Origin of the sequence: Citrobacter sp. Cpo103 (assembly GCF_030332605.1) — a bacterium.
In the GTDB taxonomy this organism is placed as follows: domain Bacteria; phylum Pseudomonadota; class Gammaproteobacteria; order Enterobacterales; family Enterobacteriaceae; genus Citrobacter; species Citrobacter portucalensis.
Genome location: NZ_JAOWHO010000032.1, coordinates 115,344 through 230,686 on the forward strand (window position 1 = coordinate 115,344; position 115,343 = coordinate 230,686).

The following is a 115,343-nucleotide window of genomic DNA, read 5'->3' on the forward strand; positions in this document are numbered from 1 at the left end:
CGCACCGTTGGCACCAATCAGAGTAACGATTTCACCCTGGTTGATATACAAGCTGACGTCGTGCAGCGCCTGTATCTTGCCGTAGTGGGCGTTGACTTTGTCGAACGATAACATCGCTTTATCCATATTAAGCCTCGCCCCCATTATGCTTCACCTAAATAGGCGCGGATAACATCCGGATTATTACGAATCTGTTCCGGCGTCCCATTCGCCAGCGGCGTGCCCTGGTTCACCACGTAAATACGGTCAGAAATCCCCATCACCAGCTTCATGTCGTGCTCAATCAACAAAATGGTGGTGTTGTGATGGTTACGCAGTTCAGCAATCAGCTCGTCCAGCTCTTTGGTCTCTTTCGGGTTGAGTCCAGCAGCGGGTTCGTCGAGCATCAGGATTTCCGGCTGGGTCACCATGCAGCGCGCAATTTCCAGACGGCGCTGATCGCCATAGGCCAGGTTACTGGCCTGACGGTTGGCATGCTCCAGCAAGCCAATACGCGCAAGCCAGGTGGCGGCGCGATCCAACGCTTCACTCTGCGCGCGACGGAACGACGGGGTTTTCAACAGGCCGGAGAAGACGCCGGTTTTCAGTTGCTGATGTTGCGCCACCAGCAGGTTTTCAATCACCGTCATTTCGCGAAACAGACGCACGTGCTGGAAAGTACGTACCACGCCCATACGCGCGATTTGCTGACCCGGCAGCCCTTCCAGGTGCTGGTCGCGCAGCTTAATCGTCCCGCCGGTCGGCTTATAAAAACCGGTCAGACAGTTAAAGACCGTGGTTTTCCCCGCACCGTTCGGGCCGATTAACGAAACGATCTCCTGCGGTCGCAGTTCCAGTTCAACGTTGTTTACCGCCAGCAGACCGCCGAAGCGCATCATCAGGCCGTTAACGGATAATAATGGCTGACTCATGCCTGCTCTCCTTTTGCTTCCCCGTTTTTCAGCTTCAACTGTGGACGGGTCATCGGCAACAAGCCCTGCGGACGCCAGATCATCATCAGTACCATTAAACCACCCAGCATTAACATGCTGTATTCGTTGAAATCACGCATCAGCTCGCGTGACACCACCAGCAGGATGGCCGCGAGGATCACCGCAAACTGTGAGCCCATTCCGCCCAGTACAACAATCGCCAGCACAAAGGCCGACTCGGCAAAGGTGAAGGACTCCGGGCTGACGAAGCCCTGGCGCGCGGCAAACAGCGTACCGGCAAAACCGGCAAACGCGGCGCTGATGGTAAAGGCTGTCAGCTTGATACGCGTAGGGTTTAAGCCCAGAGAACGACAGGCAATTTCATCTTCACGCAGCGCTTCCCACGCGCGACCCAGCGGCATACGCAGCAAACGGTTGATAACAAACAGCGAGAAGACCACCAGCAGCAGCGCCACCAGATAGAGGAAAATGACGCGGTCAGACGGATCGTACTTGACGTTAAAGAAGTTGCTGAAGGTATCCCAGCCGCCTTCACGGGCGGTACGGCTGAACTCCAGACCGAAAAAGGTCGGTTTCGGGATCTGGCTAATACCGTTTGGACCGCCGGTTACTTCGGTGTTGTTGAGCAGCAGAATACGGACGATTTCGCCGAAGCCTAAGGTCACAATCGCCAGATAATCACCACGCAGGCGCAATACCGGGAAGCCGAGCAGGAAGCCTGCTGCAGCGGAAACCAGCCCCGCCAGCGGCAGACAGGTCCAGAAGCCCAGACCGTAATAGTGGTTCAGCAGCGCGAAGGTGTAAGCGCCGATGGCATAGAAGCCGCCGTAGCCCAGCACCAGCAGGCCGGAAAGCCCCACCACCACGTTTAAGCCGAGGCCGAGGATGATATAAATCATCGTCAGCGTGGCGATATCCACCGTACCGCGTGACACCATAAACGGCCACGCCACGGCAATCACCAGCAGCGCCACCAGGAACAGCTTCTGTTTAACGGTGGAGCCGTCAATCGCCGGCAGAATAAATTTCGGTCCGGAGACGCTCTTCAGGCCTTTCTGGAAGGCTGGACGTAGCAGTTGGAAAAGAAAGACCACGCCAGTGCCGATAAACACCCACTGCCAGCGGATATCCGCGGCGGTATCGACTACCAGCCTGGTACCGTCCAGCTCTAACTGAACACCCATAAAGACGCCCGCCAGGACGAAGAACATAGCGGCAGAGAGCAGCGCCATTGCAAAATGCATCGGTTTCATACTTTCTCTACCTCCGGGCGACCCAGAATACCGGTCGGCATCACCAGCAGCACCAGAATCAGCAGCGCGAATGAAACGACGTCTTTGTATTCAGTACTCAGATAAGCAGAGGAGAGCGCTTCCGCAACGCCCAGAATCAGGCCGCCGATCATCGCCCCTGGAATGCTGCCGATGCCGCCCAGTACCGCCGCGGTAAAGGCCTTCATCCCGGCCATAAAGCCGATGTATGGGTTAATTACACCGTAGAACTGACCGAGCAGCACGCCCGCTACCGCCGCCATTGCCGCGCCAATCACAAAGGTCAGCGCAATCACGCGATCGGTATTGATGCCGAGCAGGCTGGCCATCTTCAGGTCTTCTGCACAGGCGCGGCAGGCGCGGCCCATACGGGAGTAACGGATAAACAGCGTCAGCGCCAGCATCGCCAGGAAGGTTACGATCCAGATAACCAACTGCATGGTGGTGATGGAAGCAGAGAAGTTATCGCTACTGCCGACAGTCCACTGGCCATTAAACAGGCTGGGTAGCGCCACGTCGCGCGAACCTTCTGTCAGGCTGACGTAGTTTTGCAGGAAGATGGACATCCCGATAGCGGAAATCAGCGCGATCAGGCGCTTGGAGCTGCGCACGGGCCGATACGCCACGCGTTCAATGCTCCAGCCGTAGGCGCTGGCAATCACAATTGCGCCGACGAAGCCCGCCGCGACCAGTAGCCAGCTGGAATCGATGCCCATCATCATTAGCGCTGCGATGATCATAAAGGAGACATAGCTGCCGATCATATACACCTCGCCGTGGGCGAAGTTGATCATGCCGATAATGCCGTACACCATCGTGTAACCGATGGCGATCAGCGCGTAGGTGCTTCCCAGCGTGACGCCGTTAAACATCTGCTGCAAGAAATAGAGGAACTGCTCGGACATAAGGTAACCTTTTTAAACCCGCCCGTTTTGCACGGGCGGTGGGATAACTCGTCTTCAGGTATTACTTCGCGACGGTCGAAGAACCGTCTGCATGCCACTGGAAGACACCAAACTCAAATCCCTTCAAATCGCCTTTTTCGTCCCATTTCAGCGGCCCAATCACGGTATCAGCCCCGTGTGCTTTCAGATCTTTCACCAGGTCCAACGGCTCTTTGCTACCGCTGCGATCCATTGCTGTCGCCAATGACTGGACGGCTGCATAAGTGATCCACACGTATGGTCCGGTTGGATCTTTCTTGTCAGCTTTGAGCGCATCGACGATAGCCTTATTCGCCGGATCCTGGTCATAGCGTTTTGGCATGGTTACCAGCATGCCTTCAGCAGCATCACCGGCGATGTTAGACAGCGACGCATTGCCGACGCCCTCAGGTCCCATAAACTGGGTTTTCAGCCCGACGGAACGCGCCTGGCGCAGCATTTGCCCCATTTCCGGGTAGTAGCCGCCGTAATAAACAAAGTCGATATTTTCTTTTTTCAGGCGAGCGATCAGCGCAGAAAAATCTTTTTCCCCGGCGGTGATACCGTCAAAGAAAACGATGTTGGCTTTGCCCGCTTTCAGGCTGTCCTGCACCGAACGCGCCAGGCCTTCACCGTATTGCTGTTTATCGTGAATGATGGCGATACGCTGTGGCTTCACCTTCTCCAGAATGTATTTCGCGGCGGTCGGCCCCTGAGAGGAGTCCAGGCCCGCTGTACGCATAATGTGAGCGTAACCGCGCTGGGTCAGTTCCGGGTTTGTGGCACCCGGAGAAATCATCAGAATGCCTTCATCTTCATAGATATCTGATGCGGGCTGCGTGGAAGATGAGCACAGATGACCAATAACGTACTGAATGCCGTCATTGACGATTTTGTTCGCTACCGCAACGGCCTGTTTCGGATCGCAGGCATCGTCATATTCCACAGCGACCAGTTTGTCGCCTTTGACCCCGCCTTTGGCATTGATATCTTTAATGGCCTGACGTGCGCCATTAAATTCCATATCGCCCCACTGCGCGACCGGACCTGACATCGCGCCGACAACAGCGACCTTGATATCTTCCGCCATGACCGCGTGTGACATTGCCAGTGCTATCACCCCTGCGATGATTGTTTTCGCATTCCGTTTCATTACCTGAATCCCCATTCGTGACGTAATTAATATTTTGTATTTATGTGGTTAAAAAGCAGTCTGTGCTTTTTTTGAACTGCACTATTTTTACCAGTCTCATTAATGGTTTAGCGCAGTTTTTTAAGCAAATCAGGCTAAAATCTCTATTTTTCAGTCGATTAAGAAAAGATAATATTCTGCTTTTCACTATAGATAAACAAAAAAAAGCACGTTTGTCAGCATAAAATAACGGTACAAAGAGCCGAATAAAATGCTGCATCCCAGGGTATTATTCTGCCTATTTTTCAATCTCTACGGTTTCAAACTGTCATTACCGTTGTTACAAAATTATTAATCTGGTTATTCACATAAAAAAGAGAAAGCATCCGGGCGAATTATTTCGGTACACTCATTCCATCTTTTGTGATTTGGACATGCTGTTAATGAAGCTGACCATCGTTCGTTTAGATAACTTTAGCGACCAGGACCAGATTGATCTGGGCAAAATCTGGCCGGAATATTCCGCCTCATCGTTAAGCGTAGATGAAACGCACCGGATCTACGCCGCACGCTTTAACGAGCGTCTGTTAGGCGCAGTTCGCGTAACCCTGAGCGGCACGCAAGGTGCATTAGATTCATTGCGCGTACGCGATATCACCCGCCGTCGCGGCGTCGGGCAGTATTTGATCGAAGAAGTCATCCGGGAAAACCCTGATGTGAGTTCATGGTGGATGGCCGACGTCGGCGTTGAAGACCGCAGCGTGATGGCCGCGTTTATGCAAGCGTTAGGGTTTACAGCCCAGGAGAATGGCTGGGAAAAAAGATAAAAAAGCCGGATGGCGCTGACGCTTATCCGGCCTACATGCTGGGAGAAAAAATAAAAAACCACCTCGCAATTTTCCAAGAATTTCACGTTGCAGGAAGGCGGCAAGTTATGAAGTCCCCGGGAGCTTACATAAGTAAGTGACCGGGGTTGAATAACGTAGCCAACGCATCTGCAGCGCGAAAGGCGCCAGGAAAATTATTTGGCGTCGGTCGCCGTCCCGTTTGCATGCCAGTCAAACACGCCGAATTCGAAGCCTTTCAGATCGCCTTTCGCATCCCATGACAGCGGCCCCATGACGGTTTCCACTGAGTTTGCTTTCAGGTATTTGGCAATTTCAGCCGGGTCGTCAGACTGGTTCAGACCGGCCTGCAAGGATTGCAGCGCGGCGTAGGTGGTCCATACGAATGCACCGCTCGGATCTTGTTTCTTGGCTTTGATCGCGTCCACAATCGGTTTGTTCGCCGGAACCTGATCGTAGTTCTTCGGTTTCGTTACCAGTAAGCCTTCTGCAGACTCACCCGCGATGTTAGACAGCGACACGTTCGCTACCCCTTCTGGTCCCATAAACTGGGTTTTCAGACCCGCAGCGCGTGCCTGGCGCAGAATCTGCCCCATTTCCGGGTGGTAACCACCGTAGTAAACGAAATCGATATTCTCTTTCTTCAGACGCGCCACCAGCGTAGAGAAATCTTTCTCGCCAGCGGTGATCCCGTCGAAGAACACCACGTCAGCGTTGGCTTTCTTGAGGTTGTCCTGCACGGAACGCGCCAGGCCTTCACCGTACTGTTGTTTGTCGTGAACGATCGCAATGCGCTTCGGCTTCACTTTTTCAACGATATATTTGGCAGCGGTTGGGCCCTGATCGGAATCCAGACCGGTGGTACGCATCACCAGGTTATAACCGCGCGCGGTCAGCTCCGGCGCCGTTGCCGCTGGGGTGATCATCAGAATGCCTTCGTCTTCATAGATATCTGACGCAGGCTGAGTGGAAGACGAGCATAGGTGGCCGATAACATATTTAATCCCGTCGTTGACCACTTTGTTAGCTACCGCTACCGCTTGTTTCGGGTCACAGGCATCGTCATATTTCACCATGACCAGTTTGTCGCCTTTCACCCCGCCTTTGGCGTTGATATCTGCAATCGCCTGCTCTGCGCCAGTAAATTCCTGATCGCCATACTGCGCTACCGGACCGGACATCGCGCCGACGACGGCAACTTTAATATCCTTAGCAAACGCCATATTGCTCAAAGACAGGGCGATACATCCTGCCAATAACGCTTTACCCTTCATATTCATCCTGACAATCCCCATTATTGTGGTTATTACGTGTGTTGTGATGTTGTTGTTCAGCACTTTATTTCGATTATTGGATAGCCACCCGTGCTTTAGCAGCATACTCTGCTAAAACATACCCGATTTTTATTATTTTGGAATAGCTAAATTTGACATGCAGATAACAACTTGATGACAAAAAGCATAAACGTCAGGAGAGAGGGGGAGAGATAAAAACAAAAAACCCCGGATTTTCATCCAGGGTTTATCAGCATTTCCAGGGCGGCTGGAAGATTACGCTTCGATCGCCGCGCGCAGTTTTTTCATGGCGTTCTTTTCAAGCTGACGAACACGTTCAGCGGAAACGCCGTAGCGATCGGCCAGTTCCTGCAACGTCGACTTGTTGTCTTCGTCCAGCCAACGGGCACGAATGATGTCCTGGCTACGCTCGTCCAGACCTTCCATTGCGTGGGTCAGTTTGTTCGCGGCCTGATCTTCCCAGTTATCTTCTTCAATGCCGTCGGCAAAGTTAGAAGATTTATCCTGCAGATACAGCACCGGGGCCATCGGCTGGCTGTCAGACTCATCGTCTGAAGACATGTCAAACGTCATGTCCTGTGCCGCCATACGGGATTCCATTTCGCGCACGTCTTTGCTGGAAACACCCAGCTCGCGAGCAACCATTTCAACTTCGTCCTGGTTAAACCAGCCCAGACGCTGTTTGGTTTTACGCAGGTTAAAGAACAGCTTACGCTGCGCTTTGGTGGTCGCGACTTTAACGATACGCCAGTTACGCAGAACGTATTCGTGGATCTCAGCTTTGATCCAATGCACGGCGAAGGAAACCAGGCGCACACCCACTTCCGGGTTGAAACGGCGCACGGCTTTCATCAGGCCGATATTACCTTCCTGAATCAGATCCGCCTGCGGCAGGCCATAGCCCGCATAATTACGAGCAACATGAACAACAAAGCGCAGGTGAGACAGGATCAGCGTTTTAGCTGCTTCCAGATCGCCCTGGTAATGCAGCTTTTCAGCCAGTGCCCGCTCCTCGTCAGCCGACAACATCGGCCACGCGTTCGCAGCCCGGATATAAGATTCCAGGTTACCAACAGGGGCTAAAGCTAAATTTTGCATTTCTTTGGTCATTCAAATCCTCTCAATCTTTTCATCTGGCGCATTGGCTAAAAACTAATTAACAAAAACCAGTAGCAACAACCATGCCAGAGCTTATGAGCAACGAGAATATCATTCAATCTTTTATCAGACAGTGATTTTATCCACAAGTTCCATGTCGTAATGTGTATAGATTACGCACAAAATGTGACATCACAATGAATACGCCGGGAAGAGATCACAGGGACTCTTTCCCTGCAGAGCGAACTACTCAGTGCAGGGAAAGATTATACCAGAGATTTTTTAATCGGGGGTAAAGTGGCGTAAATGTTGAACCGTGGCAAGCCAGGCTGCCACCCAGCCAATCATTGAACACACCAGCAGCAATAACAGGCACTCATCGAATGATAAGCCATTGATATCAAACTTAGTTCCAAATACCTGTGCCACCTCAGTCACCGCTGACGACAGACGCATCACCAAAATTTCTGACAAAATCAGTGAAAGAAATGCACCGGAAAAACCGAGCAGTGCACCGCCGTAGAGGAACGGACGCAGGATAAATCCATCCGTCGCGCCAATCAGTTTTTGCACGTTAATGGTATCGCGACGCGCAAAAATACTCAGCCGCACGCTGTTACCGATGACGAGGAAGACCGCCGCCACCATCAGCACGCCGATCATCGCGGAAACGCGTCCGACAAGGCCCGTCAGCGCCGCCAGGCGAGCGAACCAGCTGTCATCCATTCGCACTTCATCAATACCGTTGATTTGTGCGATACGGTCACGCAGCGTGTTCAGCGACTCCGTACCCTGAAAGTCCAATTTCGGGATAACAACCGCCACGGCCGGAAGCGGGTTCTCTTCAAGCATATCCAGCGCGCCGCCAAAGCCAGACCAGTTACGGAATTCGCCCAGCGCGTCGTCACGGGAAAGATAATTCACTTTCTCCACGCCCTGTTCTGCCTGCAACTGACCAACCACCCGCGCCGCCGCATCATCATCCAGCGTTTTTTGCAGATAAACGGTGATCTGCGGAGACGGATAATACTGGCTTGCCGCATGGTTTACGTTCTTATAAACCATGTAGCACACGCTAGGCAGCGTCAGGGAGATGGCAATGACCATCACCGTCAGAAACGTCGCCAGCGGCTTGCTTTTCAGGTCCTGTAACGCGCCCTGAAACGCATAACGTACCTGCTCGTTAAAGACATTGGTTTTACGCGAATTCGGCTTTGGCGCGGCTTTCGCACGCTTTGGCGCGTTGCGACCGCCGTCACCCGACGCACCGCCCGATTTACGAAAGCGATCCAGTCGGCCACCGAACTGTTTGATTTGGTTAATAGCGTCACGTCTATTCATGCGCCAGGCCTCCATGCAGATGTCCATCGCTCAGAACCATTTGGCGATAGGAGCGACGGGAGATCAGGCCAATATCGTGCGTGGCCATTAATACCGTGACCCCGACGCGGTTAAACTCTTCGAACAGGCGAAGGATCCCTTCTGACAGCGCGTCATCCAGGTTCCCCGTTGGTTCATCCGCCAGCAGCACCGCAGGTTTGTTCACCACCGCGCGGGCGATGCCGACGCGTTGTTGTTCACCGCCGGAGAGTTGAATCGGGAAGTTTTTCGCTTTGTCCAACAGCCCGACCTTATCCAGCGCCGCTGACACGCGACGACGAATATCATCCCCGCTGGCGCCCGCGATGATCAGCGGGATTGCCACATTGTCAAACACGGTTCTGTCCATTAACAGGTGGTGATCCTGAAAAATCATGCCAATCTGACGACGCAGAAACGGCACTTCACGGTTTTTCAAACGGCTGATGTCATGCCCGCTAAAGTAGATTTTCCCGGCGCTGGGCCGTTCAATTCCACAAATCAGCTTCAGCAGGGTACTTTTCCCCGCGCCGGAGTGGCCGGTCAGAAACGCCATCTCGCCAGGCTGCATATGGAAGGTCACTCCCTGCAGCGCTTGTCTCCCACCGAGATAGGCCTTGCTGACATGTTCAAAGCGAATCATTGTTAATCCTCTCGGGCAAAAAGTGCCTCTATAAAATCGTCCGCTTTAAACGGACGTAAATCCTCGATACGTTCACCCACACCGATATAGCGGATAGGGATGCCAAACTGATCGGCAACCGAGAAGATAACCCCGCCCTTCGCCGTACCGTCCAGCTTGGTCAGGGTGATACCGGTTAAGCCCACCGCTTCATGGAACAGTTTGGCCTGGCTTATCGCATTCTGCCCGGTGCTGGCGTCGATAGTCAGCATAACTTCATGCGGCGCATCTTCGTCCAGCTTCTTCATGACGCGAACGATTTTTTTCAATTCTTCCATCAGGTGCGATTTATTCTGCAAACGCCCTGCGGTATCAGCGATCAGCACGTCTACGTTACGCGCCTTCGCCGCCTGGATGGCATCAAAGATAACGGACGCGGAATCCGCGCCAGTATGCTGAGCAATCACCGGGATGTTGTTACGCTGACCCCAAACCTGCAGCTGTTCTACCGCCGCCGCACGGAAAGTATCACCTGCCGCCAGCATTACCGATTTACCCTGCTGCTCAAACTGACGCGCAAGCTTACCAATAGTGGTGGTTTTGCCCACGCCGTTGACACCAACCATTAAGATAACAAATGGTGTTTTGCCATCAACGTTCAGCGGTTCGTCAACCTTCGCCAGAATCTCGCCCATCTCTTCTTTCAACAGACCGTACAGCGCTTCCGCATCTTTAAGCTGCTTGCGGCTGGCGCCTTCCGTTAGATTCGCAATGATCTTGCGGGTCGTTTCTACACCCACATCAGCGATCAGCAGCTGCTCTTCCAGCTCTTCAAACAGATCATCGTCGATTTTTTTACCACGGAACAGACTGATAAATCCGGAACCGAGGTTTTCTTTTGTTTTCAGCAGGCTGCGTTTCAGACGCGCAAAGAAACCTTCTTTGGTTGGTTTTTCCTGCTCCTGGACCACCTCTTCTTCTACCGGTTCTTCTACAGCAGGTTCTTCTACCGGCACCACCATAACCGCTTCTTCAGCCGCCTCAACGATTTCCACGGTTTCCGCTTCGGCCTGCCACTCTTCGGCAGTAACTTCTTCGGTTTTCACCTCTTCCGGCAGCGGCAATTCTTCGCGTTCGATAACCACCGCAGCTGGCGTTTCCACTACAGTTTCAGCAACGGATTCAGCAACCGACTCAATCTCCGGCTGCGCTTGTTCGGCGACAGGTTCTTCTTCCTGCTGCAGTTTTTCGATTTCCGCAACCTGTTCAGTTACTTCAACGACTTCAGCTGCAAAGGCTTGCGTTTCAGCCTCGCTACGGGTTTCCTCAACGTGCGGCTGTTCGTCAACGACGGTAGTTTCTTCAGCAACCGGTTGTTGTTCTTCATTTTTTACTTCTGTCTCGTTTTCCGGTGCCTGCTCTTTTTGACCAAAGCCCAGCCAGGAAAAAAAGCCACGTTTTTTCTCTTTCGCCATTTGCGACTACACTCCCCCGCTGTTGCTTCATGGCACAGCGTCAACGCTATGTACATAGCAGCTAAAAAAATGATGAAATAGTCTATCACTTAACTTAACTCACATCACCGCCTGGAATGACATGCTATAGGCGGATTGAGCAATAATAGAAATGAAAAAACCGAATCACTCTGGTAGCGGCCAGATCCGCATTATTGGGGGGCAATGGCGTGGCCGTAAACTCCCGGTTCCGGACAGCCCCGGCTTACGTCCGACCACCGACCGTGTGCGCGAAACATTGTTTAACTGGCTGGCCCCGGTAATGGTCGATGCTCACTGTCTGGACTGCTTCGCCGGCAGCGGCGCGCTGGGGCTGGAAGCCCTCTCTCGCTATGCGGCAAATGCGACGCTTCTGGAGATGGATCGCGCGGTATCTCAGCAGCTACAAAAGAATCTCGCCACGCTAAAAGCCTCCCATGCCCGCGTCGTCAATACCAATACGCTGACATTTTTGGCTCAGGCAGGTACGCCGCATAACGTGGTATTTGTTGACCCGCCGTTTCGCAAAGGATTACTGGAAGAAACATTAACTCTTCTGGAAACTCATGGCTGGCTGGCAAATGAAGCGTATATTTACGTTGAAAGCGAAGTAGAAAACGGCTTACCGCCGGTTCCGGTGAACTGGTCGCTATACCGTGAGAAAGTCGCCGGACAGGTCGCCTATCGCCTGTACCAACGTGAAGCACGAGGAGAGCACGATGCTGATTAACCTGGGACGCCTGCTGATGCTGTGCGTCTGGGCATTTTTACTACTGAATATTTTCCAACCCTTTCCACGCCCGCTTAACATCTTCGTTAACGTCGCACTGATATTTATGGTGCTGATGCATGGCATGCAGCTGGCGCTGCTAAAAAGCACCATGCCTAAAGATGGCCCGCAGATGACCAACGGAGAGAAAATCCGTATTTTTCTGTTCGGCGTCTTTGAGCTACTGGTGTGGCAGAAGAAGATTAAAGATCAGTTGAAGAAGTAGCTGTGATCTTTTCGCCCGGCGGCATGTTGCGGGCCGGGGCGAAAAATCTGTAGGCCGGATAAGGCGTAAGCCGCCATCCGGCATCAGTCAGATGACACCTTAGCGTTCAAGCGTAAAATCAACAAATCGCGAACCTTTGTAACTCAGCGTGCCTTTATCCCCGACCGTTAACGCGTGGTACTGCTGCGCATCAAGACGAAACGTCTGCTCCATCCCCCCATTTTGTGGCTTAAAGCTGGCTTCATAGCGCATGCTGGTACCTGCCGGGCTCACTTCCTGCTGGCGGGATCGCCGATCGTTAAGCGGTTTTTCCCGTTTGTTACTTACCACCACCTGCTTTTGCATCAGCGGTGCCGTATCATTATCGGCTTTTTCTCGCCGCTGCTGAACAAAGCGAAACGACGCAGCGATAACGATTAAGACAATGATAACAATGAAAAAAAGTGGTGGCTTGCTCATATTATTAACCCATCAGAAAATGCGGAAATAAGCATACATCGCCTGTTATGGTGTTGTCATCTGGCTGTGTCGACCTCTACACTGGACAGTAGAGCCGTGAGCACCCCGCTTACGAAAAAATAACGAATTCAAGGAACTAAGATGCTTTGGTCGTTTATCGCTGTCTGTCTTTCCGCATGGTTGTTCGTGGATGCTTCCTATCGTGGACCTGCCTGGCAACGCTGGGTCTTTAAGCCCCTGACGTTACTCCTGCTGGCACTGCTGGCCTGGCAGGCGCCAATGTTTAACGCTATCAGCTATCTGGTGCTGGCTGGCCTGCTTGCCTCGCTGCTGGGCGATGCGCTGACGCTGTTACCGCGCCAACGCCTGCTGTACGCCGTGGGAGCATTCTTCCTGTCGCATCTGCTGTATACCATTTACTTCGCCAGCCAAATGACGCTGTCGTTCTTCTGGCCTTTGCCGTTGGTGCTGGTAGTGCTGGGGGCGTTGCTGATCGCCGTGATCTGGACGCGTCTGGAAGAGCTGCGTGTCGCTATCTGCACCTTCATCGGCATCACGCTGATGATGGTCTGGATGGCCGGTGAGCTGTGGTTCTTTCGACCGACCGCCCCGGCGCTGTCGGCATTTATGGGCGCATCCCTCCTGTTCATCGGCAACATTGTCTGGCTGGGTAGCCATTACCGTCGCCGCTTCCGGGCCGATAACGCCATTGCCGCCGCCTGCTACTTCGCCGGGCATTTCCTGATTGTTCGTTCGTTGTATCTTTAAAACGCTTGACTCTGGAGTCGACTCCAGAGTGTATCCTCCGGTTAATACGAAATGATTATCAACCGGAGGATGCCATGTCGACACCCGATACCCGTGGCAAAAAAGTCCCACAATTCTCTTCTTTCAAGCCAGCGCCTGCGCCACAAAAGGTGGATGACTGCTGCTGCGAAGGAAGCTGCTCCACAACACCAACCGTATCCGATACCGTAATAGGTACCCGCTATTCCTGGAAAGTGGCGGGCATGGACTGTGCAGCTTGCGCCCGCAAAGTAGAGAATGCGGTCCGCCAGGTCAGCGGCGTCAACCAGGTCCAGGTTCTGTTCGCCACTGAAAAACTGGTGGTCGATGCCGGTTCCGATATCCGCCAGCAAGTTGAAAACGCGGTGCAAAAAGCAGGCTATACCCTGCGCGATGAGCACGCGACGGAAGCCGCCCCCGAGTCACGTTTTAAAGAAAACCTGCCGCTGATTTCGCTGATTATCATGATGGCGATTAGCTGGGGGCTGGAGCAGTTCAATCACCCCTTCGGTCAGATAGCGTTTATCGCCACCACGCTGGTCGGCCTGTATCCCATTGCCCGTCAGGCCCTGCGTCTGATGAAAACCGGCAGCTACTTTGCCATTGAAACGTTGATGAGCGTCGCCGCCATTGGCGCACTGTTTATCGGCGCGACGGCGGAAGCCGCTATGGTGCTGCTGCTGTTTTTAATTGGCGAGCGTCTGGAAGGTTGGGCCGCCAGCCGCGCCCGTAAAGGTGTCAGCGCACTGATGGCGCTCAAACCGGAAACCGCCACACGCCTGCGTAACGGCGAGCGCGAAGAGGTGGCTATCAATACCCTCCGCCCTGGCGATGTTATTGAAGTTGCCGCGGGTGGGCGTTTACCTGCCGATGGCAAACTGGTCTCCGGCTTTGCCAGCTTTGATGAGAGCGCCCTGACCGGCGAATCGATCCCGGTTGAACGCGCCACCGGCGAGAAAGTCCCGGCGGGTGCCACCAGCGTGGATCGTCTGGTAACGCTGGAAGTGCTCTCAGAACCGGGTGCCAGCGCCATTGACCGTATTCTGAAGCTGATTGAAGAAGCGGAAGAACGCCGCGCTCCCATTGAGCGCTTTATTGACCGTTTCAGCCGGATTTACACTCCAGCCATTATGGCGGTTGCGCTGCTGGTCACCCTCGTACCGCCACTGCTGTTTGCCGCATCCTGGCAGGAGTGGATTTATAAAGGGTTGACGCTGCTGCTGATTGGCTGCCCTTGTGCATTGGTGATTTCAACGCCCGCAGCCATTACCTCTGGTCTGGCCGCCGCGGCGCGTCGTGGGGCGTTAATCAAAGGCGGGGCCGCGCTGGAACAGTTAGGTAGAGTCACGCAGGTGGCGTTTGATAAAACCGGCACCCTGACCATCGGTAAACCACGCGTCACGGCGATTCATCCGGCAAGCGGTATTGGTGAGGCTGAACTGCTGGCACTGGCGGCAGCGGTAGAGCAAGGCGCGACGCACCCGCTGGCACAAGCAATTGTTCGGGAAGCGCAAACGCGCGAACTGACTATTCCTGTCGCAAAAGAGCAACGGGCGCTGGTTGGCTCTGGAATTGAAGCGCTGGTCGACGGCGAGCGCGTGCTAATTTGCGCCGCAGGCAAACAGCCTGCCGACGCCTTTGCCGGACAGATTAGCGAGCTGGAAAGCGCGGGCCAAACGGTGGTGCTGGTGCTACGTAACGATGCCGTTCTCGGCGTGCTGGCCCTACAGGACACGCTGCGCGATGACGCTCGCAGCGCCATCAGCGAGCTTAATCAGATTGGCGTGAAAGGCGTGATCCTGACCGGCGATAACCCGCGTGCGGCGGCCGCCATTGCCGGTGAACTGGGCCTCGAATTCAAAGCGGGACTCTTGCCGGAAGATAAGGTGCAGGCCGTTACCCATCTTAACCAACAGTCGCCGCTGGCGATGGTGGGCGACGGCATCAACGACGCCCCGGCAATGAAAGCGGCTACCATCGGCATTGCGATGGGAAGCGGGACCGACGTCGCGCTGGAAACCGCCGATGCAGCCCTGACCCACAACCGCCTGCGTGGTCTGGTGCAAATGATTCAGCTGGCGCGGGCTACCCATGCCAATATTCGCCAGAACATTGCGATTGCGCTGGGTCTGAAAGGGATTTTCCTCGTCACCACGCTGCTCGGGATAACCGGATTGTGGCTGGCGGTGCTGGCGGATACGGGGGCAACGGTACTGGTGACCGCTAACGCGCTGCGGTTGTTGCGTAAAGGGTAGTGCCTGTTTCTCGCCTGATGGCGCTTCGCTTATCAGGCCTACAGGTTACTCAGTCTTTATAGGCCGGAGAAGCGTTAGCGCCATCCGGCATAACAAGATTACTGCCCTTTGCGCACCAGATAGCGGTACGGCAGCGAGTCGGTCTCTTTGGCCACCAGCTCATGTTCCATAAAGGTACAGAAGCCAGGAATATCGCGGGTTGTTGCCGGATCGTCGGCGACAATCAGCAGCGTTTCACCGGCCTGCATGCCGCGTACGGTTTTACGCACCATCATTACCGGTTCCGGGCAGCGCAGCCCCTGGGCATCAAGAGTATGGTCGGGGGAAGTAAACAGGTCGCTCATCGTCGTCTCATTCATACAAAAACGGCGTTATTTTACGCTCTGTTGTGGCGTAAGCCAATCAGGTTAACGATTGCGTGAAAAACAACCATTGCAATGTGCTCTTAAAGCAGTATCATGCGACGGTTTTTTATTGGGTTCCCTCACCCCATCCAACAAAAAGGTCACAATATGACTCCGTTTACACAAACTCAGCGCGTAAAAGCGTTGTTCTGGCTATCGCTATTTCATCTGCTGGTGATCACCTCCAGCAACTATCTGGTGCAGCTTCCAATCTCCATTTTTGGTTTCCATACCACATGGGGCGCGTTTAGCTTTCCGTTTATTTTCCTCGCGACCGACCTGACCGTGCGTATTTTTGGCGCGCCGCTGGCTCGACGTATCATCTTTGCGGTTATGATCCCCGCGCTGCTGATCTCCTATGTCGTTTCATCACTGTTCTATATGGGATCGTGGCAAGGATTCGGCGCACTGCTGCACTTTAATCTGTTTGTCGCCCGTATCGCCGCTGCCAGCTTTATGGCTTACGCGCTGGGACAAATTCTGGATGTGCATGTCTTTAATCGCCTGCGTCAGAACCGTCGCTGGTGGCTGGCACCGACGGCGTCCACGCTGTTTGGCAATATCAGCGATACGTTGGCCTTCTTCTTTATCGCCTTCTGGCGCAGCCCGGATGCCTTTATGGCCGAGCACTGGATGGAAATCGCACTGGTCGATTACTGCTTCAAAGTGCTGATCAGCATTATTTTCTTCCTGCCAATGTATGGCGTGCTGCTGAATATGTTACTGAAAAGACTGGCAGATAAATCTGAAATCTCTGCATTGCAGACGAGTTAAAGGTTCATTTTCCGAGTTGTGATAAGATGGACGAATGAGCCGTTATGGCCGTTTATCGAAAGGAAGAAGTCAATGCGCAATCTGGTTAAATATGTCGGTATTGGCCTGCTGGTTATGGGGCTTGCGGCCTGTGATAATAGCGAGACAAAAGCGCCAGCCGAGGGTGCTGCCGCAGAAAGTAACGCCACCGGACAACCGGTCAGCCTGCTGGACGGCAAACTCAGTTTTTCCCTGCCAGCTGATATGACCGATCAGAGCGGCAAGCTGGGCACCCAGGCGAACAATATGCACGTATATTCTGACGCAACCGGCCAGAAAGCGGTGATTGTGATTGTTGGCGACAACACCAACGAAGATCTGGCTGTGCTGGCAAAACGTCTGGAAGATCAGCAGCGTAGCCGTGACCCTCAGCTGCAGGTCGTCACCAATAAATCTATTGAGTTGAAAGGCCACACGCTGCAGCAGTTAGACAGCATCATCTCGGCCAAAGGCCAGACCGCATACTCTTCCGTGGTGTTGGGTAAAGTGGACAACCAACTGCTGACGCTGCAAATCACGCTGCCTGCTGACGATCAGCAAAAAGCGCAGACTACCGCAGAAAACATCATTAACACGCTGGTTATCCAGTAACGGTTAAGACGATGACGCGGCCTCCGGTGACACCACCTGAGGCCGTTTTTTTAACCGCCAGGTCAGCAATAATGCCACCGCTACCAGCCCTGCCGCCGCCAGATAGATAACCGGCACACCCGCCCACGTCATGACCAGCCCGGCCAGCGGCCCGGTAACCCCCAGCGATAAATCCATAAACACCGTGTAGGTCGCCAGCGCAGCGCCCTGATTTTGCTGAGGAACGGCTTTTACCGCCACCACGCCCAGCGCCGGGAAAACCAGTGAGAACCCAGCCCCGGCCAGCAGAACGCCGATTTTCGCCATCCACGGCATCGAAGCCATCCCGACCAGTAACAGCCCGACAATCTCGACGCTAAAGCAGATCATCGCCACATTCAGCCCGCCTAAGCGGTTGATACCATTTGGGAACAACAAACGAGTACCGACAAACGTGCAGCTAAAAAGCGTCAGCGCGAATGCGGCGCCATCCCAGCCTTTGGCATCATAGAACAAGGTAATGAAGGTAGCGATTACCCCAAATCCAGCGGAGGCCAGGGCCAGCGCCATGCCGTACAACCAGACGCGCCCAAGCACCGCGCGAAATGGCAACGGTTTGCCTTTGCTGGCCTTCACCGCCGGACGAGGGAGCGCCAGCAGGATTGCCAACAGCGCCACGCCCATCACGGTCAGCGCCAGCCCCTGTAAGCCACCCCAGGCATAAAACAGAACACCCAGCGGCGCGCCTATCGCCATCGCGCCATAGGTCACGATGCCATTCCAGGAAATCACCCGTCCGATGTGCATTGAGCCAACCACCCCCACGCCCCACAGCGTAGAGCCGGTCCCGGCAAAGCTTTGCCCGATCCCGAGAATCACGCGCCCCAGACATAGCAGCAGCAAACTGGCCAACGGCCAGCCGTTCGTTGATCCCGCCAGTAAATAGCCCAGGCCACTTAAAAAGCAGCCGCACAGCCCAAATACCACAATTTTCTTTGGCCCCAGCAGATCGGCATAGCGACCGGCATGCGGACGGCTCAGCAGCGTAGCGAAATATTGCAGGCTGATGACCAGCCCAGCCCAGAAAGCGCTAAATCCCATTACATCATGGACGTAGCCAGGCAACACCGCGAGCGGCAGGCCGATGGTCAGGTAGCTGGCGAAGTTAAACATCACCACAGAAACAATACGCAGGTTCAGGCGTAAACCGCTAAGCGTCGGTTCAGCGACGGGTTCGGGCATGGAGGGTCACCACGTTTTCACAACAGTGTTTCATTTCTACCATGTTGCAGAGCAGAAATCAGTAGCCAGTTTAGGAATATCAGTCGCAAGCCAGCCGCTACACTTAATGCAAAAACGCAAACAGGAAGAAGACATGATAACCACCCAGCCCGATAAAACGGGTTTGCACATTTTGCTCAAACTGGCCGCTCTGGTGGTGATCCTCGCAGGTATCCATGCTGCGGCGGATATCATTGTGCAGCTGCTGCTGGCCCTCTTTTTTGCCATTGTATTGAATCCACTTGTCACCTGGTTTATCCGCCGGGGAGTCGGTCGCCCAATCGCTATTACCTTAGTCGTGGTGGTGATGCTGATCGTTCTTACGGCGTTGGTTGGCGTGCTGGCGTCATCAATCACTGAATTTATGGACCTGCTGCCAAAATACAATAAGGAGCTAACGCGCAAGGTTCTGTATTTGCAAGAGATGGTGCCTTTTCTGAATCTGCATATGTCCCCGGAGCGCATGCTGCAACGCATGGACTCTGACAAGCTGATGACCTTCACAACCACGCTGATGACGAGTCTTTCTGGTGCCATGGCCAGCGTCTTTCTGCTGGTGATGACGGTAGTTTTTATGCTGTTTGAGGTGCGTCATGTCCCCTATAAGATGCGTTTTGCGTTGAATAATCCGCAAATCCACATTGCGGGGCTACATCGGGCGCTGAAGGGCGTGTCACACTATCTGGCGCTGAAAACGCTGCTCAGCTTATGGACCGGTGCCATAATCTGGCTGGGACTGGCACTGATGGGGATTCAGTTTGCTCTGATGTGGGGTGTACTGGCATTCCTGTTGAACTACGTGCCCAACATTGGCTCGGTCATTTCCGCCGTCCCGCCCATGATCCAGGCACTGCTATTTAATGGCATTTACGAATGCGTGCTGGTTGGCGCACTGTTTCTGGTGGTGCATATGGTGATTGGCAACATTCTCGAACCCCGAATGATGGGGCATCGGCTGGGATTATCGACGCTAATCGTCTTCCTCTCTCTGTTGGTATGGGGATGGCTGCTCGGTCCGGTCGGCATGTTGCTCTCCGTGCCGTTAACCAGCGTATGTAAAATCTGGATGGAAACGACCACAGGCGGCAGCAAACTGGCCATTTTGCTGGGGCCAGGCAGGCCCAAAAGTCGGCTTCCCTGAAAAACTACCAACCGAGGTAGTTTTTATATTTTTATATGACCGTTAAAATGACGCCAACGTAGTTATATATAGAAGCTTATCTTAAATAAAGAGTGAAAGGGATTTCATTCTTTATAAAGAAAATACATAAGCCAAGATGATGGTTTCTTTGCCAAAACGCATAAAAAAAATGAATCCCCCCAAAGCATTTAACGTAAACTATCTACTTATCTTTAAAGGTTATTTTATTTGATACATTTTCTCTAAAAATCTATACTTCTCGCCAATGATGATGCTGAAAAATTTCCGTTGAAGAAAGTCCTGGGGTATTACTATCCGGTCATCTCATTACCTTGCTACCAATCATATGAAATAAAATGCTAATTTAGCTTAAATATAATCATAGGCAATACAAGGTGCCCATGATTTCGGAGTTTATTATTTAACACGTATAAACGGTACTTTGATAGGGAGCTTTAATGAAACATTATATTAAGTGGTTTGCGGCCATTGCCGTTGTCGGTGCTCTGGCGGGTTGCGCACGTACTGCGCCGATTGATCAAGTTCATACCAGTGTGAGCGCGGGACATACTCAGGACCAGGTTAAAACCGCGATCCTTAAAGCCGGTATTCAACGCCAATGGGTCATGTCTGAAGCCGGACCAGGTGTTATTAAAGCTCGCCAACAAACCCGCGATCATGTGGCTGAAGTCCGTATCACTTATACCGCCACCAGCTATGACATCAAATACGACAGCAGCCTCAACCTGCAGGCCTCTGGTGGAAAAATTCACAAAAACTATAACCGCTGGGTACGCAATCTGGATAAAGACATCCAGCTTAATCTGTCAGCCGGTGCCAATCTGTAATTATGACTAAAGTCGGGCCGAAAAGGCCCGATACTCTTATTATCTGCCATTTAACAGGTTGTCCCCACATGTACGAACAGGATTCGCTTAGCGCACTGGATGCCATTACTGAAGCACAACGTATCGCCTTTGCCCCTATGCTTTTTCAAACCGCGTTGTGTCTGCGAAATGCGGGAGTACTCACCTGGCTAGACAAGCAAGGTAAACGCGGCGCCACGCTCGACGAAATTACCGAAAACAGCACCATCAACGAATATGCCGCCAGCATCCTGTTGGATATGGGGTTAAGTGGGCGAATCATTACCCACAAAGAAGGATATTATTACCTCGCTAAAGTCGGTCATTTTCTTTTACATGACACGATGACGCGCGTGAATATGGACTTCACTCAGGATGTTTGCTACCAAGGATTGTTCTATCTTGAAAATGCGTTGAAAGATGGAAAACCCGCGGGACTAAAAATTTTTGGCGACTGGCCAACAATCTATCCTGCGCTATCACAATTACCGCTGGCTGCGCGTGAAAGTTGGTTTGCTTTTGATCATTACTATTCAGATGGCGCATTTGATGCCGCATTGCCATATGTATTCGCCAGCGCCCCTGCAACCCTGTACGATGTCGGCGGAAATACCGGAAAATGGGCATTACGTTGTTGTCAGCATGATGACAATATTACAGTCACCCTCTTAGATTTGCCGCAACAAATTGCACTTGCCCGCGAAAATATAGAAAATGCAGGATTATCTCATCGCATAAATTTCCATGCTGTGGATATGCTTAGCGACTCGCCTTTACCTGACGGCGCTGATATCTGGTGGATGAGTCAATTCCTGGACTGTTTTTCCCCGGAACAAATTATCGCTATGCTAAGCAACGTTGCTCGGGTGATGAAGCCAGGCGCGAAGCTGTGCATTATGGAGCTGTTTTGGGATGCCCAAAAATTTGAGGCTGCCTCATTTAGCCTGAATGCGTCTTCGCTTTATTTTACCTGTATGGCGAATGGCAACAGCCGTTTCTACAGCGTAGAGAAGTTTTATCACTATCTGAATCAGGCAGGTTTTCAGGTAGATGAACGCCACGATAACTTAGGTGTTGGGCATACTTTATTGATATGTCAGAAGAAAAAATAAGAAACAATCGGAACAACCGATTTACCGCGGATACGCGTTGATGAAATTTGCTTTCAATATTATCGACTGGCAGGCCAGGGCGCCTGGGTTAAGCGAAACAGAACAGTGGCATGAATGGTCACGGCTTTCGCACGCCATCGATCCCACCGCGCCGTTGGCTAAGCTCAATGAGTTACCGATGATGACAGCTCGCCGCCTCAGTTCCGGCAGCAAACTGGCCGTCGATTGCGGTCTGGCGATGTTACGTCGTCATGATATCAATGCCGTTTTGTATACCAGCCGCCATGGTGAACTGGAGCGTAACTACAGGATCCTGCACGCTCTCGCGACTGAGCAGGCGCTCTCACCGACCGATTTCGCCCTCTCTGTCCATAACTCTGCTGTGGGTAACCTGACCATCGCCGCGAAAAAACCGATTGTCTCCTCCTCGCTTTCTGCTGGCAGGGATACATTCCAGCAGGGGTTATGCGAAGTCATCGGGCTGTTGCAGGCGGGATATCAGCGCGTATTGATGGTCGATTTCGACGGTTTTCTGCCCGAGTTTTATCACCCACAGTTACCACCAGACATGCCAACATGGCCGTTTGCCGTCGCGCTGGTTATTGAATCCGGTGATAGCTGGCAATGTGAAACCCGTCCACACAGCGCACAGAGCGAGACAACATTGCCGCAAAGCCTGTTGTTTTTACAACATTACTTACAAGATGCCAGGGCGTTTACCCTGCCTGGCGAACGCGTACAGTGGCAGTGGAGTCAGGGATGAGCACGATGATCCTGCGGCTTAACCGGGTATGGCGACTGGTGATGACCGGTTTTTGCTTTGCCCTGTTTGGCCTCGGCGGGCTCCTCCTGTCTACGATTTGGTTTAACGTCCTGCTGATCGCGGTATGGGATAAAGCCCGACGTCGGCGTATCGCCAGACGCAGTATCGCTGCCAGTTTTCGTCTCTTCTTAACCGTGGCGAAGCGGCTAGGCGTGCTGGATTACCAAATTGAAGGACGAGACATTTTACGCAACGAACAAGGGTGTCTTGTCGTCGCCAACCACCCGACGCTCATCGACTATGTCCTACTGGCCTCGGTCATGCCAGAAACCGACTGTCTGGTGAAAAGTGCACTACTAAAAAATCCTTTTCTCGGCGGCGTAGTCCGGGCCGCAGATTATCTGATTAACAGCCAGGCTGATGCGCTATTGCCCGCTTGCCAGCAACGTCTTGAGCAAGGCGATACCATTTTAATTTTCCCCGAGGGAACCCGTACACGCCCCGGAGAAGCAATGACGTTACAGCGTGGTGCAGCAAATATCGCCGTGCGCTGCAGCAGTGATTTACGCATAGTGACTATTAACTGCAGCGAACAAATGCTGGATAAAGAAAGCCAATGGTACAACGTCCCATCTGTAAAACCGATGTTTACCATTTCAGTACACGAACGGGTTAAGATCGACCAATTTTACGACGCAAACTCACAAGAACCGGCGCTGGCCGCAAGGCAGTTGAACCGGCATCTTTTGCTTCAATTACAACCAGGTACTTTACCTCTTTCAGGAATTAATGATGCAAGCGCTTTATCTTGAAATCAAAAATCTCATTATAACGACATTGAATCTCGACGAACTGACAGCTGATGATATTGAAACCGAAGCGGCACTCTTTGGCGATGGCTTAGGTCTGGACTCAATCGATGCCCTGGAGCTGGGTCTGGCGGTGAAAAACGAGTATGGCGTGATCCTCTCAGCAGAGAGCGAAGAAATGCGTCAGCACTTCTTCTCCGTCGCCACGCTGGCATCTTTCATTCACGCGCAACGTGCCTGAGGATAGTCCGTTATGACCGAACAAAAAGCCATTTACGCTGAAGTTTCCTCGCTGCTGGTCAAGCTGTTTGAAGTTGATCCGCAAGATATCAAGCCTGAGGCGCGCCTGTACGAAGATTTGGAACTCGATAGCATCGATGCCGTCGACATGATCGTGCATCTGCAAAAGAAAACCGGTAAGAAAATCAAGCCGGAAGAGTTCAAAGCAGTACGCACCGTACAAGATGTCGTCGATGCGGTAGAACGCCTTCTCAAAGAAGCGTAATTCTCCGTGTCGGGCACACGCTCGTTGCCAGTCGTACAACTGCTGACAGGTCTACTGTTGCTGGCCTGGCCGTTTTTGATCTGGTTTGGCCTGGCGCATAACAGTCTGCACTGGTTGCTACCGTTGATGGCGCTACTCCTTTTTTTACGCTTTCGCCAGACCCGGCGACAGGCGGGGCCGCTGCGCGTCGTGACACAGGTAGTGGCGGTCGCGGGTATAACCTTGTGCATTGCCAGTTATCTGCTCAAAACGCACCAGCTGCTGCTGTTTTATCCGGTAGTGGTAAACGCCGTTATGCTGTCGGTTTTTGGTGGATCGTTATGGTCAGCAATGCCCATTGTTGAACGTCTGGCACGACTGCGCGACCCAAATCTGCCCGATGCGGGCGTGCGCTACACGCGCCGTGTGACACAAATCTGGTGCGCCTTTTTCATCATCAATGGCAGCGTTGCGCTCTTTACCGCACTGAATGGCGATATGACCCTGTGGACCACCTGGAACGGCATGGTTTCCTATCTGCTAATGGGAACATTGATGGTAGGCGAGTGGTTAATTCGCCAACTGGTGATAAAACGAGATACCCAATGAAGCAGCCCCTCACACTCGCTCAATGGCTCTGTGCCCCACGTCCGGACGACGTTCCTGTTGCGTGGCAGGAAGAGCATACCTGGACGCTTGGCCATCTGCGCCATGATGTGGCCCATTTGATAGCATATCTGCGACAGCAGGAAGGTGAACGCTGGGCATTGTGCTTCGAGAACAGCTATTTATTCATCGTCGCACTGCTGGCAACACTCCATGCCGGCAAAACACCGGTGATCCCAGGACATTGTCGCGTTTCGTTGTTAAACGAGCAGCACTTGCTGTTTGACGGCGTACTGAGCGATAAAGCGATGGACTGGCAGGGAACGCTGCGGGTGGTCAGCTCCGACATGACATCCGTGGCTCACGACATCACGTTCCCGGCAATACGCAGTGACGCCTTTGTGGAGCTATTCACTTCCGGTTCGACCGGCCAGCCGAAACGCGTGATCAAACCGATCGCTCGTCTGGATAGCGAAGCGGCATTGCTCGCTACACGCTTTGCCGATCGTCTGGCAGGTTGCCGGGTGGTCGCGTCAGTGGTACCGCAACACCTGTATGGCCTGACGTTCCGTATATTTTTGCCGATGGCCTTAGGCCTGCCGCTGCACGCGGCGATGCTTTGGTATGCCGAACAACTGGCGGCACTGAGCGCTGAGCATCGGTATGCGTTTATCAGCAGCCCGGCGTTTCTGAAACGCCTCGACCACAACCTGACACCGCCGCCGGTAGAACTGATTCTGTCTGCGGGCGGTATGCTGCCCTGGCAGGACGTCACGCAGGCTGCTGACTGGCTTAATGTCTGGCCCGATGAGATCTACGGCAGCACTGAAACCGGGATCCTTGCGTGGCGCTATCGCCATCAGGATGATGTGGCATGGCTGCCTTTTCCCGGCGTCAGATTCCAGCCAGAAGACGACGCATTTCGTGTGTTTTCACCGCTAATTAACGCTGATGATGGCCTGTTACTCGATGATGTTCTGCAGTTTATCGAAAACGGACAGTTCCGCCTGATGGGCAGACGCGGGCGGGTGGTCAAAATTGAAGAGAAACGCATTTCACTCAGCGAAGTGGAGCAACGTTTACTGGCACTGGATGGTATCTGTGAAGTCGCGGCATTGCCGGTCTCACGTGGAGGACGTCAGGGCGTTGGCGTCCTGCTGGTACTGAATGACGAAGCCCGGCAACGCTGGCTTGAGTGCGGTGGTAAACCGCAAGAACTGACCTGGCGACGTTCGCTGCTGCCCTGGCTGGAGCCTGTCGCGGTTCCCCGCTACTGGCGGGTGATTGATGAGATTCCGGTCAACAGTATGAACAAGCGTGTCTATGCGCAATTACAGGAGTTATTTCATGAAACCCCATGAAATCGAGCGCCATCAGGCACTGCCTCATCAGGCTGAGATTGTTTTACAACTCGACCCGTCTCTGTTTTGGTTCAGCGGGCATTTTAGCGTGCAGCCACTGCTGCCGGGCGTTGCACAGCTGAACTGGGCGATGGATTACGCCACCACGCTGCTGGTCCCAGGCTGGCGTTTTCACAGTATTCAAAACGTGAAGTTCCAGTCACCGCTATTGCCAGAGGCCACTGTCACCCTGAGTCTGAGCTGGCAGGAAGCGCGTCAGATGCTCTCTTTTAGCTACCAGCGCCACGACGGTGACGTGCGCCATACCGCCAGCAGCGGGAAGATTCGGTTATGCCGCTGACCTTTTCCCCGTGCGTGTTGATCCCCTGCTACAACCACGGCGCGATGATGTCAGACGTGTTGGATCGTCTTCGGCCGTTCAATCTCCCCTGCATTGTGGTGGACGATGGCAGCGACGGGACTACACGAGATGAACTGGCACGCCTGGCGGCAGAATACAGCAATCTGACGTTAATTCGCCTGCCCATTAACGCAGGCAAAGGCGCAGCGGTTATTCGCGGAATGCAGACGGCGGCAGATGCCGGGTTCAGTCATGCCGTGCAGGTCGATGCCGACGGGCAACATGCCATTGAAGATATTCCCAGGCTGCTTGCATTGGCAAAAGAACATCCGACAGCACTGATTTCCGGACAACCGATTTACGATGATTCGGTTCCTCGCTCGCGCCTGTACGGTCGTTGGGTAACCCATATCTGGGTGTGGATAGAAACGCTCTCGTTGCAACTCAAAGACAGTATGTGCGGCTTCCGGGTATATCCGGTGGCCCCTACGCTGCAACTGGCACAGCGCGTAACGCTCGGCAAACGGATGGATTTTGATACTGAAGTGATGGTGCGCCTCTACTGGCAAGGCAACACCAGCTATTTTATCCCCACGCGAGTCACCTATCCGCAGGACGGGCTATCCCATTTCGACGCGCTTAAAGACAATCTGCACATTTCATTGATGCACACTCGCCTGTTCTTTGGCATGTTGCCACGCATCCCCTCCCTGCTTTGTCGTCGTTCATCGACACACTGGGCGCAGCAACAGGAAGTCAAAGGGTTGTGGGGAATGCGCCTGATGCTACTGGTCTGGCGTGTACTGGGTCGCAAAGCCTTCTCCCTGCTGCTGTATCCTGTCGTCGGCGTATACTGGCTCAGCGCTTCAACTGCCCGAAAAGCCTCTCAACGCTGGATTAGCCGCGTAAGGGCGCAACTGATCACACGGAGGATGCCAGTACCGCCAAACCTGACCAGTTATCAGCATTTCCTGCGTTTTGGCGGCGCGATGCTGGATAAGATTGCCAGCTGGCGCGGTGAGCTGCACTTCGGTCGCGATGTGATTTTTGCACCAGGTGCAGAAACGACGCTGAATATCAGCGATCCTCGGGGAAAACTGCTACTGGCTTCACATCTTGGCGATGTCGAGGCCTGTCGGGCACTGGCCCAGCTACAGGGCAGTAAAACAATCAATGCGCTGGTATTTAGCGATAACGCCCAACGCTTTAAACAAATCATGCAAGAGATGGCCCCGCAGGCTGGATTAAATCTGCTCCCGGTGAACAGTATTGGTCCAGATACTGCCATTCTGCTCAAAGAGAAACTGGAGCGCGGTGAATGGGTAGCCATCGTAGGCGATCGCATAGCAGTCAATCCCCAACGCGGCGGCGAGTGGCGCGTGTGCTGGAGCCGCTTTATGGGGCAAAACGCGCCATTCCCTCAGGGCCCGTTTATTCTCGCGTCTATTTTACGCTGCCCTGTAGATCTGATTTTTGCCCTGCGCCAGCAGGAGAAACTCCACATCTACTGCGAACCGTTTGCCGACCCACTGCTCTTACCGCGCGCCACACGACAACAGGCATTACAGAATACTGTCGATCGCTACGCCGAACGCCTTGAGCACTATGCGCTTCAGTCGCCCCTCGACTGGTTTAACTTTTTCGATTTCTGGCAACTGCCGGATACCAATGACAAGGAGTAAAGGGTGCTTAACGATCCCCGCTTTACGGCTGAAGTCGAGCTAACTATTCCGTTTCACGACGTCGATATGATGGGCGTAGCGTGGCATGGTAACTACTTCCGTTACTTCGAGATTGCCCGTGAGGCACTGCTGAACCAATTCGATTATGGCTATCGGCAGATGAAAGAATCTGGCTATCTGTGGCCCGTGGTCGACACTCGGGTGAAGTATCGCAATGCGCTGACTTTCGAGCAGCGTATCCGTGTACGCGCCCAAATTAAAGAGTACGAAAATCGCCTGCGTATCGGCTACGAAATTTTTGATGCCGAAACAGGTAAACGCGCCACAACAGGCTACACCATCCAGGTCGCCGTCGACGAAAAAAGCCGTGAACTGTGCTTTGTCAGCCCGGATATTCTGTTTGAACGGATGGGAGTGACACCATGAAATTATGGCCATTGCTCGTGCTGCTCGTCAGCCCTTTCGTCAGTGCCCTGACGCTCGACTCCCTACAACAGCGTTTTACCGAACAACCGGTGGTTCGCGCCCACTTCGATCAAACCCGGACGATAAAGGATCTGCCGCAGCCGCTGCGATCTCAGGGCAAGATGTTGATCGCCCGCGACCAGGGGTTGCTGTGGGATCAAACCTCCCCGTTCCCGATGCAGCTGCTGCTGGACGACAAACGGATGGTTCAGGCAATTAACGGTCAACCACCGCAGACCATTACCGCTGAGAATAATCCGCAAATGTTCCAGTTTAATCATCTGCTACGGGCGTTATTCCAAGCGGATCGTAAAGTGCTGGAACAAAACTTCCGCGTGGAGTTTACAGACTTAGGAGAAGGTCGCTGGACGCTACGCCTGACGCCAATCACCACACCGCTGGATAAGATTTTTGCGACGATTGATTTAGCCGGAAAGACTTACCTGGAGAGCATTCATCTCAACGATAAGCAGGGGGATCGCACCGATATCGCGCTTTCCCAACACCAACTAACGCCAGCGCAACTGACCGATGACGAACGCCAACGCTTTGCCGCCCAGTAAACGCCCCGCGCTGTTATGGGGAGTCGTCTGCCTGCTTCTGCTGGGCATCTTTCTGACGTTGCTACCTCAGGCCCGCCTTAACAGCAGCGTGCTGGCCATGTTGCCAAAGCAGACGCTGGGCGCTATACCTCCGGATCTGAACGAGGGATTTATGCAGCGCCTTGACCGTCAGGTGGTCTGGCTGGTGAGTCCCGGTAAGCAACCGGACCCAGCGATAGCCCGGGACTGGCTGGCTTTACTGCAAAAATCGCACGCGCTAGCCCAGGTAAAAGGTCCAATGGATGCCGACAGCCAGCAGGCCTGGGGGGCATTCTTCTGGCAACATCGTAACGGACTGATAGATAACGAGACCCGCGCCCGGCTGCAAAACGGCGGCGAAGCACAGGCCCAGTGGATCCTGTCCCAACTTTACTCCACATTCTCCGGCGTCAGTGGCAAAGAGCTACAAAACGATCCCTTCATGCTGATGCGAGGCTCGCAGCTGGCCATGGCCAAAACCGGGCAGCGTCTGCGCCTGATGGACGGCTGGCTTGTCACCCAGGATGAGCAAGGCAACTATTGGTATCTGTTACATGGCGAGTTGACCGGCTCATCGTTTGATATGCAACAGACGCATCAATTGGTCACCACGCTGAATACGCTGGAAAGTGAGCTCAAAGCCCACTATCCACAGGCTCAACTGCTGTCTCGCGGGACGCTGTTCTATAGCGATTACGCCAGCCAGCAGGCGAAACAAGATATCTCTACCCTCGGCATAGCCACTGTGCTCGGGGTGATCCTGCTCATCGTGGCTGTATTTCGTTCGCTGCGTCCGCTGCTGCTGTGCCTGATTTCGATTGGCATTGGTGCGCTGGCGGGGACCGTCGTCACGCTGCTGATTTTTGGCGAGCTCCATCTGATGACGCTGGTGATGAGCATGAGCATCATCGGTATTTCCGCCGACTATACGCTCTACTATTTGACCGAACGGATGGTGCACGGTGCGGAAACATCGCCATGGCAAAGCCTTGCCAAAGTGCGCAATGCCCTGCTCCTGGCTCTACTCACCACCGTAGCGGCTTATCTGATTATGATGCTGGCCCCCTTCCCCGGTATTCGCCAGATGGCGGTATTCGCGGCGGTAGGTCTGAGCGCCTCCTGCCTGACGGTCATTTTCTGGCACCCGTGGTTGTGTCGTCGGTTGCCGGTACGCCCAGTGCCGGCAATGGTACTCATGCTACGCTGGCTTGCTGCATGGCGGCGGAATAAGAAATTATCCGTTGGCCTGCCGGTGGCGCTGGCGTTGTTCTCGTTGGCAGGTATGGCGACGCTACGCGTAGACGATGATATCTCCCAGTTACAGGCGCTGCCGCAGGAAATTCTTGCTCAGGAAAAAGCGATTACCGCCCTGACCGGGCAAAGCGTCGACCAGAAGTGGTTTGTGGTGTACGGCAAATCCGCTCAGCAAACGCTGGAGCGGCTGGAAACCTTTATCCCCGCGCTGGAACAGGCAAAAAAAGACGGGTTACTCAGCGGATATCGCACCATTCCGCTGAATTCACTCGCCCGGCAACAGCAGGATCTGTCTCTGCTAAAAGATGCCGCGCCCGCCATCACGAAAGCCTTAAACAACGCCGGTCTGGCAACGGTGAACCCCGATCTTAGCGCCATGCCCGTAACCGTCGATGCCTGGCTTGCCAGCCCGGCCAGTGAAGGCTGGCGCTTGCTATGGTTGTCTCTGGCTGATGGCGAAAGCAGCGTACTGGTTCCCGTTGAAGGGGTGAAACAAAGTGATGCTTTAAATACGCTCAGCGCGAAATATTCCGGCGTGGCGTGGGTGGATCGTAAGAGCAGCTTTGACAATCTGTTTGCCCTTTATCGCCATATTCTGACCGGTCTGCTGTGCATTGCGCTGGCGGTGATTGCCTGTGGCGCCGTCATTCGGCTTGGCTGGCGTAAGGGCTTAATTAGCCTGGTCCCCTCAGTGCTGTCTTTAGGTTGCGGTCTGGCGGTACTGGCCCTGAGCGGTCATGCGCTCAACCTGTTCTCGCTGCTGGCACTGGTGCTGGTACTGGGAATTGGCATTAACTACACGCTGTTTTTCAGTAATCCACGCGGTACGCCACTGACATCGCTGCTGGCTATCACGCTGGCGATGATGACCACGCTCCTGACGCTCGGCATGCTGGTCTTTAGCGCCACTCAGGCAATCAGCAGTTTTGGCATTGTGCTAGTGAGCGGTATTTTCACCGCCTTCCTGCTGTCACCGCTGGCTATGCCAGGAAAAAAAGAGAAAAAAAGAAGATGATTAAACAGACATTCTGGCGTACCGCTGCGCTCGTCGCCACGTTGCTGCTGGCCGGTTGCAGCCACTCGCAGCCGGAACAGAAAGGCCGCCCGCAAGCCTGGTTAGAGCCGGGGACTCGTGTAACGCTACCTGCCCCGGGGATTTCTCCCGCGGTGAATTCACAACAGCTACTAACCGGAAGTTTCAACGGCAAAACTCAGTCACTGTTGGTCATGCTCAATGCTGATGACAAGAAAATCACACTTGCCGGGCTGTCATCAGTCGGCATTCGCCTGTTCCTCGCGACTTACGATGAAAAAGGACTGCACACCGAGCAATCGATCATCGTTCCACAATTGCCGCCAGCCAGCCAGGTGCTGGCTGACGTGATGCTCAGTCACTGGCCGATTAGCGCCTGGCAACCGCAATTACCCACAGGCTGGACGCTCGTCGATACGGGTGACACGCGTGAGCTGCGCAATGCCCGCGGCAAAGTGGTCACGGAAATCACGTATCTGAATCGAAAAGGAAAACGCGAACCGATCAGCATTGAACAGCACGTTTTTAAATACCACATCACCATTCAATACCTGGGTGACTGAGATGATCTACATTTCTGCCGTTGGCATGATTAATGCGTTGGGCAATAACACTGATGAAATCGCAGCCAACCTCACTCGTGGCGTAGCGCCGGGAATGCGCCCGCGCACGGGCTGGCTGCAAGGACACCCATCCGCAGTGTTAGCAGGCGTTGACGGTGAGCTGCCCGCTATTCCTCAGCACTTTAGCGCTCATCGTTCGCGCAACAATCAGCTATTGCTGGCAGCACTGATGCAAATCCAGCCACAGGTGGACGACGCTATCGCCAGATTTGGTCGCGATCGTATTGCTATTGTTCTCGGCACCAGCACCTCCGGTCTGGATGAGGGTGACGTTCACGTAGATTTGATGCTCAACGGCAAAGAGAGCACTGACTGGCGCTATCCGCAACAGGAACTGGGCGATCCGTCGCGTTTTCTTAGCCACTGGCTGGCGCTGGATGGCCCGGCCTTTACGCTCTCAACCGCCTGCTCGTCCAGTGCAAGGGCTATCATGAGCGGACGTCGTTTGATCGAATCAGGTCTGGTCGATATCGCCATTGTCGGCGGTGCGGATACGCTAAGCCGAATGCCAATCAACGGATTCCACAGTCTGGAATCACTCTCCCCAACGCTGTGTCAGCCGTTTGGCCGCGACCGTTGTGGGATCACCATTGGCGAAGGCGCCGCATTGATGGTATTAGCCCGCGAGCCACAGCCTATCGCGCTCCTTGGCGTCGGCGAATCCAGCGACGCGTACCATATTTCGGCTCCCCATCCACAGGGGGAAGGTGCCATTCGCGCCATCGGCCAGGCGCTTAACGACGCAGGAATGACGCCGGAACACGTGGGCTATATCAATCTGCACGGAACCGCCACACCGTTAAATGATCAGATTGAGTCCAACGTCGTGAGCGCGCTATTTGGCGAAACGGTCCCGTGCAGTTCAACCAAACATCTGACCGGGCACACGCTGGGCGCTGCGGGGATCACCGAAGCAGCGATCAGTATGCTGATTCTGCAACGCGAACTGCCGCTGCCACCGCAGGATTTTAGCCAATCGCCACGCGATGAAACATTGCCAGCCTGCGGCATCATTGAACAGCCGCAGTCGCTGACTCGCCCGGTTATCTTGTCTAATTCGTTTGCCTTCGGTGGCAATAATGCCAGCATCCTGCTCGGGAGAACCTCATGAGCCACTTTTTACCACCGGGTGACTATTTACCGCATGATGCGCCGATGCTGCTTCTTGAAGAGGTCGTCAGTGTGGCGGACGAAACCGCCACCTGCCACGTGACGGTATCAGCAAACAGCGTACTGGCCCCTTTTCTCGACCCTGATGGCAATCTGCCTGGCTGGTTCGCACTAGAACTGATGGCGCAGACCATTGGCGTCTGGTCTGGCTGGCACCGTCAGCAACAAGGTCAGGCGAGTATTACGTTAGGCATGGTACTGGGCGCACGTGAGTTAGTCTGTGCTACAGGTGTTCTGCCTGCCGGGAAGAAGCTGAGCATCCATGTCAAATTGCTGATGCAGGATGCACGATTCGGTAGCTTTGAATGTGCTATCCAGGCAGACAACGAGACGCTGGCAACCGGTCGAGTCAACACCTTCCAGCCGACATCAGAAGAAATTAACACGCTATTTCAACAAGGAGCGTCCACATGAGCCGTTCAGTTTTAGTTACGGGTGCCAGCAAAGGTATCGGTCGCGCCATCGCCAGACAACTGGCCGCGGACGGTTTTGTGGTCGGCGTACACTATCATCGCGATGTGCAAGGAGCACAAGAAACGCTGGATGCTATCCTCGCCGCTGGCGGCGCAGGGCGCCTGTTGACATTTGACGTTGCCAATCGCGAGCAGTGCCGTGAAATACTGTCGCAAGATATTGAGGCAAACGGCGCATGGTACGGCATTGTCAGCAACGCTGGAGTCACTCGGGATGCCGCTTTCCCTGCGCTCAGTGATAACGACTGGGATTCGGTGATCCATACCAACCTCGACAGCTTTTACAACGTCATTCATCCGTGCATTATGCCGATGATCAGCGCACGCCAGGGGGGCCGTATCATCACACTGTCTTCGGTTTCGGGCGTGATGGGCAACCGCGGTCAGGTCAATTACAGTGCGGCAAAAGCCGGAATTATTGGTGCCACCAAAGCGCTGGCTATCGAACTGGCAAAACGCAAAATTACCGTAAACTGCATTGCGCCGGGACTCATTGATACCGGGATGATCGAGATGGAAGAAGCCGCATTGAAAGAGGCGATGTCGATGATTCCCATGAAACGAATAGGTCAGGCTGAAGAAGTCGCCGGGCTTGCCAGTTATTTAATGTCGGATGTGGCGGGCTATGTAACTCGCCAGGTGATTTCCATCAATGGAGGGATGTTATGACACGTCGTGTCGTGATTACAGGCATGGGCGGCGTCACCGCCTTTGGGGAAAACTGGCAGGCTGTCTCCGCCAGGTTATTGGCATATGAAAATGCGGTACGCAAAATGCCGGAGTGGCAGGTTTATGACGGACTGCACACACTGCTGGGAGCGCCGATCGACGACTTCACTCTGCCGGAACACTATACCCGCAAGCGAATTCGCGCCATGGGGCGCGTATCGCTGATGTCCACCCGCGCAACAGAGCTGGCGCTTGAGCAGGCCGGGCTGATTGGCGATCGGGTACTGACTAACGGTGAAACCGGGATCGCTTATGGTTCATCAACCGGTAGTACCGGTCCAGTGAGCGAGTTCGCGACCATGCTGACCGAGAAACACACCAATAACATCACCGGCACGACCTACGTGCAAATGATGCCGCATACCACTGCCGTTAACACCGGATTGTTTTTCGGTCTGCGTGGGCGAGTCATCCCGACATCCAGCGCCTGCACATCCGGTAGCCAGGCAATTGGTTATGCATGGGAAGCCATTCGACACGGTTATCAAACGGTGATGGTCGCCGGCGGTGCAGAAGAGCTGTGTCCTTCCGAAGCCGCCGTGTTTGATACGTTATTCGCAACCAGCCAGCGCAACGACGAGCCGAAAACCACCCCCTCCCCGTTCGATGAAAAACGCGATGGTCTGGTCATCGGAGAAGGTGCAGGTACGCTAGTGCTGGAAGAGCTGGAACACGCTAAAGCGCGCGGAGCAACGATTTATGGTGAAATCGTTGGCTTTGCCACTAACTGCGATGCTGCCCATATCACCCAGCCGCAGCGCGAAACAATGCAGATTTGCATGGAAAAATCACTGAATATGGCAGGTATTAGTGCCCGGGATATCGGCTATATTTCAGCGCACGGAACCGCAACCGATCGTGGTGATGTTGCAGAAAGTCAGGCAACCTCTGCAATTTATGGTGATAATGTTCCGCTATCCTCGCTTAAAAGCTATTTTGGACATACCCTTGGCGCTTGTGGCGCACTAGAGGCCTGGATGAGTCTGCAAATGATGCGTGAAGGCTGGTTTGCGCCTACGCTAAATTTGAGTCAGCCAGATGCCAATTGTGGCGCGCTGGATTACATTATGGGTGAAGCCCGCAAGATTGATTGCGAGTTTTTGCAGAGCAACAACTTTGCGTTTGGCGGCATAAATACTTCTATCATCATTAAACGTTGGCCGTGATATGTACCGGATCGTTCTTGGGAAAGTTTCTGTTTTAAGCGCTGGCGCACTGCCTGCCGCACTAAGTGAGCAAGCGCCGCAAGGTGCTCGCCGTGCGCGCTGGCTGGCAGGTCGCGTGCTGCTTTCCCATGCCCTTTCGCCATTACCGGACATCGTCTATGGCGAGCAAGGAAAACCGGCCTTTTCTGCTGACACGCCGCTGTGGTTCAATCTCAGCCACAGCGGTGATGATATCGCCCTGCTGCTCAGCGACGAAGGGGAAGTCGGCTGCGATATTGAAGTCGTGCGCCCGCGCGATAACTGGCAAACGCTGGCAAATACGGTATTCAGTCTTGGTGAACATGCCGAAGTCGAGGCCGAACGCCCGGAGCAACAGCTGGCGGCGTTCTGGCGCATCTGGACGCGTAAAGAAGCTATCGTGAAACAGCGCGGCGGTAGCGCCTGGCAAATCGTCAGCGTCGACAGTACCGCGCTAACTTCCTCACTCTCCGTCAGCCAGTGCCAGCTCGATACCCTGAGCCTGGCGGTGTGCACCCCCACGCCGTTTACCCTGACCGCAGACGCCGTGCAGCGCCTGGAAGCCTTAGCGTAAATTTTCCGGGAAGTTTTTCGGCAGCTCGCTCGCCGCACAGGCAATAACGTCATCGTTGTTCGCGCCGCAGTCACGTACGAAAGTGATGGTCGCGAACTCATCAATCACCTCGGTGGGATACGCCGGGCCGGCATCGCGGTACGACATCATCAGCGGAATATGGTCATTCTGGAAGCAGACCGTTTTTTCCGGATTATTGATCACCCAGCGAGGGAAAAAGATGGTGCCGTGAAAGAGTTTGTCACCCAGGTTTACGATCAGGCTGACGTCGGTCCCGGTCGGTTCGGTCCACGAAATTTTATAAACGCTCTCCCCGACCCGCACAATATAGGCCCGCTGATCTTTCACCCAACGATTTCCCACAATACCGCTGTGAATGCGGTAATCCAGCGTAGCGTCGTTTTTCACGTAGATCTCGTAATTCCAGCCATTATCGTAGGTATAGACCAGATGTTTGCCGACAAATCCGCTCAAATCATGTTTATCAAACGCGCTCATATTCGTTCTCCTCTTACTTGATGTGAGGATCTTAACGCTTCAAAAATTGGATGAATAACGCTATGTTTGCATCAAATTCATTCAATTATTAGATGAGTTATGCACAAAACAACCCTCGAGCAGTGGGCCCTATTGGAGAAAGTGGTGGAGCTGGGCAGCTTCGCTAAAGCGGCGGAAGAGACCAACCGTAGCCAGTCTTCGGTAAGCTACAATCTGGCACTGTTACAGGAGCGACTTGGCGTAACGCTGCTGACCCCGGAAGGCCGCAGGGCTGTCCTGACCCCGGCCGGAGAGCTATTGCTCAATCAGGTCAAACCGTTACTGAAGGCCTTTTTATGGGTGGAAACCCGGGCCGCAACGTTACAAAACGGTACGCGAACGCGGCTGGATTTGATGGTAGATAGCATCTTCCCACGCAAACGCCTGTTCGCCATTCTCAAACAGTTTCAGCAGGCCTGGCCGCAAACGCAGGTGCGTCTGACCGAAGTCCTGGAGAATGGTGATGCTCGACTGGCAGCACATGCCGATGCGGACGTAATGGTCCTGACCCGGCGTCAGGATGTCACCGGACGCGGCGAATGGCTGATGAATATTGACTTCGTGGCCGTGGCCCACCGCGATCACCCACTCTGCATGCTGGATGCGCCGCTGAATGAAGACGCATTACGTGCCTGGCCGCTGATTCGCATTGCCGATCGCGATAACCCACAACAACCGGCGCGTGATGCCTGGACCTTCTCGACCATTGATGCCGCGATTGATGCGGTGATGTATCAGGTCGGTTACGGCTGGCTGCCCGAAGAACGCATTCAGACGCAGCTTGACCAGGGACTTTTACGCCCACTGCCGTTAAGCCATGGCGCTCGCCGCGCCACGCCTTTGCATCTGATCGTTAAAGATACGCTCGCCCCGCTGGATGAACAGGTCAGTACTCTGCTGCGTTTATTGCGAGAACATTAACCTTTTCCCCGGATGCCGGACGTGTGTTACAAAATACGCTATTCCCCTTACTCCCTGTGCGCCAACGCGCCACATGAAAGGTTAACTGCAGATGCAACGAGTCACCATTACCCTCGATGACGATTTACTGGAAACGCTCGACGGCCTGAGTCAGCGCCGTGGCTACAACAACCGTTCCGAAGCGATCCGCGATATTCTGCGTGGCGCACTGGCGCAGGAAACTACCCTTGAACACGGCACTCAGGGCTTCGCGGTGCTCTCGTATGTTTATGAGCATGAGAAGCGTGATCTGGCCAGCCGTATTGTTTCTACCCAACACCACCATCACGATTTATCGGTCGCCACGCTGCACGTGCACATCAACCATGACGACTGCCTGGAAATCGCCGTGCTAAAAGGCGACATGGGCGATGTGCAGCATTTTGCCGATGACGTGATTTCCCAGCGCGGCGTGCGCCACGGCCATTTACAGTGCCTGCCGAAAGAAGAGTAATTGCCTGTTTCGTTGCGGGATGCCGGATGGCGGCTACGCCTTATCCGGCCTACGTCTGTTACCATCTGTAGGCCAGGCAAGCGAAGCGCCCCCGGCAATAATGATTACGCCATCGTGCCAATCGTCTTTCTGAAACGCAGCAGTGCTATCAGGAAGAACGCGCTACCAATCGCCAGCAGCGTCAGAAACTGCGGCCAGACAATGTCAAACCCTGCGCCGCGGTAAAGTATCGCCTGCGCGAGGCTGACAAAATGGGTCGTTGGCATGGTCAGCATAATGTCCTGCACCGCCTGCGGCATGCTTTCACGCGGTGTGGAGCCACCTGAGAGCATCTGTAACGGCAGCAGCACCAGAATCATCAGCAGTCCCAACTGCGGCATGGAACGCGCCAGCGTGCCCATAAAAATGCCGATCGAGGTGGTGGCGAACAGGCTCAGCGCCACGCCCAGCATAAACAACGGAATTGAACCCTCAATCGGCACCCCGAGCACGCCTTTCACCATCAGCATCAGCGACAGACCGGAAACCACCAGCACCACCAGCCCCATCGACCAGATTTTTGCCATCATAATCTCAAACGGCGTCACCGGCATCACCAGCAGATGCTCAATAGTCCCGTGCTCGCGTTCGCGGATCAACGCCGAACCGGTCAGCACAATCGCCAGCATGGTGATGTTATTGATGATCGCCATCACCGCGCCAAAACGGGCGGGTTCCAGATTAGGGTTAAAGCGCATACGCATTTCCAGTGCCACCGGCGGCTCATTGTTATCGCGGTAACGCGCCACAAAGCTGTTTACCTCGCCGCTGATGATATTCTGGATATAGCTGTTGCCGGTAAACGCCTGGCTCATCCGCGTGGCATCGACGTTAACCTGTATATCCGGTTGTCGTCCGGCCAGCACATCACGCTGAAAGTCAGGCGGAATGTTTACGGCGAAGGTATAGCGCCCGGCGTCCAGCCCGGCATCCATTTCATCGGCAGTGATCATCTCCGGCGGTAAAAACCACGGGCGATAAAAACTATTCACAATCCGATTCGACAACTGCGACTGGTCCATATCGGCAATAGCAATCGGTGCCAGATGCAGCGAACCCGGCAGGACGGTCGCGGAAGAATAAACCGAAACCGTGAAGGCGAAGACGATCAGCGTCAGCATCGCTTTGTCACCCAGCAGGCTGCGCAACTCTTTGATGCCGAGGTTATAAATATTGCGTAATCGGCGCATCACCCCTCCTGTTTTTTCAGCAGTAATACGCTCAGACCAATCACCACCGGAATGGCTACCGCCAGCGGAATAAACAGCGGCCAGAGATCGGTCAGATCCAACGCTTTAGAGAACGTTCCACGCGCGATGGTCAGAAAATGGCTGGTCGGATAAATTTCACCAATCCAGCGACCCGGCCCTTCCAGCGAGGCAACTGGATCGATCATTCCGGAAAACTGCGTCGCCGGGATCAATGTAATAATCGCCGTACCAAAAATGGCCGCGATCTGGCTTTTCATAAACGTGGAGATTAACAGCCCCAGCCCGGTGGCAATGGTGACGTACAGCAGCGCTGCCAGCGTCAGGGTCACAAAGCTCCCCTTATGCGGGACGCCGAACACAAACACCGACAGCGCGCACAACAGCAGGAAGTTCAGCATACCCAGCACGATGTACGGCAACTGTTTGCCGAGTAAAAACTCGCTGCGGGTCGTGGGCGTAACGTACAGGTTGATAATCGACCCCAGCTCTTTCTCACGCACCACGCTGAGGGCACTGAGCATGGAGGGGATCATCATCAACAGCAGTGGAATCACTGCCGGAACAATCGCCGGCAGACTCTTCACATCCGGGTTGTAACGATAGCGAGTTTCAATGGTCATCAGCCCGTTTTGCCCGCTGGCATTGGGCTGACGCGCCATCACATCCTGCAGCCAGGTCTGGTGCATCGCCTGCACGTAACCCCTGACCGTTTCAGCACGGCTTGGCATTGCGCCATCGACCCAGACGCCAATCTTCACCGGCGTTCCACGCGCGATGTCGCGGCCAAAATTTGGCGGAATTTCAATTGCTACCGCAACTTCGCCTGAACGCATCCGTTTGTCCAGCTCGTCATAACTGGTGAGCGGCGGTTGCTCGATAAAATAGCGCGATCCCGCCAGATTCAGCGTCCACGCCTGGCTGCTGACGGTCTGGTCACGATCGAGCACCGAAAAACGCAGGTTTTCTACATCCATGCTGATGCCGTAGCCCATGATAAGCATCAGGATCACTGTGCCCATCAGCGCCAGCGTGGAGCGTACCGGGTCACGTCGTAGCTCCAGCGCCTCGCGGCGGCTGTAGCTGAACAAGCGTCGTAGGCTAAAGCCTTGCCGCGGCGGCTTACTGTTTTCATGCACTGTCGGGACATTGGCTGGCGCTAACTGAGCTTCCGGCGCCGGGCCTGCCGCTTCCTGCAACCAGGAGATAAACGCCTCTTCCAGACTGGCAGCTCCACGCTGTTTCACCAGCTCCTGCGGCGTACCGCTGGCCAGTACTTTTCCGGCGTGCATCAGCGACATGCGGTCGCAGCGCTCCGCTTCGTTCATAAAGTGGGTGGAGATAAAAATGGTCACTTTGTCCTGACGCGACAGATCAACCATCAGTTGCCAGAACATATCCCTCGCCACCGGATCGACCCCGGAGGTCGGTTCATCAAGAATGAGCATCTCCGGGCGATGGATCACCGCCACCGCCAGCGACAGGCGTTGACGGATCCCCAACGGTAGTGCACCGGGCAGCGCATCTTCGACATCGGTCAGCGAAAAGCGCTCACTCATCTCCTGCACCCGACCAGGGATTTCTGATTCGGGGATATGGAACAGCCGCGCATGTAGTTCGAGGTTTTGCCGGACGGTCAGCTCGCTGTAGAGCGAAAATGCCTGCGACATATAGCCTACCCGGCGGCGGGTATCGATATTCTTCGGATCAACCGCTTGTCCAAACAGCCACGCCTCGCCTTCGCTTGCGGGCAGCAGTCCGGTGAGCATTTTCATGGTGGTGGATTTACCGCAGCCGTTGGAGCCGAGAAAACCGAAGATTTCCCCGCGCGGAATGCGGAAGTTAACGTGGTCCACCGCCACAAATTTACCGAAGCGCATGGTCAGGTTTTTCGCCTCGATGGCAATCTCTTCCTGCTCAGCGTGATACGGCGGGATCACTACCGGTTTATGCGCCTGGCGCTGGGCTTCAGGTAACAGCGCGATAAACGCCTGCTCCAGCGTGTTGCTGTTGGTTTGCTCACGTAGCTGCTGCGCGCTCCCGGTGGCTAACACCTCCCCGGCGTTCATCGCCACCAGCCAGTCAAAGCGCTCAGCTTCTTCCATGTAAGCGGTCGCCACCAGCACGCTCATGTTGGTCTGCCGCTGGCGAATGCTGTTAATCAGATCCCAGAACTGGGCGCGGGACAGCGGGTCGACCCCGGTGGTGGGTTCATCGAGAATTAACAGTTCCGGGTCGTGGATTAACGCGCAGCACAACCCCAGCTTTTGCTTCATCCCGCCCGAGAGTTTCCCGGCAGGACGGTCGCGAAACGGTGCCAGTCCGGTGCTATTCAGCAGCTCGGTAATCCGCGCCTCACGCTCCGCTTTGTCATGCCCAAACAGGCGGGCAAAGAAATCGACGTTCTCATATACCGACAGCGTGTGATACAGGTTTTTCCCCAGCCCCTGCGGCATCCAGGCAATGCGCGGGCAGACATCCCGGCGATGTTTTGGGTCGCGCATATCGCCACCCAACACCATCACGTTGCCGTGTTCAATGACCCGCGCGCCGGAGATGAGCGACAGCAGGCTCGATTTTCCGACGCCATCCGGGCCAATCAACCCCACCATACAGCGGGCAGGGATATCCAGCGTGATATTGTTCAGCGCTACCGTTTTCCCGTAATGCTGACTCACGCCGTCAAGGTGCGCCACGGGAGGAACGGGAACCAGCGCCAGATGCGTCATTGCGGCAACCTCACCACCAGGTCGTCAGGCCAGGCGCGACTTTCATCAACACGCACCCACGCCATGCCCGGCAGACCGGTTTTCACGTACTCCAGATGCTGCTGCAACAGCTCTGGCGGGATACGCGCTTTGACGCGAAACATCAGTTTCAGCCGTTCATCGCTGGTTTCGACCGTTTTCGGCGTGAACTGCGCGACGCTAGCCACAAAGCTGATGGTCGCCGGAATACGCAGATCCGGCGCAGCATCCAGCACCAGCCGCGCTTCTCCGCCAATCTTCAGTAAACCAGCCTGTTCGGTTGGCAAGAAGAACGTCATGTAGACATCGCTGAGATCGACCATATTCAGCACGCGACCGCCTGCGGAAAGCACCTCGCCAGGTTCAGCTACGCGGTACTGTACGCGACCATCCCGCGGGGCTTTCAGCTCGCTATCATCAATATCAGCCGCAATACGACGTTCGGTAGCCTGCGCGGCTTCTACGCGGGTTTGCGCCTGAATGATACTGGTACGAGCGGCTTCAATGGCGGCTTTTGCCGCAGAGACCTGCGCCTTTGCGGATTCCAGTGCAGCGCGTGCGCTTTCTGCCGCAGCCCTGTCGTCATCCAGCTGTTGCTCAGACACAGCCCCACGCTGAGATAGCGAACGGGAGCGGACGTGGCGTTTAGAGACCGACTGCAGTTCCGCCTCACGCTGTTTTACCACCGACTGCGCGGCGCGCATTTCACTTTGCCGCTGCTCTAACAGCGCCCGCGCCGCCGCCACCGCACTTTCGGCCTCTTTGATTTGGGCTACCGCTTCCAGCCGCTGCTCCTGCAGCACGCGGGTATCCATTTTCGCCAGCACCTCACCCTGACGGACGAACTGCCCTTCCGACACGAGGATCGTGTCAATTCGCCCGGCAATCTTGGTGGCAATATCCACTTCAGTGGCTTCAATTCTGCCGTTGCTGGCTGCAAACCCCTCCGGTATTCCCGCAGGACGAAGCATCCACCATGCTATCGCGGCCACCACGACCAGGATGCCCGCCACCCACCACATCATATGACGTTTAAACTTATCCATATTCGACCCGCCGTAATCCCTGTTATCAAACGATGCGTGTCACAAAGCCCACTGAACAGCTATTCAGCGGGAGATTCCATCCGGGATAAGAAGGAATGAGAAACAATGGCCAGAGAGCAGACAGGCATGTAAGCAACCTGCGCCGCGAAGGAAGTGAATGATGAAAATGCTGTGAAATCGGGTAGTAATGTTGTCATCATCAGCGTTCCTGGCCGGAAATGAAACACGCATACTCATTACTGCTGTCTATTGAATACTACCACCTGGATTCAATATGTCTATTCGGTTGTAGCAGGGATGTTGCAGGAAAAAAATCGTGCCCGGCAATTCCTTCACCGAGCAAATTTCACAAGTGAGTTTTATTTAAAATGCAGCGGATACACGCTCAACGTATCGTCTTCGCTTATTCAGATTGTGAAATGACAATAAAGTTTGCCCGTAAGCCTACAATTAAACAATAAAGTTTGCCCGTAAGGACAAGTAGTTATGCTATAGAACCTTCTATCACATAGTTGCAACACTTCTGTTAATTGTGATGCACACAAAAGTGCCGCATACTCGTTATATCGGTAACCTACTGAGTATGGTGTACGCTATGACTAAAAAATGTCCAAAAACATCCCATGTTGGGTCAAATTCCAGGTTGCATCATCATGTCCATGGGAAGGAAGGCATCCAGACTGTAGTACAAGTACAGGATGACTCCGTTGAAAAAGAAATAAGGACCAAGGCAACAAACGACCTGAGAATTGAGTATAGTTTTGGCTTACAAAGACTCAATAGCATCGCTGAAGAAAATGGTTTGTTATCAGATGATTACCGAACATTCTGACATATGATCCAATAGTTAGAAAATTTCATTATGATATACTAACCTTAGCTATCCCCAGGCTGTAGCGCCCTTCCGAGAGGTGTTGGCCCCCTTCTTCTGTTTCGCACTTTCTTTCTTGTTTGCGGCTCGCCTAGACTATCCATCGTAGTCGTTCTCAGCCCCGGATTTTGTTGTCCTGAACAAAGGCACGAAGCCTACCCAACGAGACCGTATTTGTTTCTGGGCCGAATCAGAATTGATAATTGTCAACGAATACTTTTTTTATCATAGTGTTGTAGTTATTGTTATTGCGATGGCGGTATGTTGACGTAATTTTTACGGGATAGGACACGCTACAAGGGAGTGCTCACTCGGCGTACATTTACGTAGTTAGGGCTGACGGAACACGAACCAGATGTGTAAATCGCTTTTAGGACATATCGATAACACATTGCCATCATTTTATTAACTGTACGAGTTTGACTTAGTATTGAAGGCATCCAAATTTCTGATAGGAAGCTCTGACCTATAGATTGAATCTCACTAGTGAGTTAGCCGACATTTCAGTCAATTGATTATGGCAAAAAGCTCTTAATTACGGAAAACATATAGGAAATTCAGACATATTATCCGTTACTTACAAGAATAACAGCCTAATTATCTGAACAAATTAGATAGAAATCTAAGGGGAATTCCGTTGGAAGTAGAGATGTGGGATGGTGGCTTGCAAGAGCAAGAAGTGGTAGCAATCGAGAAAATAAAGGCTGCTTTTTCAGATAACGTATCTAAGCCTGACAAACCTGTACGTGGAGGCTCAATTGGCGAGCAGCTACAAAGCTATGGCTATACTGGCAACGGAATGTTTCCCTGGAAAGGTTATGCAGGTTTTCGTTTTGTTGAGGCAAAAAAAGAAGGTGAATTCGATTTAGTCATTGTTACGCATTGTAATGTGATCATTGTTGAATTGAAGGACTGGAATCATCAGCCTGTAACAGCACGCGGAGAGACCTGGTATAAGGGCGGCAAAAACATGGGGCGCTCGCCAGTAAGCGTAACCCGTGGAAAAAAGTTCACGCTGGACAACAAACTCAAGCGTCTGGCAGAGCGTTTTACGAACAAAGGCTATGTTCCAATTGTACATTTCTTTGTTGTGATGACTGGCAATGCGGACTTCAGTGAGTTACCGGAAGAACAACTTCACCATACAATCTCGTTAACAGATTTTCTTAAATTTGCTGATCGCAACACATTCAACAACTACTTCAGACCCCATCCAGGTTCCCAAGTTCTGAACAAAGATTTTCCCCTTTTTGATAACCTTTTCTTAGGACCTCAGACAGCGCCCAAAGCTCTGAGGGTTAATGGCTTCGAAGCTAAAGATATGATTTTCGAGCATCCTAAAAAGGTGTATCGGGAATACCTAGCAAAATCAGAGATATCGGCAAATAGCGAAGCATTACTCAGAGTATGGAATTTCCGGAATATCCCAGGGGCGAAAGCGTACACGCCGGAAGGAAGAACTGAGATCGTTTCACGTGAGCGTGAAGTGTTACAGCACATCAATCACCAGAATCGGGACCTTTATAACCACTGCCTGAGGTCACTAACCAGTTTTCAGAAAGATGAGGTGACAGCTGAGTACAGCGAAGTCTATGAGCTTCCGCCAGGTCATGTTCGGTTTAACGAATTCATCGGGAAGTATGGTAAGTCGTTTTCTGACCAAGACCGTTTAAATGTAGTCAAACTACTCATTGCAAAGTTTAGCGATCTCCATGAGATGAAAATTGCTCACAGAGATATCGCCGATCACAGCCTGTGGATTTCACCTTCAAAAGAAGTCGCCCTGTCAAACTTTATTTCGGCATACCATCGACCAGTTGGAACGGTCGGAGATTATCGTAAGCTTTTATCAGTGGGTGCTGTCGAGGTAAAAGACATGCTTGATGGGGGCGAACTTACGCCTTTTCAGCAGGATGTTCATGCCCTGGGTCTTGTAGCCTGGCACTTATTAAGTGGTATGCGAATGTCGCCAAAGAGTCTGGAGACTGTACAGGAGAGTATGTTAAACAGTCAGCACTGGTATTCAGATGTATTACTGGATGCTGTTGCTGCAAAATTTACTTCCGCGACGGATTTCTTTGATGCCCTTAAACAAGCTGAACCTGCTGGCGAGGCGCTCCCAACATTTGATGATACTGAGCTTGACCCTTACAGGCATCCTATTAACCACTCTCGTCAGTATCGGGAAGATGATGATTTTCTGGTAGAAACATCTGATAAAGAAGTCTATATCTCGGGTGGAAGGCTCGTGAAGGCGTGGCTAAATGTTGGTGGGCAAGGAGACGATTCATCAATAAACTTCCAGGTTTTGAAGTTTTTAAAACAGATCGAACAGCTTTCTTTAGTTAAACCAACGTATCTGCCTGAAATCCGTGAATTTGGTATCGCATCTAAATCATCGAGTCTTTACATGGTCACTGACCAGATACAAGGAGATACCTGGGACAAAATGGTGGTCCCGGATGATGAAAAAATCGATCTCATTGATAAGTTTGTCGCTTCAGTTGAGCATTTACACGGTCTTGGTGTTTCTCACGGAGACATCCACCCAGGCAATGTGATGCTTAGGACGGAGGGGCGCTCGCTTTTCCTCATCGATATCCCCGACTTTTCACCGTCGGGTGACGAACCTAAAAACCACAGCTACAGCCCTGAATATATTGATAATTGCACTTCCTTTGAACGCGATAACTATGCAGTGATGAAGATGTCCTGCGAGTTGTTAGGTTTGTCCTGGGGGGATGAATCAGACCTTTACCCAACGATTGCGAATGCCATCCGGGCTGAACTGGAAGATCCTATTTTTGGGTTTAAAGATTTAGGCCGGTTTAAAAAAGCGGTAGACAGTTATGACCAAGCGTCAACACAAGATCTGATAGAGATTACAGCAGGAAACGCCGATGAAATAATCTCTGTTCTGCCTGATAACGGGCATCTGTATGTCAAAGTTGAGCCAAATCGTAAAGAGCCAGCTGAAGTAAAAGTCACTTTCACCGGAATTGGTGGCAGTTTTTCTGCAATGTTCAGCAAAGAACAGAAGACGCTGCTTTATGGCTTTAATCCAAGGGCTCGTTCATCAATTCGTAAGCAAGATATTGATGAAAGCCAGTTCGAAATTGGTACGGGTATCAGGATTACTCCAGGCAGCCCGCAGGATATGTCGGCGTTGACAGTATTGCTTAATAAAGAAGAATCTTTTGCCCGGGCAATCGAGTTGATTACCGCATCTGAAGACATTCAGTCGCAGGACCCGCTTACTCTTCAGTTAAAAGATGCCTTTGCCAGACTGGATAAGCGGGTGCTTGAGCCTGCTTTAAAAGAAGTGCTGGAAATCCCAACGGTGAAACTGTGGCGTGCAATCCTGGATACTGAAACAGAATCCTATCCGAACATTGAAGTCAGTGGGGAGGTAATACCTGTTGCAGATGCTCACGGGGAGCTACTCATTCCTTACTCTGCAGACGTTGATCCTCTTGGCGCATTTAGAAGTAGTGATGACGTTGAAGCCTTGCAGGTCGATCAGGAAGGGGTTGAGCGATTTATAGGTGAGGTGTCACTTAAGAAGTCAGAGCTCAAGGAGATTCGATTGGTTAGGGTACGTTCAGCAGCCTATAGGTTGAAAGATTCTGATATTGTCTTCTTCCGCACAAAGCAGGATCGGGCGTCTTATCAGAAGCGTAAACGAGCGCTGGAACGCCTCATCGATCGGGAGAGTGTGCTACCTGACTTAATTGACCTGTTCGACCCATCCTGCAAACAGGATGCTCAAAATTATGGTGTCACTGTCAGCGATGCCGATTTTGCCAGATACGACCGTGAAGACCAACACGGAAACAAGATCAGTCTGAATGAACAGCAAAGAAAGGCGTTTAACATATTGGTTAATAATGGACCTCTCTCCCTGTTGCAGGGACCACCAGGGACAGGTAAAACTGAGTTTATCGCGGCCTTTGTCCACTACCTGATTGAGAAACAGAACACCAAACGCATTTTATTAGTTAGTCAGTCACACGAGGCTGTGAATACAGCAGCCGAGCGCATCAGAAAGCACTGTTCTCGACTTGGTACAGAGCTGGATATCGTCAGGTTCAGTAACCGTGAAGGGGCTGTTTCTCCTGGGCTGAAAGATGTCTATTCGAACGCAATCACAACAGAGAAACGCGAACTGTTCAATGCTGAAATTAAGTACCGCGTTGAAGCGCTGAGTGAAGCCATTGGTCTGGAGCCAGGGTTTATTTCGGGTGTCGTGCTTGCGGAGCTCAGGCTGTTCAAGCAAATAGATCATCTTGAGAAATTGCTCTATCAGGTTAACGATTTAACCGATCCAAAAGAGATCAACGAACTGAAAGATATTGCAGTCGAACTCAACTTTTCCATCCGCTCCAGACTGAGTCAGGAGTATGGGATTAACCTGGACAAAGACGCAAAGGTCTCTGCAGCAAAAGACATTCTGATCTCAAGGCTATGTACGGAGTATGGTGTCAGACCTGATGAGGCTCGACGAGTAAAGGCATTAGCTAAAATATCCCGGGATATGCAGGATGCTATGTCGGGAGAGCGAGTGAACCTTGATGAGTTTTATTCACGTTCCAGGCAGCTAGTGGCTGGCACATGCGTCGGTATTGGACAGGGGCATATTGGTATCCAAGAGAATATCTACGATTGGGTGATTATTGATGAAGCTGCGCGCTCGATTGCGAGTGAACTGGCCATTGCGATGCAGTCGGCGAGACGCGTCCTGTTAGTTGGAGACCATCTGCAGCTTCCACCATTGTACTCAGATGCTCACAAGGCGGCATTAGCGAGGAAATTGGGTATCAATAATTCTCGCACTGAAATTGATGAGGTATTACGAAGTGACTTTGCTCGCGCCTTCAACTCTACTTATGGTGCACAAGCTAGTGCAGCTCTGCTGACCCAATATCGTATGGCTCCTCCAATTGGTGAACTTGTATCAAAGACCTTCTACGAAGGGAAGCTTCGAAATGGAGAGCGAGCAATTCCTGATGTCTATCAGCATGCACCAGAAGCTTTACGTAACGTAGTGACTTGGCTGGATACTGCCTCCTTGGGTCATCGGGCCCACCACCTTGGAGACCGTGGAACAAGTATTTACAACCGAAGTGAAGCTGACGAGATTATTTCTGTACTTAAACAGGTGTCAGAGAATGAAGAATTCGTCGCTCAGCTTTCAAAGCTCGTTAATAAAGATGAAGCAGCAATCGGAGTAATTTGTATGTATGCCGAACAAAAGCGGTTGCTACGTCAGAAATTCAATCAGGAAATCTGGAGCGATGGCTTCAAGGATATTGTTAAAATTGATACGGTTGACAGCTATCAGGGCAAGGAAAATCGAATTATCATTTTATCTCTGACGCGTTCGGATAAGCAACATAGCCCAGGTTTCTTACGCGCACCAAACCGTGTCAATGTAGCAATGTCACGAGCAATGGATCGCTTATTGATAGTTGGTAATGCCGATATATGGAAGGGAAATAATAAAGAGCTGCCATTAGGCTCCGTTGTTCGCTATATGACTGAACGAGGTCAGGACGCTGGATATGTGTTCCTCTCCGCTCAACAGGGAGGGAAAAAGAAATGATGTCTGATAACAAAGTAACCTATCACGAAGTTGACTTCTTACTGCCTGCACAGAAATTTAACATTCAGTTCTCATATATTTCCCAGAAAGGACTACCATTTATCCGGGAATTTGTTCTGAGGCTTGTTCATGTAGCCTCAATGAGCAAAGCACAAATATCAACTTATTTCGGCTTGAGCCACTGTGAGACGGAGGAGGCAATCTCAGATCTTGTACAGCGCGGCGAACTTACGCTCTCCGCGGAAGGTAGACTGACCTTAACTGACAAATCAAATGGATATTTTTCTGAGGTTGGAGAGATGCCACACCTTTCAACTGTCCAAGATAGTGGTGGTACATTATCATTTGATTTAGCCACTTTTAGTTGCTTCAGCAACCAAAATATCCAAGACCACTGGAGGGGGGGGATATTATTAAAGGTTGATGACAACAATGTTTCTCAAAGTGAGAAATTGGTTGAGAAACACTTCCAGTATCAGTTTAATCAGATTCTAGATAAAGGCTATCTTTCTCACTTACAAGTTCAGGGCGGAAAAGAACAGCCTTCTATTTATACAGTTAATTCTGTTAATAAACTCCGGCAAATGCCGTTACGTTTAACAACTGAGTTTAAAATGGATAACGATGGTAAAGCTGTCGAGCGTGAAGACTATGAGCACTTAAATAGCTCTGAATGTGTTCATGAGTTAATGGCTATTGAAATATCAAGGTTATTACGACCTAACAATACAATGAGTATTGTTAAATCCATGGTATCACTCAACGATGAAAATACACTTAAGCTATTTGACTCAAAAACTAATCAGCTTAATCCGGCCTTTATTAAGGATATGCAGGCCTTGGAAGAATACTCTGCCTCAGGTAGAACAACTTTCTTAGGCCCAATATACGCTAAAAATAATTGGGAAAGGCTGCTGAGAGCTTTGGCTCCAGTGCTCAGTCAGCGAATCAAAGATAAAGCTGATCATGGCGGTAGTCATTTCATATGGATAGCACCATCAGATCCATACTGGTCAAAGAGCGAACGCTTTATCTCTAGCCTGAGTGATTTTATCCACAAGTCGAGCACGAAAGATAAGCGGTTATATAAACCTGTGCTATATGTACCCGTCTCAGATGATGTTGATTCCAGGGCAGCTAGGCAATGGAAGCATGAACTAGGTCCGTTCCACGAGCACACTAAAGGGCTTGTTGAAGGATTGTTAGATGGTAATGTAGAGATCCTTCATCTCGAGGATGAATTATCTGTTGTTATCTATCATATTTCTCAACCAGAAACTTTGCCAGTGACGATGCCATTGGGATTTATAACAACTAACAAAGAGTCAGTTAAAATTATTGGATCGCTAATTACTGAATATGTGCATAGTAGTTCTGGTTTTGATAAACCGCATGACTGTGGATTGATCTCTTCAATGGTTTAGAAACTGTTATTTGATTGACAATGAAAGGGCTATTTACTGCCCTTTCATTTATTATTGAACACGATTGTGTTCTCCCAACTCCTCTTTCATTTCAGCTAAAAGTATAAAAATTTAGAATAGGCTTGGACAAACCAAATTATTATGGGCTAAATATTATTTAGCATTACTATGCTGACTTTTCATTTAATATATCTCTTTTCACCCTAAATGGTGACCAAACATGGTTGCCGGTTAGTAAAATTATATTATTATCAAAAACATATCGCTTGAATGATGTGGAGTGTTGAAATAGAAAATGAAGATCGACTTTGTCTCTAATATTTTCTGTATCCTCCCCAACGGCAGCACAAGTTCGACATTCCAAGCAAGACGCACAATATCTAAATTTAGGAACCATTATAATTTCAGAAAATTGTTTTCTAGGAGAGATAATTACTTTAACATACTCCACAGCCTGTTGAAGCTCATAATTAAAATCATCACATTTACTCAGCAACACTATGGCATTTTCAACAGCCAGAGTAGCCTTCATAAACCGTAAATTATCTTTTCCCCAGAGAAGCAAATCTTCGCCTAACAGCAACCATGCCTTGATATCGAATAAGCCATCAAAACTTGGTAATTTTCTTATATTATTTAAAATGATAACCCCAATAACCTCACCGACACACTTCATTGCTCTAATTGGAAATATAAACTCAGGTCTTGATATAGAGTGCTCTGCGAATGTAGGATTATTTCTTTGATATGAATCGACGATCTCAACTGCATTCCTAGGAAGTTCTCCATTCATAACCTGCTTAATATTAATAAGAGCATTATTATACGAAGTCAGCTGAAGACGATAAAGTGGTGTATTGTGTTCATGACACCGTCGGGCCTGAATCCAGTCATGCTTAAAATAACCAAACCCAAAATCAATAATTGCTTGCGTAATACATTTTTGACAGAATTTTATTCTTATTTTTTTATCTGATTTATATGTTATAGATCGCTCTCCAGAGAGAAATATGGATGGGAGATTATGACAATAAGCTGATGGTGTATCAAATAGACCATGTCCCATCCTACCTATTTTTTTCCCGATATCTGAGGTTTCAAGTAAAAAAAGATCATCAAATCTATGGAAGACATATGAAACTTCATGATGTGCATAGGGTTTACTAAACCATTGACCATCACCTGATACTACCCCTTTAGGGTCAAAGACATCTGCAAAAACCAACTGTTGTCTAAGAAGGAAGCTTTGCAATGATTCATCTAATGGAATATTCACAGATTTTTTCTCACAGTATTTATACCTAATCTCATTATTATTTTTATGTGTTTATATCAGATATATTCGTTGAATGGGTAGTATTATTTACACATCAAATAAAATCAACGTCTAAAGTTTATGTTTCACTTTCCTATGTTGAACTGGTGATGTTGCTACAGGTAATATATTTTCTATCCAAGTAGGTTTATGTCGGTAAAGCCAAAAAAAGGCAGCGCCACACTCTTTTCTACATTGCTGCCGTATTGCTTGAGGATGCTCACTTAACCATCTAATTATTCTTATTTTATGACGCCGGCATTTTGATTCAATTCTAGCAGCTTTCCGATAATTGACTAGACCAGGAACACTGGAAATAAGAGTTTCTACACTACCAACAGAAACTCCCCAACGTCTAGCTATTTCTTTTCGATGAAATCCTTTTTGTGCCAATAGCAAAATGTTTTCCTTTACCGAAACAGTTATTTTCCTTGGTCGAAGATTCAACGAAATATTTGACCTTATAGCTAATGCCTTTATAAAACATCTACTTTTTCCCGTACGTCGACTGGCCTCAGCCATCGATAATCCTTGAGAAAGCAATTTCTTACATTTATCACTAGAAGCTGATGAATCTGGTTTCTTATATTCTAGTTCTGCTATTTTTCCCTTGCAAAACAAATCAACATGTTCTAGAAAAAAACCAATCAAGAGGTGTTTAAAAGGATGTTGGTCAGACTTCCCCTTCAATAAATTCGAGAAATAACTATAATCATCATCTGATTTAGGTAGAAGCCCATTATTCATCTCTGTTATTTGACTTGCTAATCGATACAGCGCAGTTGCAATTGATTTCCTACGTACACGTCCAGCATCTGTTATATAACCTATATTTTTAAATCCCCTGAAATAATCTGTGAATTCCGCCTCTCCTTTTGTTATCGCTTTAAGCTTTGACACTGAATAATTTGCGAAAGCATATGCTTGAAAGTTACAATGCCTATCATGCGATTCAAGTGATGGTAATAATTCCACTTGAATATGCGGGCGAGGTGGCATTGGAATATGATATAACCATATCTTGTGTAAATAACAGGCTTCGATACCGGGTATCTGGTGACCTAAGTGCCAATATGTTACACCATACATTTCCATATTTTCTCTCGCACACATAGGGCAATATTTTAATGTAATTCTTTCATATTCTCTGAAATTAGTAAGCTGACATGCTCTACTTGCCGAATGTAATGCTAATGCATCACAATAGATTCGCTTACAGTAATGCGGTAAAAAAAAACTGAATAAGGGAAAGAGTGTCTGTTCTCTAAAAAGTATTTGCGCATCTTCACCACTATTTTCAGCCAATATTGAAAGATTCGAAGTCAGCCAAGGATGAATACTTGCCCTATCGTTACCAAACATAGTAGTAAGGAACATACTACGAGGTAAACCAATAAAAGTTAAACTACGAACTAAACGACTATATAAAGTTTCGTCTGGCAATGTAGAAGGAAGCCTCATACCTACCTCCACCATAGTTAGAAATATGCCTTACAAGGTAAGATCACGGATTTTACTTTTAAGATAAAATGAATCGCCACGGATAATCTAGACACTTCCGAGCGTCTCCTCCGGGAACATAATCAGTATATCGGAATATCTCTAAAAGTGAATGGGCCGTTTTGCCGGGATGCTTACAAGCGGGCGTTTCCCAGAAGCTGATGTACGCCACGCTCCGGAAGTTTGGAGCCCGCATCAATGAAGCACTTGCGCTCAAAGAGCTGAAATTTATTCTTCATCCGCCTTACCTGGTTATAGAGCCAGGTACCCAAAGGCAGTGGGCTGGAAAGCGCTAGTTGGTGAGCGCCGTTGTTTTTTTGTGCAACGGCTTGTTAGGCATATCATGTTTTACTTCGGTTTTTTCCCTTGCATCCAATCTCCAAACGTAACCCATGACCCGGCGCCGCTATGTATATAAAAGCTTTCTAGAGTTAGATCTAAATAAGGGTACAGGCCTAGGTATTCTCTCCCATCAAACTCTTCATCATCATTTTCCATAATAGGCGCAACTGATACTCTTCCAGTTCGCGCATCCATATATCCTAACTCCCATGGCATCCAAACCGATTTTTCTGCTGAATTAGAAGTTAAATAGATTAGAGATGAGCAATTATTCATTCTATTACGCAGTACGGTTGCAGTAAATTCGCTTACTTTTCCTCTATCTAAATGCTCATCTTCTATCCAGTCAACATATACGGAATAACCTTTTTCGATTAGCATGCTTCTAATTTGCATAACTATTCGCGCATCAGAATAAGCATGAGAAAGAAAAATATCGTAATGCTCAGAAACGGAGAAAGATTCAAATGCTTTTTGCAGGCTATTTGCTGCCCAGCGCCTTTCACTGGCCTCCTCTAATAATGTTGTCTGTGTGGCATTGTAGCGACGAAGTATCTCAGATTTACGAATTATAGCCATTATTCTTCTCGTCTAAATTTTGCATCCATCTACCTAAAGGGTAACGACATGAAGCTAGTATTTGGTGATTATACCTCTCTATGATTTTGATTTATGGATACGAATTGATTATTCAGGCACATATGGAAAATGCTTTGTAACCCAAGCGTATCCATCGTTATTGGCAGCTCCTTCCGAGGTATATCGCATTAACATCTATATGATGATAAGAAACCAAAATGGCCCTCGCTTGGTTTACAAAAATACAGGATCGTACAAGACAACTATTGATCAACTAAATAACGGCTAAAGAGCGTGGCGAAATCTATATCTTCAAGCTCTCTCCCGCTGAAATAACCATTATCCCGTGCAAGATTAAGCGCCGCACCGCCTGGCGCGGCAACTGGAAGGATGAATGCCCCAGGATGGAACCGCCTAAAAATGTTGTATTCGACCTCAACACCATCCATCCCCCCAATGAAAACTGCACCGATAAGATCTTTTCTGGAGAGCATCTGCTCGCGCATTAGTTGCAAGCTACCTTGAATGTCGCCGGGCACGGGGTCGGTATAAACCACGTTGTCAAATCGTTGATTCTCTTCCGGGTAGCGACCTTCGAAGAAGCGGCTTTGATACAGGATGACAGAGTTAGTGTAATCAACCCCAAGATCTTCACAGATGCTCCAAATCATAGGGGTAATTGCTGGATGACCGCCCCATACGATTTTGTGCCTGCGAACGGTCGCAATAGTCAGTTCACGGACAGCGCACTGGATAAGAAATGGGTCAGCGGTCTCGTAATATTGCCCTCGTCCAATCACGGGGATACTTGCTGAGAGGAAAATCGCCGCCATTTCTATACCCTCCAATCTGCAAATTGCCAACTCGCCTCGCAAGCCTTAACCCATCGCGTGACTTGGATGTATTGACCCAGCCAATCCAAGTGACTAAGCCACTGAGGATGCAGGCCTACATGATCATAGAGTATGGCTACGGATTCATCAGGAGAATTCATTGATGCTTCGTGCATAGTCGTGGAGGTCGGAACGCCCACCGTTGGATAAACCACAACCATGCGGTCATCGGGCAGACGCACTCGAATCCCTCGGCCGGTGCCCATGCCAATCACTTCTCCACCGATAGTCTCAAGGCCTATTCGGAGATTGCTCATTAGGTTAACGGTACGCACCGCATGGCTCTTGCTGCGGACTTCTTCAAGCTGCAGACAGATCCGGTCAATCGCGTGGTCACTAATACGTCCCGATACGACATCTAACTCACTCTCACCAAGCTCAGAAAGGCTTGCAGTCGCTAACCGCGCCGAGCACAGAACTCCCGGCCATCCTACTCGAAGAACACTGATACCCTTAGCCAAGGCCCTTCCGAACTCCGCTGCAGTCCATCGACTGTTAAAGTAGTCGGGAGTGTCGAGCATCAACAACACGTCAGAATCACAAAGCCGATGCCATAACATGGTCTGAAAATCTTCTGCCGGGGCAATACTATGTGTATCCAGGAAAACGTCAAAATGCCTAGCAGAGAGGGCATCGAACATCTGCAGTGCCGCCTGACGAGCCTCGTCTCGCCGATAACTTACAAAAACCCGACGTTGCTTCGGAAGCAGGCCTGCACACTCCAAAAGTGCAGTGGCTACCCTTTTTGCCCCACCATTGGCGTAGGACAAACAATTCAATGGACGCAGGATCTCCGGTACATTGGTCGCCACTTCGCATAAATCAGACACGACGGGAACAACAGGCACACCGCTACGCAGCAAGCTAGGTAAGCTGGGATGATCAGCACCTAATCCGCCGAAAAATACAACAGCAGCAGATCGCTGTTGATTAGGGATAAAAGTATCAGGACTAACTTCCCAGCCGATCTCCTGACCCACCCTCAATCCAAACATGGAAACAGCATCAGTGACAGCGTTTTCAAGCTCAGAGAGTTGAGTAGCGGTCGGTAAGCCCAAAACAGCCAAACTATATATGAATGACATCCATACCTCGCAGAAACCAACTAAATCCTCACAAAACAGAAATACCTAAATCTTAAATCTTGGCTCACTCAGTTGAACTTCACTGAACCCCAGCTTGCTATACAACGTATCCAAGTGCGTCAACCCGCTTATTCGCCCGGCAAAACCAGCCTCGACTGATATTCCTTTATCTAGCCAACCATTAAACTCCTGTAGGCTCATTTCATGTTTCAGCTTCGGCAGGGGATAACTGAAGCCCGGCTCAAGAGCTCTACTTTCGCTCTTCATTTTCTCGAAACTCTCATTACCCTGTTGGAAAATTCTACGTTCCGAACGCTTGACACTTTTAGCAAATGTAAGCTCTGAAAAAATCCATGGAGATGACAGACGCCCCTCTCCAGACATGTAGTCATCGATATTTATTGCGTTTTCAGTGCCCAAAAACATGAACAACTCTGATCGCTTTATCATTTGCTGTAAAGCCGCATTAAGGATCAAATGCACGTTGGTCGTTGTTCTGTTACGTAGATTGTAACTGTAATGGCTCCATCCCTGTGGTATACAGAATTTATCATCGATTTTCCGCAAAAGTTCGTCAGCATACCCCCAAACACATGAGTCAACGAAAGCCGTGAGCCCAATATTCTCCAGGCTGAGGGCTATCCTAATGGCTTCGTCTTCATCAGCATGAGAATGAGAGATAAAAACATCAATATCGTGCTGCGGAAAGATCGATTTCTGTATTTTGTCAGCATCAAGTATATTACGTCCATCAAGAAGGTATTTTTCGAGGCTGATCAACAGTTCCCCTTTTCTGGCCTTGTACGCCACTATTTCGTCAGAACTAAAACGAAATGTTGGGTAGATATTACTAACAGTTAGATCGATAAACATTAATTCCCCCCAGTCAAGACCTACGTGCCAAGCGGATGTCTAAACGGGTAACGCTAGGGCATCCGCGCTTAATTAAAATCGCTCCCACACCTCAACGTGTTGTCCGTCAAAGAATCTGGAGCGCACCTCAGCAAAGTGTTCTTTGCCAGCCTCATTGCCGCGTCGGACCATGTCTTGGATAGCTTCAGCATCATCCATCTTAATTTCATCACTGGTCTGTTGGTTAACACGCATATGACGTGTTGGACCCAAGAAACTTTGAGCGAGTACCAGAGCACCATGCTCTTGGGCTGCAAAAAAGAGATCTACACTGTGAGGTGCCCAGCCTACTTTGCCCTTTCCGAGTTGGTCAGTGAAATCACTTTCGCTACTGAGTGTGCCGATGCTCAGCACATCAATCCTTTCTAGGGGAATCTTCAGGTATCGAACCGCTTCCGCCAACGCCGGGAGGATGGGGTTATTTGCCCAGACGCCACCGTCCAGGAACGTCTCCAACGCAACAGGCCCATCGAAGGTAACTTCATCAAAATAGGTAGGTGCAGCGGAAGAAGCTAGGGCGGCCTCAACGGCTGAAATATCTCTGAATGCAGTCCGGTCGGGGCTATGTGGGGTAACAATCGCTTCAGCTTGACCTTCCTTGGCCCTCACCGTAGGGATCACCAAGCGGCAGCGAGAATCTTCAGCCAGCGTTTTGTTCCCGTACACCTCGGCCAAAAGTCCACGGAGAGTTGCTGAGTCATGCTTGGATTTAAGCCAGTGCCGAAGTTTCCGATCCTTCGGAAAAATCTGGGGACCCTTTTTCTCGTAGAACTCAAGGATTTCACGTGGCTGCAAACCCATCGCCAGTCCAATAGCCAAAATAGCACCTGTGGATGTACCAGCTACCAAATCGAAATGAGAAATTAAATTACTCCCGCCACCGGCCTTCAACATATCGTCCCACTTGGCCAAAACTGCAGCAGTGAAGGTGCCTCTGAGCCCCCCTCCGTCGAGCGCCAAAATACGGAAATTACGGCCACGCGAGAAAGTACGCCGAGTAAGTGGCAGGTTCTTCAACTGATCAGCAATCAGCTTCACAACCAGATCAACCGATGTACTGTTGGCAATAGTCGCATTCGTTTCGTGACATAGTCCGTTTCGCAAACGAGATAGCAATGAAGGATCTTCTTCGAGATATCCTGCGATAGCGCCGCCAAAGCCCGCAACAACGAAGCCTGGCTTTCCAAGATCAAGCATTGCATCTAGCTCATTGGGGACGCCTGCTTTTACTTTATTTATGTCCCACCATGCACCACCGATGCAGATGACTACATCGGAACGATCAGCCATCCAATCACGCATTGGGGTCAAGCCGTCTACAGCCTGGCCATCGCTGTTATCTGCAGGCACAATTTCTACAGAAGCAAATGTTCTCTGCTCTTCAATTTCAGCAGCGTACTCGTCAGTTGAGTAACTCTTCGCCCGCACAAGTGTAAGCGCTTCCCTTCTACCACCGGTTTGGATGAAATCTTCAGCAGCTTTACGGAGTGGCGCAATGAACGAAGGATGGCTTCCATGAACAATTGAGCCTCCTTCACTGAAAACTTTAGCGGCAATTTTCTGCACAAAATCATCTATGTCTGCTCGCAGTTCTTTATTCGACCCGGAAAGATGAACTCTGACTCCGGATAGACGCCTTGTGGTTGCCATGTGTATCACCTCAATTACCTGAAATGTCATTTTCTGCCAGCAAGTACGTCTTGGGGACACGTTTTCAACGACCGGCTAACATAGTTGTGGTTTCAATCAAGCCTGCGATATTTTCTCGGCCATTTTGAACCGCGAATTCGTATCTCTTGCAGTACTTGGATAGCTTAACAATTGTGTTACTAGTATGATCTTCAAAATACAGATCAGAGGCAGGGATGACTAAGGTGTAGCCAAAGTGTTCCACCCTTTTACGATCCTTTCGCCCGCTAAATAAATCTTTCCGTTGATTAGGCAGGCTCACACTTTATCCAGTGGATGTGTAAATTTTATTCGATGCTCTTAGTGTTAATTATTTTGTCTTATAGATCTTCCGTTAGAAGCCTATTATCTTTCAACATGCTGCGAAAAATTTCGTAAAATGCCCATTGCCTAGCAGTGGTGAACTGATGTGCAAGGACATAAGTTACAGAGGTTTTCGTGGCTTATGACTCGTCAATTTTACATCATTAATTCATTTCGAAAAAATGAAATAAAAAATCAATTTGCCTTATGTCGAATGGCGTAATCAATCCAGTTTGAAATATTGCTTGCTATGTCCTGATAAGTATTGATAGAGCTAGGGTCGTAACAAGGAACAACACTTGACAGTGCTCTACCATCAGTGAACTTAATCAGGTCAAAGGGGTTTTTCCCTTTTCTACTAATGCCATTTCTAGGGCATTTTAGGTTATGAATGTGGATGCCTAAAAGAGCTTTTCCGTCATTCCATGCCTTGATAATTTCATGTTCAACCCATGGTCTTGAAGCAGTTTCGCTACCAATCAAAACAATAATACATCGTTTGTATTTCATATTTTGATCTATCCAGTTCTCAACTGCTTTATTACCAGTACGTTTGAGCTTTTCCCATTCATTTGGGGAGGTTGGAGGGTTACCGTCAAGGCTACCGATGTTACGTATTTGTTGAACTCTCATTACATCGTTATCAAAATGAAAGCTGTAAAAAACAGGAACTTTAGCCATTTTAGTTTCCTTTAAATATTTTCCACCCAAGTGCCGGAATTTATTCCAGCGTCATACACCGCATATCCAGACTTACCCGTTTGATTGTTAACTCCTTCATCCATCCTTTTATATAGCTGAAGGTATTCGTTGCCATACCAAACACCTGAGTCATTTTCTGTCGGAATAATCAATATCTTTTCGTAGCCTTTGGCTATGTCTGCAAAACCAATTTCCCAAGGACACCAACGTGATTGAGTTGAATTTTTTGTTGCTAAAAACAAGAACCAATCAGTAGTCTTTATTTTTAACTTAATTATGTTTGCAGTTTCTTTGTTGGGAATACTTGGCATTTCGCTGTCTTCCCAGTCAATGTATAAGTCCCATCCATTCTCCTTCAATAAAACTTGAAGGCCCTTAGCTAATTCATGGTCTTGATGGCTATGGCATAAAAAAGCAGTTTGCTGTTTTTTGGCCACAGCTTCATTAAGCGATTTAGCAACAAAGACTCTTCCGGAACGACTAGCTGCAGATCGTAAATTTTTTAGTTTAATCGCCATTATGATCCTGTAATAGGTAATAATCCGAACCAGTAATAGTTTATACTTTGCAACATTATAAAAAATAGATCAACTGCTCAGGCAAAGTTAGGTTATTAGATGTTCTTATCAAACTTTGGAGCATAAAAGCTTGAGACAAGTCAATGTATCTATGAGTCAGTAAAAAAAATTAGAGAAAGTTATACAGGTTTCTCAGTTTTTCAACAGTACGAACGTGTTTAGAGCTCCAAGGAACAAAGCCCTTTTCGCTAACCTCCCTGACATACGATCTGAACTCGAAATGCTCTATATGAAATCAAGAGAGAAAGGCTCCACACTTATGGGACAGATTACAGCAATAAACATGTTCTATCTAAATGAATTGGCTCCGTTGGTTTTTAAAACTGAAAGAATCCCTAATGCCTCGCCGACGGGTTATTGTGATAGAGGGGGATACCCCTCCACTGAAACTCCTTAAGCGTAATTTGATCTTAGCCAGGAAAGAAAACTAAGACTGGGCAGTAGCATTTTTCTGCCCATGAGATGTTGCATGCGGATTGAATTGTTACTCCTAAAAGAAGCTATACCTAATTGGTCTATCCATATTAATCAAAAAAAAATTCCAACGCTTCATACTTCAGTTTGGTTACAAAAAGGCTGTAAATCAATTTTTTGGCTGCGAAATGGGGAAATTAAGTGGCTTTGAAATACATTAGTTGATCACAAATAATTTTTGTAAATAGGTCATTCTCGCATTGAGTGCAATGCAGAACTAAAATCATCTAGAAAGGTATCTTAATTTTTAGGACAAGAACTCATCATGATTTATTTTTTGACTCTTGGATATCCAACCACCTCGAACTATTAAAATAATTTAAAAACGTATATTAAATATATTAACATCAACACCATTTAATATTTCTAAAAAAATAAGCTATCAAAATTTGTATTCCATGATGTTATCATAGAATCATAAATAAACACCATCCTCAATTCTAACAATAAGGCGAATAACTTCATGGGCCCCAGTTTCAGAAGCTACAATTTCAGCTGGAATATTCCAATTCAGAGCACGATTTGGCTCATGTAGCCATTTTTTTGCAGCCTCCTTGTCACCCTCGAACAATGCGACCGCCCGTTCGATTATCCGTATAACACGCACCAATCGCTCACTCTGATTAGCAGTAAATCGTTTTTTGGTAGAACGTTTAAACGTAGTGATTGGAATACCCGACATTTTTTGTAGTTCCGTCGGCGTGATTTTCGCCCATTCAGAAATACGTTTCACAACACTCCCTTCAAGCCCGTCGTTGATTTTTCTTATCAAAGCAATACCATCCCGGGAACCCAGTCCAAGGACATCCCACCCCCTCTGCTGGAGAGAGCTACTTATAATAGGGGAAAAGACTCTTAAAGCCATACGTCGCTTCCCCAGTTGATAGTTCCGCTACAATGCATGAAGATTCTCCTATAATACACTAAATATCTCTCACCTTATCTATCAGTACGGTTTAACATTGTTTGACCCTGACGGTTAAGAAAAAAATATTTTGGTCACTTACAACTGTTACTTATAAGATATTAATCTACTCAAGACAGTCGGCCCAAAGGATCATCATCAATAATCCCTACCTGTCTAAGCAGATCAACAGGATACTTTTGCTTAGCGGCCCGTTGGAAAATATCTGGATCACCGATCCTTTCCGAAAGGTTAACCGCGCCAACCAGCTCACGTAAACTCAGCTCGAACTCGGGATGCTGAGCCCGAGTAATATCTGCAATAAATTCCCGAGGATTATCGGGTATACACTGTGGTCTACGTATTTTTTGCCCTCGATGCCCTTTTGGTAAAGACATTTTTGATCGTAACTCTTTGATTTCATCGGTACCAGCAGACAAACCACAAGCTCTTACATATGCCTGTTCCAGTACACTAGTATTAATTCTTTCATCATCTGAATCAGCCAAGATAACAAGTCTCTGCGCCTCCCGATAAATACGGTGAGCAATATCCAAATTACCGAGAGATAACTCATACATTTTGTTATTCAACTCATCCGTTAGCTCGTTATATATACAAGTCCATTGCATTTCCCAAAGTTCCTCAATAAATGCTGCCCACTCATCGCTCTCTTTTTTTAAGGATTCCATTCGGAAGTATCCAGAACTTTCAGCACGGCGGGCTGCCTTAAGAGTTTTTGATAGCGTGTCATCGAATGGTGGATTGCCGCAGAAAAAGAGGGGGATTCCTAATTTATTTACTAGGCTGTGAAGGAAGTTAAGAAGGTTATTTTCACCTCCCGTGCGCTTGAACACCAACCTTTGCATTTCATCAATAACTAAGATCCCCAAAAAACTTGATTTAATTCGCTGTTCTATTTGTCTCATCAGACTACCGATTGTATTTGCAGATATTGATTTTTCTCTACCCATAGCTAAATCTAATGCTACCAAGATCTCCTCACAGAGATCACGAACACTGGAATTATTAGGACATTCCACCTTAATCCAGACAACCTGTTCTGTGAACTCCATTCTATGCCCATGATAGAAATCATGTTCTATCACATTTGGTAGATAATTCAGTATCTGCTCGAGCATACTGGTTTTACCTACTCCACTAGCACCTATCAATGTGATGTTTTCTGCTTTAGGCTCAAAATAACCTGTTCTCGGTTCAATCGCAGGTCTGGCATCAACTGGATAGTGAAGATACTGAGCAGTAGTTGGGCTAAAGGGATTTTTTGTCGAATAACCGTCTTTAATTGCAGTTTCTATCGCTCTAAAACATTCATAATAAATAAGAAAAGGCTGACGCAATTGTTTCAGGCGTATTGTGTATTCTTCTCTAACTAAAGGATCGGGGTGCTGTCGGATATGTTCATCCAAAACTGGATAATTTGAAAACTGCTCAAGAAGCTCATTTATACCTAATTTAGGTTTCAGTGCTTCAATCAGAGGGTTTCCTCTGTGCTCTGGTAAAATTGCCTGGTGATATTCTGCTTTTTCTCTTCGCATCAGCTATTTTCCTGGCTTACGATTTCGCCTTGGCAGCATAGCTACCACCTTTGCTTCCAGCTTAATCTCAGCAGTATTGTCTTCACCATGCTCAGGGAAAGAATGTGTTGTTCTCCTGAGCTCCTCAAGGCGATTTTCCCGAATGTTCTTTATTTTTTCCCTGTATGGCACAGAGTGAGTATTTGTCCTCTTTTTAGCCTGCTTTTCAAATTGAACATGCCGTTTCTTCATGTCTATCGATTCTACTGTAACAGGCATTTTCTCTAAATGTGACCCCAGCCAGTCCTGGATAAACTCAGCTTCACTCACGGGTATGTCTTTAAGCATTACATTCCGGGATGATAGATGACATTTCGTAAACGGTTGCTTCTCATCTAATCTCACATAAATATGATTCACCGTATTATCATCAACCCGGGCATCCATCTTCCAGCGCCCATGTACCCTCGCAATAGCAGCAAGGCTTTCATCTTCAATCTGTGCGCAAGAATAAAACATTTCTTTGTATTTGATACCACTTCGGGTCATGCTGACCTGTTCTGGTGGTAACAATCGAGCAATCACTTCATCAGGAGCAACTCGACTAAGTGAATGCCTGTGCTGAGAAATATATATCTTCCACGTATTGAGCGGAGTAGGACTTAAACTTTTTTCAATCAAAAGAGGTCGGGTGAAGGCAAGGGATTTCTGAATGGTTCTGTTATGCTCTAGCGCGGCATCAATCAGCATTGAAGTCACTTCATACAATGTATGTTTTGAGTCCTTACGCGGATCTCTATCCCCGCGTACAACTCTCCCACCTTTCGTCGATCCCTGCAGTTGGTGAATCAAACTATCATTTAAAATTTTGAAACGACGTTCAACGAAACTTTTATAATCAGGTCTATAAGAAGGAGCAAAACTCAGTTCAGTAAAAGGTACAACTTTTTCCTGTGGTTTTAGGCCAATCATTTCACCATTATCACAGATGAAGCGCCTAGGAACATGCGCACAAGGCCACTCAGACTCATCAATAGAAATCCCATACTGAGCACAGTATTCAGATTTAGGTGAGAAACAATTAACCAATGCCTGGCGCGCAGCACGCCAAGAGGCATAATATAAGGAGACATGCAGTCCAACTACCATAAGCGTCGCCCGATCGACAATAGAGTAAATAGTTGGCCGTCCGAGAATATATTGCTCGCCAAAACTGGATACGATATGTACATCAGCTACTGTTGCATCAATTTCAAAACAGCTACCAGGAACTAAATCATCCTGCGCGGCATAACCAAGCACACTACGTTTATTTAGTAAGTAGTCACGCTCAGTTGAACGCTTGCGAATGACTATATCATCTGAAAATAAGCGTTCTTTCCAGTATGAAAACTGACGGAGTGAAGGTACACTAGGTGCTCTATTACTGATACTTGCCATTTTCAATTCATCTTCATGGTATTTACGAAGATACTCCTTATAGGATTCGGCAAGAGATTTACCATTGACCCTTAAATAATTCGCCATCAGTGATTTACGAATATTCTGTTTATCTATCACGGTAAGCATATATTTATCTGCACGTTGAATACTGAGTGTTCTTGATATTTTTGGAGCACCAAGTGTTCCTTTCTTTGCCTTCCGAGTCTTCCCAGCCCCTCCACTATTTGAGTAGGCAGGTAATAATGCATTTTTCGTCTGACCATATTGCCAAAAAGCATTCAGTAGTCGAGATAACTTCTTCCGATCAGTACCTTTCTCTTGAGCATATTGAACTAAACTGGTCATCCTTTTTGAAGTAGCGTAAGTAAACAAAAAATCACGTTCTGAAACCAAATCACTAATCAAACTAAAATTAGCATCTCTCTTTTCTTTAAAAGAAGATGGAAGATTCTCCTCTGCAAGCAAAAGAAAGCTTGGAATTTGAAAATCAATCAGCATAACACTGCCTGAAGCCATGTAATTTTCAAAAGATGATAGTAATATTGCAGTGGGTCTTCGCAAGCGGTGATTGTTCGTTAAGGGGAACAAGATAATACAGTCCAAATGAGGAATAATATCGATGATACGGTAAGGTCCATCTTTCAGACCTTCTACATCATTCAAATCCCATACACTATTTATATCAATAGCCATTAGAAACCAGCCTTTTATCACTGCTAACAGACTGAATTTCAACTCCTCCACAAGCCTCAATCGAATAATCTAAATTAACATTTATAAATTTATCTGCGATAAGATAGCGCAGCAAATTTAGACCATCCTCACGCTCTCTATCACACATGAGGGTAAGATCTTTACATAAATCAGATAATAAATATTTGCCCGGTTCAACCGCTGTTAAAACCCGCTGAACTATAGAAGAATCGTATACAGTCATACCAGATCTGAACGGTGCTGTTGCCCACCTAATATTGTCGCTCTGGATCTTTGTTAGCTCATTTCCCATAAAGCACGAATACTTGACACCCAGCAATTCCCACCATACACGCTCAATATCCAGTTTCTCAGCAGTTCTCTGGTCAATGCCATTCTCTGGTTTTACAGAAACAGCATGATAGAACTTACGGCCGTCTTTCTGGCACGTCAGCAGGAAATCCGTCGTCATAATGTTGAGCTCCCCATTTACAGGGACCTTTGGGTGCTCAACCCCCAAAGTTACCGCTATCTTGTTTGACAGAGTAATAGGGAGCAGTGGAAATTGTTCCCTGATATCGGTTACTGAATCACTAAATTCAGCTAGGTAAAAAAACTGGCTCTCAATCGAAGACAACAGATGATGTACACGATTGGTTTTGCGCCCCCAAATTTGGGAGCGAATGCCCCTAGAGGCCACATCTTGAATACGGAGCCAAGGTTTATACTCAGTACCTACACCTACCCCGTACTTATTTTTTAACGACCGATTAAAGTCATCTAAGGTTTTTAACCTTCTACCGGTAGCCATTGAGACGACCCATATATACCCCGATGTTTAAGTATAGAATGCAGCTCGCTTATGGGCAAAATTCTCTTACGGGCAAACTTTATTGTATTTTTACGCTCTTAAGGGCAATCTTTATTGTCTGCGGGCAAACTTTATTGTTAGTTCACACAGATACCAAATCCTGTGCGCATGCCCAGGCACTCGACCACGCCCACTGGAAGTTATAGCCTCCCAACCAGCCGGTGACGTCCATCACTTCGCCAATAAAGTAGAGCCCTGGCACTTTGCGGGCTTCCATCGTGCGCGATGACAGCTCGTTAGTATCGACACCACCCAACGTGACTTCAGCGGTACGATACCCTTCCGTACCGTTCGGCTGCACCCGCCACTCGGTCAGCGTTTCAACCAGCGTCTGTTGATCGCGCACGTTAAGCTGCTTCAGAGACACGTCAGGAATTTGCCCTAACTGCTGCAAGCATTCCACCAGACGCTTTGGTAACTGCATTGCTAAGGTGTTCTTTAAGCTCTGGTTAGGATGTGCGCTACGTTGTTCGTCGAGGAAGCTCGCAAGGTCAACATCCGGCAACAAATTAATGCTGACAAATTCGCCTGGCTGCCAAAAACTGGAAATCTGCAAAACAGCTGGGCCCGAAAGTCCTCGGTGTGTAAAGAGCAGATTTTCACGAAATACGGTGCCGTCTTCGGCGGTGATAACGGAGGAGACCGACACGCCAGAGAGCACCTGAAGCTGCTCCAGCAGTGGCTTATGCAACGTAAAGGGCACCAGTCCCGCGCGCGTTGGCAACACCTTCAGACCAAACTGTTCGGCAATTTTATAACCAAACGGCGTTGCCCCCAGACCCGGCATGGAAAGCCCACCTGAAGCGATAACCAGTTTTTTCGTGCCGACCGTCATGCCATTCAGTTCGAGGGTGAAACCTTCATCATCCTGCACCACGCTCAGGACTTCGCTCCGTAACCGCATAGTTACGTTACCTTTTTCACACTCGTCTACCAGCATATCGACAATTTGCTGAGCGGAATCATCGCAGAACAGCTGACCCAGCGTTTTTTCATGCCAGGCAATACCGTGTTTGCCCACCAGGTCGATAAAATCCCACTGCGTGTAACGCGCAAGTGCCGATTTGCAAAAATGGGGGTTTTGGCTCAAATAGGCGGCCGGTTCGACATAAAGATTGGTAAAGTTGCAGCGTCCCCCGCCAGACATGAGAATCTTGCGCCCTGGCTTTTTACCATTATCAATAAGCAGTACTCGACTACCTGCTTGTCCTGCCTGCGCGGCACAAAACATACCCGCTGCGCCAGCGCCTATAATAACGGTATCAAACCTTTCCACGTTGCGATCCTCTATAAAAAGCGGGTGTGAATTGTAAAGATTCCTCAGTGGTCGCACCAGCACCAAACTACCGATAAAGTGTATTTAACTGAAATATATAGGATAATTCTTTAGTGGTGTAAAACAAAGCAGGAGACAAATCAAAAAAACTCTATATTTCACTTTGCCCGCGCCGCCAAAGTCACTGATAATGCGCCGCGTTCATGTCCTCAAAATGGCGTAACGTCCTATGCTACATTTGTTTGCTGGCCTGGATTTACATACCGGGCTTTTACTATTGCTTGCTCTGGCTTTTGTGCTGTTCTACGAAGCAATTAACGGCTTCCATGACACAGCCAATGCTGTCGCAACCGTGATCTATACCCGTGCAATGCGTTCGCAATTGGCGGTGGTCATGGCTGCGTTGTTCAACTTCTTTGGTGTTTTGCTGGGTGGTCTCAGCGTGGCGTATGCCATCGTGCATATGCTACCAACGGATCTGCTGCTTAATATGGGATCGTCACATGGCCTTGCCATGGTGTTCTCCATGCTGCTGGCGGCAATTATCTGGAACCTGGGTACCTGGTACTTTGGTTTACCTGCATCCAGCTCCCACACGCTGATTGGCGCCATTATCGGTATTGGTTTAACCAATGCACTGATGACCGGCACCTCGGTGGTGGACGCACTTAACATTCCGAAAGTTATCGGTATTTTTGCTTCGCTTATCATCTCGCCAATTGTTGGTCTGGTGGTTGCAGGCGGTCTTATTTTCATTCTGCGTCGTTACTGGAGCGGTACAAAAAAACGTGCCCGTATCCACCTGACGCCAGCAGAACGTGAAAAGAAAGATGGCAAGAAAAAGCCGCCGTTCTGGACCCGTATTGCACTGATCCTCTCCGCTATCGGCGTAGCGTTCTCTCATGGCGCTAACGACGGGCAGAAAGGCATTGGTCTGGTGATGCTGGTGCTGATTGGCGTAGCGCCTGCAGGCTTCGTGGTGAATATGAATGCTTCCGGTTACGAGATTACCCGTACCCGTGATGCAATCAATAACGTCGAAGTCTTCTTCCAGCAGCGCCCTGACCTGCTTAAACAGGCCACAGGCGTAGACCAGCTGATTCCGTCCCCGACGGACGCGGCCCCCGCGACGACGACAGAGTTCCATTGCCACCCGGCGAATACAATCAACGCGCTGGAACGTGCGAAAGGTATGCTGGCGAACCTGGAAACCTATGACAAGTTAAGCGTCGAACAGCGTGGTCAGCTGCGCCGTATTATGCTGTGCATCTCTGATACCACCGATAAAGTGGTTAAGCTGCCTGGCGTAAGCGCTGACGATCAGCGTCTGCTGAAAAAACTGAAAGCTGACATGCTGAGCACCATTGAGTACGCGCCTATCTGGATCATTATGGCCGTCGCACTGGCGCTGGGTATTGGTACGATGATTGGCTGGCGTCGCGTTGCCACCACCATCGGCGAGAAAATCGGTAAGAAAGGCATGACTTATGCCCAGGGGATGTCGGCGCAGATGACCGCCGCAGTCTCTATCGGCCTCGCCAGCTACACCGGTATGCCCGTTTCCACCACCCACGTTCTCTCTTCTTCCGTTGCGGGGACGATGGTTGTTGATGGCGGCGGATTGCAGCGTAAAACGGTAACCAGCATTCTGATGGCCTGGGTCTTCACCCTGCCGGCTGCGATTATTCTTTCCGGGGTGCTGTACTGGCTGTCCCTGAAGCTTATCTAAGCGAATGCACGGTAAAAAAGCGGGTCAGGAAGCTGACCCGCTTTTTTTGTATCTGTTGTTGGAATCAGTGCCAGATAATCAGCGCAACCATGCTGATTAGCACCAGGCCACATAGCGCGCTGGTGAGAATGAACTGACCGCGAACCCGCTCACAGCGGCGAATAAATTCATCATCATGATGATCGCGGTAACGCTGAGCGTAGATATACCACACCAGACGCATCTGCTTGTTCGGTTGCCCATGCGAGGTAAAAAAGCCCCCTCCATCTACATACTGGTAAAGTAATGGATCGCAACCACGAAGTACCACTAACAGTGCGCGTAGCGAAGAAAAATAGCGCGCCATATTAACAATGCAAACGACACATAAAGCCCAGAATAATGCAATGGTGCTTATCATACCTCCTCCCCGGCGACCCGCCCACGGAACTCCTTTCCGGGACTACCGCTCCCCGATACCCTGCCAAACCATTCAATGAAGAGTGCAGCCGAAACCGTTCGTGTTAGTATCACGCATCCGAACGCCTCTTTAGATAGTGTAGGAGATTAGTTAATTTTTTTGCCATAAGGTTAATCGCTATCAATGCAATTAACTAAAAAATTTGTTTAACTATTTGGCAAGCAAGGCGGATTGACGGATTATCCTGGTCGCTATAATGTAAGGATAGTCCTTATATGGTACGTTTTTACGACTGGGCTAGCCCCGCGCACAAGGTTCGCAGGACGCGGATGACGCGGCGGCATATAACGCCAGCAGGCTAGTCATCGACAACTTATGGAAGGAGTAACACTATGGCTTATAAACACATTCTTATCGCGGTTGATCTTTCTCCGGAAAGCAAAGTTCTGGTTGAAAAAGCGGTTTCTATGGCGCGACCTTACAATGCTAAAGTCTCCCTTATCCACGTTGACGTAAACTATTCCGACCTGTACACCGGGCTAATCGACGTGAATCTGGGCGACATGCAGAAACGCATTTCTGAAGAAACCCATCACGCGTTAACCGAGCTGTCCACCAATGCAGGCTACCCTATCACCGAAACCCTGAGCGGTAGCGGCGACCTGGGTCAGGTTCTGGTTGATGCCATCAAAAAATACGACATGGATCTGGTCGTCTGTGGTCACCACCAGGATTTCTGGAGCAAACTGATGTCCTCCGCGCGCCAACTGATCAACACCGTCCACGTCGACATGTTGATTGTTCCGCTGCGTGACGACGAAGAAGCATAAAATGCTTGCCGCCGGAAGTTAACCCGGCCCACTGCAAGTCGTTAAGCCTGTAAACGCCCGCCTTCGCGGGCGTTTTTGTTTTTATCATTCGGTCACAATTAGTACATCAATCCAACAAACAAATCATAATTAGTGTGATCAACTAATTGGATCGAAAACTATCTCTATAATACTCTACCCTTGCGGCCAATAACCGCAGTCTATAACAAAATAAGACTTTTTCGGCGCGTTTAAGCATACGCGTTCATACTTTTCGGGATGGCTTTGAAAGGCGATGGAATATGAATAAAACTGCACCTACGGGCTTGCTGCAGCAACCTCGTCCGTTCTTCATGATCTTCTTTGTGGAATTATGGGAACGATTTGGCTATTACGGCGTACAGGGCATCCTGGCAGTATTTTTTGTTAAGCAGCTCGGATTCTCACAAGAACAGGCATTTGTCACCTTTGGTGCCTTTGCCGCACTGGTTTACGGCCTGATCTCGATCGGCGGCTACGTCGGCGACCATCTGTTAGGCACCAAGCGCACGCTGGTACTCGGTGCCATTGTGCTGGCAATCGGCTACTTCATGACCGGGATGTCGCTGCTTAAGCCGGATCTGATCTTTATTGCTTTGGGTACCATTGCCGTTGGTAACGGGCTATTTAAAGCCAACCCGGCAAGCCTGCTGTCAAAATGTTATCCCCCGAAAGACGCCCGTCTGGACGGTGCTTTCACCCTGTTTTATATGTCGATTAACATCGGTTCGCTGCTGTCACTGTCGCTGGCGCCGGTGATTGCCGATAAGTTTGGCTACGCTGTGACTTACAACCTGTGCGGAGCCGGACTAATCGTCGCGCTGCTGGTCTACTTTGCCTGCCGCGGAATGGTGAAAAATATCGGCTCTGAGCCAGACCATAAGCCACTGAACTTCCGTAACCTGCTGTACGTGCTGGCCGGTACGGTAGTGATGGTATTTATCTGCGCCTGGCTGATGCACAACGTGCAGATTGCCAACCTGGTGCTGATCGTCCTGTCGATTGTCGTGACCATCATCTTCTTCCGTCAGGCATTCAAACTGGATAAAACCGGGCGCAACAAGATGTTCGTGGCCTTTATCCTGATGCTGGAAGCGGTGGTGTTCTACGTGCTGTACGCGCAGATGCCGACATCGCTAAACTTCTTTGCGATCAATAACGTACACCATGAAATTCTTGGTTTCGCCATCAACCCGGTGAGCTTCCAGGCGCTGAACCCGTTCTGGGTGGTACTGTCGAGTCCGGTACTGGCCGCAATCTATACCCGTCTGGGCAACAAAGGCAAAGACCTGACCATGCCGATGAAATTTACGCTCGGTATGTTCCTGTGCTCATTGGGCTTCCTGACGGCCGCCGCTGCCGGGATGTGGTTTGCCGATGCACAAGGGCTGACGTCGCCGTGGTTTATCGTGCTGGTGTATCTGTTCCAGAGCCTGGGTGAACTGCTGATTAGCGCCCTGGGACTGGCTATGGTCGCTGCTCTCGTGCCACAACATCTGATGGGCTTCATTCTTGGGATGTGGTTCCTGACGCAGGCCGCGGCCTTCCTGATGGGGGGTTATGTCGCTACGTTCACCGCCGTACCAGAGAACATCACCGACCCGCTGCAAACGCTGCCTATCTATACCAACGTCTTCAGTAAGATTGGCCTTGTCACCCTGGCCGTAACGGTCGTGATGGCGATTATGGTGCCATGGCTGAACCGCATGATTAATACGCCGAGCACCGAGCAATAACCTTCAGTGCCTGATGGCGGCTATTGCCCCTATCCGGCCTACATTCAACATGCCCGTTCGCCTTGCGCTATCGGGCATTTTCACTCACTACCCTTTACGCGCGTCTATCCACTCCTGCACTTCCACTACAAAGGTATCCGGTGCTTTACGGTACATTTTGCGCGCCAAGTCCAGAATCGTATGCTGGCCGAGCGCTTCTTCCATTCGCTGCTGGGCCATGTCCATTACCGAACGCACGCCACAAATGCCTTCACAGGCCCACTCCGGTGGATGTTCCTCAAATATCGCCAGCCGCTGGCGAATTTCACGACACTCAAAGATGCGCTTATCGCCATCAATAGCATTCACCACATCCAGCACCGTGATGTGTTCAGCGGGTTTAGCTAACTGGAAACCGCCACCTTTGCCTTCAATGCTGCGCACCAGACCCGCTTTGGACAGACGGGTGAAAATTTTTGCCAGATAGTCATACGGTACGCTTTGCAGTTCGGCTATTTCCCGCACGCTCATATCCCGCGCGTCGCCCTTACTGTCGACCATACACATCAGGCTATGAATGCCGTACTCAACTCCCGAACTGTAGAATGCCATTCTCTTATCTCAGCCAAAATGAATCTGAGTTTATTGTAGCTTTTTCATCTCATTCATTCCAGACAGCAAAGTAATCCCTTTTCACAAAAGAACTTTAAATACATACTTATCAAACAGATAATCAAAAAACACCACCCTTTGTGGCAAAAAGGATCTCGATCGCATTGCAATTCTTAACTACGACAAATAAAATCCGAGTAAATAATTCGTAAATTCGTAGTCACCAGTGAGAAAACCCCAATGCGTAAACAAATTCTGATCGTGGGCGCCGGCTTTGCCGGTATGTGGGCAGCATTAAGCGCCGCACGACTAGCGGATAAACATCAGCAGGCAATTGATATTACAGTAATTGCGCCACAGCCGGAGCTGCGTGTCCGCCCACGCTTTTATGAAAGCGCCGTTCATACGCTGGTCGCACCACTGCAACCGTTGTTTGACGTTACCGGCGTCAACTTCCTGCAAGGTCACGTCGAGCAAATCCTCCCGGACTCTAAAGAGGTGAGCTGGAAAGATGCCAACGGTGACACTCATCTGCGTCGCTATGACCGCCTGGTGCTCGCCAGCGGAAGTCATGTAAACCGCGACGCCGTCGCCGGTGCCGCCGAGCACGCGTTTGACCTCGACCAACTCGAAAGCGCCGCCGTACTGGAGCAGCACATTAAAGATCTGGCATTACAACCGGAAAGTGAGGCTCGCAATACCGTGGTGGTCTGTGGTGGTGGTTTCACCGGGATAGAGATGGCGCTGGAATTACCGGGTCGTTTGCGCGAAATATTGGGTGCTGATGCTAAGACCAGAGTTGTCGTAGTTGAACGCGGTGCTCAGCCAGGCGGACGCTGGAGCCAGGAATTACGTGACGTGATTATCGAAGCCTCTGCTGAACTGGGCGTCGAGTGGCTGGTCAATGCGGAAGTAGAGTGCGTAGATGCCTCCGGCGTCACGCTGAAAGATGGGCAGGTGATTGCCTCTCAGACGGTTATCTGGACCGTCGGCGTACAGGCTAATAACCTGACAGCACAGATTAACGCCCAGCGCGATCGCCAGGGCCGTCTGCATGTGAATGCCAATCTGCAGGTTGTGGGTCACGATGATATCTACGCCACTGGCGATGTGGCCTATGCCGCCACCGACGACAAAGGCAACCATGCGTTAATGACCTGTCAGCACGCGATTTTGTTGGGTAAATTTGCCGGTAATAACGCTGCGGCGGACCTGTTGGACGTAACGCCATTGCCATATCGTCAGGAAAACTACGTCACCTGCCTGGATCTTGGTGCCTGGGGTGCAGTGTATAGCGAAGGATGGGATCAGCAGGTGAAACTGACGCGCGCAGAAGCGAAGAAGCTGAAGGTGTCGATTGTCAGCGAGCTGATTTACCCACCGAAAGCAGACCGAGCAGTAGCATTTGAGATTGCCGACCCGCTGGCACCGTTTGTTTAATGGATAATGCCGGATGCGGCTAACGCCTTATCCGGCCTACAAAGACACGCTGTCGTAGGCCTGATAAGCGCAGCGCATCAGGCAATTCAGCGCACCAAGCCGGGATGTGGCCTACAAAGACACGCTGTCGTAGGCCTGATAAGCACAACGCATCAGGCAGTTCAGCGCACCAAGCCGGGATGTGGCCTACAAAGACACGCTGTCGTAGGCCTGATAAGCGCAGCGCATCAGGCAATTCAGCGCACCAAGCCGGGATGTGGCCTACAAAGACACGCTGTCGTAGGCCTGATAAGCGCAGCGCATCAGGCAGCACAGCGCACCAAGCCGGGATGTGACCTACAAAGACACGCTGTCGTAGGCCTGATAAGCGCAGCGCATCAGGCAATTCAGCGCACCAAGCCGGGATGTGGCCTACAAAGACACGCTGTCGTAGGCCTGATAAGCGCAGCGCATCAGGCAGCACAGTGCACAGACCTACAAACTATGCTGTCCCAGCGTAGATATCAAACCGATGCCCTTTCGTCACAACCGCGTTCGGCGTGGCGACATCCGCCAGCGGCGGCGCGTAGTCTGGGCGCTTCACCACCACACGTTTGGTGGCCAACTGACGCGCAGGCTCCAGCAGCCCATCCGCATCTAAATCCGGCCCCACCAATGACTGAAACACCCGCATTTCTTTTTTCACCAGCGCGCTTTTCTGCTTATGTGGAAACATCGGATCGAGGTACACCACCTGCGGGCGCGGCGTGATATCGGTTAACGCCGTCAGACTCGACGCATGGATCAGCTGTAAACGTTCCTGCAGCCACGGACCGATTTCCGGGTCGGCATAGCCGCGCACCAGGCCATCATCAAGCAGTGCCGCAACCACCGGATTACGTTCCAGCATTCGTACGCGGCAGCCTACCGAGGCCAGTACAAACGCATCGCGCCCCAGCCCAGCTGTCGCATCGACCACATCCGGCAGGTAATCGCCTTTAATGCCAACCGCCTTCGCCACCGCTTCACCGCGTCCACCGCCAAATTTGCGCCGATGGGCCATCGCACCGCCCACGAAATCCACGAAGATACCACCGAGTTTGGGTTCATCACGTTTGCGCAGTTCCAGATGTTCCGGCGTCATCACCAGCGCCATCAGGTTATCTTCATCGTGTTCCAGTCCCCAGCGGGCGGCAAGAACAGATAAGGCGCCGTCTCCGGCGCCTGTTTCATCTACTAAGCAGATTTTCACGTGAATAATCAGCCTTTGATCCCGTAATGCTCCAGCATTGCATCCAGCTGCGGCTCGCGGCCACGGAAGCGCTTGAACAGTTCCATCGGCTCTTCAGAACCGCCACGGGTAAGGATATTATCGAGGAACGATTGTCCGGTCTGACGGTTGAAAATCCCTTCATCTTCGAAGCGAGAGAAGGCATCTGCCGCCAGTACGTCTGCCCACAGATAGCTGTAGTAACCCGCTGCGTAGCCACCAGCAAAAATATGGCTGAAGGCATGCGGGAAGCGGCCCCACGTTGGGCCCGGCACCACGGCGACCTGTTTTTTAATTTCCGCCAGCGTCTCGAGGATTTTAGCCCCTTGCTGCGGGTTAAACTCCGCGTGCAGACGGAAATCAAACAGACCGAACTCCAGTTGACGCAGAATAAACAGCGCTGCCTGGTAGTTTTTCGCCGCCAGCATTTTATCCAGCAGTTCCTTCGGCAGCGGTTCACCGGTCTCAAAGTGACCAGAGATAAACGCCAACGCTTCCGGCTCCCAACACCAGTTTTCCATAAACTGGCTCGGCAGTTCGACCGCATCCCATGGCACACCGTTGATACCGGAAACGCCCGCGGTTTCGACACGGGTCAGCATATGGTGCAGACCGTGGCCGAACTCGTGGAACAGGGTGATCACTTCATCGTGGGTAAACAGCGCAGGTTTACCGTTCACCGGACGGTTAAAGTTACAGGTCAGGTAAGCGACCGGCTTTTGCAATGTGCCGTCTGTCTTACGCATCTGGCCGACACAGTCGTCCATCCACGCCCCACCGCGTTTGTGTTCACGGGCATACAGATCAAGATAGAAGCTGCCACGCAGCTCGTTGTTTTCGTCGTACAGCTCGAAGAAACGAACTTCCGGATGCCAGACGTCAACATCGGTGCGCTCTTTGGCGGTGATGCCATAAATACGTTTAACCACTTCAAACAGGCCGTTAACGGCTTTATTTTCCGGGAAGTAAGGACGCAGCTGCTCGTCGCTGATGCTGTAGAGATGCTGTTTTTGTTTCTCGCTGTAGTAAGCGATATCCCATGGCTGTAGCTCATCAACACCAAATTCCGCTTTCGCGAAGGCGCGCAGCTGAGCCAGCTCTTTCTCACCCTGCGGACGGGCACGTTTCGCCAGGTCAGTCAGGAAATCGAGTACCTGCTGCGGGTTCTCCGCCATTTTGGTAGCCAGAGATTTAAAGGCGTAGCTTTCAAAGCCCAGCAGCTGTGCCAGCTCGTGGCGCAGCGCGAGGATCTCTTCCATTATCGGGCTGTTGTCCCATTTGCCCGCGTTTGGCCCCTGGTCAGATGCGCGCGTGGAGTATGCACGATACATCTCTTCACGCAGCCCCTGGTTATCACAGTAGGTCATCACCGGCAGGTAGCTTGGGATGTCCAGCGTTAACAGATAGCCTTCCTGCTCTTTGGCTTCAGCCTGCGCTTTTGCGGCGGCCAGCGCGCTTTCCGGCATCCCGGCAAGTTCCGCTTCGTCGGTCACCAGCTTGGTCCAGCCCATCGTAGCATCGAGGACGTTATTGCTGTACAGGTTGCCGAGCTCAGACAGGCGGGTGGCAATCTCACCATAGCGCTGCTGTTTTTCCTTCGGCAGACCAATACCAGAAAGCTCAAAATCGCGCAGCGCGTTATCAACCGCTTTTTTCTGTGCAGTGTTCAGAGTGGCGTAATGATCGCCATCACGCAGATCGCGGTACGCTTTGTACAGGCCTTCATGTTGTCCAACCCAGGTGCTGTATTCAGACAGCAGCGGCAGCGTTTGTTCGTAGGCTTCTCGCAGTTCCGGGCTGTTTTTCACCGAGTTCAGGTGGCTAACAGGAGAGAAAATACGCCCCAACACATCGTCAACTTCCGCCAACGGCTGGCAGAGATTTTCCCAGGTGTACGGCGCGCCCTGCGCAACCACTCGCTCAACATTTTCACGGCAATCGTTCAGCGCCTGAGTGACGGCAGGCACAACGTGCTCAGGCTGAATTTTAGAAAACGGCGGCAGTTCGAAGGGAGTCAGCAATGGATTGGTCATTAGCGCGGTCCTGTTGAAAAGAGTGAATGAAGCGCGTATCCGGCGCTGTGCATATTAATTTGTACAATGGGGTTAAGTGTAGAGGATTTCAATGCTAACCGTGACGGAAAGACGCCCGGTAGCGCTGCGCTTACCGGGCCTACGGGTAATCTGTGCCGATCTGCTGTAAACTGTGGCAAATCGTCATTTCAGCGGAATTTCATTACCCATGCTCAGTTATCGCCACAGTTATCACGCAGGCAACCACGCCGACGTCCTTAAACATACCGTTCAGAGCCTGATCATCGAGTCGCTCAAAGAGAAAGAAAAACCGTTTCTCTATCTGGACACCCATGCTGGCGCTGGCCGTTATCAGCTGAGCAGTGAGCATGCCGAACGTACCGGTGAATATCTGGAAGGGATCGCCCGCATCTGGCAGCAGGACGATTTGCCTGCAGAACTGGAACCCTACATTGGCGTGGTGCAACACTTCAACCGTAGCGGTCAGTTGCGCTACTACCCAGGCTCTCCGTTAATTGCTCGCCAGCTGCTGCGCGAACAGGACAGTCTGCAATTAACTGAACTGCACCCGAGCGACTTCCCTCTGCTGCGCAGCGAATTCCAGAAAGATGAGCGCGCTCGCGTGGCCAAAGCCGATGGTTATCAGCAGCTGAAAGCAAAATTACCGCCGGTTTCCCGTCGAGGGTTGATCCTTATCGATCCACCCTACGAAATCAAAAGCGACTACCAGGCAGTAGTGACCGGTATTAACGAAGGCTACAAACGTTTCGCGACCGGCACCTATGCGTTGTGGTATCCAGTGGTTCTGCGCCAACAAATCAAGCGCATGATCCACGATCTGGAAGACACCGGTATCCGCAAAATTCTGCAAATTGAGTTGGCGGTGCGCCCGGACAGCGATCAGCGCGGCATGACGGCATCCGGCATGATTGTGATTAACCCACCGTGGAAGCTGGAGCAGCAGATGAACAACGTCCTGCCGTGGTTGCACAGCAAACTGGTTCCGACAGGAACCGGGCATACTTCCGTAAGCTGGATCGTGCCGGAGTAATCGCAGCCATCGGTGGAACCTTTTAATATCAGGTATACAATCGCGAATATTTTGGCGGATGGCGTAACGCTTCTCCGCCCTACAATGAACATAAAGGAGCGGTCATGACCAAGCACTATGATTACATCGCTATTGGCGGCGGCAGCGGCGGTATTGCCTCCATTAACCGTGCAGCAATGTACGGTCAAAAATGCGCACTGATTGAAGCCAAAGAGTTAGGCGGCACCTGCGTTAACGTTGGCTGCGTACCGAAGAAAGTGATGTGGCATGCCGCACAGGTCCGCGAAGCGATCCACATGTACGGTCCGGATTACGGTTTCGACACCACCATCAATAAGTTCGACTGGGATAAACTGATCGCCACGCGTACCGCTTATATCGATCGTATTCATACCTCGTACGACAACGTGCTGGGCAAAAATAATGTCGATGTGATCAAAGGCTTTGCGCGCTTTGTGGATGCCAAAACCATTGAAGTAAACGGTGAAACCATTACTGCCGATCATATTTTGATTGCCACCGGTGGTCGCCCGAGCCATCCGAACATTCCTGGCGTGGAATATGGTATTGATTCTAATGGTTTCTTTGAGCTGCCAGCGCTGCCAAAACGTGTAGCCGTTGTTGGCGCAGGCTACATCGCCGTTGAACTGGCTGGTGTGATTAACGGCCTGGGCGCAGAAACTCACCTGTTCGTGCGTAAACACGCGCCGCTGCGCAGTTTTGATCCGATGATCGTCGAAACGTTGGTTGAGGTGATGAACGCCGAAGGCCCGACTCTGCATACTCACGCGATTCCAAAAGCGGTTGTTAAAAACGCTGACGGCAGCCTGACCCTGCAACTGGAAGATGGTCGTAGCGAAACGGTAGACTGCCTGATTTGGGCGATTGGTCGTGAGCCAGAAACGGACAACTTCAATCTGGCTGTTACCGGCGTGAAAACCAATGAAAAAGGCTACATCGTCGTTGATAAATTCCAGAACACCAGCGTGCCGGGTATTTATGCCGTCGGCGACAACACCGGTGCCGTTGAACTGACGCCGGTTGCCGTTGCCGCGGGCCGTCGCCTGTCCGAGCGTCTGTTTAACAACAAACCGGACGAACATCTGGACTACAGCAACATCCCGACCGTGGTCTTCAGCCACCCGCCAATTGGCACCGTGGGCCTGACCGAGCAGCAGGCTCGCGAACAGCACGGCGATGACCAGGTGAAAGTGTATAAATCATCATTTACCGCGATGTATACCGCTGTCACCTCACATCGTCAGCCGTGCCGCATGAAGCTGGTTTGCGTCGGTCCGGAAGAGAAAATTGTCGGTATTCACGGTATTGGTTTTGGAATGGATGAAATGCTGCAAGGCTTCGCGGTCGCGCTGAAAATGGGCGCAACCAAGAAAGACTTTGATAACACCGTTGCGATTCACCCAACGGCGGCAGAAGAATTCGTTACCATGCGTTAAGCAATAAATAAACCGGATGGTGCTTTGCCATCCGGTTTTCTCTTATTTACCCTGCATATATGGCGTATACACGCCGTTTAAGCTTTCGAGGAACGCCACGATATCGTCGATATCTTCCTGCGGCAGTTCTTTACCCACCTGATAACGCAGCATCAGTTTTACCGCACCATCGAGCGTAGGCACATCACCGCGATGGAAATAAGGCGCGGTCAGCGCAACGTTACGCAAGCCCGGGACTTTTTGACGCAGCTTGTCACGTAATTCATTAGTGACGTTCATGCGGCCAATATCTGCGGCAGTGACCTCACCGAAATTAAAGTCCTTTTTCAAACCCAATGGCTCAAATGAGCGCCCGCCTAAAATAATACCGCCATGACAGGTCGCACACTTATTATCTTTAAACAATTGATAGCCATGTTTCTGCTGAGCAGTTAACGCCGCTTCATCGCCGCGTAGCCATTTATCAAACGGCGAATTTGGCGTAATTAGCGTTTTCTCAAACTCAGCAATCGCATCGGTAATATTATCCCCGCTGAATCCCTGCGGATAAACCGCGATAAACTCTTGCTTCAATTGCGGATCTTTATCCAGTTTCTGGATAATTTCATCCCAGGATTTAGACGCCATTTCGATAGGGTTCAACGGCGGGCCGCCTGCCTGCGCCTGCAATGTTGGCGCACGACCATCCCAGAATTGTTCAACGTTGAAGACAGAGTTAAACACCGTCGGCGCATTAATCGGGCCAACGGCGCCGCCTACGCCGATCGACGTTTTCCGGCCATCCACGCCGCCTGCATTCAGGGCGTGGCAATGCGCGCAAGAAATCGTGCTGTCACCTGAAATACGCGGGTCGTGGTAAAGCGTAAAGCCAAGCGCTACTTTGCGGGCATCGGTTGGGATGCTTTCCGGTATCGGTTGTACCGGTTCATTACGATGCTGCGCGGCGGTATCGTTACTGGCGTAATACTGCTCACGCTGTTTCGCAATCCAGCCCAGGATCTCGGCTCGCTCCGTATCGCTGACCTTCCCGGCCCAGTGCAGCGCGGTATATCGCGTTGGCGGCATGGTGTCGTACTGCATCACCCACTCAATTTTATTCAGGTCGCTTTGCGAAACGGGTTTATCTGCGACCAGCGCCGCACGAACGGCTTCAAGATTGAATGATTTGTATCCCAGTTGAATATCATAATTCATCAACTGCTTAGCGACAGGAAAAGAAGAATAGAAAGGTAATTCAGCTGAAGGCGTGTGACAATAATCGCATCCTTTTTCGCGTAAAAATCCTAATACCTTATTATTTTCTTCCAGCGTAGAGGCCTGAACATCAGCCTGTTTGCTACGTTGATTATCGTGATACCACACATAACCGGATAATCCAAAATAACAAATCACGATGCCAGCTATGGCAATCGCGGTAAGACGGGTAATGATTTTCATTATTTTACCCTCACCGTTGTGAGTTATTGTGACCCAGAAAATTAGAATAATTAATGCGCAGTCTTTGTCAGACCTGACCATCATAGGAAATGAGGGAATTACTATTTTGATAAGTATCAAGCAATTACATGGGGGAGAACTATCAATAGAATAGCCTGCGCCTATTATAGAGATAAGGCGTTACCTGTCTCTGTTCACACCTCGTTGCAATCGAATGCTCTGAAAATGGAATATATTCAGATCATGCAGAAATTTGAATTATCCATTATTTTCATTGGGATAGTCTGATTCTTTAAATTTTGCTCAGCATTAAAACGTGATCAACCGCACGCTTTACTCACCCGACACCGAAGCGAATGTCTACGCTTAACTGACGACCGGGCAATAGCCTTAATCTTTCAACGTCCATCGGAGGTCTTTCTCATTATGCTCAACCAGAAACTACCCCACGCCCCTTCTGAAGAAATGACGATCGACATCGATCTGCTTTATGAAATGGATCCGTGCGAGTTAAAGCTGGATGAAATGATTGAGGCGGAGCCTGAGCCGGAGATGATTGAAGGGCTCCCCGCTTCAGATGCGTTAACCCCTGCCGATCGTTATCTCGAACTGTTCGAACACGTCCAGTCATCCAAACTGTTTGCGGATAGTAAAACCTTCCCAGATTGTGCGCCCAAAATGGACCCGCTCGACATTTTAATTCGTTATCGCAAGGTTAAACGCCATCGGGACTTCGATCTGCGACGCTTCGTCGAGAACCATTTCTGGCTCCCGGAAACGCCCTCCAGCGAATACGTTTCTGACCCGGAAAGTTCGCTGAAAGAGCATATCGATCAACTGTGGCCGGTGCTGACGCGCGAGCCGCAGGATCACATTCCCTGGTCCTCGCTACTGGCGTTACCGCAGTCATACATTGTGCCAGGCGGGCGTTTTAGCGAAACCTACTACTGGGATTCCTACTTTACCATGCTGGGTCTGGCAGAGAGCGGCCGCGAAGATCTGCTGAAATGTATGGCAGATAACTTTGCCTGGATGATTGAAAACTATGGTCACATCCCGAACGGCAACCGCACTTACTATCTGAGTCGCTCACAGCCGCCGGTATTTGCGCTGATGGTGGAACTGTTTGAAGAGGATGGCGTACGCGGCGCGCGTCGTTACCTTGATCATCTAAAAATGGAGTACGCGTTCTGGATGGATGGCGCCGATTCCCTGGTACTCAACCAGGCCTACCGCCACGTGATCAGAATGTCTGACGGCTCTCTACTTAACCGCTATTGGGACGATCGTGATACGCCACGCGATGAATCATGGCTTGAAGACGTCGAGACCGCCAAGCATTCGGGTCGCCCGCCCAATGAAGTGTATCGGGATTTACGCGCGGGCGCGGCTTCTGGCTGGGATTATTCATCGCGCTGGCTACGCGACGCAGGCCGCCTTGCCAGCATACGCACCACGCAGTTCATCCCAATTGACCTGAACGCATTCCTCTACAAGCTGGAAAGCACTATTGCCAATATTTCCGCGCTAAAAGGTGACAAAGAAACGGAAGCACTGTTTCGCCAGAAAGCCAGCGATCGTCGTGATGCGGTAAACCGCTATCTCTGGGACGATGAAAACGGCTGCTATCGCGATTACGACTGGCGGCGCGAACAAATGGCCCTGTTCTCTGCCGCCAGTATTGTGCCGCTGTATGTCGGTATGGCAACGCATGAACAAGCCGATCGGCTTGCTAACGCGGTTCGTAGTCGCCTGCTCACGCCCGGTGGCATTTTAGCCACAGAGCATGAAACCGGGGAACAATGGGATAAACCCAACGGCTGGGCGCCGCTGCAGTGGATGGCGATCCAGGGCTTCAAACTGTACGGTGACGACCATCTCGGGGATGAAATTGCCCGTAACTGGTTGAAAACGGTGAATCTCTTTTATCAGGAACACCACAAGCTTATCGAAAAATACCACATAGCCGACGCCGCGCCGCGCGAAGGCGGCGGCGGGGAATATCCGTTGCAGGACGGCTTTGGCTGGACCAATGGCGTGGTGCGCCGACTCATCGGTTTGTATGGCGAACCCTAGCGGCTGACGGTCTGAGTCATCAGGCTTTCAGTTAATTGCATCGTACAGCTCGGCGTGAATTTTCTGCCATTTCTTGTTCTCAGGGCTTGGCTGGGCGCGAACACGCAGCTCGGCCTGCTCAAGATCATATTGCTGACGCGCAACGACCGCAGGCACGGAACAAAAACTTTGCAGATAACTTTTATGCAGCGAAGTGAGCGATGCCCCATTCGACATCGCATGGCTGAGCGTAGTCATAAACTGTCGGCATGGTTTGCTTTCATCCATCTGCGAAGGGTAACGCAGCAGCAGTCTCAACACCTCAGTATTGCCCGCCGAAAACGCCTGCTCCGTCCACGCCAGCTTCCAGTCCATCCCGCCCTGCAGAAAAAGTGACGTCACGCGGGTGTCATTGCGATCGATAGCCGCCCGCATGTTAAAGGCATCCCAGGTGATGCCCATTCGGGTCACCGCCTCCCGTGCGCTAGGGGCATCACGCCGTGGCTCCTCTTGTACGATTTCAACGGACTGTCCGGAAGACGCCTGTGGCGCCGGCGAAGTGAATAACCAGAACGCACCCAGCGAAATCGCCAGCACCATCACGCCGACCGCTACCCACAACATACCGGAAATCAGCTGTTCACGTTCTTCCGCCGTGCGCTTGGCCCGCTTTTCCGGCGGATCAATACTGTCTGCGATTTCATGCTTATCGCCTCCCGCTTGCTCGTCTTTTTGCTTTGCTGTTTCCCAAAACTGGCGGACCATGGCCTCATCAGATTCCAGATACGACGCAGGATTAATGCGCGTACGCCGTTCTTCAAATGCCCGTTGCACAGGATGAGTTATCTGTCGGTACTGGTAGTCCAGCAATATCAGTTGTACCGACGTCAGCGGCTGCTGCGCGATAACGCAGTTACGAGCCAGGCGGCAATCATCCAAAAACATGCGTAGCGTGATACGCGGCTCAACAAATGACATGAGCACTGAAGTATCGTTAAAAATCTGCGTAAAGTGGCGAACGAATAATTTCTTATCGACGACCATCAGTGCCAGCTCGCTAAACATCATACCGTCCAGCGCATCTCGTCCTTCGCCCAACTTTAGCCAGCGACGCAGACGTTCACCACCAAAGTGCTGTTTCAGAAAGCTGTTGAGAGGATGTTGATCCGGCCATACCCGTGCAATCAGAGATTTGAGGGTTAATTCTATTGCGCGAAGTTGACGCTGCGCCCGCATCTGAGCATCCGGCTCCACAGGTGCAATTTCGGTTTGATACTTCAGGATGGGCTGTTGCTGGCGTAATTGTTCCAGAGAAGCCACAAAGCGCAGCGCTGAAATCAGCTGGTTTTCACTGACGTCCTGGCCATTTTCATATTGGGGTACACTCTGTTGAAGATGACGTAGCCGCAGAGTGAACTGGCTCAATTGCGCATCATTCATCTGCAACCGTCTGGCGACAGCCCCCCAGCCGCCCAGATTCAGTCGTGCCTGATCCAGCTGTTCGAGAAACCACCGCGGGTCTTTGCCTTCTGCGGCATGTACGCCTAGAAGCAGTAATATTTCTACCGACGCCTGGCGGATAATCCCCAGACAATGTTCAAAGGGTGTACATGTCGCTTGTAACGCGCTATTGGTCATCATCTTCCCTAAAAGGACCCAAAACGTGCGGCCTCACAATGGTATGTAATTATCTTTTTTAAACGCAACGTTGTGCCGATGTAGACTAGAACACATTCATATAGCAAATAAATAAGTTTTACAGTGACTTCCGCGCAATCATTGAAAATTATTCTGGAGATAAGCCTGTGCCTGTACTGCAAACATCACGTCTGCTCTGCCGCCCACTGACAGAAAATGACTGGACGTTCTTCTTAACGCTACAGCAGAACCCAGATGTGATGCGTTTTGTCGCTGACGCACGTACTGAAGAGGAAGTACGGACAGCCTTCGACTCCCGCCTGCCTGAATGGTTTCCCGGCAGCCCGCACTGGCTATGTCTGCTCTTGTGCGATAAGACATCGGGAGCACCGCTTGGCGTGACCGGATACATTCAGGAGAACAATGAATGTGCCGAGGTTGGCTTTCTGCTCGCCCCAGAGGCGCAGGGTAAAGGTTATGGCGCTGAATCTCTGCATGCCGTGTGTGAATACGCCTTTGCCAGCGGCGGTCTGCGGCGACTGACCGCCTGTGTCACCGCAGGAAACGAAGCCTCACGGTGTCTGTTGGAAAAGGTCGGGTTCATTCATGAAGGCACGCTACGCGCAAGCTACTGGCTACATCAAACCTGGCACGATGACTGGATTTTTGGTCTGTTAAAACAGGAATATCAGCCGCCCAAGGCATCGGTCGTTTTGCGGTAAATACTGGCTGTCAGGCAACTAGCGTAACGGCGTGTTTTTTTTAGAATAGGTCTCTTTGCACAGAGATGATTATGCCGCTGCGTTCGACACATTTCACGCCCGCCTGTATCGCATTTATTAAGCAATGGCAGGGCCTGTCGCTGGAAAAGTATCAGGACAAAAAAGGCATCTGGGTCATTGGTTACGGGCACGAAATCTCCGCCAATGAATCCTTTGATACCCCAATTACGGTGATGCAGGCAGAAACATTGCTGCTCGCAGATATGAGTATCTGCGAGGCATTCATCTATAAGGAAATGACGCAAATAAAAGACAGGTTTCAGCTGGAAGCATTAATTACGTGGATATTCAGCGTGGGAATTACCCAATTTTGCGCTAAAAATATCTGGCCGGTGTCTATTTCACAGCCAGAAATATTCTGACTGTGAAATATGTTCCTAGTAAATGGTGTTGTTTAACATCATTGCCGCCTGCGTACGGTTTTTTACCTCCAGGCGCTGATACAACGACTCAAGATGGGCTTTTACCGTTCCGGTACTGATATTTAACAGTCGACCAATTTGTTTATTAGATTCTCCGGCGGCCAGCATGGTCAAAATCTCCCGCTGGCGCGCGCTGAGCAATCTGATATTTTGCCCGCCGCTTTCGGTAGCGGTTATGCAGTCTCTGGGGATAAACATCATACCCATCGCGACGCTATTGAGGGCCAGCGTAAAGGTTTCCGCGTCAGAATCGCGCGGAACAATGGCCAGCACGTTCAGTTTAGTGACCTCTTGCAACCATTTTTTACGGCAGTCCGTTGCGGTCACCAGCACCTTCACCATCGCAAAGCGCTCTGCTATCTGTTGCAGCAAGCTACAGCAGAACTCAGCATCAAGGTCGCCATCCAATATAACTAATGCCTCGGGTTTATCTTCCAGCGTCAGCCAAAGTTCATCTGCCTGACTGACACCCTGAACATCCACTCCTGGAATACGTTGCTGCAAACTTACATTCATTCCATGAATAAATATTGACTGCCTGTCAAACATTACTACCTGCATTATTTATCTCCATCCGAATAGGATATTAGCCTTAACATGCGGAAGGGTATTACCCATAGGGTAAAATAAGAAGTCACCATTTGGCGGGGGCCATTTTACCGATAGACAGAGAAGAAAGAAGCAGAAGTTATGAATAGTTACAGCTCAACCCGAAGGATCATACAAAGGAACAAAAACAGGTTCGAAAACTAGGGAAAGTCTTAATATTCGATGCTCATGATAAGACAATGAATATTAATTAATATGATTTTATATTTTTAGCTAAAAATAAGATATCAACGACAATGGATAAATCTGTTACAAAATACAATCTAGCATTAAGTGCTTATTCAACGCATGCCGTGACCTGTTGAATAAGCACCTTATGGGTTTACAGGAACATTCCGCCGGATACTTCGATACGCTGTGCCGTCATCCAGGCCAGTTCATCGCTGAGCAGCGCAGCAATGGCGTCGCCAATATCATCAGGCAAACCAACGCGTCCCAGCGCCGTTTGCGATGCAATGTACGCATTCAATTGCGCATTATCCCGCACATTTCCGCCGCTAAAATCCGTTTCTATTGCGCCTGGCGCAATAATATTCGCCGTTATGCCGCGCTCTCCCAGCTCTTTTGCCTGATAACGGGTTAGCACTTCCATCGCACCTTTCATGGCTGCGTATGCGCTGTAACCCGGTAGCGCAAAGCGGGCAAGCCCGGTAGAGACATTGAGGATGCGACCACCTTTATTTATCAGCGGTAGCAGGCTCTGCGTCAGGAAAAAGGGCCCCTTAAAATGGATGTTCAAAAGTTGGTCAAATTGCGCTTCAGTAAATGCCGGATACGGTGCGTTGATGCCGATTCCGGCATTGTTCAATAAATAATCAAACGCGTTACTTTGCCACTGCGTTTGTAACGTTCCCTGCACCTGTTGAACAAACTGAGGGAATGTAGAAATATCGCCGACATTTAACGGTAATGCCGCCGCTTTACCGCCAGATTGGCGTATTTCACCCACAACCTGCTGCGCTTCTTTTTCATTGCTGTTCCACGTCAGGATAATACCGATTCCTTTACTCGCCAGCTTCAGCGCCGCGTTTTTACCGAGTCCGCGGCCGCCGCCAGTCACCAATGCGATACGTTGCGTCATAAGAAACCTCATTTCAGGTGTTGTGAAGATTGAGACAAAGCTTATTAGGTGATAGAAGAACAATAAATACTGCTAACTGCGCATTACTGTTTCATTTAGAACAACAATAGGGCATGAGAATGGATAAAATTCACGCAATGCAGTTGTTCATCCGCGTCGCAGAACTGGAGAGCTTTTCGCGCGCCGCAGACACCCTCGGACTTCCTAAAGGTAGCGTATCGCGCCAGATCCAGGCTCTGGAAAATCATCTGGGCACGCAGTTGTTGCACCGCACCACCCGCCGCGTTCAGCTCACGCAAGACGGCATGATCTATTACGAACGCGCGAAAGATCTGTTGAGTAATCTGGATGAGCTGGATGGGCTGTTCCATCACGATCCGTCCAGCATCAGCGGCAAGCTGCGCGTTGATATGCCGGTCGGTGTAGCAAGAAACCTGGTGATGCCCCGCTTACCGAGCTTTTTGCATCAGTATCCGGGCCTGGAACTCGAACTCAGCAGCAGCGACCGCCTGGTGGATTTGATCCGCGAAGGTTTCGACTGTGTGGTACGCGTGGGCGCGCTGAAAGATTCAGGGCTGATTGCGCGTCCGCTGGGGAAACTCACGCAGATTAACTGCGCCAGCCCGCAATACCTCGCCCGCTTTGGTTATCCGGAAAATCTGGAGGATCTTGCCTCGCATGCGGTGGTGCACTACTCGGTCAATTTAGGAACGCGTGCGCAAGGTTTCGAAGTGGCGACAGAAAATGGCACGCAATGGGTTAAAACCGGCGGCATGCTAACGGTAAACAGTACCGAAACCTATCACGCGGCATGCCTTGCCGGTCTGGGCATTATTCAGGTGCCGCGCGTTGGCGTGCGTGATGCCCTGCGCGCCGGTACGCTGGTCGAAGTGTTGCCGCAATATCGCGCCGAGCCAATGCCAGTCTCTTTGCTTTATCCGCATCGGCGCAACCTCTCCCGCCGGGTACATCTGTTTATGGAATGGCTGACTGGTGTGATGAAAGACTATGTGGATTAGTCCATTTTTCAGGATGCGCCCCTGAGCAGGCTATAATGTCATGAGTGAACAAAATAAGGACAACCGATCGGATGACGCAGGAACAAGACGCAAAACACCCTACGCCAGAACATAAACCAGCCTCCGCCGAGCCGGAGAAAAACGCTAAAGCGAACCAGGCGCTGAAAACGGCTCTGACCTTCGCCGATAAAATTCAACGTCAGCCCATCATCGCCCATCTTATTCGTGCCGCAGAGCGGTTTAACGATCGTATGGGAAATCAGTTTGGTGCCGCCATTACCTACTTCTCGTTTCTGTCGATGATCCCAATCCTGATGGTGTCGTTTGCCGCCGCGGGTTTTATTCTCGCTTCGCACCCTACGCTGTTGCAGGATATCTTCAGCAAGATTTTGCTGAACGTCAGCGATCCGACGCTCGCTTCTACGCTGAAAAACACCATCAATACCGCCGTTCAGCAACGTACCACTGTAGGTCTGGTAGGGCTTGGCATCGCGCTCTATTCCGGCATTAACTGGATGGGGAACCTGCGCGAAGCGATTCGTGCCCAGTCGCGGGATGTTTGGGAACGTACGCCGCAGGATCAGGAAAAAATTTGGGTCAAATATCTGCGTGATTTTGTTTCCTTGATTGGCTTACTGGTTGCGCTGATTGTTACTCTGTCCATTACCTCTATCGCCGGTTCCGCCCAGCAGATGATTATCTCTGCGCTGTATCTCGACGGTATCGAATGGCTGAAACCCGCCTGGCGGCTGATCGGCCTGACCATCTCTATTTTCGCCAACTACCTGCTGTTCTTCTGGATTTTTTGGCGGCTACCGCGTCACCGACCGCGTAAGAAAGCGCTCATACGCGGTACCTTTATCGCGGCACTGGGGTTTGAAGTCATCAAAATGATCATGACGTATACGCTGCCATCACTGGTGCAGTCGCCGTCAGGCGCAGCATTTGGTTCCGTGCTTGGACTGATGGCGTTCTTCTACTTCTTCGCTCGTCTGACCCTGTTTTGCGCAGCCTGGATTGCCACGGCGGAATACAAAGACGACCCGCGTATGCCGGGGAAAACCCACCGCTAATTCATCATTTATGGCGGATGGCGCTACGCTTATCCGGCCTACGGGAGAGTTTTGTAGGCCGGATAAGCGTAGCGCCATCCGGCAATTATAATGCCGCCTGCTCTCACTGATTTAGTGAATAAATCCAACTCGTAACTTTTATTTAACCAGAAACCAGTTTTATCATCCAAGTTTTAAATTATGTGAAGCATTTCATGGAAGTGAAATCTCAAGCCTAAAAATTATCCCCTTTTTGCTCTATTTTTGACCGATCTCAAAGTTTGTTACAGATTGAAATGTCTCTTTTGCTGTGCGTAATATGACCTTTCGTTCGGCCAAAAATAAGAAAATATTATGCAAGCAACAGCCACAACACTCGACAACGAACAGGAACACACCCCGGTCAACTCACGCAATAAAGTTGTCGTCGCCTCGCTCATTGGCACCGCCATTGAGTTCTTCGACTTCTATATTTACGCCACCGCTGCGGTAATCGTGTTCCCGCATATCTTCTTCCCGCAGGGGGATCCGACCGCGGCTACGCTACAGTCCCTCGCCACTTTTGCTATCGCCTTTGTGGCCCGACCGATCGGTTCTGCGGTATTCGGGCATTTCGGCGATCGCGTCGGCCGTAAAGTCACGCTGGTTGCTTCACTGCTTACCATGGGGATTTCGACGGTGGTCATTGGCCTGCTGCCGGGCTATGAAACTATCGGCATTTTCGCCCCACTGCTGCTGGCGCTGGCGCGTTTTGGCCAGGGTTTGGGTCTGGGCGGTGAATGGGGCGGCGCGGCGTTGCTGGCGACGGAAAACGCGCCGCCGCGCAAACGCGCGCTGTACGGATCCTTTCCGCAGCTGGGCGCGCCTATCGGCTTCTTCTTCGCCAACGGCACTTTCCTGCTGCTCTCCTGGCTGTTGACCGACGAACAGTTCATGAGCTGGGGTTGGCGCGTACCGTTCATCTTCTCCGCCGTGCTGGTGATTATCGGTCTGTACGTCCGCGTTTCGTTGCATGAATCCCCGGTCTTCGCCAAAGTAGCCGCGGCGAAAAAACAGGTGAAAATCCCGCTGGGTACTCTACTGACAAAACATGTTCGCGTGACGATCCTCGGCACGTTCATCATGCTGGCGACCTATACGCTGTTCTATATCATGACCGTCTATTCGATGACGTTCAGTACCGCCGCAGCGCCTGTAGGGCTTGGCCTGCCGCGTAATGAAGTGTTGTGGATGCTGATGATGGCGGTCATTGGTTTTGGCGTCATGGTACCGGTGGCGGGCCTGCTGGCCGATGCGTTTGGTCGCCGCAAGAGCATGCTTATCATCACCACGCTGATCATTCTGTTTGCGCTGTTTGCCTTTAAACCGCTGCTCGGCTCTGGCAATCCGGTGCTGGTGTTCGCCTTCCTGTTGCTGGGCTTAAGCCTGATGGGTCTGACATTTGGCCCGATGGGCGCACTGCTGCCGGAGCTGTTCCCGACCGAAGTGCGCTATACGGGGGCGTCGTTCTCGTACAACGTTTCGTCAATTCTCGGCGCATCGGTTGCCCCATACATCGCCGCATGGTTGCAGGCGAATTATGGTCTGGCGGCTGTCGGTACGTATCTGGCATCGATGGCGGCGTTAACGCTGATTGCACTGCTGTTGACCCACGAAACCCGCCATCAGTCGTTGTAATTCTTTTGCCGGATGCGGTGTAACCATCTTATCCGGCCTGGGTTGAGCATGAAATCCAGGCCGGATAAACATCCGGCCAGACATCACTTCTTCATCTGTGACAGGATCGTCCGGCACTGATTCGCGTCACCCTCTGACGGCGAAATCAGCGCCAACAAGGCCGCCGCAGGAGTGACTAACGTGGCTAATGCGGCAGCAACCGCACCGCGCGCAATCAGCGGTCCGGCCTTCACGCCAGCCTGCGGATTCTTAAAGGTGCCGCGAACATACAGCGGCGAACGCAGAGTAATAATACGAATCCCTTTGCTCTCCGGATCGATGGTTAAATCCAGTTGCTCCGACGCAAAGCTCGCCGTACCAGTGACATTAATGACTGCGTTTTCCGTGTCGAAAGCAAAAATCTGCGGACGCGCCACGCCGTTAACAATATCCAGATTCGCCGCCGCGCAGTTCACCCGCACTTCGTCATCACCAAATATCTGCCCGACAAGATAGTTCCCCAGATTCAAGCCCACAATTTCCATCAGATTCCGGCTGATCAAGCCGTCATTCATCAGCAGTTTCAGGTTGCCATTGCTGTTACCCAGCAGCGCCGCTACCGAGTTTCCACTTCCGCTAAACCGGGCGTCCCCGTTCATTTCACCGAGCGTTTTCTGCATCAGTTCCACATCGGGCATCAGCGCTTTTAGCTTCAGCCGCCGCGCCTGAATATCCGCCTGCCCCCGCATCGGCTTTTTATCTCCTTCCAGATGGATGCTGGAGACAATGCTGCCTCCCGCAAGACCAAATTTCAGCGGTTGCAGGCGCAGGTCGGCATTTTTCAGGATGATATGAGTGGAGAGATCGCTGATCGGCAGGCTACTGCCATGCTCAATACGCCGTCCTTTGAAACGCACGTCAGCGTCCATCACGTTCCATTTATCGGTTTCAAAACGGTCATACGGCAAGACCTTGTCCACAGGCTGAACGCTCTTCTCACCTTTGCGCTGTTCAGATTGTTTTGCCCGTTCCGCCCCTTTACCTGAATCCACCCCGATCAGCGGCCCTAAATCGGCCAGCCTCAGCTGGCGTGATTCCACATCGCCCTTCAGCATGGGTCGCGGCTTACCGGTGGTGTAGGCCAGCGTTCCGTGAATATCGCTGTCGCCAATACGGCCATTGAAATCGCGATAATCAAAAACAGAGGATTTTTCCGGGTCAATTTTCGCCACCAGACGTCCGTCGGTTTCAAACGGCGGCGTATCCGGGAGCAGTACGCCGGTCAAATCGTACAAATCCCCTAGCGAATCTCCCGAGAATTTAAGCCGCAGATCCGCCCCGCCCATGTTCATCGGATCGTTTATCGTGCCGATAAACGCTACGCGCGTATTGCCCGAACGGAAATCAGCCTGAATCGGGAAAGGCGTATCTTCGCCACGCAGCGCAAGCATTCCGCCTATTTTTCCGCTACCGCTTAGCGGTTCGCCGTTATATCGCCCTTGCGCTTTCAGCCCAAACACGTAGTCCTCGACGCGGGCGTTGCTCTCTTTACCTTTTGCGCCGATCACTTCGCTAAAGGGCAACGGTTTACCCAGCGGATCGACCAGGATCTCAATCTCCGACTTCGTCACCTTATCGTTAATAGCGATACGTCCCTGGTCGAACAGAATGTTATCCAGCCGGAAAGACCATGCGGATGGCGGCGCATCAGGATCGCGGTTTTCGTCCCCAGCTAAGTTAAAGGTCCAGTTATTGTTTTTCTCCGACAGGCGGATCAGCCGCGCATCGGGTTTGACCAGCTTGACCCACGGGAGCCAGACAGTTTTTGTCAGCAGTGCCAGCGGGGCGAGCGTAGCTTCAACGCGCGGGAGATGCACCATGGTGACGTCGGGAATGTCCGGCGGGTTGCCGAGGATGATATCTTCAGCATGAACATGCGGCCACGGAACCCAGCTACGCCAGCCAGTTTCCTGCTTCTGGCGTTCCCAAACCACACCCAGATCACCCCGTATAGCAAAGGGCCGGTTGAGTTCTGTAGAGACTTTCTGGTTGATGGTCGGTTTGAGCCGGTTCCAGTCAAATGTCGCAATCACAATGATGAGTACGACGATCAACAACAAGAAAACCCCTATTACTGAAGTGGTTATTTTACCTGTTCTCGTCATGTCTAACCTCCTTACTTCCTTCCTTGCCTGTCCTAAAGATAGTCCAGCAGGATGAAAAGGAGGTGCGCTACGCCCTCATCAAAGTGACAGAATTACGTCTTCGAGGGTATCCAGGGGCACTGGACGAGAGAGAAAATAGCCTTGGGCCGCGAAAGCCGGTGAGTTTTGCACATCACGCCACTCTTCCAGCGTTTCAACGCCTTCGACAATGACACCGCGGCAATAGCGGTTCATGAGCTGTAATAGTAGTGTGAAGAGATTACGTCCCTCCGGCGTCTTGCGCAGCATGACGAACAGATCCCGCGCCACTTTGATATAGTCATAACTCACTTCACTAAGCGCCGAGAAGTTCGCCATTCCGGTACCAAAGTCATCCAGCCAGAGCGGACCGAACTCGCACATTGAGGCGAACGACGCCCCCTTCGGCAAGCGGATATGTTCCACCAGCTCAAAACGCAGCCACGGCAGGCCTTCAATGATTTTCAGGATTTCGGGATCCTGACGCATCGCAATGAGCGTTGGTCCGTCGACGTTCACAGAAGCCAGCAGGTTGTTGGCTCTGAAAAAGCCCCCTTTCAGCTCAAGCTGCAGAAGTTGCTCTTTCACTACATCAACACGATGCCGTACAGCCACTTCAGCAAAATAGCGGTCTGGTGCAATACGTTGGGAAGGGTTATCAGGATGGCTCACGACGGTCAGCAGTTCAACGGCCATCAGCCGTCCGTTGGTCTGGTAAATTGGCTGGTAGGTGTAAGCACGCTCGCACTGCAGCCAATAGCGTCTTTCCAGCAAGCTTTCAATACTCGCATCGGGCGTAATGAGCTGCTGGGTAACCTGCTTTATCATCTGAGATGTCCTGTAAATAAGAGTGTGACTGACCGGACTCGTCAAAGGTTATCGGCGCTCAGAGGAAGAACTTTACGTTCAGCTGTGCGCAAAAATAAAAACTAAGCGGCAAAAACAACGCAGAACACGTGCTGGCTCAAAAAAATAATGGAACGATGTTTTAATATAGTTGACCACTTAACACCCACAGCGCACACTAACGCTAATTTTTTTCAGAGCAGGTTACGACTATGTCCAGAAAGATTGCCGTGATTGGCGAATGCATGATTGAGCTGTCACAGAAAGGCGCTGACGTTCAGCGCGGATTCGGTGGCGACACGTTGAATACATCCGTTTATATCGCCCGTCAGGTCGATGCGGCGGCACTTTCCGTACACTATGTGACTGCACTGGGTACCGACAGTTTTAGCCAACAAATGCTGGAGTCCTGGCAGGGTGAAAACGTGGACACCTCATTAACCCAGCGCATGGAAAACCGCCTGCCGGGTCTCTACTACATTGAGACCGACAGCACTGGCGAGCGCACCTTCTATTACTGGCGTAATGAAGCCGCCGCAAAATTCTGGCTGGAGAGCGAGCAGTCTGCCGCGATTTGCGAAGAGCTGGCGACATTTGACTACTTGTATCTGAGCGGAATCAGCCTGGCGATTTTAAGCCCGGCAAGTCGTGACAAGCTGCTGTCGTTGCTGCGTGAATGCCGTGCCAACGGTGGAAAAGTCATTTTTGACAATAACTACCGCCCACGTCTGTGGAGCAGCAAAGAAGAAACCCAGCAGGTGTATCAGCAAATGCTGGAATGCACCAATATCGCATTCCTGACGCTGGACGATGAAGACGCACTGTGGGGTGAAAAACCCGTTGCCGAGGTAATTGCCCGTACTCACGCGGCTGGCGTACAGGAAGTGGTTGTGAAGCGTGGCGCAGACTCTTGCCTGGTTTCCATTGCAGGCGAAGAACTGATCGACATTCCGGCCGTTAAATTGCCGAAAGAGAAAGTGATCGATACCACTGCGGCCGGAGACTCCTTCAGCGCCGGGTATCTGGCGGTCCGTCTGACCGGTGGCGATGCCGCCGAAGCCGCAAAACGAGGCCACCTGACGGCAAGCACCGTCATTCAGCATCGTGGGGCGATTATCCCCCGCGACGCCATGCCGCAATAATTTATTGTTCCTGGAGGCCGGATAAGGCGTTAACGCCGCATCCGGCACTGGGTAAGCCGGGAGCGCTTCGCTTGCCCGGCCTACAGGTTACGATACCCTTTACTGTACAGGCGGGATATCCGTCACTTCAGGGTGTGATTCATCCGTTTCAACAGACGTTGCCGCTGCGGTAACGGGCGCCATAATGCTATCCCACGTCGCCTGCAGATCCTTCATATTGAATTCAGGTTCGCCCTTCGGCTGCAGCAGAATTAACGCCATATCTTGCGATAGCTGCTGACGCAGGTCCTGATTCAGCATCTCAACGCTCAGGCTGTTGAGGAAGCTCTGGCGTAAACGCTGGTACTGTTCAGGCGCAATATCCACCACCTGATTTTGCAGCGAGCGCAAACGCTGGCTGATCAAAATATCGGTATCGGTACGACCATAGGTGGCAAACAGCTTCTGCAGTTCCAGATTCTTTTGCGCTACCAGCGCATTGAACTCTTCTTCCGGCAGTCCCTTATCACGCACTTTCGCCAGCTCACGCGCAACCGTACCCAGATTGGCGTTCAGCTTATCGTTCGGCGACTCAACGTTAATCGCGCACTGCGCGCGCAGGAACAGCACCCGGCAGTCAAATCCGAGGCCAATGTCTTTGGCATTGTTTTTGGTTAGCTCTTGCTGAATGTGCCAGAACAGCGCCTCACGCGCTAAATCAGCGCGCCAGTAACGTAATAACGCGGCAGATTCACGGATCGGTTGCCACGGCGTATCCCACATAATAGACAGGCGATCCTGGCGTACCGCATCGGTCATAATGCTCACGGCTTCTGCTCGCAGCGGAGAGAGCGTGGGTACCGGTGCAGGCGTTTCGCGTTTTCCTTTTAACTCGCCAAAGGTTTTATTGATTTGCTCAGCTACGCTGCGTGCATCAACGTTACCGACGATGATCAGCGTCATCGCGTCCGGGGTATACCATTTCTGGTAGAAAGACTGAATTTTCGACGCATCTACAGGCGTTTTCAACGGATCGGCGGGATCGTGCCCCAGCAGGGTCGATCCCTTCAGACGGTAACGCCACCACCCTTCTTTGGTATCTGACGGCCAGGTTGCAACCATATCTTCGCTATTCAGCGCATGATTGACCGTTTCAGAGGTAATGCTCAGTTTACCGGAGATATTCGCCAGATAAGAAAGTGACTCTTTCAGTAGATCGTTACGGCTGTTAGGCAGACTGAGGTTATACAACGTGGAATCATAGGAAACGATAACCGGCGGCATGGGACGTTTGGGATCGAACCCCTGCTGCCACAGTGAACGGGCTTGCGAGGCATCGAGGCCACCGCTTTGCGTCAGCGCGATACGCGGGATCGCATGGCTGAAACCACTCTGTTGCGCACTTTCGGTGAGTGAACCGGTATTAACCAGCAGGCGAACCTCAATACGGTCGCTCGGGCGCTGGGGAGTGGCTAACACTTGCCACTGTAAACCATTTGCCAGCGTGCCCTGTTGCCATGCTGGATCAGGCTGGAGCGCATCTGCCTGCACATAGCCGGCAGTGGCCATCATCAGCAAGCCGCCCGCTAAAAGTCGAATTTTTGTGCCCTGCATGTGAACCCCTGATCAACTATCCTGGAAATAAAAAGACAGCCCTCGAAAGGACTCTCTGAATATGACGTTAAAAACACTTCGTGTTAGACCGCGAGAACATAAAAATGTCACGGAAGAAGTGAAAAAATCCCGAGCCGCCGAATCGACGGTTTCAGGCACAGGGGGTAATTATGCGCAAACGCCCGCAGTCCTGGAAGGGACTACGGGCATAAGTGACGAGATTAAGAGGATAAATCGTGCGTTTTGCCATCCGGCGCACGATTATTCAACGTGTCATCCAGCTTTTTGGTATCCAATTCTTTCACCCATTTAGCCACAACAACAGTTGCAACACCGTTACCAATCAGGTTGGTCAGCGCACGGGCTTCAGACATGAAGCGGTCAATACCAAGAATCAGCGCCAGACCAGCAACCGGCAAGTGACCCACCGCAGAGATAGTCGCGGCCAGAACAATAAAGCCACTCCCGGTCACACCCGCTGCACCTTTTGAGGAGAGCAGAAGCACCACCAGCAGGGTTATCTGATGGAAGATATCCATGTGGCTGTTGGTTGCCTGAGCGATAAACACCGCCGCCATTGTCAGATAGATTGATGTCCCATCAAGGTTAAACGAGTAGCCCGTGGGTATAACCAATCCGACAACCGACTTCCGACAGCCCAGTTTTTCCATCTTATCGAGCATACGCGGCAGCGCGGACTCGGAAGAAGAAGTCCCCAGAACGATCAACAGTTCTTCACGGATATAGCGGATGAATTTAAAGATACTGAAGCCAGTTGCGCGGGCAATTGAACCCAGCACCAGCACCACAAACAGAATACAGGTGATGTAGAAGCAGATGATTAGCTGACCCAGTTGCACCAGCGTTCCGACGCCATATTTACCGATGGTAAAGGCCATAGCACCGAAAGCACCGATCGGCGCCAGGCGCATGATCATATTAATGATGCCGAAAATAACCTGCGAGAAACTTTCAATCACGTTGAAAATCATCTGGCCCTTGCTGCCCAGACGATGCAGCGCAAAACCAAACATTACCGCAAACAGCAATACCTGCAGGATGTTACCGCTGGCAAACGCGCCAATGACACTCGCCGGGATAATATCCATCAGGAAACCTACGATCCCCTGGTCTTTTGCCTGTTCGGCGTACATTGCAACCGCTTTGGCATCCAGTGTCGCCGGATCGACGTTCATCCCGGCACCGGGTTGCACCACGTTGACGATGATGAGGCCGATGATCAGCGCAATGGTACTAACAATTTCAAAATAGAGCAGTGCAACCGCGCCAGTGCGGCCTACGGCTTTCATACTTTCCATGCCTGCAATGCCGGTAACGACAGTACAGAAGATGACAGGTGCGATGACCATCTTGATGAGCTTAACGAAAGCATCACCAAGCGGCTTCATTTGGGCGCCTAATTCAGGGTAGAAATGGCCAAGGAGAATACCTATGGCAATCGCTGTCAGGACCTGAAAGTAAAGGCTTTTGAATATAGAGGTTTTCATAGGGTGTCCTTAAAGTAAAAACCACAGGTCTTGTAAGGTTTTGTTTAACCTGCGGCCTTAAGGTAACACCCACACAACTTGACAGAAATGTACCTGGATCATAATTGATACAGAAATGTTAAAAATTTTGAGCTGGCTCGCACAAGCGAGACCTTTTTTAACTTTTGTAATCAGCGCTTTCCGGCGCCAGATAACGTTCTTCGAAGATATTTGCCGGGACCGGTCGGGCAAACAGGAACCCTTGTGCCACTTCCACCCCGGCTTGTGATAGCCATTCACGCTGCGCTTCGGATTCGACACCTTCGGCGATCATCTGCAAATTAAGGCTGTGGGCCAACTGAATGATGGCGGAGATCATGCTGCAATCCTCAGGTACCCCATCGACAAACATCTTATCGATTTTGAGGACATCCACCGGTAGCGACTTCATGTGCTGCAGCTGTCGCAGGCCCGCATACCCCATGCCAAAGTCATCCAGTGCGATACGTACTCCCGCATTACGCAATGGGCGCAAAATGGCCACCGCAGCGTGGGGATCATCGATATGTCGGCTTTCAGTCACTTCCAGGATCAACGTACCAGGCTTGATGCGATAGCGGTTTAACAACTCCAGCAGGTCCGAGACCATACTCGGGTGCATCAGCTGTAGCGCGGACAAATTCACCGACAGCGGCAGCATCAGACCCCGTTCCTGCCACGCTGACAGCTGGCGGCACGTCTCTTCCAGCACCCAGTAACCAACCGTCACCATCAGGCCGCAGGACTCAATCCTGTCGATTAACCCTTCGGGCAGCTCCCAGCTTCCGTCCGGCTGCTGCATCCGCAATAATGCTTCTGCGCTCAATACCTTACCGCTGGACATTTCCACCTGCGGCTGCATCCAAAGCGCGAACTGCTGATTATCCAGCGCGCTGAGAATATCGTTCTCTTCCGTCAAACGCTGCTGCGCCTCTTCCATCTGTAACGGATCAAAGAACTGAATTTGATTTTTACCCTTATGGCGCGAGGTTAACACGGCCGACAGGGCGCGGCGGTAAAGCTGTTCTGCGGTCAAATCACCATAGAACATTGCTACCCCAATGTTGCAGGTAGGACGCAGTTGAATACCCTGAATAGGTAATCGCTCGTTAACGATAGTGAGTACTTGCTGACCTAAAGTAATAGCGTGCCAGGGTTCTTTTACACCATGGGCGATGATGGCGAAGTCATAGCCACTCACCTGGGAAAGCACCATCCTGGGGGCTAATACCGACTTGAGTTTTTCGACCAGCGTAAGCAGCAGGATTTCCCGCTGAGTTTCGGTTAACACCCCCGCGGTGTCACGTAGGGTTTCGCAGGTGACAATCATCAGCGCCGTCGTCTGCTGGCGGGTAACAACCTGCTCCAGCAGCCCCATTAAAAACGACTTATTGGGCAGTTCGGAAACCGGGAAACGCATTGCAAAGTCGCTTTGCTCTTCGCTATGTCGCTGAATCAACTGCTGATTAAGATTGTAGCTACGCACCAGCATACCAATCTCATCATCCTGATGTAGACGCGGCAATGCCAGTTGATAGCCAATCAGATCCTGCTGTTGAATGTCGTTCAGCTCACGGGCAATTTTACGTAAGGGGTGCACAATCAAGCGGTTAATGCACCAGGAGATGGCGACGGTCAATATTAACGACAAAAGTAAGTAAATGGTCACTAACGTCGAGAGCGTACTCATCACGAATTTGTACATGCGGTACGAATCCGCCTGCAGTACCAGATACGCCAGCGGTTGCGGGTTAGCTGAACGCTCAAGGGAATAGATCGGCAGCGAAATTTGTACCGGAAGCTCAAACAGGCGAGTCACCGTAACAGGAACGGGGCGTTCAGGGATAAAGCTCATCCGCAACGCCTGAAACTGATTGGGCAGCACCACATCGGCGCGACTTACCACGCCCGCTGGCCGAATACTTTTTAAAATGGCTTCCGCTTCGGGAATATCCCCTTTCAGGATAGTGTCCGACAGAGGCTCACGGACGGAGCGAGCGATACTTTCCAGTTGCGTAGCCGTGTTATAGCGGTTTTGCTGGACCAGATGGAACAACAAAACGGTGCAAAAAATAAAAACGAACACCATAACAACGGCCGCAACCATTGCCATCTGCTTAATTGTTAACGAGCGACTGACACGCAAACTGACTCTCCACGGATAGACGAAACTGCCGTCAGAGTATACCCGATCGTAGCGGTATTAAGAGAGGCGGTATCTGAAAACTTCCCAGCGTGCATTATCGCGACAGGATAGGCACCTGGCGACGAGATTTATCTGCATTTAAGCCGAAAAAGGCCGCAAGGTCGCCCCCTGCGGCCTGGTTCGGGCGCATGTTGCCATCACGGCAGGCAGACGCCTACAAAGCGCATTACTTCCTGTTACGCAGCCAGCTCACAATCAGGCTGGCAATGGTGCCAGCGATGATTGGAGCCGCTAAATCGTGCCAGAAGGCCACGCCTAACTGTGCGAGCGTCATATAGCCGCCTGTGTTGCAATGGCAACTGTTCACGGCTATCCTTGAGTTGTTCAGGTTCAAGTCAGCCCCCGTTTTGTTGCCAGGTTTATACCGAACAACGTGCGGGGGTTTTCTCTTTCCAGCAACCGATGCCGCCGGGGATCAAGCCCCCGCAACATTGCGCCTCACCGGGAATTCCCGGCTTGCCGCTGATTCTACGGCAGCCCACTTGCCATATCACTGCGCAATATTGCGCTCTGCGTAGCACCTCGCAATTCACCCATTTTCTCACCAGCACGCTGGAAAGATTCTTTCCAGTTGGCAACATTCCTGCCGACCATTAGTTCAGACAAAAACATAACGCATTGATATCTATCAGTTCATTTTCTGGCACAGCGATTGCTATTTGACTGTGAGCTGTTCTGTTCCGAATTAAAGGAGATATCATGTCTGACTGTCGTACTTACGGATTCAACACCCAGATCGTTCACGCGGGGCAACAACCCGACCCTTCAACTGGCGCGCTTAGTACGCCTATTTTCCAGACCTCAACGTTTGTTTTTGACAGCGCCGAACAAGGTGCCGCCCGCTTTGCGCTCGAAGAGTCCGGGTACATTTACACCCGCTTGGGTAACCCCACCACTGATGCGCTGGAGAAAAAGCTGGCTGTACTGGAAAGAGGTGAAGCCGGGTTGGCAACCGCGTCCGGTATTTCCGCTATCACCACAACGCTGTTGACGCTTTGCCAGCAGGGTGACCATATCGTTTCCGCCAGCGCGATTTACGGCTGCACCCACGCGTTTTTGTCGCACAGCATGCCGAAGTTTGGGATTAACGTCAGCTTTGTCGACGCGGCAAAGCCTGAAGAAATCCGCGCCGCCATGCGACCAGAAACCAAAGTTGTGTATATCGAAACGCCCGCCAACCCAACGCTGTCGCTGGTCGACATTGAAACGGTGGCCGGTATCACCCATCAACAGGGCGCATTGCTGGTGGTGGATAACACCTTTATGTCGCCGTACTGTCAGCAGCCTTTACAACTGGGCGCGGATATTGTGGTTCACAGCGTCACCAAATATATCAACGGTCACGGGGATGTGATTGGGGGTATCATTGTTGGTAAGCAGGAGTTTATCGACCAGGCGCGGTTTGTAGGCCTGAAAGATATCACCGGCGGCTGCATGAGTCCTTTCAATGCGTGGTTAACACTGCGCGGCGTTAAAACGCTGGGCATTCGTATGGAACGTCACTGTGAAAATGCGCTGAAAATCGCCCGCTTCCTCGAAGGGCATCCATCCATTACTCGGGTGTATTATCCTGGCCTGACTTCGCATCCGCAGTATGAGCTGGGCCAGCGGCAAATGAGCCTGCCAGGTGGAATTATCAGCTTCGAAATCGCCGGCGGCCTCGAGGCTGGTAGGCGGATGATCAATTCTGTAGAATTGTGCCTCCTCGCGGTCAGTCTCGGTGATACCGAAACCCTCATTCAGCACCCAGCGTCTATGACACATTCGCCCGTTGCACCTGAGGAACGGCTTAAAGCAGGTATTACCGACGGGCTTATCCGTCTTTCTGTGGGTCTTGAAGATCCAGAAGATATTATTAACGACCTTGAACACGCCATCAGAAAGGCAACATTCTGACCAATATGGCCTGAACCGACGCCGTTCGGTTCAGGTTGTTGAGAATCAAGGCACAACAGTCTGGCAATACGCGTGATCCTCTTTCGGGGAGAACGTGTATTTTGGGCAGGGGGTTCTATGCAGGACAACACATTACAATTAAGCAACAATACAGCAACCGCCGTACCATTCTCAAAAAAAATACCGTTTACGAAATACGATTTTGGCTGGGTATTACTGTGCATCGGCATGGCCATTGGTGCCGGAACGGTACTGATGCCGGTACAAATTGGCTTAACAGGCATTTGGGTATTTATCGTTGCCTTTATTATTGCTTATCCGGCAACTTATATTGTGCAGGATATTTATTTAAAAACATTATCAGAAAGCGAAACCTGCAATGACTACACGGATATTATAAGTCATTACCTTGGAAAAAACTGGGGCGTATTTCTTGGCGTCATCTATTTTCTGATGATTATTCACGGCATATTTATTTATTCCTTATCCGTGGTTTTTGACAGCGCCTCATATATCAAAACCTTCGGCTTGACTGAGGCCGATCTTTCGCAGTCGATAATCTATAAAGTGGCCATTTTTGCCGTGCTGGTCGCCATTGCTTCCGGGGGAGAAAAGCTGCTGTTCAAAATCTCCGGCCCGATGGTGGTGGTCAAAGTAGGTATCATCATCGTATTTGGTTTTGCGATGGTTCCGCACTGGAACTTCGCTAATATCAGCGCCTTCCCTGAAGCATCTGTTTTCTTTCGTGATGTACTGCTAACCATCCCGTTCTGCTTCTTCTCAGCGGTGTTTATTCAGGTGTTGAACCCAATGAACATCGCCTACCGCAAACGGGTGACGGATCGGGTGCTGGCTACGCGTATGGCAATCCGTACGCATCGCATCAGTTACATTACTCTGATTGCTGTCATTCTGTTTTTCTCCTTCTCTTTTACCTTTTCTATTAGCCATGAAGAGGCCGTTTCGGCTTTCGAACAAAATATTTCCGCACTGGCACTGGCGGCTCAGGTCATTCCTGGGCAGATTATTCATATCACCTCAACAGTATTAAATATCTTCGCCGTATTAACCGCGTTCTTTGGTATTTATCTGGGATTCCACGAGGCGATCAAAGGTATTATTCTCAACGTTCTGAGCCGCGTCATTGACGTTGAGAAAATTAATCCGTTAGTACTCACGCTGGGTATTTGCACCTTTATTGTTATCACTCTGGTCATTTGGGTGTCATTTCGCGTATCGGTACTGGTATTCTTCCAGCTAGGTAGTCCGCTTTACGGGATTGTGTCGTGTATTATTCCGTTCTTCCTGATCTATAAAGTAACGCAACTGGAAAAACTACGCGGGCTGAAAACCTGGTTGATCCTGCTGTACGGAATTCTGCTGTGCCTGTCGCCCTTATTGAAGCTGATTGAATAACCCACGTATATCGCGCCGTCAGACGCTGGCGGCGCTTAACCCACACTCTCCAGCTGATAGCCGCGAATTTTATTCAGCACCGTGGTGTGCGACACGCCCAGCGCTTTGGCAATATGCCGTGACGACACATTATCTTCCACCATCTGTTCAATGAGCTGGCGTTCAGCACACAGAACCTGCTCTTTAAAAGGACGTTCTGTCGCGCCCCGCTCAACGGCAGGCAAATTCACCATCCCTAATTCTTCCCGCGTAATAACATCGGATTCAGCCATCAGCATCAGGCGAATAATGGTATTTTCCAGTTCGCGCACGTTTCCCGGCCAGGTGTGATGGTGCAGGGCATCAAAACAGGCTTTATCCAGAATGATCCGCCGCTGGAATTCCTTCGCGTATTTCTGCACAAAGTGGCGAATCAGCAGGCTGATATCCTGTGGGCGCTCGCGCAAAGGTGGGATGGTCAGTGAAAGCACGTTGATGCGGTAATAGAGATCGGCGCGCAGCAGACGTTGTTCCACCATCTCTTCCAGATTGGCATTGGTTGCCACAATAATGCGCACATTGACCGGAATAATATGTGCCCCGCCAACGCGCCGAATCCCGCCATCCTGAAGCACGCGCAGGAGTTTAGCCTGTAAGCTCAGCGACATTTCGCCAAACTCATCGAGAAAAAGGGTGCCTTTATCGGCCATTTCAAACAGCCCTTTTTTGCCTTTACAATCCGCGCCGCTGAAAGCCCCTTTCTCATAGCCAAAGAATTCACTCTCCATTAGCGACTCAGGTAGCGCAGAGCAGTTGACCGGAATAAACGGATAAAAACGTCGCTGCCCGGAATTATGGATAGCCCGGGCCAGCAGCTCTTTACCAGTCCCCGTATCGCCACGGATCAGAACGGTATATTTGCTGTCGGCAATTTTTATCGCCTTTTCGATAAGCGCGTGCATGCTCTGGCTGCTGCAAATAATGTCAGAGAAATAGCGCGGGCGTTCCGGCTCCGGCGTTGACAGCTCGCTTATCTCCTCACAGAGATAAGCAACATTAATAATATCGGCGCGCTGGCTTAAACAGGATTGCACACAGGAAATATCCTGTAGCTGGCGGCACCAGGATTTAATCAGGATCCGCCCAGGCGTCACTTTCATGGAGATGATATTGATATCGCAGCAGGAAAATTCCTTCAGGACATCCTCAACCATCGACAGACGATCAATTGTTTTAATATCCCAGCGTATCGTGACCACATTTGCTCCTGGTAGTTAGCAACTGCGAAATAGATATTTCTGTGACTAGAGGAAATCTGACTACATTCTAGACGCTGTGGAATAATGTTCTGCCAAAGGACTCACATTGTGGACGTAAAGAGAAAATATAAAAAAACCGGAGCACAAGGCTCCGGTTATCGGGTCATAACCCAGGTTTATTGCTGTGGGTTTTCATCCTGGTCAACGGCAAAACAAGCTACCAGTTGACCGCCGTAATCTTTCAACTGCGGTTGAAGCTGGGTACACGGACCAAAGCGACGACGGCAGCGGGCGTTGAACGCACAGCCCGGCGGCGGATTCAGCGGGCTTGGCAGTTCACCGGTCAGCTTGATACGCTCACGGCGATCGTCCGGGTTCAGGCGCGGTGTTGCGGAGAGCAGCGCTTGCGTGTACGGATGACGCGGATTATTGAAGATTTGGTCCTTCGTCCCTTTCTCCACACAGCGGCCTAAATACATCACCATCACTTCATCGGCAATGTGCTCGACAACCGACAGGTCGTGCGAGATAAAGACGTATGACAGCCCCAGTTCCTGCTGCAAATCCATCATCAGATTCAGCACCTGCGCACGCACCGAAACGTCCAGCGCTGAGACCGGTTCATCGGCAATCACCACGTCCGGGTCAAGCATCAGACCGCGAGCGATGGCAATACGCTGACGCTGACCGCCGGAGAACATATGCGGATAGCGGTCGTAGTGCTCGGTTTTCAGCCCCACTTTCGCCATCATCGCCAATGCTTTTTCACGACGCTCCTCTTTGCTGAGCGTGGAGTTGATCAGCAGCGGCTCTTCCAGAATCTGTCCCACTTTTTTACGCGGGTTCAGGGAACCGTACGGGTTCTGGAATACAATCTGGATTTTCTGCCGACGCAGCTTTTGCGCCTGCGGGTCGTGCTTAAGCAGATCCTGTCCCTGGTAATACAGCTCACCGCCGGTCGGGACTTCAATCATCGTCAGCAGGCGGCCAAGGGTGGATTTCCCACAGCCCGACTCGCCTACCACCGCCAGCGTTTTACCACGCTCTAAGGTAAAGGAGACGCCGTCCAGCGCTTTCACCAGGCGCTCCGGGGCGAACATACCCTTTTTCACCGGGTAGTGTTTTTTCAGATCAATAGCCTGCAACAGCGGCTGTGGCAAAGCGGCCTTTTGCGTACTCATAGCCCAGGCCTCCCGGCATCATCAAGTGGGTAGTGGCATTTCGACTGACGACCGCCTTCCAGCAGGTTCAGTTCAGGTTCTTCAGCGCGGCATTTGTCGGTCGCATAGGGACAGCGCGGGTTCAGCAAACAACCGCTCGGGCGGTCATATTTACCGGGAACCACGCCCGGCAGTGAGGCCAGACGCGCTTTGTCCTGAGCAAACTCCGGCAGCGCGCGCAGCAGCGCCTGGGTGTAAGGATGACGCGGCGCGCGGAAGATATCCTGCGCGGCCCCGGTTTCCACTACCTGACCGGCGTACATCACGATGATTTTGTGTGCCGCTTCAGCCACCAGCGCCAGATCGTGCGTGATTAAGACCAGCGCCATGTTCTCTTTTTGCTGCAATTCCAGCAGTAGCTCGATAATCTGCGCCTGAATAGTCACATCCAGCGCCGTTGTCGGTTCGTCGGCAATCAGCAGTTTCGGACGACAGGCAATCGCCATCGCGATCATCACGCGCTGGCTCATTCCACCGGACAACTGGTGCGGATAGACATCCAGACGCGAGGCCGGATCGGGGATCCCCACCAGCGTCAGCAGGTCAATTGCCCGCTGAATACGCGTTTTTTTGTTGCCGCCCTGGTGCACCTTGATGGCTTCCATAATCTGGTAGCCGACGGTATAGCAGGGATTAAGGCTGGTCATCGGGTCCTGGAAGATCATCGCCACTTCCGCGCCCACTAACTGGCGACGCTCTTTCTCAGAAATGCGCTTCAGGTCGCGACCATTAAACTCCAGATTTTCGGCCATAACGCGGCCTGGGTAGTCAATCAGTCCCATAATCGCCAGCGAACTGACGGACTTACCAGAGCCGGACTCTCCTACAATGCCAACCACTTCACCCTGATTCACACTGTAGCTAATGCGGTCTACGGCGCGGAATTCGGAACCTACGTCGCCGAAATGCACCGATAATTTATCTACATTTAATAACGCCATCTCGAACCTCTTACTGCTTCAGTTTGGGATCGAGCGCGTCACGCAGACCGTCACCCATCAGGTTAAATGCCAGCACCGTCAACAGGATCGCCAGCCCCGGGAAGGTCACGACCCACCAGGCGCTTTGGGCAAACTGCAGAACGTCAGAGAGCATGGTGCCCCATTCCGGCGTAGGCGGCTGTGCGCCCATCCCCAGGAAGCCGAGGGCAGCCATATCGAGAATGGCGTTAGAGAAGCCAAGCGACGCCTGAACAATCAGCGGCGCAAGACAGTTAGGAAGAATGTTGACGAACATCTGGCGCATCGCGCCGGCTCCCGCCACGCGAGATGCGGTGACGTAGTCGCGGTTAACCTCCACCAGCACGGCGGCGCGCGTCAAACGGACATAGTGCGGCAATGCCACGAACGTCAGCGCCAGCGCGGCGTTGCCAATCGAGGGGCCAAATACAGCCACCAGCACCAGCGCCAGCAACAGGCTCGGCAATGCCAGCATGATATCGACCACACGCATGATGACGTTATCGACAATCCCGCCAAAGTAACCGGCGATCAGCCCAAGAACCACGCCCATCAGCAGGGAGAGAACTACCACCAGACAGCCGACCAACAGCGACAGACGCGCACCGTACATCAGGCGGGACAGCACGTCGCGGCCTACATCATCAGTACCAAACAGATGCGCCATGGTACCGCCTTCCTGCCACGCGGGAGGAGCCAGCAGCGTATCGCGGAACTGGTCTGCCGGGTTGTAGGGTGCGAGGACGTTGGCAAAGACCGCAATCAGGATCATCACCACAACGTACACCAGCCCAACAACCGCACCTTTGTTGCGTTTAAAATAGTGCCAGAACTCCTGCAACGGAGTCATCGGCACCGGTGCAGCAATAACTTTATTTTCAGTAACCTGTGACATGATGGCCCCTTACTTCTTATGCCGAATACGCGGGTTCACCACGCCGTACAGCAGGTCTACCAGCAGGTTGACGAGGATAATCATCGTCGCGACCAGCAGCACCCCGCCCTGCACCACCGGATAATCGCGGCGTTGCAGCGCATCGATCAGCCAGCGCCCCAGTCCCGGCCACGAGAAGATGGTCTCGGTCAGGATCGCCCCGGCCAGCAACGTACCAACCTGCAGGCCGATAACGGTCACCACGGGCAGCATCGCGTTACGCAGAGCGTGAATAATGATGACGCGCATACGGGTCAGGCCTTTGGCGCGCGCGGTACGGATGTAATCTTCACCCAGCACTTCCAGCATCGATGAACGGGTCATACGCACAATGACCGCCAGAGGAATGGTACCCAGCACCATCGCAGGCAGGATCATATGCACCAACGCATCAATAAAGTTGCCCTCTTCACCCCAGATGGCGGTGTCGATAAGCATAAAGCCGGTTAGCGGATTGGAATCATCAAGGAACACCATGTCGCTCACCCGCCCAGAAACTGGCGTCAGGTTCCACTGCACGGAAACCAGCATGATCAGCATCATGCCCCACCAGAAAATCGGCATGGAGTAACCGGTCAGCGCCAGGCCAACGGCGGTATGATCGAAAATAGAGCCGCGCTTAACGGCAGCAAGTACACCCACTGGGATACCCACTGCGACGGCGAAAATCATCGCGCAGACGCCGAGTTCCAGCGTTGCTTTGAAGCGAGGTACGAACTCTTCCCACACCGGTAAGCGGCTTTTCAGTGAGATACCTAAATCACCATGCATAACCCCCCAGATATAGTGGAGGTACTGCTGCCACATCGGCTTATCCAGACCGAGTTCAGCCAACAGTTGAGCATGACGCTCAGGGGAGATCCCACGTTCACCCGCCATGATCATAACCGGATCGCCGGGGATCATATGGACGAAGGCAAAGGTGAGAAGAGTGATACCGATAAACGTGGGGATGACGAGTCCCAAACGTCGGAGAATGAACTGCAACATAACCCGGATTCTCTCTAATGACGCACGGCCTGGAACCGTGAGTCTGTATTGCTCACAAATCTTATCCCACGCAAACTGCATCGCGGGTAAAGCATTACGCCGGAGGGCGCTGCGCTTATCCGGCCTACACATCACCGGGGCGCAGCGCTTCCTTAATTGCTTTTAATTATTCGACAGAGACGTTTTCGAAGTGGTGTTTGCCTAATGGATCAACCACATAGCCTTTCACTTCCTTACGCACTGGTTCGTACACGGTGGAGTGAGCAACAATCAGAGCCGGAGCCTGGTCGTGCATAACAACCTGAGCTTGCTTGTACAGTTCAATACGTTTGTTGTGATCGTCGGTCGCACGCGCTGGCTGGATCAGGTCTTCAAACGGCTTGTAGCACCAGCGAGAGTAGTTGGAACCGTCTTTCGCTGCCGCACAGCTGAACAAGGTGGCGAAGAAGTTGTCCGGATCCCCGTTGTCGCCGGTCCAGCCCATCATCACCGCCTGATGTTCACCCGCTTTGGCGCGTTTCAGATACTCGCCCCACTCGTAGGTCACAATCTTGGCCTGAACGCCAATTTTCGCCCAGTCAGCCTGAACCATTTCTGCCATACGACGTGCGTTCGGGTTATATGGACGCTGTACCGGCATAGCCCACAGCTCAACGGTAAAGCCTTTGTCCTGACCCGCTTCCTTCAGCAGCGCTTTGGCCTTCTCAGGATCGTAGGTGTAGTCTTTAACGTCGTCGTTATAACCCCACATGGTCGGCGGAATCAGGTTTTTCGCGGCAACGCCAGCGCCCTGATAAACCGCTTTGATGATCGCTTCTTTGTTTACCGCGTAGGTCAGCGCCTGACGGACTTTCACGTCATCAAACGGTTTCTTCTCGGTGTTGAAAGAGAGGTAGCCAACGTTCAGACCCGCCTGTTCCATCAGGTTGATGTTTTTATCCTGCTTCATGCGCGCGATGTCTGCCGGGTTCGGGTACGGCATCACCTGGCACTCGTTTTTCTGCAGTTTGGCGTAACGCACGGAAGCGTCAGGCGTAATGGAGAAGACCAGACGGTCGATCTGCGGCTTGGTGCCCCAGTAACCTTCGAATGCTTTATACAGAATACGGGAGTCTTTCTGGTACTGCTGCAGCTGGAACGGACCGGTACCAATTGGGTTCAGATCCACTTTCTCCGGAGAACCGGCTTTCAGCATGTTGTCAGCATATTCTTTGGAAAGAATAGAAGCGAAGTCCATCGCCAGGTCAGCCAGGAACGGCGCTTCCGGGCGAGTCAGCACGAACTGAACGGTTTTATCGTCCACTTTTTTCACTTCGGAGATCAGATCCGGCAGACCCATCCCTTCGAAGTATTCATAGCTGCCGCCAGAGACTTTATGGTACGGGTTCTGGGCATTTTTTTGACGATCGAAAGAGAACACCACGTCATCGGCGTTAAAATCGCGCGTCGGTTTAAATTCTTTGTTGTCCTGCCACTTCACGCCCTGACGCAGGTGGAAGGTGTAGGTTTTGCCGTCTTCGCTGATTTCCCACTTCTCAGCAAGGCCCGGGATCACTTCAGTCGTACCGGTTTTGAACTCGACCAGGCGGTTATAGATCGGTACGGAGCTGGCATCATAGGTGGTGCCAGAGGTGAAAAGCTGCGGGTTAAAGCCTTCAGGAGATCCTTCTGAACAATAAACCAGAGTTTTAGCCTGTACGCTTGCTGCGACGGTCATAGCCACCAGGCTCAGACCAAGCTTCAGCATCCCTGACTTCTTCAAGGAAATACTCATTCTTCTGCTCCAAATGTGATGTTTGTTGTTTTACCCTTTGCAGTGGGTTTGCACCGCCTGGCCTTTTTTGTTTTTTACCCGGCCGGGTCGGCGTTAAGAGGATGGGGATTCCGTTCACATAAGCGACTGAGTTGCAGTGCGGATTCTCCATGAAATGCCCCTCATACCCTACAATCTGTCAACAGAATGTGAAAACGTCAATACAGGTCACCGTGATTTACGCCAACGGTGAGAATTCACAAACAAAGATTAAAAAAAGTGCGGAAGGACATTTTCAGCAGGGAAATTTGTGCTACGCGTACTATGCCAGAATAAACATCTTCATATTTCGCAACATTTGGTGATTAACATTTATGCAATTTATTCAAACTTTCTAAATTAATGCTGCATATCTGAGCGATTAATACCATGAACGTTAAAGCGCACAGCGTAAAATGCCAGCTTCAGCCATAAGTAGCGCAAAAAAAGTTTCAAGCAAATATAAAAAAAGGCAATGGAATATGTCACAGAATCGTTAACAGTCAGTGGGAAGTGGTGCACAATTTTTGCAGATAAAATGAAGGTCAAACATGGGGTCGGAAAAACAAAAAATACGCCCTGCCAGCGCTTTGCCTGTAGGCCGGATAAAGCGCTTGCGCCGCCATCCGGCAGTGTCTGTTATAGCGTGATGTTTTGCCTGATGGCGCTTCGCCTGTAGGCCGGATAAGGCGCTTGCGCCGCATCCGGCAATGTCTGTTATAGCGTGATGTTTTGCCTGATAGCGCTTCGCCTGTAGGCCGGATAAGGCGCTTGCGCCGCATCCGGCAATGTCTGTTATAGCGTGATGTTTTGCCTGATGGCGCTTCGCTTATCAGGCCTACAAAAGCCACAAATGCAAAAAGCCCGCTCAGAGAGCGGGCTTTTTAAATTTGGTCGGTGATAGAGGATTCGAACCTCCGACCCCTTCGTCCCGAACGAAGTGCGCTACCAGGCTGCGCCAATCACCGAATGCGGGGCGCATCTTACTGCTCAGCTGCGCGCCCGTCAATCCCTTAGTATCAAAATGCCATTTGATCGGTGAGAAAGTCAGCAGCTCAGTTACTGGGCTGTAGCCTTATTCGCGTCCGGGATACGGCACCAGTTGTTATTCTCGTTAATACCACCATTTGGCGAGGTATAACCGAGGCAACCCAAAATGGTGTCGTACAGTTCAACATGACGACGCGGCACCTTCATATCAGCTTCTTGCTTAAGGTGTGCAAACGCCTTCGCATGGTCGGGGTCTTCCAGATACTTGTCAGACATCCACACCATCATAGGAACGCGGAACTGCTCAGGTGGCGCCATTTTACGCGGCGTACCGTGCAGGTGCTCGCGCTCGTTAATCGACTCACCGTGATCGGCGGCGTAGAACACGATCGCTTTCTTATCGCGTAATTGATCAAACACTTTGGTAATAAAGTGATCAACATAGGTTACCGAGTTATCGAATGAGTTGATCATCTGGGCCTTCGAGCAGCCACTATCAACATTGACACATTCCGGCTTCCACTGCGCATATTCGCGGGTGTAGCGCTGGGTGTAGTTAAAATGCGAGCCCTTAGTATGCAGAATAATCAGATGCTTGCCACCATCTTCATTATTTTGTAGAGACTGCTGCATCTCGGTAATCAACAGCATATCGTCAACGTTCTTGCCACGGTTGCGCGGCTCTGCGCCAATCTGCTCACGATAGGCGATGTTCTCCGCCATGGTGTTACTGTAGAACCACATCTCGCTTTGCATCGCGTAAAGATCGGTCTTGAACCCGAACTGGCCGAGCACGGAGAAGACGTTTTGTTCTTTCAGAGTACGCTGCGGGTTTTCTTCTGCCCCACCCTCACGCACGAACATACAACGCAGCGAAAGTTTTGTTGCCGTATCACAGGAATATCCACGGAAGGCGGCCAGATTTTTCTCCTGGGCGAGCCTTGGCGTGGTATTACGCTCATAGCCAAAAATCCCCATATGATCCCAGCGGGTCGTTTCGCCGATAATAAAGACCACATAGGTGTCGTCGAGGTTTTTGGGGGCAACATAGGTAAACTTCTTCGCCGGGTTCATCAACGATTTGTTGTCTGAGGATTCATCCACCTGTGCCCAGGCGTACAGACCCAGCGCGGAGAGCCAGTTTGACGGCAGATAGGAATTCGCCACTACCCCGCCATAGCTGGGTAAATCGATTCCCGTTGCTCGCTCAACGCTTCTCTGTTGCATGCTCAGCAGGCGAATCGGCGCCCATACCATCAAGCCAGCCAACAATACCACCGCCACGCTACGCCATCTCATGCCAGGCGTACGGATCTGTTTCATCAGGGTATAGCGGCAGCGATTACTCCAAATCAGAACCAACGGTAAAATGCTGACCGAAACCAGCCACACGACAAAATGCCAGCCAACAACTTCTTTCGATAAATCAATATCCGTGGTCATTACGGAGGCAATAATACCGTAACCAATTACCACATTCAGGAAGGTCATGTAATAGCTGGCACCGGCAGAACACAGCACCACTAAGGTTGTCAGGACACGCCAGGCGCGCCGACCAAATAAAGAGAGAAGCCGTAGTAAAAAGAAGGTTACCAGCACAGTGCCGGCTAATTCAACAACCGCAGAGAGTCCTTTCCAGACGGTAAACTCGTGTGCATATCCGCTAAAGCGCCGGAAAAATACAGCACAGTTCATAAACAAACCGATATAGATTGCCAGCAGGAAACTGAGTTTCTGCTGCGTCATCGACTTAATGTATCTCATGCAAACAAACCCTGGGAATCGGGATAAAAACACCCTGTGCAGTAGTCAAACAGACCAGGCAGGGGAAAATGCGACAACAGCAGAGGTGAAATGTCTACGGGCGCGGGTAAGTAGACCACAGGAGGGTGAAAAAGTGCTTATGGAGAATGCAAATGGCGCATATATTTTTGTAAATATATGCGCCAGGTATTAATCAGACTACTAATAGGTTTAGGCGTGCGCCTCGGTATATACGCTACGCTGTGGCTGGCGGATGGTGGTGGAGAGTGCCAGTGAGATAATTAACAGCGCAAAGATAACGCAGAAGGTCACATAGAAACCGCCGAACAGCGAGGCGATAATGGAACCACAAATGCTGCCGATACCGAAACCTAAGTAAATGACACCGTAGTTTTTAGCCAGGTTGTTCAAACCGAAGAACTCGCTCACCAGTGACGGGAACACGGTGATGGTACCGCCAAAGTTAAATGCTACACAGGCAATCGCCGCAAAGAAGGTCACATCATTCAGCGGGGCGAACAGCAGTGCCGCCATACCGACCAGCGAAACGACCTGCCCAATGGTGATAACGCGAATACGAGAGATTTTGTCGGAC

The 115,343-nt window shown here is 51.0% G+C and carries 101 protein-coding genes, 1 tRNA gene and 1 pseudogene (2 of these 103 cut by a window edge); 48 read left to right on the forward strand and 55 right to left on the reverse strand.

All coding sequences use genetic code 11. The annotated features are described in order from the left end of the window. From livF to livK, 5 genes are all read right to left on the reverse strand, one after another. A protein-coding gene (gene livF / locus OGX89_RS13225; RefSeq protein ID WP_003827581.1) for a high-affinity branched-chain amino acid ABC transporter ATP-binding protein LivF crosses the window boundary here: on the reverse strand, positions 1–126 show its 5' end (the start). The gene continues 588 nt to the left of window position 1, outside the view; the window shows 126 of its 714 coding nt (coding positions 1–126); it begins with the start codon at positions 124–126; the stop codon falls past the left edge of the window. Between the two features lie 17 nt (positions 127–143). Then, the gene (gene livG, locus OGX89_RS13230; protein WP_003827578.1) at positions 144–911 is read right to left on the reverse strand and encodes a high-affinity branched-chain amino acid ABC transporter ATP-binding protein LivG; all 768 of its coding nucleotides are present in this window, start codon (positions 909–911) and stop codon (positions 144–146) included. Beyond that, positions 908–2,185 (reverse strand): branched chain amino acid ABC transporter permease LivM, encoded by a 1,278-nt coding sequence (livM, locus tag OGX89_RS13235; protein ID WP_003827577.1) that lies wholly within the window; start codon positions 2,183–2,185, stop codon positions 908–910. Before livM ends, livG begins: the two co-directional genes overlap by 4 nt. Further along, entirely contained in the window at positions 2,182–3,108 is a 927-nt protein-coding gene (gene livH / locus OGX89_RS13240) for a high-affinity branched-chain amino acid ABC transporter permease LivH (protein WP_003827575.1), read from the reverse strand. Before livH ends, livM begins: the two co-directional genes overlap by 4 nt. 61 nt (positions 3,109–3,169) lie before the next feature. After that, positions 3,170–4,279, reverse strand: a complete 1,110-nt coding sequence (livK, locus tag OGX89_RS13245) for a high-affinity branched-chain amino acid ABC transporter substrate-binding protein LivK (RefSeq protein WP_003023433.1) — start codon at positions 4,277–4,279, stop codon at positions 3,170–3,172. 422 nt (positions 4,280–4,701) lie between these two features. Here livK and panM point away from each other — a divergent pair, with 422 nt between their 5' ends. Together panM and OGX89_RS13255 are read left to right on the forward strand one after the other, a co-directional pair. Next, positions 4,702–5,085 (forward strand): aspartate 1-decarboxylase autocleavage activator PanM, encoded by a 384-nt coding sequence (gene panM, locus OGX89_RS13250; RefSeq protein ID WP_003827573.1) that lies wholly within the window; start codon positions 4,702–4,704, stop codon positions 5,083–5,085. Continuing rightward, positions 5,070–5,196, forward strand: a pseudogene (locus OGX89_RS13255) (hypothetical protein). Before panM ends, OGX89_RS13255 begins: the two are co-directional and overlap by 16 nt. Before the next feature lie 83 nt (positions 5,197–5,279). On the opposite strand, the gene livJ reads toward OGX89_RS13255, so the two are convergent. The 5 genes from livJ to ftsY form a co-directional block, all read right to left on the reverse strand. Further along, positions 5,280–6,383, reverse strand: coding sequence for a branched chain amino acid ABC transporter substrate-binding protein LivJ (gene livJ, locus OGX89_RS13260; RefSeq protein ID WP_139153507.1), 1,104 nt, complete (start codon positions 6,381–6,383; stop codon positions 5,280–5,282). Positions 6,384–6,653: 270 nt separating this feature from the next. Further along, positions 6,654–7,508 carry an RNA polymerase sigma factor RpoH gene (rpoH, locus tag OGX89_RS13265; protein ID WP_003023425.1) on the reverse strand — a complete coding sequence of 285 codons (855 nt, stop codon included), beginning with the start codon at positions 7,506–7,508 and terminating at the stop codon, positions 6,654–6,656. Positions 7,509–7,778: 270 nt separating this feature from the next. Further along, complete coding sequence (gene ftsX, locus OGX89_RS13270; protein ID WP_003827568.1) at positions 7,779–8,837, reverse strand: permease-like cell division protein FtsX; 1,059 nt, start codon at positions 8,835–8,837, stop codon at positions 7,779–7,781. After that, positions 8,830–9,498: a cell division ATP-binding protein FtsE gene (gene ftsE / locus OGX89_RS13275; RefSeq protein WP_003023420.1), complete on the reverse strand. Its 669-nt coding sequence runs from the start codon at positions 9,496–9,498 to the stop codon at positions 8,830–8,832. Before ftsE ends, ftsX begins: the two co-directional genes overlap by 8 nt. Before the next feature lie 2 nt (positions 9,499–9,500). Continuing rightward, positions 9,501–10,952, reverse strand: coding sequence for a signal recognition particle-docking protein FtsY (gene ftsY / locus OGX89_RS13280; protein ID WP_126956413.1), 1,452 nt, complete (start codon positions 10,950–10,952; stop codon positions 9,501–9,503). A 151-nt stretch (positions 10,953–11,103) separates the two neighbouring features. Between ftsY and rsmD the strand changes: the two genes are divergently transcribed. Together rsmD and OGX89_RS13290 are read left to right on the forward strand one after the other, a co-directional pair. Next, complete coding sequence (rsmD, locus tag OGX89_RS13285) at positions 11,104–11,700, forward strand: 16S rRNA (guanine(966)-N(2))-methyltransferase (RefSeq protein WP_003827565.1); 597 nt, start codon at positions 11,104–11,106, stop codon at positions 11,698–11,700. Next, positions 11,690–11,965 (forward strand): DUF1145 family protein, encoded by a 276-nt coding sequence (locus tag OGX89_RS13290; protein ID WP_003023415.1) that lies wholly within the window; start codon positions 11,690–11,692, stop codon positions 11,963–11,965. Before rsmD ends, OGX89_RS13290 begins: the two co-directional genes overlap by 11 nt. Before the next feature lie 99 nt (positions 11,966–12,064). Here OGX89_RS13290 and OGX89_RS13295 read toward each other — a convergent pair whose 3' ends face one another. Further along, entirely contained in the window at positions 12,065–12,424 is a 360-nt protein-coding gene (locus OGX89_RS13295) for a DUF2500 domain-containing protein (protein WP_003827560.1), read from the reverse strand. Between the two features lie 141 nt (positions 12,425–12,565). Here OGX89_RS13295 and OGX89_RS13300 point away from each other — a divergent pair, with 141 nt between their 5' ends. Continuing rightward, the gene (locus tag OGX89_RS13300) at positions 12,566–13,192 is read left to right on the forward strand and encodes a lysoplasmalogenase (protein ID WP_003827558.1); all 627 of its coding nucleotides are present in this window, start codon (positions 12,566–12,568) and stop codon (positions 13,190–13,192) included. A 74-nt stretch (positions 13,193–13,266) separates the two neighbouring features. After that, positions 13,267–15,465: a Zn(II)/Cd(II)/Pb(II) translocating P-type ATPase ZntA gene (gene zntA / locus OGX89_RS13305; RefSeq protein ID WP_003827555.1), complete on the forward strand. Its 2,199-nt coding sequence runs from the start codon at positions 13,267–13,269 to the stop codon at positions 15,463–15,465. A gap of 98 nt (positions 15,466–15,563) precedes the next feature. Here the strand turns inward: zntA and tusA are convergent, their stop codons facing one another. Beyond that, complete coding sequence (gene tusA / locus OGX89_RS13310) at positions 15,564–15,809, reverse strand: sulfurtransferase TusA (RefSeq protein ID WP_003827551.1); 246 nt, start codon at positions 15,807–15,809, stop codon at positions 15,564–15,566. Between the two features lie 168 nt (positions 15,810–15,977). On the opposite strand from tusA, the gene OGX89_RS13315 reads away from it, so the two are divergent. Both OGX89_RS13315 and OGX89_RS13320 read left to right on the forward strand, forming a co-directional pair. Continuing rightward, the gene (locus OGX89_RS13315; protein ID WP_003827549.1) at positions 15,978–16,643 is read left to right on the forward strand and encodes a 7-cyano-7-deazaguanine/7-aminomethyl-7-deazaguanine transporter; all 666 of its coding nucleotides are present in this window, start codon (positions 15,978–15,980) and stop codon (positions 16,641–16,643) included. Between the two features lie 72 nt (positions 16,644–16,715). Beyond that, positions 16,716–17,273, forward strand: a complete 558-nt coding sequence (locus OGX89_RS13320) for a DcrB family lipoprotein (RefSeq protein ID WP_126956415.1) — start codon at positions 16,716–16,718, stop codon at positions 17,271–17,273. 3 nt (positions 17,274–17,276) lie between these two features. Here the strand turns inward: OGX89_RS13320 and OGX89_RS13325 are convergent, their stop codons facing one another. Then, positions 17,277–18,494 carry an MFS transporter gene (locus OGX89_RS13325; RefSeq protein WP_003827545.1) on the reverse strand — a complete coding sequence of 406 codons (1,218 nt, stop codon included), beginning with the start codon at positions 18,492–18,494 and terminating at the stop codon, positions 17,277–17,279. A 133-nt stretch (positions 18,495–18,627) separates the two neighbouring features. Between OGX89_RS13325 and OGX89_RS13330 the strand changes: the two genes are divergently transcribed. From OGX89_RS13330 to acpT, 20 genes are all read left to right on the forward strand, one after another. Next, positions 18,628–19,674, forward strand: coding sequence for an AI-2E family transporter (locus OGX89_RS13330; protein WP_003827543.1), 1,047 nt, complete (start codon positions 18,628–18,630; stop codon positions 19,672–19,674). Between the two features lie 470 nt (positions 19,675–20,144). Continuing rightward, on the forward strand, positions 20,145–20,522 hold the full coding sequence (locus OGX89_RS13335; RefSeq protein ID WP_122973906.1) for a hypothetical protein: 378 nt from the start codon (positions 20,145–20,147) through the stop codon (positions 20,520–20,522). Positions 20,523–20,590: 68 nt separating this feature from the next. Next, positions 20,591–21,652 carry a class I SAM-dependent methyltransferase gene (locus OGX89_RS13340; protein ID WP_003827540.1) on the forward strand — a complete coding sequence of 354 codons (1,062 nt, stop codon included), beginning with the start codon at positions 20,591–20,593 and terminating at the stop codon, positions 21,650–21,652. 40 nt (positions 21,653–21,692) lie between these two features. Further along, positions 21,693–22,415, forward strand: a complete 723-nt coding sequence (locus OGX89_RS13345; RefSeq protein ID WP_003827539.1) for a beta-ketoacyl synthase chain length factor — start codon at positions 21,693–21,695, stop codon at positions 22,413–22,415. After that, the gene (locus OGX89_RS13350; RefSeq protein ID WP_003827538.1) at positions 22,412–23,227 is read left to right on the forward strand and encodes a lysophospholipid acyltransferase family protein; all 816 of its coding nucleotides are present in this window, start codon (positions 22,412–22,414) and stop codon (positions 23,225–23,227) included. The genes OGX89_RS13345 and OGX89_RS13350 overlap by 4 nt, the downstream gene beginning before the upstream one ends. Continuing rightward, positions 23,208–23,465: a phosphopantetheine-binding protein gene (locus tag OGX89_RS13355; RefSeq protein ID WP_003827537.1), complete on the forward strand. Its 258-nt coding sequence runs from the start codon at positions 23,208–23,210 to the stop codon at positions 23,463–23,465. The genes OGX89_RS13350 and OGX89_RS13355 overlap by 20 nt, the downstream gene beginning before the upstream one ends. Positions 23,466–23,477: 12 nt before the next feature. Next, entirely contained in the window at positions 23,478–23,729 is a 252-nt protein-coding gene (locus tag OGX89_RS13360) for an acyl carrier protein (RefSeq protein ID WP_003827536.1), read from the forward strand. A 6-nt stretch (positions 23,730–23,735) separates the two neighbouring features. Next, on the forward strand, positions 23,736–24,317 hold the full coding sequence (locus tag OGX89_RS13365) for a COG4648 family protein (RefSeq protein ID WP_003827535.1): 582 nt from the start codon (positions 23,736–23,738) through the stop codon (positions 24,315–24,317). Continuing rightward, on the forward strand, positions 24,314–25,675 hold the full coding sequence (locus OGX89_RS13370) for an AMP-binding protein (protein ID WP_126956417.1): 1,362 nt from the start codon (positions 24,314–24,316) through the stop codon (positions 25,673–25,675). The genes OGX89_RS13365 and OGX89_RS13370 overlap by 4 nt, the downstream gene beginning before the upstream one ends. Continuing rightward, positions 25,662–26,015 (forward strand): ApeI family dehydratase, encoded by a 354-nt coding sequence (locus OGX89_RS13375; protein ID WP_003827533.1) that lies wholly within the window; start codon positions 25,662–25,664, stop codon positions 26,013–26,015. The genes OGX89_RS13370 and OGX89_RS13375 overlap by 14 nt, the downstream gene beginning before the upstream one ends. After that, on the forward strand, positions 26,006–27,697 hold the full coding sequence (locus tag OGX89_RS13380) for a glycosyltransferase family 2 protein (protein WP_126956419.1): 1,692 nt from the start codon (positions 26,006–26,008) through the stop codon (positions 27,695–27,697). The genes OGX89_RS13375 and OGX89_RS13380 overlap by 10 nt, the downstream gene beginning before the upstream one ends. A 3-nt stretch (positions 27,698–27,700) precedes the next feature. Continuing rightward, on the forward strand, positions 27,701–28,123 hold the full coding sequence (locus tag OGX89_RS13385) for an acyl-CoA thioesterase (RefSeq protein ID WP_003827529.1): 423 nt from the start codon (positions 27,701–27,703) through the stop codon (positions 28,121–28,123). After that, complete coding sequence (locus tag OGX89_RS13390; protein ID WP_126956421.1) at positions 28,120–28,725, forward strand: LolA family protein; 606 nt, start codon at positions 28,120–28,122, stop codon at positions 28,723–28,725. The genes OGX89_RS13385 and OGX89_RS13390 overlap by 4 nt, the downstream gene beginning before the upstream one ends. Further along, on the forward strand, positions 28,694–31,012 hold the full coding sequence (locus tag OGX89_RS13395; protein WP_126956423.1) for an MMPL family transporter: 2,319 nt from the start codon (positions 28,694–28,696) through the stop codon (positions 31,010–31,012). The genes OGX89_RS13390 and OGX89_RS13395 overlap by 32 nt, the downstream gene beginning before the upstream one ends. Further along, positions 31,009–31,593 (forward strand): DUF3261 domain-containing protein, encoded by a 585-nt coding sequence (locus OGX89_RS13400; protein ID WP_126956425.1) that lies wholly within the window; start codon positions 31,009–31,011, stop codon positions 31,591–31,593. Before OGX89_RS13395 ends, OGX89_RS13400 begins: the two co-directional genes overlap by 4 nt. 1 nt (position 31,594) lies before the next feature. Further along, complete coding sequence (locus OGX89_RS13405) at positions 31,595–32,764, forward strand: beta-ketoacyl-[acyl-carrier-protein] synthase family protein (RefSeq protein WP_232397742.1); 1,170 nt, start codon at positions 31,595–31,597, stop codon at positions 32,762–32,764. After that, a complete protein-coding gene (locus OGX89_RS13410) occupies positions 32,761–33,237 on the forward strand; it encodes a hotdog family protein (RefSeq protein WP_003827520.1) in 477 nt (158 codons plus the stop codon). Before OGX89_RS13405 ends, OGX89_RS13410 begins: the two co-directional genes overlap by 4 nt. After that, positions 33,234–33,965: a 3-ketoacyl-ACP reductase FabG2 gene (locus tag OGX89_RS13415; protein ID WP_008786386.1), complete on the forward strand. Its 732-nt coding sequence runs from the start codon at positions 33,234–33,236 to the stop codon at positions 33,963–33,965. Before OGX89_RS13410 ends, OGX89_RS13415 begins: the two co-directional genes overlap by 4 nt. After that, complete coding sequence (locus tag OGX89_RS13420) at positions 33,962–35,191, forward strand: beta-ketoacyl-ACP synthase (RefSeq protein ID WP_003827516.1); 1,230 nt, start codon at positions 33,962–33,964, stop codon at positions 35,189–35,191. Before OGX89_RS13415 ends, OGX89_RS13420 begins: the two co-directional genes overlap by 4 nt. Before the next feature lies 1 nt (position 35,192). Further along, positions 35,193–35,783 carry a 4'-phosphopantetheinyl transferase AcpT gene (gene acpT / locus OGX89_RS13425; protein WP_003827514.1) on the forward strand — a complete coding sequence of 197 codons (591 nt, stop codon included), beginning with the start codon at positions 35,193–35,195 and terminating at the stop codon, positions 35,781–35,783. Here the strand turns inward: acpT and OGX89_RS13430 are convergent. Next, on the reverse strand, positions 35,775–36,281 hold the full coding sequence (locus tag OGX89_RS13430) for a phenolic acid decarboxylase (RefSeq protein WP_126956431.1): 507 nt from the start codon (positions 36,279–36,281) through the stop codon (positions 35,775–35,777). The two genes, acpT and OGX89_RS13430, sit on opposite strands and share 9 nt — an antisense overlap. A gap of 99 nt (positions 36,282–36,380) precedes the next feature. On the opposite strand from OGX89_RS13430, the gene OGX89_RS13435 reads away from it, so the two are divergent. Together OGX89_RS13435 and nikR are read left to right on the forward strand one after the other, a co-directional pair. After that, positions 36,381–37,241, forward strand: a complete 861-nt coding sequence (locus OGX89_RS13435) for a LysR family transcriptional regulator (RefSeq protein WP_003827509.1) — start codon at positions 36,381–36,383, stop codon at positions 37,239–37,241. A gap of 91 nt (positions 37,242–37,332) precedes the next feature. Continuing rightward, the gene (gene nikR, locus OGX89_RS13445; protein ID WP_003827507.1) at positions 37,333–37,734 is read left to right on the forward strand and encodes a nickel-responsive transcriptional regulator NikR; all 402 of its coding nucleotides are present in this window, start codon (positions 37,333–37,335) and stop codon (positions 37,732–37,734) included. Positions 37,735–37,838: 104 nt separating this feature from the next. On the opposite strand, the gene OGX89_RS13450 is transcribed toward nikR, so the two are convergent. From OGX89_RS13450 to OGX89_RS13460, 3 genes are read right to left on the reverse strand one after another with little or no spacing between them, the layout of a single operon-like run. Further along, a complete protein-coding gene (locus OGX89_RS13450; RefSeq protein WP_063941408.1) occupies positions 37,839–38,963 on the reverse strand; it encodes an ABC transporter permease in 1,125 nt (374 codons plus the stop codon). Beyond that, positions 38,963–41,710 carry a ribosome-associated ATPase/putative transporter RbbA gene (gene rbbA / locus OGX89_RS13455; protein ID WP_126956433.1) on the reverse strand — a complete coding sequence of 916 codons (2,748 nt, stop codon included), beginning with the start codon at positions 41,708–41,710 and terminating at the stop codon, positions 38,963–38,965. Before rbbA ends, OGX89_RS13450 begins: the two co-directional genes overlap by 1 nt. Beyond that, positions 41,707–42,774, reverse strand: a complete 1,068-nt coding sequence (locus tag OGX89_RS13460) for an HlyD family secretion protein (RefSeq protein ID WP_003827499.1) — start codon at positions 42,772–42,774, stop codon at positions 41,707–41,709. The genes rbbA and OGX89_RS13460 overlap by 4 nt, the downstream gene beginning before the upstream one ends. A gap of 1,520 nt (positions 42,775–44,294) precedes the next feature. On the opposite strand from OGX89_RS13460, the gene OGX89_RS13465 reads away from it, so the two are divergent. Further along, entirely contained in the window at positions 44,295–49,247 is a 4,953-nt protein-coding gene (locus OGX89_RS13465; RefSeq protein WP_032339738.1) for an AAA domain-containing protein, read from the forward strand. Beyond that, positions 49,244–50,671, forward strand: a complete 1,428-nt coding sequence (locus tag OGX89_RS13470; protein WP_000986687.1) for a hypothetical protein — start codon at positions 49,244–49,246, stop codon at positions 50,669–50,671. The genes OGX89_RS13465 and OGX89_RS13470 overlap by 4 nt, the downstream gene beginning before the upstream one ends. 166 nt (positions 50,672–50,837) lie before the next feature. On the opposite strand, the gene OGX89_RS13475 is transcribed toward OGX89_RS13470, so the two are convergent. The 9 genes from OGX89_RS13475 to OGX89_RS13515 all read right to left on the reverse strand — a co-directional run bounded on the left by OGX89_RS13475 (position 50,838) and on the right by OGX89_RS13515 (position 60,509). Continuing rightward, entirely contained in the window at positions 50,838–51,947 is a 1,110-nt protein-coding gene (locus OGX89_RS13475) for a hypothetical protein (protein ID WP_001025076.1), read from the reverse strand. A 111-nt stretch (positions 51,948–52,058) separates the two neighbouring features. Further along, a complete protein-coding gene (locus OGX89_RS13480) occupies positions 52,059–53,447 on the reverse strand; it encodes a TnsD family Tn7-like transposition protein (RefSeq protein ID WP_001395486.1) in 1,389 nt (462 codons plus the stop codon). Between the two features lie 387 nt (positions 53,448–53,834). Further along, complete coding sequence (locus OGX89_RS13485; RefSeq protein WP_000974844.1) at positions 53,835–54,407, reverse strand: toll/interleukin-1 receptor domain-containing protein; 573 nt, start codon at positions 54,405–54,407, stop codon at positions 53,835–53,837. 263 nt (positions 54,408–54,670) lie between these two features. Next, entirely contained in the window at positions 54,671–55,240 is a 570-nt protein-coding gene (gene thcA / locus OGX89_RS13490; protein WP_000718920.1) for a Thoeris type III anti-phage system protein ThcA, read from the reverse strand. A 2-nt stretch (positions 55,241–55,242) separates the two neighbouring features. Then, a complete protein-coding gene (thcB4, locus tag OGX89_RS13495; RefSeq protein WP_000008533.1) occupies positions 55,243–56,385 on the reverse strand; it encodes a Thoeris type III anti-phage system protein ThcB4 in 1,143 nt (380 codons plus the stop codon). Between the two features lie 45 nt (positions 56,386–56,430). Then, positions 56,431–57,258: a toll/interleukin-1 receptor domain-containing protein gene (locus tag OGX89_RS13500; protein ID WP_000469290.1), complete on the reverse strand. Its 828-nt coding sequence runs from the start codon at positions 57,256–57,258 to the stop codon at positions 56,431–56,433. Between the two features lie 72 nt (positions 57,259–57,330). Then, a complete protein-coding gene (locus OGX89_RS13505) occupies positions 57,331–58,947 on the reverse strand; it encodes a CBASS cGAMP-activated phospholipase (protein WP_001395489.1) in 1,617 nt (538 codons plus the stop codon). A gap of 537 nt (positions 58,948–59,484) precedes the next feature. Continuing rightward, a complete protein-coding gene (locus tag OGX89_RS13510) occupies positions 59,485–59,970 on the reverse strand; it encodes a TIR domain-containing protein (RefSeq protein WP_001151554.1) in 486 nt (161 codons plus the stop codon). Positions 59,971–59,981: 11 nt separating this feature from the next. After that, positions 59,982–60,509, reverse strand: a complete 528-nt coding sequence (locus tag OGX89_RS13515) for a toll/interleukin-1 receptor domain-containing protein (RefSeq protein WP_000985599.1) — start codon at positions 60,507–60,509, stop codon at positions 59,982–59,984. Between the two features lie 517 nt (positions 60,510–61,026). Between OGX89_RS13515 and OGX89_RS23795 the strand changes: the two genes are divergently transcribed. Continuing rightward, positions 61,027–61,194, forward strand: a complete 168-nt coding sequence (locus OGX89_RS23795; protein ID WP_225858605.1) for a ubiquitination-like system serine protease family protein — start codon at positions 61,027–61,029, stop codon at positions 61,192–61,194. 264 nt (positions 61,195–61,458) lie between these two features. Here OGX89_RS23795 and OGX89_RS13520 read toward each other — a convergent pair whose 3' ends face one another. The 5 genes from OGX89_RS13520 to OGX89_RS13540 all read right to left on the reverse strand — a co-directional run bounded on the left by OGX89_RS13520 (position 61,459) and on the right by OGX89_RS13540 (position 67,768). Beyond that, on the reverse strand, positions 61,459–61,908 hold the full coding sequence (locus OGX89_RS13520; RefSeq protein ID WP_001218123.1) for an Xre family toxin-antitoxin system antitoxin: 450 nt from the start codon (positions 61,906–61,908) through the stop codon (positions 61,459–61,461). A 170-nt stretch (positions 61,909–62,078) separates the two neighbouring features. After that, complete coding sequence (locus tag OGX89_RS13525) at positions 62,079–63,506, reverse strand: ATP-binding protein (protein ID WP_001250588.1); 1,428 nt, start codon at positions 63,504–63,506, stop codon at positions 62,079–62,081. Positions 63,507–63,509: 3 nt separating this feature from the next. Continuing rightward, positions 63,510–65,621, reverse strand: coding sequence for a TnsB C-terminal domain-containing protein (locus OGX89_RS13530; RefSeq protein WP_000963211.1), 2,112 nt, complete (start codon positions 65,619–65,621; stop codon positions 63,510–63,512). After that, complete coding sequence (locus OGX89_RS13535) at positions 65,611–66,432, reverse strand: TnsA endonuclease N-terminal domain-containing protein (RefSeq protein WP_000190554.1); 822 nt, start codon at positions 66,430–66,432, stop codon at positions 65,611–65,613. Before OGX89_RS13535 ends, OGX89_RS13530 begins: the two co-directional genes overlap by 11 nt. A 142-nt stretch (positions 66,433–66,574) precedes the next feature. Next, positions 66,575–67,768 (reverse strand): BaiN/RdsA family NAD(P)/FAD-dependent oxidoreductase, encoded by a 1,194-nt coding sequence (locus OGX89_RS13540; protein WP_267446975.1) that lies wholly within the window; start codon positions 67,766–67,768, stop codon positions 66,575–66,577. A gap of 229 nt (positions 67,769–67,997) precedes the next feature. Between OGX89_RS13540 and pitA the strand changes: the two genes are divergently transcribed. Then, positions 67,998–69,497, forward strand: coding sequence for an inorganic phosphate transporter PitA (gene pitA, locus OGX89_RS13545; RefSeq protein WP_003827471.1), 1,500 nt, complete (start codon positions 67,998–68,000; stop codon positions 69,495–69,497). A gap of 64 nt (positions 69,498–69,561) precedes the next feature. Here the strand turns inward: pitA and uspB are convergent, their stop codons facing one another. Further along, complete coding sequence (gene uspB, locus OGX89_RS13550; RefSeq protein WP_003023371.1) at positions 69,562–69,897, reverse strand: universal stress protein UspB; 336 nt, start codon at positions 69,895–69,897, stop codon at positions 69,562–69,564. A gap of 392 nt (positions 69,898–70,289) precedes the next feature. On the opposite strand from uspB, the gene uspA reads away from it, so the two are divergent. Both uspA and dtpB read left to right on the forward strand, forming a co-directional pair. After that, a complete protein-coding gene (uspA, locus tag OGX89_RS13555) occupies positions 70,290–70,727 on the forward strand; it encodes a universal stress protein UspA (protein WP_003023368.1) in 438 nt (145 codons plus the stop codon). A gap of 281 nt (positions 70,728–71,008) precedes the next feature. After that, positions 71,009–72,481 carry a dipeptide/tripeptide permease DtpB gene (dtpB, locus tag OGX89_RS13560; protein ID WP_126956435.1) on the forward strand — a complete coding sequence of 491 codons (1,473 nt, stop codon included), beginning with the start codon at positions 71,009–71,011 and terminating at the stop codon, positions 72,479–72,481. An 87-nt stretch (positions 72,482–72,568) separates the two neighbouring features. On the opposite strand, the gene OGX89_RS13565 is transcribed toward dtpB, so the two are convergent. Then, complete coding sequence (locus tag OGX89_RS13565) at positions 72,569–73,072, reverse strand: RrF2 family transcriptional regulator (protein ID WP_126956437.1); 504 nt, start codon at positions 73,070–73,072, stop codon at positions 72,569–72,571. 240 nt (positions 73,073–73,312) lie between these two features. Here OGX89_RS13565 and OGX89_RS13570 point away from each other — a divergent pair, with 240 nt between their 5' ends. Continuing rightward, entirely contained in the window at positions 73,313–74,512 is a 1,200-nt protein-coding gene (locus OGX89_RS13570; RefSeq protein WP_126956439.1) for an NAD(P)/FAD-dependent oxidoreductase, read from the forward strand. Positions 74,513–74,993: 481 nt separating this feature from the next. Here the strand turns inward: OGX89_RS13570 and rsmJ are convergent, their stop codons facing one another. Next, complete coding sequence (gene rsmJ / locus OGX89_RS13575; protein ID WP_126956441.1) at positions 74,994–75,743, reverse strand: 16S rRNA (guanine(1516)-N(2))-methyltransferase RsmJ; 750 nt, start codon at positions 75,741–75,743, stop codon at positions 74,994–74,996. 8 nt (positions 75,744–75,751) lie between these two features. Next, complete coding sequence (gene prlC, locus OGX89_RS13580; protein ID WP_126317262.1) at positions 75,752–77,794, reverse strand: oligopeptidase A; 2,043 nt, start codon at positions 77,792–77,794, stop codon at positions 75,752–75,754. A 208-nt stretch (positions 77,795–78,002) separates the two neighbouring features. Here prlC and OGX89_RS13585 point away from each other — a divergent pair, with 208 nt between their 5' ends. Then, on the forward strand, positions 78,003–78,845 hold the full coding sequence (locus OGX89_RS13585) for a 23S rRNA (adenine(2030)-N(6))-methyltransferase RlmJ (RefSeq protein WP_126956443.1): 843 nt from the start codon (positions 78,003–78,005) through the stop codon (positions 78,843–78,845). A gap of 104 nt (positions 78,846–78,949) precedes the next feature. Then, positions 78,950–80,302 carry a glutathione-disulfide reductase gene (gene gorA, locus OGX89_RS13590; protein WP_003827456.1) on the forward strand — a complete coding sequence of 451 codons (1,353 nt, stop codon included), beginning with the start codon at positions 78,950–78,952 and terminating at the stop codon, positions 80,300–80,302. A gap of 42 nt (positions 80,303–80,344) precedes the next feature. Here the strand turns inward: gorA and OGX89_RS13595 are convergent, their stop codons facing one another. Further along, positions 80,345–81,739 carry a cytochrome-c peroxidase gene (locus tag OGX89_RS13595; protein ID WP_008786400.1) on the reverse strand — a complete coding sequence of 465 codons (1,395 nt, stop codon included), beginning with the start codon at positions 81,737–81,739 and terminating at the stop codon, positions 80,345–80,347. Between the two features lie 426 nt (positions 81,740–82,165). Here OGX89_RS13595 and OGX89_RS13600 point away from each other — a divergent pair, with 426 nt between their 5' ends. Further along, positions 82,166–83,815: an alpha,alpha-trehalase gene (locus tag OGX89_RS13600; RefSeq protein WP_003827453.1), complete on the forward strand. Its 1,650-nt coding sequence runs from the start codon at positions 82,166–82,168 to the stop codon at positions 83,813–83,815. Between the two features lie 27 nt (positions 83,816–83,842). Here the strand turns inward: OGX89_RS13600 and OGX89_RS13605 are convergent, their stop codons facing one another. Then, positions 83,843–85,432 carry an STY4199 family HEPN domain-containing protein gene (locus OGX89_RS13605; protein ID WP_063941877.1) on the reverse strand — a complete coding sequence of 530 codons (1,590 nt, stop codon included), beginning with the start codon at positions 85,430–85,432 and terminating at the stop codon, positions 83,843–83,845. 167 nt (positions 85,433–85,599) lie between these two features. Between OGX89_RS13605 and OGX89_RS13610 the strand changes: the two genes are divergently transcribed. Continuing rightward, positions 85,600–86,154, forward strand: a complete 555-nt coding sequence (locus OGX89_RS13610) for a GNAT family N-acetyltransferase (RefSeq protein WP_126956445.1) — start codon at positions 85,600–85,602, stop codon at positions 86,152–86,154. A 71-nt stretch (positions 86,155–86,225) separates the two neighbouring features. Next, positions 86,226–86,576, forward strand: a complete 351-nt coding sequence (locus OGX89_RS13615) for a glycoside hydrolase family protein (protein ID WP_003827448.1) — start codon at positions 86,226–86,228, stop codon at positions 86,574–86,576. Between the two features lie 15 nt (positions 86,577–86,591). Here the strand turns inward: OGX89_RS13615 and OGX89_RS13620 are convergent, their stop codons facing one another. Together OGX89_RS13620 and OGX89_RS13625 are read right to left on the reverse strand one after the other, a co-directional pair. After that, the gene (locus OGX89_RS13620; RefSeq protein WP_003827446.1) at positions 86,592–87,197 is read right to left on the reverse strand and encodes a helix-turn-helix transcriptional regulator; all 606 of its coding nucleotides are present in this window, start codon (positions 87,195–87,197) and stop codon (positions 86,592–86,594) included. Positions 87,198–87,567: 370 nt separating this feature from the next. Then, positions 87,568–88,326: an SDR family NAD(P)-dependent oxidoreductase gene (locus tag OGX89_RS13625; protein WP_003827444.1), complete on the reverse strand. Its 759-nt coding sequence runs from the start codon at positions 88,324–88,326 to the stop codon at positions 87,568–87,570. Positions 88,327–88,445: 119 nt separating this feature from the next. On the opposite strand from OGX89_RS13625, the gene OGX89_RS13630 reads away from it, so the two are divergent. The 3 genes from OGX89_RS13630 to OGX89_RS13640 all read left to right on the forward strand — a co-directional run bounded on the left by OGX89_RS13630 (position 88,446) and on the right by OGX89_RS13640 (position 92,074). After that, positions 88,446–89,345: a LysR family transcriptional regulator gene (locus tag OGX89_RS13630; protein WP_003827442.1), complete on the forward strand. Its 900-nt coding sequence runs from the start codon at positions 88,446–88,448 to the stop codon at positions 89,343–89,345. A gap of 71 nt (positions 89,346–89,416) precedes the next feature. Further along, positions 89,417–90,418, forward strand: a complete 1,002-nt coding sequence (gene yhjD / locus OGX89_RS13635) for an inner membrane protein YhjD (RefSeq protein ID WP_063941879.1) — start codon at positions 89,417–89,419, stop codon at positions 90,416–90,418. A gap of 333 nt (positions 90,419–90,751) precedes the next feature. Then, positions 90,752–92,074: an MFS transporter gene (locus OGX89_RS13640; protein ID WP_003023312.1), complete on the forward strand. Its 1,323-nt coding sequence runs from the start codon at positions 90,752–90,754 to the stop codon at positions 92,072–92,074. Positions 92,075–92,157: 83 nt separating this feature from the next. On the opposite strand, the gene OGX89_RS13645 is transcribed toward OGX89_RS13640, so the two are convergent. Next, positions 92,158–94,218: an AsmA family protein gene (locus OGX89_RS13645; protein ID WP_126956449.1), complete on the reverse strand. Its 2,061-nt coding sequence runs from the start codon at positions 94,216–94,218 to the stop codon at positions 92,158–92,160. Positions 94,219–94,296: 78 nt separating this feature from the next. Further along, positions 94,297–95,064 (reverse strand): cyclic-guanylate-specific phosphodiesterase, encoded by a 768-nt coding sequence (gene pdeH / locus OGX89_RS13650; protein ID WP_003827436.1) that lies wholly within the window; start codon positions 95,062–95,064, stop codon positions 94,297–94,299. A 230-nt stretch (positions 95,065–95,294) separates the two neighbouring features. Between pdeH and kdgK the strand changes: the two genes are divergently transcribed. Further along, positions 95,295–96,224, forward strand: a complete 930-nt coding sequence (gene kdgK, locus OGX89_RS13655) for a 2-dehydro-3-deoxygluconokinase (protein ID WP_003827433.1) — start codon at positions 95,295–95,297, stop codon at positions 96,222–96,224. A 99-nt stretch (positions 96,225–96,323) separates the two neighbouring features. Here kdgK and OGX89_RS13660 read toward each other — a convergent pair whose 3' ends face one another. The 4 genes from OGX89_RS13660 to OGX89_RS13675 all read right to left on the reverse strand — a co-directional run bounded on the left by OGX89_RS13660 (position 96,324) and on the right by OGX89_RS13675 (position 101,823). Continuing rightward, a complete protein-coding gene (locus tag OGX89_RS13660; RefSeq protein ID WP_003827432.1) occupies positions 96,324–97,817 on the reverse strand; it encodes a M16 family metallopeptidase in 1,494 nt (497 codons plus the stop codon). A gap of 221 nt (positions 97,818–98,038) precedes the next feature. Beyond that, positions 98,039–99,325, reverse strand: a complete 1,287-nt coding sequence (dctA, locus tag OGX89_RS13665) for a C4-dicarboxylate transporter DctC (protein WP_003827429.1) — start codon at positions 99,323–99,325, stop codon at positions 98,039–98,041. A 157-nt stretch (positions 99,326–99,482) separates the two neighbouring features. Next, positions 99,483–101,489, reverse strand: a complete 2,007-nt coding sequence (gene hmsP / locus OGX89_RS13670; RefSeq protein ID WP_032934148.1) for a biofilm formation regulator HmsP — start codon at positions 101,487–101,489, stop codon at positions 99,483–99,485. Positions 101,490–101,715: 226 nt separating this feature from the next. Then, positions 101,716–101,823, reverse strand: coding sequence for a type I toxin-antitoxin system toxin Ldr family protein (locus OGX89_RS13675; RefSeq protein ID WP_003827426.1), 108 nt, complete (start codon positions 101,821–101,823; stop codon positions 101,716–101,718). Positions 101,824–102,248: 425 nt separating this feature from the next. Between OGX89_RS13675 and megL the strand changes: the two genes are divergently transcribed. Beyond that, positions 102,249–103,445, forward strand: a complete 1,197-nt coding sequence (gene megL / locus OGX89_RS13680) for a methionine gamma-lyase (protein ID WP_126956451.1) — start codon at positions 102,249–102,251, stop codon at positions 103,443–103,445. A gap of 117 nt (positions 103,446–103,562) precedes the next feature. After that, positions 103,563–104,861 (forward strand): aromatic amino acid transport family protein, encoded by a 1,299-nt coding sequence (locus tag OGX89_RS13685; protein WP_003827423.1) that lies wholly within the window; start codon positions 103,563–103,565, stop codon positions 104,859–104,861. A 35-nt stretch (positions 104,862–104,896) separates the two neighbouring features. Here the strand turns inward: OGX89_RS13685 and OGX89_RS13690 are convergent, their stop codons facing one another. The 10 genes from OGX89_RS13690 to OGX89_RS13735 form a co-directional block, all read right to left on the reverse strand. Then, positions 104,897–106,099 (reverse strand): sigma-54 interaction domain-containing protein, encoded by a 1,203-nt coding sequence (locus OGX89_RS13690; RefSeq protein ID WP_003827420.1) that lies wholly within the window; start codon positions 106,097–106,099, stop codon positions 104,897–104,899. Positions 106,100–106,275: 176 nt separating this feature from the next. Then, positions 106,276–107,280, reverse strand: a complete 1,005-nt coding sequence (gene dppF / locus OGX89_RS13695; protein ID WP_003827418.1) for a dipeptide ABC transporter ATP-binding subunit DppF — start codon at positions 107,278–107,280, stop codon at positions 106,276–106,278. Continuing rightward, a complete protein-coding gene (dppD, locus tag OGX89_RS13700; protein WP_003024317.1) occupies positions 107,277–108,260 on the reverse strand; it encodes a dipeptide ABC transporter ATP-binding protein in 984 nt (327 codons plus the stop codon). The genes dppF and dppD overlap by 4 nt, the downstream gene beginning before the upstream one ends. Positions 108,261–108,270: 10 nt before the next feature. Further along, positions 108,271–109,173: a dipeptide ABC transporter permease DppC gene (dppC, locus tag OGX89_RS13705; RefSeq protein WP_003024315.1), complete on the reverse strand. Its 903-nt coding sequence runs from the start codon at positions 109,171–109,173 to the stop codon at positions 108,271–108,273. A gap of 9 nt (positions 109,174–109,182) precedes the next feature. After that, positions 109,183–110,202, reverse strand: coding sequence for a dipeptide ABC transporter permease DppB (gene dppB, locus OGX89_RS13710; protein WP_126956453.1), 1,020 nt, complete (start codon positions 110,200–110,202; stop codon positions 109,183–109,185). Between the two features lie 166 nt (positions 110,203–110,368). Next, positions 110,369–111,976, reverse strand: coding sequence for a dipeptide ABC transporter periplasmic-binding protein DppA (gene dppA, locus OGX89_RS13715; RefSeq protein WP_003827414.1), 1,608 nt, complete (start codon positions 111,974–111,976; stop codon positions 110,369–110,371). Beyond that, entirely contained in the window at positions 111,891–112,127 is a 237-nt protein-coding gene (locus OGX89_RS13720; RefSeq protein ID WP_162604169.1) for a hypothetical protein, read from the reverse strand. Before OGX89_RS13720 ends, dppA begins: the two co-directional genes overlap by 86 nt. Positions 112,128–112,885: 758 nt before the next feature. Then, positions 112,886–112,962: transfer RNA gene (locus OGX89_RS13725), tRNA-Pro, on the reverse strand. A gap of 91 nt (positions 112,963–113,053) precedes the next feature. After that, positions 113,054–114,748, reverse strand: a complete 1,695-nt coding sequence (eptB, locus tag OGX89_RS13730) for a kdo(2)-lipid A phosphoethanolamine 7''-transferase (protein WP_286560639.1) — start codon at positions 114,746–114,748, stop codon at positions 113,054–113,056. A gap of 210 nt (positions 114,749–114,958) precedes the next feature. Next, a protein-coding gene (locus OGX89_RS13735) for an L-lactate MFS transporter (RefSeq protein ID WP_063941883.1) crosses the window boundary here: on the reverse strand, positions 114,959–115,343 show its 3' end. The gene runs 818 nt beyond the window's last position; the window shows 385 of its 1,203 coding nt (coding positions 819–1,203); its start codon lies beyond the right edge, outside the window; the stop codon is at positions 114,959–114,961.

Coding starts and splice junctions, on each gene's coding strand:
- ftsY (WP_126956413.1), bottom strand. CDS start 10,952: ATGGCGAAAGAGAAAAAACGTGGCTTTTTTTCCTGGCTGGGCTTTGGT.
- OGX89_RS13355 (WP_003827537.1), top strand. CDS start 23,208: ATGCAAGCGCTTTATCTTGAAATCAAAAATCTCATTATAACGACATTG.
- OGX89_RS13565 (WP_126956437.1), bottom strand. CDS start 73,072: ATGGCATTCTACAGTTCGGGAGTTGAGTACGGCATTCATAGCCTGATG.
- OGX89_RS13435 (WP_003827509.1), top strand. CDS start 36,381: ATGCACAAAACAACCCTCGAGCAGTGGGCCCTATTGGAGAAAGTGGTG.
- gorA (WP_003827456.1), top strand. CDS start 78,950: ATGACCAAGCACTATGATTACATCGCTATTGGCGGCGGCAGCGGCGGT.
- OGX89_RS13430 (WP_126956431.1), bottom strand. CDS start 36,281: ATGAGCGCGTTTGATAAACATGATTTGAGCGGATTTGTCGGCAAACAT.
- OGX89_RS13505 (WP_001395489.1), bottom strand. CDS start 58,947: ATGGCAACCACAAGGCGTCTATCCGGAGTCAGAGTTCATCTTTCCGGG.
- OGX89_RS13460 (WP_003827499.1), bottom strand. CDS start 42,774: ATGGATAAGTTTAAACGTCATATGATGTGGTGGGTGGCGGGCATCCTG.
- yhjD (WP_063941879.1), top strand. CDS start 89,417: ATGACGCAGGAACAAGACGCAAAACACCCTACGCCAGAACATAAACCA.
- rbbA (WP_126956433.1), bottom strand. CDS start 41,710: ATGACGCATCTGGCGCTGGTTCCCGTTCCTCCCGTGGCGCACCTTGAC.
- OGX89_RS13360 (WP_003827536.1), top strand. CDS start 23,478: ATGACCGAACAAAAAGCCATTTACGCTGAAGTTTCCTCGCTGCTGGTC.
- OGX89_RS13645 (WP_126956449.1), bottom strand. CDS start 94,218: ATGACGAGAACAGGTAAAATAACCACTTCAGTAATAGGGGTTTTCTTG.
- thcB4 (WP_000008533.1), bottom strand. CDS start 56,385: ATGTCATTCATATATAGTTTGGCTGTTTTGGGCTTACCGACCGCTACT.
- thcA (WP_000718920.1), bottom strand. CDS start 55,240: ATGGCGGCGATTTTCCTCTCAGCAAGTATCCCCGTGATTGGACGAGGG.
- nikR (WP_003827507.1), top strand. CDS start 37,333: ATGCAACGAGTCACCATTACCCTCGATGACGATTTACTGGAAACGCTC.
- OGX89_RS13585 (WP_126956443.1), top strand. CDS start 78,003: ATGCTCAGTTATCGCCACAGTTATCACGCAGGCAACCACGCCGACGTC.
- zntA (WP_003827555.1), top strand. CDS start 13,267: ATGTCGACACCCGATACCCGTGGCAAAAAAGTCCCACAATTCTCTTCT.
- OGX89_RS13660 (WP_003827432.1), bottom strand. CDS start 97,817: ATGCAGGGCACAAAAATTCGACTTTTAGCGGGCGGCTTGCTGATGATG.
- livJ (WP_139153507.1), bottom strand. CDS start 6,383: ATGAATATGAAGGGTAAAGCGTTATTGGCAGGATGTATCGCCCTGTCT.
- dppF (WP_003827418.1), bottom strand. CDS start 107,280: ATGAGTACGCAAAAGGCCGCTTTGCCACAGCCGCTGTTGCAGGCTATT.
- OGX89_RS23795 (WP_225858605.1), top strand. CDS start 61,027: ATGAGATGTTGCATGCGGATTGAATTGTTACTCCTAAAAGAAGCTATA.
- OGX89_RS13320 (WP_126956415.1), top strand. CDS start 16,716: ATGCGCAATCTGGTTAAATATGTCGGTATTGGCCTGCTGGTTATGGGG.
- OGX89_RS13350 (WP_003827538.1), top strand. CDS start 22,412: ATGAGCACGATGATCCTGCGGCTTAACCGGGTATGGCGACTGGTGATG.
- OGX89_RS13400 (WP_126956425.1), top strand. CDS start 31,009: ATGATTAAACAGACATTCTGGCGTACCGCTGCGCTCGTCGCCACGTTG.
- dppB (WP_126956453.1), bottom strand. CDS start 110,202: ATGTTGCAGTTCATTCTCCGACGTTTGGGACTCGTCATCCCCACGTTT.
- ftsX (WP_003827568.1), bottom strand. CDS start 8,837: ATGAATAGACGTGACGCTATTAACCAAATCAAACAGTTCGGTGGCCGA.
- OGX89_RS13620 (WP_003827446.1), bottom strand. CDS start 87,197: ATGCAGGTAGTAATGTTTGACAGGCAGTCAATATTTATTCATGGAATG.
- OGX89_RS13515 (WP_000985599.1), bottom strand. CDS start 60,509: ATGGCGATTAAACTAAAAAATTTACGATCTGCAGCTAGTCGTTCCGGA.
- ftsE (WP_003023420.1), bottom strand. CDS start 9,498: ATGATTCGCTTTGAACATGTCAGCAAGGCCTATCTCGGTGGGAGACAA.
- OGX89_RS13370 (WP_126956417.1), top strand. CDS start 24,314: ATGAAGCAGCCCCTCACACTCGCTCAATGGCTCTGTGCCCCACGTCCG.
- OGX89_RS13410 (WP_003827520.1), top strand. CDS start 32,761: ATGAGCCACTTTTTACCACCGGGTGACTATTTACCGCATGATGCGCCG.
- OGX89_RS13485 (WP_000974844.1), bottom strand. CDS start 54,407: ATGGCTATAATTCGTAAATCTGAGATACTTCGTCGCTACAATGCCACA.
- OGX89_RS13530 (WP_000963211.1), bottom strand. CDS start 65,621: ATGGCTATTGATATAAATAGTGTATGGGATTTGAATGATGTAGAAGGT.
- OGX89_RS13450 (WP_063941408.1), bottom strand. CDS start 38,963: ATGCGCCGATTACGCAATATTTATAACCTCGGCATCAAAGAGTTGCGC.
- OGX89_RS13375 (WP_003827533.1), top strand. CDS start 25,662: ATGAAACCCCATGAAATCGAGCGCCATCAGGCACTGCCTCATCAGGCT.
- OGX89_RS13720 (WP_162604169.1), bottom strand. CDS start 112,127: ATGGAGAATCCGCACTGCAACTCAGTCGCTTATGTGAACGGAATCCCC.
- OGX89_RS13595 (WP_008786400.1), bottom strand. CDS start 81,739: ATGAAAATCATTACCCGTCTTACCGCGATTGCCATAGCTGGCATCGTG.
- OGX89_RS13420 (WP_003827516.1), top strand. CDS start 33,962: ATGACACGTCGTGTCGTGATTACAGGCATGGGCGGCGTCACCGCCTTT.
- panM (WP_003827573.1), top strand. CDS start 4,702: ATGAAGCTGACCATCGTTCGTTTAGATAACTTTAGCGACCAGGACCAG.
- megL (WP_126956451.1), top strand. CDS start 102,249: ATGTCTGACTGTCGTACTTACGGATTCAACACCCAGATCGTTCACGCG.
- OGX89_RS13325 (WP_003827545.1), bottom strand. CDS start 18,494: ATGCCCGAACCCGTCGCTGAACCGACGCTTAGCGGTTTACGCCTGAAC.
- OGX89_RS13345 (WP_003827539.1), top strand. CDS start 21,693: ATGAAATTTGCTTTCAATATTATCGACTGGCAGGCCAGGGCGCCTGGG.
- OGX89_RS13395 (WP_126956423.1), top strand. CDS start 28,694: ATGACGAACGCCAACGCTTTGCCGCCCAGTAAACGCCCCGCGCTGTTA.
- OGX89_RS13415 (WP_008786386.1), top strand. CDS start 33,234: ATGAGCCGTTCAGTTTTAGTTACGGGTGCCAGCAAAGGTATCGGTCGC.
- rsmD (WP_003827565.1), top strand. CDS start 11,104: ATGAAAAAACCGAATCACTCTGGTAGCGGCCAGATCCGCATTATTGGG.
- OGX89_RS13510 (WP_001151554.1), bottom strand. CDS start 59,970: ATGGCTAAAGTTCCTGTTTTTTACAGCTTTCATTTTGATAACGATGTA.
- dtpB (WP_126956435.1), top strand. CDS start 71,009: ATGAATAAAACTGCACCTACGGGCTTGCTGCAGCAACCTCGTCCGTTC.
- livG (WP_003827578.1), bottom strand. CDS start 911: ATGAGTCAGCCATTATTATCCGTTAACGGCCTGATGATGCGCTTCGGC.
- OGX89_RS13330 (WP_003827543.1), top strand. CDS start 18,628: ATGATAACCACCCAGCCCGATAAAACGGGTTTGCACATTTTGCTCAAA.
- OGX89_RS13380 (WP_126956419.1), top strand. CDS start 26,006: ATGCCGCTGACCTTTTCCCCGTGCGTGTTGATCCCCTGCTACAACCAC.
- livK (WP_003023433.1), bottom strand. CDS start 4,279: ATGAAACGGAATGCGAAAACAATCATCGCAGGGGTGATAGCACTGGCA.
- pitA (WP_003827471.1), top strand. CDS start 67,998: ATGCTACATTTGTTTGCTGGCCTGGATTTACATACCGGGCTTTTACTA.
- OGX89_RS13625 (WP_003827444.1), bottom strand. CDS start 88,326: ATGACGCAACGTATCGCATTGGTGACTGGCGGCGGCCGCGGACTCGGT.
- rpoH (WP_003023425.1), bottom strand. CDS start 7,508: ATGACCAAAGAAATGCAAAATTTAGCTTTAGCCCCTGTTGGTAACCTG.
- OGX89_RS13630 (WP_003827442.1), top strand. CDS start 88,446: ATGGATAAAATTCACGCAATGCAGTTGTTCATCCGCGTCGCAGAACTG.
- dctA (WP_003827429.1), bottom strand. CDS start 99,325: ATGAAAACCTCTATATTCAAAAGCCTTTACTTTCAGGTCCTGACAGCG.
- OGX89_RS13470 (WP_000986687.1), top strand. CDS start 49,244: ATGATGTCTGATAACAAAGTAACCTATCACGAAGTTGACTTCTTACTG.
- OGX89_RS13525 (WP_001250588.1), bottom strand. CDS start 63,506: ATGCGAAGAGAAAAAGCAGAATATCACCAGGCAATTTTACCAGAGCAC.
- OGX89_RS13405 (WP_232397742.1), top strand. CDS start 31,595: ATGATCTACATTTCTGCCGTTGGCATGATTAATGCGTTGGGCAATAAC.
- OGX89_RS13300 (WP_003827558.1), top strand. CDS start 12,566: ATGCTTTGGTCGTTTATCGCTGTCTGTCTTTCCGCATGGTTGTTCGTG.
- tusA (WP_003827551.1), bottom strand. CDS start 15,809: ATGAGCGACCTGTTTACTTCCCCCGACCATACTCTTGATGCCCAGGGG.
- livM (WP_003827577.1), bottom strand. CDS start 2,185: ATGAAACCGATGCATTTTGCAATGGCGCTGCTCTCTGCCGCTATGTTC.
- uspA (WP_003023368.1), top strand. CDS start 70,290: ATGGCTTATAAACACATTCTTATCGCGGTTGATCTTTCTCCGGAAAGC.
- acpT (WP_003827514.1), top strand. CDS start 35,193: ATGTACCGGATCGTTCTTGGGAAAGTTTCTGTTTTAAGCGCTGGCGCA.
- OGX89_RS13605 (WP_063941877.1), bottom strand. CDS start 85,432: ATGACCAATAGCGCGTTACAAGCGACATGTACACCCTTTGAACATTGT.
- OGX89_RS13685 (WP_003827423.1), top strand. CDS start 103,563: ATGCAGGACAACACATTACAATTAAGCAACAATACAGCAACCGCCGTA.
- OGX89_RS13480 (WP_001395486.1), bottom strand. CDS start 53,447: ATGAGGCTTCCTTCTACATTGCCAGACGAAACTTTATATAGTCGTTTA.
- dppD (WP_003024317.1), bottom strand. CDS start 108,260: ATGGCGTTATTAAATGTAGATAAATTATCGGTGCATTTCGGCGACGTA.
- OGX89_RS13640 (WP_003023312.1), top strand. CDS start 90,752: ATGCAAGCAACAGCCACAACACTCGACAACGAACAGGAACACACCCCG.
- kdgK (WP_003827433.1), top strand. CDS start 95,295: ATGTCCAGAAAGATTGCCGTGATTGGCGAATGCATGATTGAGCTGTCA.
- prlC (WP_126317262.1), bottom strand. CDS start 77,794: ATGACCAATCCATTGCTGACTCCCTTCGAACTGCCGCCGTTTTCTAAA.
- OGX89_RS13535 (WP_000190554.1), bottom strand. CDS start 66,432: ATGGCTACCGGTAGAAGGTTAAAAACCTTAGATGACTTTAATCGGTCG.
- pdeH (WP_003827436.1), bottom strand. CDS start 95,064: ATGATAAAGCAGGTTACCCAGCAGCTCATTACGCCCGATGCGAGTATT.
- OGX89_RS13465 (WP_032339738.1), top strand. CDS start 44,295: ATGTGGGATGGTGGCTTGCAAGAGCAAGAAGTGGTAGCAATCGAGAAA.
- dppC (WP_003024315.1), bottom strand. CDS start 109,173: ATGTCACAGGTTACTGAAAATAAAGTTATTGCTGCACCGGTGCCGATG.
- OGX89_RS13600 (WP_003827453.1), top strand. CDS start 82,166: ATGCTCAACCAGAAACTACCCCACGCCCCTTCTGAAGAAATGACGATC.
- eptB (WP_286560639.1), bottom strand. CDS start 114,748: ATGAGATACATTAAGTCGATGACGCAGCAGAAACTCAGTTTCCTGCTG.
- OGX89_RS13315 (WP_003827549.1), top strand. CDS start 15,978: ATGACTCCGTTTACACAAACTCAGCGCGTAAAAGCGTTGTTCTGGCTA.
- uspB (WP_003023371.1), bottom strand. CDS start 69,897: ATGATAAGCACCATTGCATTATTCTGGGCTTTATGTGTCGTTTGCATT.
- OGX89_RS13390 (WP_126956421.1), top strand. CDS start 28,120: ATGAAATTATGGCCATTGCTCGTGCTGCTCGTCAGCCCTTTCGTCAGT.
- OGX89_RS13615 (WP_003827448.1), top strand. CDS start 86,226: ATGCCGCTGCGTTCGACACATTTCACGCCCGCCTGTATCGCATTTATT.
- OGX89_RS13290 (WP_003023415.1), top strand. CDS start 11,690: ATGCTGATTAACCTGGGACGCCTGCTGATGCTGTGCGTCTGGGCATTT.
- OGX89_RS13570 (WP_126956439.1), top strand. CDS start 73,313: ATGCGTAAACAAATTCTGATCGTGGGCGCCGGCTTTGCCGGTATGTGG.
- OGX89_RS13500 (WP_000469290.1), bottom strand. CDS start 57,258: ATGTTTATCGATCTAACTGTTAGTAATATCTACCCAACATTTCGTTTT.
- OGX89_RS13295 (WP_003827560.1), bottom strand. CDS start 12,424: ATGAGCAAGCCACCACTTTTTTTCATTGTTATCATTGTCTTAATCGTT.
- livH (WP_003827575.1), bottom strand. CDS start 3,108: ATGTCCGAGCAGTTCCTCTATTTCTTGCAGCAGATGTTTAACGGCGTC.
- OGX89_RS13675 (WP_003827426.1), bottom strand. CDS start 101,823: ATGACGCTCGCACAGTTAGGCGTGGCCTTCTGGCACGATTTAGCGGCT.
- dppA (WP_003827414.1), bottom strand. CDS start 111,976: ATGAGTATTTCCTTGAAGAAGTCAGGGATGCTGAAGCTTGGTCTGAGC.
- OGX89_RS13340 (WP_003827540.1), top strand. CDS start 20,591: ATGTACGAACAGGATTCGCTTAGCGCACTGGATGCCATTACTGAAGCA.
- OGX89_RS13520 (WP_001218123.1), bottom strand. CDS start 61,908: ATGGCTTTAAGAGTCTTTTCCCCTATTATAAGTAGCTCTCTCCAGCAG.